The sequence below is a fragment of the Pseudomonas cremoris genome, assembly GCF_014230465.1.
Genome location: NZ_JAAXCY010000005.1, coordinates 1 through 115,343, shown reverse-complemented (window position 1 = coordinate 115,343; position 115,343 = coordinate 1). Strand labels below are relative to the sequence as shown.

96 protein-coding genes and 3 pseudogenes (1 of these 99 running past the window's edge) are annotated in these 115,343 nt (G+C 62.5%); 54 read left to right on the top strand and 45 right to left on the bottom strand.

Translation table 11 applies throughout. The annotated features are described in order from the left end of the window. The 6 genes from HF257_RS13615 to HF257_RS13590 all read right to left on the bottom strand — a co-directional run. A protein-coding gene (locus HF257_RS13615; RefSeq protein WP_185710485.1) for a PAS domain-containing hybrid sensor histidine kinase/response regulator crosses the window boundary here: on the bottom strand, nucleotides 1–430 show its start. The gene continues 1,514 nt to the left of window position 1, outside the view; 430 of the gene's 1,944 nt are visible here — the first part of the coding sequence; it begins with the start codon at nucleotides 428–430; its stop codon lies off the left edge, out of view. Continuing rightward, complete coding sequence (nosP, locus tag HF257_RS13610; RefSeq protein WP_185710484.1) at nucleotides 372–1,517, bottom strand: nitric oxide-sensing protein NosP; 1,146 nt, start codon at nucleotides 1,515–1,517, stop codon at nucleotides 372–374. The genes HF257_RS13615 and nosP overlap by 59 nt, the downstream gene beginning before the upstream one ends. A gap of 236 nt (nucleotides 1,518–1,753) precedes the next feature. Further along, nucleotides 1,754–2,929, bottom strand: a complete 1,176-nt coding sequence (locus tag HF257_RS13605) for a porin (RefSeq protein WP_185710483.1) — start codon at nucleotides 2,927–2,929, stop codon at nucleotides 1,754–1,756. A 145-nt stretch (nucleotides 2,930–3,074) separates the two neighbouring features. After that, nucleotides 3,075–3,887: a sulfite exporter TauE/SafE family protein gene (locus HF257_RS13600; protein WP_185710482.1), complete on the bottom strand. Its 813-nt coding sequence runs from the start codon at nucleotides 3,885–3,887 to the stop codon at nucleotides 3,075–3,077. Beyond that, the gene (locus HF257_RS13595) at nucleotides 3,888–5,132 is read right to left on the bottom strand and encodes an NAD(P)/FAD-dependent oxidoreductase (protein ID WP_185710481.1); all 1,245 of its coding nucleotides are present in this window, start codon (nucleotides 5,130–5,132) and stop codon (nucleotides 3,888–3,890) included. It lies immediately after the preceding gene. Between the two features lie 51 nt (nucleotides 5,133–5,183). Continuing rightward, on the bottom strand, nucleotides 5,184–5,519 hold the full coding sequence (locus tag HF257_RS13590; protein WP_053256978.1) for an ArsR/SmtB family transcription factor: 336 nt from the start codon (nucleotides 5,517–5,519) through the stop codon (nucleotides 5,184–5,186). A gap of 94 nt (nucleotides 5,520–5,613) precedes the next feature. Between HF257_RS13590 and HF257_RS13585 the strand changes: the two genes are divergently transcribed. Next, nucleotides 5,614–6,477: an MBL fold metallo-hydrolase gene (locus HF257_RS13585; RefSeq protein ID WP_185710480.1), complete on the top strand. Its 864-nt coding sequence runs from the start codon at nucleotides 5,614–5,616 to the stop codon at nucleotides 6,475–6,477. A 119-nt stretch (nucleotides 6,478–6,596) separates the two neighbouring features. Here the strand turns inward: HF257_RS13585 and bkdR are convergent, their stop codons facing one another. Then, nucleotides 6,597–7,085 (bottom strand): Bkd operon transcriptional regulator BkdR, encoded by a 489-nt coding sequence (gene bkdR / locus HF257_RS13580; RefSeq protein WP_185710479.1) that lies wholly within the window; start codon nucleotides 7,083–7,085, stop codon nucleotides 6,597–6,599. Between the two features lie 195 nt (nucleotides 7,086–7,280). Here bkdR and HF257_RS13575 point away from each other — a divergent pair, with 195 nt between their 5' ends. The 5 genes from HF257_RS13575 (at nucleotide 7,281) to HF257_RS13555 (ending at nucleotide 13,415) form a co-directional block, all read left to right on the top strand. Further along, nucleotides 7,281–8,516, top strand: a complete 1,236-nt coding sequence (locus HF257_RS13575; RefSeq protein ID WP_185710478.1) for a 3-methyl-2-oxobutanoate dehydrogenase (2-methylpropanoyl-transferring) subunit alpha — start codon at nucleotides 7,281–7,283, stop codon at nucleotides 8,514–8,516. Nucleotide 8,517: 1 nt separating this feature from the next. Further along, nucleotides 8,518–9,576, top strand: coding sequence for an alpha-ketoacid dehydrogenase subunit beta (locus tag HF257_RS13570; RefSeq protein WP_122426176.1), 1,059 nt, complete (start codon nucleotides 8,518–8,520; stop codon nucleotides 9,574–9,576). After that, a complete protein-coding gene (locus HF257_RS13565) occupies nucleotides 9,577–10,836 on the top strand; it encodes a dihydrolipoamide acetyltransferase family protein (protein WP_185710477.1) in 1,260 nt (419 codons plus the stop codon). It abuts the gene before it with no gap. Nucleotides 10,837–10,839: 3 nt separating this feature from the next. Next, nucleotides 10,840–12,219, top strand: a complete 1,380-nt coding sequence (gene lpdA / locus HF257_RS13560; RefSeq protein WP_185710476.1) for a dihydrolipoyl dehydrogenase — start codon at nucleotides 10,840–10,842, stop codon at nucleotides 12,217–12,219. 176 nt (nucleotides 12,220–12,395) lie between these two features. After that, entirely contained in the window at nucleotides 12,396–13,415 is a 1,020-nt protein-coding gene (locus HF257_RS13555) for a branched-chain amino acid aminotransferase (protein WP_185710475.1), read from the top strand. 135 nt (nucleotides 13,416–13,550) lie between these two features. On the opposite strand, the gene HF257_RS13550 is transcribed toward HF257_RS13555, so the two are convergent. Continuing rightward, the gene (locus tag HF257_RS13550) at nucleotides 13,551–14,441 is read right to left on the bottom strand and encodes a GNAT family acetyltransferase (protein WP_185710474.1); all 891 of its coding nucleotides are present in this window, start codon (nucleotides 14,439–14,441) and stop codon (nucleotides 13,551–13,553) included. Between the two features lie 285 nt (nucleotides 14,442–14,726). Here HF257_RS13550 and ctlX point away from each other — a divergent pair, with 285 nt between their 5' ends. The 7 genes from ctlX to HF257_RS13515 all read left to right on the top strand — a co-directional run bounded on the left by ctlX (nucleotide 14,727) and on the right by HF257_RS13515 (nucleotide 20,623). Continuing rightward, entirely contained in the window at nucleotides 14,727–15,653 is a 927-nt protein-coding gene (gene ctlX / locus HF257_RS13545; protein ID WP_185710473.1) for a citrulline utilization hydrolase CtlX, read from the top strand. Nucleotides 15,654–15,664: 11 nt separating this feature from the next. Further along, complete coding sequence (locus HF257_RS13540) at nucleotides 15,665–16,711, top strand: ornithine cyclodeaminase (RefSeq protein ID WP_185710472.1); 1,047 nt, start codon at nucleotides 15,665–15,667, stop codon at nucleotides 16,709–16,711. 246 nt (nucleotides 16,712–16,957) lie between these two features. After that, complete coding sequence (locus HF257_RS13535; RefSeq protein ID WP_185710471.1) at nucleotides 16,958–17,737, top strand: ABC transporter substrate-binding protein; 780 nt, start codon at nucleotides 16,958–16,960, stop codon at nucleotides 17,735–17,737. A 137-nt stretch (nucleotides 17,738–17,874) separates the two neighbouring features. Beyond that, nucleotides 17,875–18,576, top strand: coding sequence for an ABC transporter permease (locus HF257_RS13530; protein WP_185710470.1), 702 nt, complete (start codon nucleotides 17,875–17,877; stop codon nucleotides 18,574–18,576). Next, nucleotides 18,573–19,286: an ABC transporter permease gene (locus HF257_RS13525; protein ID WP_185710469.1), complete on the top strand. Its 714-nt coding sequence runs from the start codon at nucleotides 18,573–18,575 to the stop codon at nucleotides 19,284–19,286. The genes HF257_RS13530 and HF257_RS13525 overlap by 4 nt, the downstream gene beginning before the upstream one ends. Nucleotides 19,287–19,289: 3 nt before the next feature. Continuing rightward, nucleotides 19,290–20,120, top strand: a complete 831-nt coding sequence (locus HF257_RS13520; RefSeq protein WP_198913759.1) for an ABC transporter ATP-binding protein — start codon at nucleotides 19,290–19,292, stop codon at nucleotides 20,118–20,120. A 5-nt stretch (nucleotides 20,121–20,125) separates the two neighbouring features. Continuing rightward, nucleotides 20,126–20,623 carry an Lrp/AsnC family transcriptional regulator gene (locus tag HF257_RS13515; RefSeq protein ID WP_185710468.1) on the top strand — a complete coding sequence of 166 codons (498 nt, stop codon included), beginning with the start codon at nucleotides 20,126–20,128 and terminating at the stop codon, nucleotides 20,621–20,623. 124 nt (nucleotides 20,624–20,747) lie between these two features. Here HF257_RS13515 and HF257_RS13510 read toward each other — a convergent pair whose 3' ends face one another. The 4 genes from HF257_RS13510 to HF257_RS13495 form a co-directional block, all read right to left on the bottom strand. After that, nucleotides 20,748–21,581, bottom strand: a complete 834-nt coding sequence (locus HF257_RS13510) for a TIGR03915 family putative DNA repair protein (RefSeq protein WP_185710467.1) — start codon at nucleotides 21,579–21,581, stop codon at nucleotides 20,748–20,750. After that, nucleotides 21,578–22,798: a putative DNA modification/repair radical SAM protein gene (locus HF257_RS13505; RefSeq protein WP_185710466.1), complete on the bottom strand. Its 1,221-nt coding sequence runs from the start codon at nucleotides 22,796–22,798 to the stop codon at nucleotides 21,578–21,580. The genes HF257_RS13510 and HF257_RS13505 overlap by 4 nt, the downstream gene beginning before the upstream one ends. 66 nt (nucleotides 22,799–22,864) lie before the next feature. Beyond that, a complete protein-coding gene (locus HF257_RS13500; RefSeq protein ID WP_185710465.1) occupies nucleotides 22,865–24,202 on the bottom strand; it encodes a lysine N(6)-hydroxylase/L-ornithine N(5)-oxygenase family protein in 1,338 nt (445 codons plus the stop codon). A 126-nt stretch (nucleotides 24,203–24,328) separates the two neighbouring features. Continuing rightward, complete coding sequence (locus tag HF257_RS13495) at nucleotides 24,329–24,811, bottom strand: sigma-70 family RNA polymerase sigma factor (protein ID WP_185710464.1); 483 nt, start codon at nucleotides 24,809–24,811, stop codon at nucleotides 24,329–24,331. A gap of 259 nt (nucleotides 24,812–25,070) precedes the next feature. Between HF257_RS13495 and HF257_RS13490 the strand changes: the two genes are divergently transcribed. The 8 genes and pseudogenes from HF257_RS13490 to HF257_RS13460 all read left to right on the top strand — a co-directional run bounded on the left by HF257_RS13490 (nucleotide 25,071) and on the right by HF257_RS13460 (nucleotide 34,220). Further along, the gene (locus HF257_RS13490; protein WP_185710463.1) at nucleotides 25,071–26,243 is read left to right on the top strand and encodes an efflux RND transporter periplasmic adaptor subunit; all 1,173 of its coding nucleotides are present in this window, start codon (nucleotides 25,071–25,073) and stop codon (nucleotides 26,241–26,243) included. Nucleotide 26,244: 1 nt separating this feature from the next. After that, nucleotides 26,245–28,215 (top strand): MacB family efflux pump subunit, encoded by a 1,971-nt coding sequence (locus HF257_RS13485; RefSeq protein ID WP_185710462.1) that lies wholly within the window; start codon nucleotides 26,245–26,247, stop codon nucleotides 28,213–28,215. 7 nt (nucleotides 28,216–28,222) lie between these two features. Continuing rightward, nucleotides 28,223–29,620 carry an efflux transporter outer membrane subunit gene (locus HF257_RS13480; RefSeq protein ID WP_185710491.1) on the top strand — a complete coding sequence of 466 codons (1,398 nt, stop codon included), beginning with the start codon at nucleotides 28,223–28,225 and terminating at the stop codon, nucleotides 29,618–29,620. 139 nt (nucleotides 29,621–29,759) lie between these two features. After that, nucleotides 29,760–31,382 (top strand): alpha/beta fold hydrolase, encoded by a 1,623-nt coding sequence (locus HF257_RS13475; protein ID WP_185710461.1) that lies wholly within the window; start codon nucleotides 29,760–29,762, stop codon nucleotides 31,380–31,382. 102 nt (nucleotides 31,383–31,484) lie between these two features. Continuing rightward, nucleotides 31,485–31,973 carry a DUF2846 domain-containing protein gene (locus tag HF257_RS13470; RefSeq protein ID WP_185710460.1) on the top strand — a complete coding sequence of 163 codons (489 nt, stop codon included), beginning with the start codon at nucleotides 31,485–31,487 and terminating at the stop codon, nucleotides 31,971–31,973. Nucleotides 31,974–31,978: 5 nt separating this feature from the next. Further along, a complete protein-coding gene (locus HF257_RS13465) occupies nucleotides 31,979–32,842 on the top strand; it encodes a LysR family transcriptional regulator (RefSeq protein WP_185710459.1) in 864 nt (287 codons plus the stop codon). 191 nt (nucleotides 32,843–33,033) lie between these two features. Next, nucleotides 33,034–33,126: pseudogene (locus HF257_RS33475) on the top strand (sterol desaturase family protein); the annotation flags it as partial. Continuing rightward, nucleotides 33,123–34,220, top strand: a complete 1,098-nt coding sequence (locus tag HF257_RS13460; protein ID WP_185710458.1) for an SMP-30/gluconolactonase/LRE family protein — start codon at nucleotides 33,123–33,125, stop codon at nucleotides 34,218–34,220. The pseudogene HF257_RS33475 and the gene HF257_RS13460, both read left to right, overlap by 4 nt. A 60-nt stretch (nucleotides 34,221–34,280) precedes the next feature. On the opposite strand, the gene HF257_RS13455 is transcribed toward HF257_RS13460, so the two are convergent. The 4 genes from HF257_RS13455 to HF257_RS13440 all read right to left on the bottom strand — a co-directional run bounded on the left by HF257_RS13455 (nucleotide 34,281) and on the right by HF257_RS13440 (nucleotide 40,093). Continuing rightward, on the bottom strand, nucleotides 34,281–35,792 hold the full coding sequence (locus tag HF257_RS13455) for a hypothetical protein (RefSeq protein WP_185710457.1): 1,512 nt from the start codon (nucleotides 35,790–35,792) through the stop codon (nucleotides 34,281–34,283). A gap of 114 nt (nucleotides 35,793–35,906) precedes the next feature. After that, entirely contained in the window at nucleotides 35,907–36,971 is a 1,065-nt protein-coding gene (locus tag HF257_RS13450; RefSeq protein ID WP_185710456.1) for a lipocalin-like domain-containing protein, read from the bottom strand. After that, nucleotides 36,961–39,423 carry an ABC transporter permease gene (locus HF257_RS13445; protein WP_185710455.1) on the bottom strand — a complete coding sequence of 821 codons (2,463 nt, stop codon included), beginning with the start codon at nucleotides 39,421–39,423 and terminating at the stop codon, nucleotides 36,961–36,963. The genes HF257_RS13450 and HF257_RS13445 overlap by 11 nt, the downstream gene beginning before the upstream one ends. A gap of 1 nt (nucleotide 39,424) precedes the next feature. Beyond that, the gene (locus HF257_RS13440; RefSeq protein ID WP_185710454.1) at nucleotides 39,425–40,093 is read right to left on the bottom strand and encodes an ABC transporter ATP-binding protein; all 669 of its coding nucleotides are present in this window, start codon (nucleotides 40,091–40,093) and stop codon (nucleotides 39,425–39,427) included. Nucleotides 40,094–40,367: 274 nt separating this feature from the next. Here HF257_RS13440 and pmrG point away from each other — a divergent pair, with 274 nt between their 5' ends. The 3 genes from pmrG (at nucleotide 40,368) to HF257_RS13425 (ending at nucleotide 44,405) form a co-directional block, all read left to right on the top strand. Continuing rightward, nucleotides 40,368–41,042 (top strand): lipopolysaccharide core heptose(II)-phosphate phosphatase PmrG, encoded by a 675-nt coding sequence (gene pmrG / locus HF257_RS13435; protein ID WP_185710453.1) that lies wholly within the window; start codon nucleotides 40,368–40,370, stop codon nucleotides 41,040–41,042. A 187-nt stretch (nucleotides 41,043–41,229) separates the two neighbouring features. Beyond that, nucleotides 41,230–42,885 (top strand): lipid IV(A) 4-amino-4-deoxy-L-arabinosyltransferase, encoded by a 1,656-nt coding sequence (arnT, locus tag HF257_RS13430; protein WP_185710452.1) that lies wholly within the window; start codon nucleotides 41,230–41,232, stop codon nucleotides 42,883–42,885. Continuing rightward, a complete protein-coding gene (locus HF257_RS13425; protein ID WP_185710490.1) occupies nucleotides 42,885–44,405 on the top strand; it encodes an ArnT family glycosyltransferase in 1,521 nt (506 codons plus the stop codon). The genes arnT and HF257_RS13425 overlap by 1 nt, the downstream gene beginning before the upstream one ends. 249 nt (nucleotides 44,406–44,654) lie before the next feature. Here the strand turns inward: HF257_RS13425 and HF257_RS13420 are convergent. The 6 genes and pseudogenes from HF257_RS13420 to HF257_RS13395 all read right to left on the bottom strand — a co-directional run. After that, nucleotides 44,655–45,333 (bottom strand): annotated as a pseudogene (locus tag HF257_RS13420) (ATP-binding cassette domain-containing protein); the annotation flags it as partial. Nucleotides 45,334–45,476: 143 nt separating this feature from the next. Continuing rightward, on the bottom strand, nucleotides 45,477–46,313 hold the full coding sequence (locus HF257_RS13415; RefSeq protein WP_185710450.1) for an alpha/beta fold hydrolase: 837 nt from the start codon (nucleotides 46,311–46,313) through the stop codon (nucleotides 45,477–45,479). A 137-nt stretch (nucleotides 46,314–46,450) separates the two neighbouring features. Continuing rightward, complete coding sequence (locus tag HF257_RS13410; protein WP_185710449.1) at nucleotides 46,451–48,037, bottom strand: dipeptide ABC transporter ATP-binding protein; 1,587 nt, start codon at nucleotides 48,035–48,037, stop codon at nucleotides 46,451–46,453. Beyond that, on the bottom strand, nucleotides 48,034–48,861 hold the full coding sequence (locus HF257_RS13405; RefSeq protein ID WP_185710448.1) for an ABC transporter permease: 828 nt from the start codon (nucleotides 48,859–48,861) through the stop codon (nucleotides 48,034–48,036). Before HF257_RS13405 ends, HF257_RS13410 begins: the two co-directional genes overlap by 4 nt. Continuing rightward, the gene (locus tag HF257_RS13400) at nucleotides 48,861–49,838 is read right to left on the bottom strand and encodes an ABC transporter permease (RefSeq protein ID WP_185710447.1); all 978 of its coding nucleotides are present in this window, start codon (nucleotides 49,836–49,838) and stop codon (nucleotides 48,861–48,863) included. The genes HF257_RS13405 and HF257_RS13400 overlap by 1 nt, the downstream gene beginning before the upstream one ends. Further along, entirely contained in the window at nucleotides 49,835–51,418 is a 1,584-nt protein-coding gene (locus HF257_RS13395) for an ABC transporter substrate-binding protein (protein ID WP_185710446.1), read from the bottom strand. The genes HF257_RS13400 and HF257_RS13395 overlap by 4 nt, the downstream gene beginning before the upstream one ends. A 318-nt stretch (nucleotides 51,419–51,736) precedes the next feature. Between HF257_RS13395 and HF257_RS13390 the strand changes: the two genes are divergently transcribed. Next, entirely contained in the window at nucleotides 51,737–53,083 is a 1,347-nt protein-coding gene (locus HF257_RS13390; protein WP_185710445.1) for a tetratricopeptide repeat protein, read from the top strand. A gap of 386 nt (nucleotides 53,084–53,469) precedes the next feature. Here the strand turns inward: HF257_RS13390 and HF257_RS13385 are convergent, their stop codons facing one another. Continuing rightward, nucleotides 53,470–54,462, bottom strand: a complete 993-nt coding sequence (locus HF257_RS13385) for a P1 family peptidase (protein WP_185710444.1) — start codon at nucleotides 54,460–54,462, stop codon at nucleotides 53,470–53,472. A gap of 286 nt (nucleotides 54,463–54,748) precedes the next feature. Here HF257_RS13385 and HF257_RS13380 point away from each other — a divergent pair, with 286 nt between their 5' ends. From HF257_RS13380 to HF257_RS13340, 9 genes are all read left to right on the top strand, one after another. After that, complete coding sequence (locus HF257_RS13380) at nucleotides 54,749–57,184, top strand: TonB-dependent receptor plug domain-containing protein (protein ID WP_185710443.1); 2,436 nt, start codon at nucleotides 54,749–54,751, stop codon at nucleotides 57,182–57,184. A 57-nt stretch (nucleotides 57,185–57,241) separates the two neighbouring features. Further along, nucleotides 57,242–58,579, top strand: coding sequence for an LLM class flavin-dependent oxidoreductase (locus HF257_RS13375; protein ID WP_185710442.1), 1,338 nt, complete (start codon nucleotides 57,242–57,244; stop codon nucleotides 58,577–58,579). Then, nucleotides 58,576–59,490 carry a 5'/3'-nucleotidase SurE gene (locus tag HF257_RS13370; protein ID WP_185710441.1) on the top strand — a complete coding sequence of 305 codons (915 nt, stop codon included), beginning with the start codon at nucleotides 58,576–58,578 and terminating at the stop codon, nucleotides 59,488–59,490. Before HF257_RS13375 ends, HF257_RS13370 begins: the two co-directional genes overlap by 4 nt. Further along, nucleotides 59,487–60,467, top strand: coding sequence for an LLM class flavin-dependent oxidoreductase (locus HF257_RS13365; RefSeq protein ID WP_185710440.1), 981 nt, complete (start codon nucleotides 59,487–59,489; stop codon nucleotides 60,465–60,467). The genes HF257_RS13370 and HF257_RS13365 overlap by 4 nt, the downstream gene beginning before the upstream one ends. Further along, the gene (locus HF257_RS13360; protein ID WP_185710439.1) at nucleotides 60,464–61,441 is read left to right on the top strand and encodes an LLM class flavin-dependent oxidoreductase; all 978 of its coding nucleotides are present in this window, start codon (nucleotides 60,464–60,466) and stop codon (nucleotides 61,439–61,441) included. Before HF257_RS13365 ends, HF257_RS13360 begins: the two co-directional genes overlap by 4 nt. Beyond that, a complete protein-coding gene (locus HF257_RS13355; RefSeq protein WP_185710438.1) occupies nucleotides 61,438–62,415 on the top strand; it encodes an LLM class flavin-dependent oxidoreductase in 978 nt (325 codons plus the stop codon). The genes HF257_RS13360 and HF257_RS13355 overlap by 4 nt, the downstream gene beginning before the upstream one ends. Beyond that, nucleotides 62,405–63,538 (top strand): LLM class flavin-dependent oxidoreductase, encoded by a 1,134-nt coding sequence (locus HF257_RS13350; protein ID WP_185710437.1) that lies wholly within the window; start codon nucleotides 62,405–62,407, stop codon nucleotides 63,536–63,538. The genes HF257_RS13355 and HF257_RS13350 overlap by 11 nt, the downstream gene beginning before the upstream one ends. Before the next feature lie 603 nt (nucleotides 63,539–64,141). Then, nucleotides 64,142–64,939 carry a helix-turn-helix transcriptional regulator gene (locus HF257_RS13345; protein ID WP_185710436.1) on the top strand — a complete coding sequence of 266 codons (798 nt, stop codon included), beginning with the start codon at nucleotides 64,142–64,144 and terminating at the stop codon, nucleotides 64,937–64,939. A 182-nt stretch (nucleotides 64,940–65,121) separates the two neighbouring features. Beyond that, the gene (locus HF257_RS13340) at nucleotides 65,122–66,426 is read left to right on the top strand and encodes an MFS transporter (protein ID WP_185710435.1); all 1,305 of its coding nucleotides are present in this window, start codon (nucleotides 65,122–65,124) and stop codon (nucleotides 66,424–66,426) included. Here the strand turns inward: HF257_RS13340 and hpaR are convergent. Next, entirely contained in the window at nucleotides 66,423–66,845 is a 423-nt protein-coding gene (gene hpaR, locus HF257_RS13335) for a homoprotocatechuate degradation operon regulator HpaR (protein WP_185710489.1), read from the bottom strand. The genes HF257_RS13340 and hpaR overlap by 4 nt on opposite strands. Before the next feature lie 208 nt (nucleotides 66,846–67,053). Here hpaR and HF257_RS13330 point away from each other — a divergent pair, with 208 nt between their 5' ends. From HF257_RS13330 to HF257_RS13310, 5 genes are read left to right on the top strand one after another with little or no spacing between them, the layout of a single operon-like run. Then, a complete protein-coding gene (locus tag HF257_RS13330) occupies nucleotides 67,054–68,352 on the top strand; it encodes an NAD(P)/FAD-dependent oxidoreductase (RefSeq protein WP_185710434.1) in 1,299 nt (432 codons plus the stop codon). A gap of 30 nt (nucleotides 68,353–68,382) precedes the next feature. Further along, nucleotides 68,383–68,748, top strand: coding sequence for a cupin domain-containing protein (locus HF257_RS13325; RefSeq protein ID WP_185710433.1), 366 nt, complete (start codon nucleotides 68,383–68,385; stop codon nucleotides 68,746–68,748). 13 nt (nucleotides 68,749–68,761) lie between these two features. Next, entirely contained in the window at nucleotides 68,762–69,583 is an 822-nt protein-coding gene (locus HF257_RS13320; protein ID WP_185710432.1) for a molybdenum cofactor biosynthesis F family protein, read from the top strand. Next, nucleotides 69,576–70,379: an SDR family NAD(P)-dependent oxidoreductase gene (locus tag HF257_RS13315; protein WP_185710431.1), complete on the top strand. Its 804-nt coding sequence runs from the start codon at nucleotides 69,576–69,578 to the stop codon at nucleotides 70,377–70,379. The genes HF257_RS13320 and HF257_RS13315 overlap by 8 nt, the downstream gene beginning before the upstream one ends. Further along, nucleotides 70,369–71,124, top strand: coding sequence for an SDR family oxidoreductase (locus HF257_RS13310; RefSeq protein WP_185710430.1), 756 nt, complete (start codon nucleotides 70,369–70,371; stop codon nucleotides 71,122–71,124). Before HF257_RS13315 ends, HF257_RS13310 begins: the two co-directional genes overlap by 11 nt. A gap of 132 nt (nucleotides 71,125–71,256) precedes the next feature. Here HF257_RS13310 and feaR read toward each other — a convergent pair whose 3' ends face one another. The 3 genes from feaR to HF257_RS13295 all read right to left on the bottom strand — a co-directional run bounded on the left by feaR (nucleotide 71,257) and on the right by HF257_RS13295 (nucleotide 74,340). Further along, a complete protein-coding gene (gene feaR / locus HF257_RS13305; protein ID WP_185710429.1) occupies nucleotides 71,257–72,198 on the bottom strand; it encodes a transcriptional regulator FeaR in 942 nt (313 codons plus the stop codon). Nucleotides 72,199–72,311: 113 nt separating this feature from the next. Continuing rightward, on the bottom strand, nucleotides 72,312–72,884 hold the full coding sequence (locus HF257_RS13300) for a DUF3156 family protein (RefSeq protein WP_185710428.1): 573 nt from the start codon (nucleotides 72,882–72,884) through the stop codon (nucleotides 72,312–72,314). Then, the gene (locus HF257_RS13295) at nucleotides 72,841–74,340 is read right to left on the bottom strand and encodes an APC family permease (protein ID WP_185710427.1); all 1,500 of its coding nucleotides are present in this window, start codon (nucleotides 74,338–74,340) and stop codon (nucleotides 72,841–72,843) included. The genes HF257_RS13300 and HF257_RS13295 overlap by 44 nt, the downstream gene beginning before the upstream one ends. A 218-nt stretch (nucleotides 74,341–74,558) precedes the next feature. Here HF257_RS13295 and HF257_RS13290 point away from each other — a divergent pair, with 218 nt between their 5' ends. After that, nucleotides 74,559–75,881 (top strand): alginate export family protein, encoded by a 1,323-nt coding sequence (locus HF257_RS13290; protein WP_185710426.1) that lies wholly within the window; start codon nucleotides 74,559–74,561, stop codon nucleotides 75,879–75,881. A gap of 106 nt (nucleotides 75,882–75,987) precedes the next feature. After that, nucleotides 75,988–77,475, top strand: coding sequence for an aldehyde dehydrogenase family protein (locus HF257_RS13285; protein WP_185710425.1), 1,488 nt, complete (start codon nucleotides 75,988–75,990; stop codon nucleotides 77,473–77,475). Between the two features lie 167 nt (nucleotides 77,476–77,642). Here the strand turns inward: HF257_RS13285 and HF257_RS13280 are convergent, their stop codons facing one another. The 18 genes and pseudogenes from HF257_RS13280 to HF257_RS13195 form a co-directional block, all read right to left on the bottom strand. Next, on the bottom strand, nucleotides 77,643–78,575 hold the full coding sequence (locus HF257_RS13280) for a pyridoxamine 5'-phosphate oxidase family protein (protein WP_185710424.1): 933 nt from the start codon (nucleotides 78,573–78,575) through the stop codon (nucleotides 77,643–77,645). 80 nt (nucleotides 78,576–78,655) lie between these two features. Continuing rightward, entirely contained in the window at nucleotides 78,656–79,540 is an 885-nt protein-coding gene (locus HF257_RS13275) for a LysR family transcriptional regulator (protein WP_185710423.1), read from the bottom strand. Beyond that, nucleotides 79,540–80,460: a LysR family transcriptional regulator gene (locus HF257_RS13270; RefSeq protein ID WP_185710422.1), complete on the bottom strand. Its 921-nt coding sequence runs from the start codon at nucleotides 80,458–80,460 to the stop codon at nucleotides 79,540–79,542. Before HF257_RS13270 ends, HF257_RS13275 begins: the two co-directional genes overlap by 1 nt. 35 nt (nucleotides 80,461–80,495) lie before the next feature. Continuing rightward, nucleotides 80,496–81,115, bottom strand: a pseudogene (locus HF257_RS13265) (glutathione S-transferase family protein). Nucleotides 81,116–81,219: 104 nt separating this feature from the next. Next, nucleotides 81,220–82,011, bottom strand: coding sequence for an ABC transporter permease (locus HF257_RS13260; protein WP_185710420.1), 792 nt, complete (start codon nucleotides 82,009–82,011; stop codon nucleotides 81,220–81,222). Further along, complete coding sequence (locus HF257_RS13255) at nucleotides 82,008–82,685, bottom strand: ABC transporter ATP-binding protein (RefSeq protein WP_185710419.1); 678 nt, start codon at nucleotides 82,683–82,685, stop codon at nucleotides 82,008–82,010. Before HF257_RS13255 ends, HF257_RS13260 begins: the two co-directional genes overlap by 4 nt. Before the next feature lie 499 nt (nucleotides 82,686–83,184). Further along, a complete protein-coding gene (locus HF257_RS13250) occupies nucleotides 83,185–84,051 on the bottom strand; it encodes an alpha/beta hydrolase (RefSeq protein WP_185710418.1) in 867 nt (288 codons plus the stop codon). After that, nucleotides 84,051–86,273, bottom strand: a complete 2,223-nt coding sequence (locus HF257_RS13245; protein ID WP_185710417.1) for a TonB-dependent siderophore receptor — start codon at nucleotides 86,271–86,273, stop codon at nucleotides 84,051–84,053. Before HF257_RS13245 ends, HF257_RS13250 begins: the two co-directional genes overlap by 1 nt. Nucleotides 86,274–86,370: 97 nt before the next feature. After that, a complete protein-coding gene (locus HF257_RS13240) occupies nucleotides 86,371–87,714 on the bottom strand; it encodes a HAMP domain-containing sensor histidine kinase (protein WP_185710416.1) in 1,344 nt (447 codons plus the stop codon). After that, nucleotides 87,714–88,445, bottom strand: coding sequence for a response regulator transcription factor (locus HF257_RS13235; protein WP_185710415.1), 732 nt, complete (start codon nucleotides 88,443–88,445; stop codon nucleotides 87,714–87,716). The genes HF257_RS13240 and HF257_RS13235 overlap by 1 nt, the downstream gene beginning before the upstream one ends. Nucleotides 88,446–88,486: 41 nt before the next feature. Then, nucleotides 88,487–89,698: a dipeptidase gene (locus HF257_RS13230; RefSeq protein ID WP_185710414.1), complete on the bottom strand. Its 1,212-nt coding sequence runs from the start codon at nucleotides 89,696–89,698 to the stop codon at nucleotides 88,487–88,489. Beyond that, nucleotides 89,695–91,059, bottom strand: coding sequence for an MmgE/PrpD family protein (locus HF257_RS13225; protein ID WP_185710413.1), 1,365 nt, complete (start codon nucleotides 91,057–91,059; stop codon nucleotides 89,695–89,697). The genes HF257_RS13230 and HF257_RS13225 overlap by 4 nt, the downstream gene beginning before the upstream one ends. 2 nt (nucleotides 91,060–91,061) lie before the next feature. Then, entirely contained in the window at nucleotides 91,062–91,775 is a 714-nt protein-coding gene (locus HF257_RS13220) for an SDR family NAD(P)-dependent oxidoreductase (RefSeq protein ID WP_185710412.1), read from the bottom strand. Then, nucleotides 91,772–93,016 (bottom strand): FAD-dependent oxidoreductase, encoded by a 1,245-nt coding sequence (locus HF257_RS13215; RefSeq protein ID WP_185712088.1) that lies wholly within the window; start codon nucleotides 93,014–93,016, stop codon nucleotides 91,772–91,774. The genes HF257_RS13220 and HF257_RS13215 overlap by 4 nt, the downstream gene beginning before the upstream one ends. Beyond that, nucleotides 93,013–93,759: an amino acid ABC transporter ATP-binding protein gene (locus HF257_RS13210; RefSeq protein ID WP_185710966.1), complete on the bottom strand. Its 747-nt coding sequence runs from the start codon at nucleotides 93,757–93,759 to the stop codon at nucleotides 93,013–93,015. Before HF257_RS13210 ends, HF257_RS13215 begins: the two co-directional genes overlap by 4 nt. 3 nt (nucleotides 93,760–93,762) lie before the next feature. After that, on the bottom strand, nucleotides 93,763–94,443 hold the full coding sequence (locus HF257_RS13205; protein ID WP_185710965.1) for an amino acid ABC transporter permease: 681 nt from the start codon (nucleotides 94,441–94,443) through the stop codon (nucleotides 93,763–93,765). Then, nucleotides 94,440–96,026 carry an ABC transporter substrate-binding protein/permease gene (locus HF257_RS13200; protein WP_185712087.1) on the bottom strand — a complete coding sequence of 529 codons (1,587 nt, stop codon included), beginning with the start codon at nucleotides 96,024–96,026 and terminating at the stop codon, nucleotides 94,440–94,442. Before HF257_RS13200 ends, HF257_RS13205 begins: the two co-directional genes overlap by 4 nt. A gap of 5 nt (nucleotides 96,027–96,031) precedes the next feature. After that, nucleotides 96,032–98,425 carry a TonB-dependent receptor plug domain-containing protein gene (locus HF257_RS13195; RefSeq protein ID WP_185710963.1) on the bottom strand — a complete coding sequence of 798 codons (2,394 nt, stop codon included), beginning with the start codon at nucleotides 98,423–98,425 and terminating at the stop codon, nucleotides 96,032–96,034. Nucleotides 98,426–98,773: 348 nt separating this feature from the next. On the opposite strand from HF257_RS13195, the gene HF257_RS13190 reads away from it, so the two are divergent. The 13 genes from HF257_RS13190 (at nucleotide 98,774) to HF257_RS13130 (ending at nucleotide 115,037) form a co-directional block, all read left to right on the top strand. Further along, nucleotides 98,774–99,670, top strand: a complete 897-nt coding sequence (locus HF257_RS13190; protein ID WP_106803252.1) for a LysR family transcriptional regulator — start codon at nucleotides 98,774–98,776, stop codon at nucleotides 99,668–99,670. Nucleotides 99,671–100,381: 711 nt separating this feature from the next. Then, the gene (locus tag HF257_RS13185) at nucleotides 100,382–101,302 is read left to right on the top strand and encodes an ABC transporter substrate-binding protein (protein WP_185710962.1); all 921 of its coding nucleotides are present in this window, start codon (nucleotides 100,382–100,384) and stop codon (nucleotides 101,300–101,302) included. Next, nucleotides 101,299–102,402: a phosphotransferase enzyme family protein gene (locus HF257_RS13180; protein ID WP_185710961.1), complete on the top strand. Its 1,104-nt coding sequence runs from the start codon at nucleotides 101,299–101,301 to the stop codon at nucleotides 102,400–102,402. The genes HF257_RS13185 and HF257_RS13180 overlap by 4 nt, the downstream gene beginning before the upstream one ends. Before the next feature lie 2 nt (nucleotides 102,403–102,404). After that, nucleotides 102,405–103,271, top strand: a complete 867-nt coding sequence (locus tag HF257_RS13175; protein WP_233081699.1) for a sulfurtransferase — start codon at nucleotides 102,405–102,407, stop codon at nucleotides 103,269–103,271. Nucleotides 103,272–103,398: 127 nt separating this feature from the next. Next, complete coding sequence (locus tag HF257_RS13170) at nucleotides 103,399–105,543, top strand: TonB-dependent siderophore receptor (protein WP_185710959.1); 2,145 nt, start codon at nucleotides 103,399–103,401, stop codon at nucleotides 105,541–105,543. A gap of 12 nt (nucleotides 105,544–105,555) precedes the next feature. Further along, complete coding sequence (locus HF257_RS13165) at nucleotides 105,556–106,392, top strand: 5'-nucleotidase, lipoprotein e(P4) family (protein ID WP_185710958.1); 837 nt, start codon at nucleotides 105,556–105,558, stop codon at nucleotides 106,390–106,392. Between the two features lie 16 nt (nucleotides 106,393–106,408). Continuing rightward, the gene (gene pnuC / locus HF257_RS13160) at nucleotides 106,409–107,002 is read left to right on the top strand and encodes a nicotinamide riboside transporter PnuC (RefSeq protein ID WP_185710957.1); all 594 of its coding nucleotides are present in this window, start codon (nucleotides 106,409–106,411) and stop codon (nucleotides 107,000–107,002) included. A 62-nt stretch (nucleotides 107,003–107,064) separates the two neighbouring features. After that, complete coding sequence (locus HF257_RS13155) at nucleotides 107,065–107,883, top strand: transporter substrate-binding domain-containing protein (protein WP_185710956.1); 819 nt, start codon at nucleotides 107,065–107,067, stop codon at nucleotides 107,881–107,883. Further along, nucleotides 107,880–108,710, top strand: a complete 831-nt coding sequence (locus HF257_RS13150; protein WP_185710955.1) for an amino acid ABC transporter permease — start codon at nucleotides 107,880–107,882, stop codon at nucleotides 108,708–108,710. The genes HF257_RS13155 and HF257_RS13150 overlap by 4 nt, the downstream gene beginning before the upstream one ends. A gap of 27 nt (nucleotides 108,711–108,737) precedes the next feature. Continuing rightward, nucleotides 108,738–110,111: an LLM class flavin-dependent oxidoreductase gene (locus tag HF257_RS13145; RefSeq protein WP_185710954.1), complete on the top strand. Its 1,374-nt coding sequence runs from the start codon at nucleotides 108,738–108,740 to the stop codon at nucleotides 110,109–110,111. Nucleotides 110,112–110,192: 81 nt separating this feature from the next. Then, nucleotides 110,193–110,927: a UTRA domain-containing protein gene (locus HF257_RS13140; protein ID WP_185710953.1), complete on the top strand. Its 735-nt coding sequence runs from the start codon at nucleotides 110,193–110,195 to the stop codon at nucleotides 110,925–110,927. 264 nt (nucleotides 110,928–111,191) lie between these two features. Next, nucleotides 111,192–113,462 (top strand): TonB-dependent receptor, encoded by a 2,271-nt coding sequence (locus HF257_RS13135; protein WP_185710952.1) that lies wholly within the window; start codon nucleotides 111,192–111,194, stop codon nucleotides 113,460–113,462. 9 nt (nucleotides 113,463–113,471) lie between these two features. Continuing rightward, nucleotides 113,472–115,037, top strand: coding sequence for an alkaline phosphatase D family protein (locus HF257_RS13130; protein ID WP_185710951.1), 1,566 nt, complete (start codon nucleotides 113,472–113,474; stop codon nucleotides 115,035–115,037). Nucleotides 115,038–115,343: the final 306 nt, after the last annotated feature.

The following is a 115,343-nucleotide window of genomic DNA, read 5'->3' as shown; positions in this document are numbered from 1 at the left end:
CTTTATTGGTGAACTCGTAGACCAGGTCGGCATTCAGGTAGCCGATCAGCGCCGGTACGTTGTCGGTGATCAAGCGAATCCAGCGTTCGCTTTCCTGGGCCTTTTGCGCGGCGGCCTGTTCGCCGCGCAGGGTTTCGGCACGCAGGCGGGCGTTGATCAGCAAGTGGTTGCTGGCCTTGAGTTCGGCCATCGCCTGGTTGAGCGCGTCGGTGCGTTCGCGCACCTGCTCGGCCAGCACCACCGAATGCTGGAAGGTCGTGTACGGGTTGTTGCCCTGGGTCATGCCGGACTCGATGCGCTCGATCAGCGCCGCATTGATCCGCGCAAGCTTGCGGTTGTCCTGCTGCAGCCGGGAGACCTGGGCGAGCAGTTCAGCGTCGGCCACGGGCAATGGCGACCCCGGTGAAGGTCTGGTTGATGTGCATGCCATTGAACTGTTCTCCGTAGGTGTTGAAGCCCATCACCCGTTGGCCCTGCAGGTAGCGGCCGATCTGTTCCAGGTCGCCGCTGTCTTCCAGCTCCAGGCGGCGCAAAAAGCAGTCGCAGCCGATGGTCAGCAACAGGTCGCCGAGGCGCGATTGCAGGCCGTCGAACAAGGCTTCCAGGTTGGGCAAGATCGGGCCGGGTTTCATCACGGTCAGCACAATGCCGTTCTCCACCGCGCAGTAGAAACTCAGGCTGAAGTCCTCGTGCACCTGCTGGATCGCACGTATGTAGTACTGGTCGTGGATGCGCACCGCCAACGGGTGGGCGGCGAAGATGCGGTGGTCGAGGTCGGCCACCGCCACGCCGATGTGCCGCGCGTACTCTTCGGCGGCGGGTTCGGCATTGAGTTCAAACACCCGGCGCGACGGGCTGTCGGCGCCGGTCACCACCAGTTTTTCCGTGCGCGGCAGGATGTGGTGGGTGGTGAACACCTCGAAATCCAGCCAGGTATTGACCAGCACCACCACCGCCGCGCCGCTGTGGAACAGGCCGTTGAAGTACACGTGGGTGTGGGTCAGAAAGTTGTCATCCCCCGCCGAACCGCCGAAATGCGGAATATCCCCCAGGGCCGCACTGAGGGCGGCGAGCACCATCTCTTCACGGCTGGACAAACCATCGAGCAATGTCAGCGCGAAGGTGTTGCCCTTGATCGGCGCGAGCGTATTGCTGCGGCAGCCGCCCACAAGGCGTTCGACCATGTCCTGGGCGCCGATCAGGCTGAAATTTTCCACCTGGTCGATCAGCTCGGTGGCGATGGAAAAATGCGCATGGTTGAAGCCCACCGCCGTAATGCAATTGCGGTCGTAGCCTTGGGGCGTGATCTCGCCGGCGCTGGTGCAGCCCACTACGCGCACGTTGCCGAAGCACTGTTGCAGGGCTTGGCCCAGGGCCTGGAGGTCGTAGGAGGCGGAGCAGAAAAACAGCACAAACCCCAGGTACGGATGCAGCAGTTGGCGGGCCAACTCTTCAGCTGCCTGCCCGGGGTCGTTGGCCTGGGACATGGCGCTGACTACGCCTTCACTGTTGTGCATCGTTGGTTTCCCCCTCTGAGGTATCAGTGTACGAAGGCCGGGGGGTGGGCCCTATGCTACTTGGGTACTGGGTGGGGGGATGCTATGGGATGAGGTTTTCATGAACACTGACGATCAACATGTGGGGTCTGGCTTTTGTGGGAGCGGGCTTGCTCGCGAATACGGTGGATCAGCCAATGAATCTGTTGACTGACACACCGCTTTCGCGAGCAAGCCCGCTCCCACAGTTGACCTCGTTACCAAGTCAAAACGGCACCTACGGCGAAGGTATCCGTGTCTTCGTTTTGCGCATTGGTGTCATGACCCTTGATCTGGAACTGGTTGTACTCCGCCACCAGCTTCAAGTTGTCATTCACGTCATGAAACAGCGCAATCCCACGGGTTTCATAATCCGCCCCGCTGCCCACCACGCCGTTGCCGTCGTCTTTGGTCTTGCCGTAAGACAGCGCCAAGCGGTTCTTGCCGAGCTTGTACGAGCCCTGCACCAGGTAACCGTTGCTGTCGACGTTGCGCAGGGTGGCTTCCCCGGCATTGTTGGTGAAAAACGGGTTGATGCCCTTGGCCTGGAAGCCGGAACCTGTCAGCGACAAGCCGCCCATCTTCGCTTGCACACCGTAGCCCAGGCCCTTGGAAGTAACGCTGGCCACGGTCGAGTCGGTGTTGTCGGAGGTCTGGTAGCTGCCGTTGAGCCAGCTGTAGATCTTCGCGCCGCCCACGTCGAACTGGTAGGTGATCTCGCTCTCGGTGCGCGGGTTCTTCTGGTAGGCCTTGCCCAACGGGCTGCTGTCGTTGGTGTCCACCGGGTCCATGATGCCGACGGCGATGCGCAGGCCGTCCATCACGGGCGTGCGGTAGGTGATCTGTGAAGTGGGAAACGGGTATGGGTAGCCGCTGCCGATATTGCCGAACGATACACCGCCACCGTCCACCAGACCGAGGCTGTCGCTGACCTGGCCATAGCCGGCCAGCAATTCATCGAGCAGAATGTTGGAGCGCGCGAACAGACCGAAGTCCTTGCCGATCAACACTTCACCCCATTCCTTATTGGCCACGGTGCCGTAGAACTGGCGCACGTCGATGGCGGTGTCGGTGCCGTTGGTTTCGCTGTCGTTGATGGTCACCCAAAACGATGCGCGAGCGCCGAGCTTGAGGTCGTCGACCTGCTTGGTCATGTTGAAGCCCAGGTAGTTGGGCAAGAAGCCCATCTTCACCCGCGACTGGCGGCGATCGTATTGGTCACCGGCGCGGTCGACGTCGCTGTTGACGTAGAAGGCGTTGATGTAGCCATCGGTGGAAAAGGTGGTTTCGTCTTTGTCGTACAGCATGATCTCGGCGTCGGCGAACGGGCTGAGGCCCAGGCTGACGAGAAAGGCAGGCAACAAACGCAGGGGGAGATTCTTATTGTTATGCATGGCGCGCTCCGCAACGGGGACTTGATGTCGGAGGCGATTATCGAAAGGGCCAAGGCCTCGGCATACGCTGCGTTGGCCTAGGTTGCGGGGTGCTTTGGACGGGCCGCGGGTGCCCGCCAAGTTGGGTGTAAGCCGGGCCCGGCACTTAGTGCGTAAGACCAGCCTTGATCAACATGCCAACGGCCACCAGTACACACAGGCTGGCAAAACCAACCTGCAAGGTGCGCGCAGGAATCACCGAGCACAGGCGCCGACCGGCCAACATGCCGACGATGCTCGCGCCGATAAACACCCAGCCCACCGGTTCGATGCGCACACCGGCATGGAACGCGCCGGCCACGCCGATCAGCGAGATCAGGCTGATCACCATCAGCGAGGTGGCGACAATGCCGCGCATCTGCACATCGGTGAGCTGCTTGAACGCTGGCACGATCAGGAAGCCGCCGCCCACACCGAGCAGGCCGGACACAGCACCGGTCACCGCGCCGAGGGCGGCCAGGGTCGCGGTACATTTGGCGGTCCACGCCAAGCGCCCGGTCTGCTGGTTGAGCATGCAGTTCTTTTGGCCCCAGGACGCGGTGCCATGGTCACTCGGCCCTGCCTCGGTTTTTTCGCGCTGCAACATGCGCCACGCCACCAGCACCATCAACGCGCTGAACATGCCCATCAGCAGGTGTTCCGGCAACTGGTGGGCGAGGAACACCCCCAACGGCGAAAACAGGCCGCCGAGCACGGCAATCAGCAACGCCGCGCGGTACCGCACCAAGCCATGGCGCAACCCATCGATCGCCCCCACCGCCGCCGCGGCGCCCACGGCGAGCAACGACACGGGCGCAGCCTGGGTCATGCTCAGGCCCAAGCCCAGTACCAGCGCCGGCACCCCAAGGATGCCGCCGCCCGCACCGGTCAGGCCCATCACCAGGCCCATCAATAATCCCAACACAGTGGCCAGCAGCATTCAGTCCACCTTGCTCAGGCGGGTCAGCCACTCACGGCCCTTGAGCATGCCGTTCCAGTAGAACCACGGCAGCAGCGTGGCCTTGAGGAACCACATCGAACGCCGCGCCCGGGTCGGATCAAGAGGGAACGTCGGCAGCAACTTGCCACCGTAGCCGAACTCGGCGAGCACCACCTTGCCCTTCTCCACCGTCAACGGGCACGAGCCGTAGCCGTCGTACTTGAGCGGCAGCGGCGCCTGTTTGCGCAAGGCCAGCAGGTTCTCGGCCACCACCACGATCTGTTTACGCACCGCAGCAGCGGTCTTGGCATTGGTGGTGGAACACACATCGCCCAGGCCAAAGACATGCGGGTAACGCAGGTGTTGCAGGCTGTGGGGGTTCACTTCACACCAGCCGGCGGCGTCGGACAGTGGGCTCTGGCGGATGAAGTCCGGGGCCACCTGGGGCGGGACCACGTGCAGCAGGTCGAAGGATTTTTCTTCTAATGTGGCATTGCCCTCGGCGTCCTTGACCTCGAACCAGGCCTTGCGCGCAGGCCCATCGACCTTGACCAGGTTGGAGGTGAACGCCAGGCGGGCGTTGTACTTGTGCACGTATTCCATCAGCGGCGGTACAAAGGTTGGCACGCCAAACAGCGCGGCGCCGGCGAGGTTGAATTCAACGTCGATGTTTTTCAGGTGGCCGTACTTGAGCCAGTGATCACAGGACAAGTACAGGGCTTTTTGCGGCGCACCCGCGCATTTGATCGGCATGGCTGGCTGGGTAAAGATCGCCTTGCCGCCCTTGAGTTGCTGCACCAACTGCCAGGTGTAGGCGGCATGTTCATAGCTGTAGTTGGAGGTGACGCCGTTGTGGCCGAGAGTATCTTGCAGGCCCTCGATTTTTTCCCAGGCCAGGCGCAGGCCGGGGCACACGATGAGGTTGTTCCAGGTGATGCGCTGGCCGCTGTCGAGCACCAGGGTCTGCTCGTCGGGCAGTACATCGGTCACGGCGGCCTGAATCCAGGCAACGCCATTGGGCAGCACGTCAGCCAAGGGGCGACGGGTCTTTTTCACATCGTAGGCACCGCCGCCCACCAGGGTCCAGGCGGGTTGGTAGCAGTGGTAATCGTTGGGTTCGATCAGGGTGATATTCAGGTGGGGGTCGCGCTTGAGCAGGCTGGCCAGCAGGCCGATGCCTGCCGAACCGCCGCCGATGACAACGATGTCGCCACTGATGGTCGGTCCCCAGTGTTGGTCGGTCATGGTCTATCGCCTTTTTTATTCAGTGCACACAAGGGTCGCTGCCGGATGGCGTCACGCCCAACTTTTCATCACCGCGCCGCAGTACAGGCCGGACAAGGTCTTCATCACTTGGATCACTTCGTGGCTGGCCAGCCCGTAGAAGATGTATTTGCCTTCCCGACGGGTGGCGACCAACCCTTCGTCACGCAAGATGCCCAACTGTTGGGACAGGGTGGGCTGGCGTACGCCGGTCATGGTTTCCAACTCGCCGACGTTGCGCTCGCCCTGGGTCAACTGGCAGAGGATCAACAGGCGATCCTCATTGGCCAGCGCCTTGAGCAAGGAACAGGCCTTGGACGCCGATGCCCGTAACTGGGCGACTTCGCCTTCACTCAGAGTAGATTCCATTTGCCTCGGGTCCTTTGCGTCACTTAAGCTCAAAACATTATGTGAAAACGTAAACTGATTGTAACCACTTTTTTCTTCATCGGGGATAGCCGTCATGTCAGCGTTGATTCAAGCCTTTCTGGACGAGGCATCATCGACCTACACCTACGTCATTTACGAGGCCGATGGCGGCCCCTGCGCCATTGTCGACTCAGTGCTCAACTACGACCCGGCGTCCGGGCGTACCGGCACTGCGGGGGCAGACACCGTCATTGCCTTCGTGCGCGAGCACCAGCTGCAGGTGCAATGGCTGCTGGAAACCCACGCCCATGCCGACCACCTGTCCGCCGCGCCGTATCTGCGGCGTACCTTGGGCGGCAAGATCGCGATTGGCCAGTCCATCAGCAAGGTGCAGGGCGTGTTCAAGCACCTGTTCAACCTGGAACCGGAATTTCGCGTCGACGGCTCGCAGTTCGATCACCTGTTTGCACCGGACGAAGTGTTTTACATCGGCAACCTCAAGGCCCAGGCCCTGCATGTGCCGGGGCATACACCAGCCGACATGGCTTACCTGATCGATGGCCGGTTGATCCTGGTGGGCGATACGCTGTTCATGCCGGATGTGGGCACGGCGCGCTGCGATTTCCCTGGCGGCGATGCGCGGCAGTTGTATGCGTCGATGCGCACGTTGCTGGCGTTTCCGTTGGAGACCGAACTGTACGTGTGCCATGACTATCCGCCTGAGGGGCGCGAGGCGAAATGCCTGACAACGGTGGCGGAACAACGGGCTGGGAATATTCATGTGCATGACGGGGTGGATGAGGCGGCGTTTGTCGAGATGCGCACCAAGCGCGATGCGGGGTTGGGCATGCCGACGTTGTTGTTGCCGGCGATACAGGTGAATGTGCGGGCGGGGAATATGCCGCCAGCGGAGGACAATGGCGTGACCTATCTCAAGATCCCCCTCAACCAACTTTGAAATGCAGAACCACTGTGGGAGCGGGCTTGCTCGCGAACACGGAGTGCCAGTCGATTGATACGGGCCTGACACACCGCATTCGCGAGCAAGCCCGCTCCCACATTTTCAACCGAGTTGAATCAGGAGCCCAGGCTTATGCCGTTGGCCGGTAGCGGCAACGCAGTTTTATAACGCACCTGCTTCAGCGCAAAACTCGACCGAATGTTCGCCACCCCCGGCACCTTGGTCAAAAAGTCCATCATGAAACGCTCCAGCGACTGGATCGTCGGCACCAGCACCCGGATCAGATAGTCCGGGTCACCGGCCATCAGGTAGCACTCCATCACTTCCGGGCGATCCGAAATCGCCCCTTCAAACTGCTGCAGCGCCAGTTCGTTCTGTTTTTCCAGGCTCACATGGATAAACACATTCACGTGCAGCCCCAGTAAATCCGGGTCCAGCAGGGTGACTTGCTCACGAATCAGCCCCAGTTCTTCCATCGCCTTCACCCGGTTGAAACACGGCGTGGGCGACAGGTTGACCGAGCGGGCCAGGTCGGCGTTGGTGATGCGGGCGTTCTCCTGCAGGGCGTTGAGAATGCCGATATCGGTACGGTCCAGTTTGCGCATGAGACAAAATCACCTGTTTATTATGTTTATGCAGTTTTTTTATCCGCAAATGATCGCGAGCGCAACGAAACACAGATAAATATTCTTCTACGCCCCGCCTATGATTGTTGTAGGACAAGATTTCCCCTATCCGGGGACTGACTGTCAGCTAGCGCGCCCACTACAAGAAATTCACAAGATAGAGCGTAGAAAGCCATGACCCAGCAGTACGAACCCCTGCGCCTGCACGTGCCTGAACCCTCAGGCCGCCCAGGCTGCAAAACCGACTTCACGTACCTGCGCCTGACCGACGCCGGCACAGTGCGCAAACCCGCCATCGACGTAGAACCCGCCGACACCGCCGACCTGGCCAAGGGCCTGATCCGTGTACTCGACGATCAGGGCCAGGCCCTGGGCCCGTGGGCCGAAGGCGTTCCCGTCGAGATCCTGCGTAAAGGCATGCGCGCCATGCTCAAGACGCGCATCTTCGACAACCGCATGGTGGTCGCCCAGCGTCAGAAAAAAATGTCGTTCTACATGCAGAGCCTCGGCGAAGAAGCCATCGGCAGCGCCCAGGCCCTGGCCTTGAACATCGACGACATGTGCTTCCCCACCTACCGCCAGCAAAGCATCCTGATGGCCCGCGATGTGCCATTGGTGGACCTGATCTGCCAGCTGCTGTCCAACGAGCGCGACCCGCTCAAGGGCCGTCAGTTGCCGATCATGTACTCGGTCAAGGAATCCGGTTTCTTCACCATTTCCGGCAACCTTGCCACCCAATTCGTACAAGGCGTGGGCTGGGGCATGGCCTCGGCGATCAAGGGCGATACCAAGATTGCATCTGCCTGGATCGGCGACGGTGCTACCGCCGAATCGGACTTCCACACCGCCCTCACCTTCGCCCACGTGTACCGCGCGCCGGTGATCCTCAACGTGGTCAACAACCAGTGGGCCATTTCCACCTTCCAGGCGATTGCCGGGGGTGAGGCCACCACCTTCGCCGGACGCGGCGTCGGCTGCGGCATTGCCTCGCTGCGCGTGGACGGCAACGACTTCATCGCGGTGTACGCCGCCTCCGCATGGGCTGCCGAGCGTGCGCGCCGCAACCTCGGCCCTACCCTGATCGAATGGGTCACCTACCGCGCTGGCCCGCACTCCACGTCCGATGATCCTTCGAAATACCGTCCAGCCGACGACTGGAGCCACTTCCCATTGGGCGACCCGATTGCGCGCCTCAAGCAGCACCTGATCAAGATTGGCCAGTGGTCCGAAGAGGAGCACGCGGCAGTCAGTGCCGAACTTGAAGCCCAAGTGATCGCTGCACAGAAAGAAGCCGAACAGTACGGCACCCTCGCCGGCGGCCAGATTCCAAGCGCCGCGACCATGTTCGAAGACGTCTATAAAGAGATGCCGGAGCACTTGAAGCGCCAGCGTCAAGAGTTGGGGATCTGACATGAACGATCACAACAACAGCATTGAAGTGGAAACCGCCATGACCACCACCACCATGACCATGATCCAGGCCCTGCGCTCGGCCATGGATGTGATGCTCGAACGTGACGACAACGTGGTGGTGTTCGGCCAGGACGTGGGTTACTTCGGCGGCGTGTTCCGTTGCACCGAAGGCCTGCAGGGCAAGTACGGCAGTTCGCGGGTGTTCGACGCACCGATTTCCGAAAGCGGCATCATCGGCGTGGCGGTGGGCATGGGTGCCTACGGCCTGCGTCCGGTGGCCGAGATCCAGTTCGCCGACTACGTCTACCCTGCCACCGACCAGATCATCTCCGAAGCTGCCCGCCTGCGTTATCGCTCGGCTGGCCAGTTCACCGCGCCGCTGACCATGCGCATGCCTTGCGGCGGCGGTATCTACGGCGGCCAGACCCACAGCCAGAGTATCGAAGCGGTGTTCACCCAGGTCTGCGGCCTGCGCACGGTGATGCCGTCCAACCCGTATGACGCCAAGGGCCTGCTGATTGCCTCCATCGAAAACGATGACCCGGTGATCTTCCTCGAGCCAAAACGCCTGTACAACGGCCCGTTCGATGGCCATCACGACCGTCCTGTCACCCCGTGGTCGAAACACCCGCAAGCCCAAGTGCCGGACGGTTACTACACCGTGCCGCTGGACGTGGCCGCCATCGTGCGTCCGGGCTCGGCTGTGACCGTGCTGACCTACGGCACCACCGTGTATGTGTCGCAAGTTGCGGCCGAAGAAACCGGCATCGACGCCGAGGTCATCGACCTGCGCAGCCTGTGGCCGCTGGACCTGGAAACCATCGTCAAGTCGGTGAAAAAGACCGGCCGTTGCGTGGTGGTGCATGAAGCCACCCGTACCTGCGGCTTTGGTGCCGAGCTGGTGTCGCTGGTGCAAGAGCATTGCTTCCACCACCTGGAAGCGCCGATCGAACGCGTCACCGGTTGGGACACTCCCTACCCGCACGCGCAAGAGTGGGCGTATTTCCCAGGGCCGTCCCGAGTGGGCGCGGCGTTGAAACGGGTCATGGAGGTCTGAATGGGCACGCACGTTATCAAGATGCCGGACATTGGCGAAGGCATCGCAGAAGTTGAACTGTCGGTCTGGCACGTCAAGGTCGGTGACCTGGTGGTTGAAGACCAGGTGCTGGCGGATGTCATGACCGACAAGGCGATGGTGGACATTCCCTCGCCGGTACACGGCAAGGTGATTTCCCTCGGCGGCGAGCCGGGCGAGGTCATGGCCGTGGGCAGTATCTTGATCAGCATTGAGGTCGAAGGGGCTGGCAATGCCAAAGATGCGCCAGTGGTAAAGGAAGCGCCGAAGGCAGCCCCCGTTGTTGCCGAAAGCAAGCCCGCGCCGGTAGTCGTTGAAACCAAGCCCATGGTGAAACCCGCAGCAGCGCCTGTGGCCCGTGAAGCCGACGAGCGCCCGCTGGCCTCCCCGGCCGTGCGCAAACACGCACTGGATGCCGGCATTCAGTTGCGCCTGGTCCAGGGCTCCGGCCCAGCTGGACGGATCTTGCACGAAGACCTCGACGCCTACCTGCAACAAGGCACGGCGAAAGCATCGACAGCCGCCAACCCTTACGCCGAACGCAACAGCGAAGAACAGATCCCAGTGATCGGCATGCGCCGCAAGATCGCCCAGCGCATGCAGGACGCCACCCGCCGCGCCGCGCATTTCAGCTATGTGGAAGAAATCGACGTCACCGCCCTCGACGAGCTGCGTGTGCACCTCAACGAGAAACACGGCGCCACACGCGGCAAGCTGACCCTGCTGCCGTTCATCGTGCGTGCCATGGTCGTGGCGTTGCGGGACTTCCCGCAGATCAACGCCCGCTACGACGACGAAGCCCAGGTCATCACCCGCCTCGGTGCGGTGCATGTGGGCGTCGCCACCCAAAGCGACGTCGGCCTGATGGTGCCGGTGGTGCGTCACGCCGAAGCGCGCAGCCTGTGGGGCAACGCCGAGGAAATCGCACGCTTGGCCACGGCCGCACGCAATGGCAAGGCCAGCCGTGATGAGCTCTCGGGTTCGACCATTACCCTGACCAGCCTCGGTGCCCTGGGCGGCATCGTCAGCACGCCGGTGCTGAACCTGCCGGAAGTGGCCATCGTTGGCGTCAACCGTATCGTTGAGCGGCCGATGGTGATCAAGGGCCAGATCGTGGTGCGCAAGATGATGAACCTCTCCAGCTCGTTTGATCACCGTGTGGTCGATGGCATGGACGCGGCGCAATTCATCCAGGCCATTCGCGGCTTGCTCGAACAACCCGCCAGTCTGTTTTTGGAGTAAGGCATGTCTCAGACGTTGAATACCACGCTGCTGATTATCGGCGGCGGCCCTGGCGGTTATGTGGCGGCGATCCGGGCCGGCCAACTGGGCATCCCGACCATCCTGGTGGAAGGCCAGGCGCTGGGCGGCACCTGCCTGAACATCGGCTGCATCCCGTCCAAGGCCTTGATCCATGTGGCCGAACAGTTCCAGCAAACCGTGCACCACAGCCAGGGTTCCCAACTGGGCATTGAAGTGGATGTGCCGACCCTGGACATCCGTAAAAGCATGGAATGGAAAGACGGCATCGTCGACCGCCTGACCACTGGCGTCGCCGCGTTGCTCAAGAAGCACAAGGTGCAGGTGGTCCACGGCTGGGCCAAGGTGGTGGACGGCAAGACCGTCGATGTCGGCGAGCAGCGCATCCAGTGCGAGCACCTGCTGCTGGCCACCGGTTCGAAAAGCGTCAACCTGCCGATGCTGCCGATTGGCGGGCCGATCATTTCATCCACTGAAGCCCTGGCCCCAACGCGGGTGCCCAAGCGCCTGATCGTGGTGGGTGGTGGCTACATCGGCCTGGAACTGGGCATTGCCTACCGCAAGCTCGGCGCCGAGGTCAGCGTGGTCGAGGCGCAGGACCGTATCCTGCCCGCCTACGATGCCGAGCTGACGGCACCGGTGAACGAGTCCCTCAAGCAACTGGGCGTGAAGCTGTACCTCAAGCACAGCGTCACCGGGTTTGCCGATGGCAGCCTGCAGGTACGTGATCCGGATGGCGACACCTTGTCGCTGGCTACCGATCAGGTGTTGGTGGCCGTTGGTCGCAAACCCAACACCCAAGGCTGGAACCTGGAAGCGCTGAACCTGGCGATGAACGGTACAGCGATCCAGATCGACAGCCGTTGCCAGACCAGCATGCGCAATGTCTATGCCATTGGTGATTTGAGCGGCGAGCCGATGTTGGCGCACCGGGCCATGGCCCAGGGTGAAATGGTCGCCGAACTGATCAGCGGCAAAGCCCGCGAGTTCAACCCAGCGGCGATTCCAGCGGTGTGCTTTACCGACCCGGAACTGGTGGTGGTCGGCAAGACCCCGGATGAAGCCAAGGCCGCCGGTTTGGACTGCATCGTGTCGAGCTTCCCGTTCGCAGCCAATGGTCGTGCCATGACGCTGGAGTCGAAAACCGGCTTCGTGCGGGTGGTGGCGAGGCGCGATAATCACCTGATCATCGGCTGGCAGGCAGTCGGCGTTGGCGTCTCGGAGCTGTCCACCGCCTTCGGCCTGAGCCTGGAAATGGGCGCGCGGCTGGAAGATGTGGCAGGCACCATCCACGCCCATCCGACCCTGGGTGAAGCGGTGCAGGAAGCGGCATTAAGGGCCTTGGGCCACGCGCTGCACCTGTAAGAACACCGTCCCCCTGTGGGAGCGGGCTTGCTCGCGAATGCAATCTGTCAGTCAGTCATGAATTCAGTGGCTGACACACCGCTTTCGCGAGCAAGCCCGCTCCCACACAAAGCCAGAATGAAGTATTGTTGCGCCCATTCAGAAAAAAACCGACTTGACCAGAGATAGAGGGTGTCATGGGTAACGAAAGCATCAATTGGGACAAGCTGGGTTTTGACTACATCAAGACCGACAAACGGTTTCTCCAAGTCTGGAAAAACGGCGAGTGGCAAGAAGGCACCCTGACCGACGACAACGTGCTGCACATCAGCGAGGGCTCCACTGCCCTGCACTATGGCCAGCAGTGCTTCGAAGGCCTCAAGGCCTACCGTTGCAAGGACGGTTCGATCAACCTGTTCCGCCCGGACCAGAACGCCGCCCGCATGCAACGCAGCTGCGCGCGCCTGCTGATGCCGCATGTGCCGACCGACGTGTTCATCGACGCCTGCAAGCAAGTGGTCAAGGCCAACGAGCGCTTCATCCCGCCGTACGGCAGCGGCGGCGCGCTGTACCTGCGTCCGTTCGTGATCGGCACCGGTGACAACATCGGCGTGCGTACCGCGCCGGAGTTCATCTTCTCGGTGTTCGCGATCCCGGTCGGTGCCTACTTCAAGGGCGGCCTGGTGCCCCACAACTTCCAGATCTCCACCTTCGACCGCGCCGCGCCACAAGGCACCGGTGCCGCCAAGGTCGGTGGCAACTACGCTGCCAGCCTGATGCCAGGTTCGGAAGCCAAGAAAGCCGGCTTCGCCGATGCTATCTACCTGGACCCGATGACCCACTCGAAAATCGAAGAAGTCGGTTCGGCCAACTTCTTCGGGATCACCCACGACAACCAGTTCATCACGCCGAAGTCGCCTTCGGTACTGCCAGGCATCACCCGCCTGTCGCTGATCGAACTGGCCCAGACCCGCCTGGGCCTGAAAGTGACCGAGGGCGAAGTGTTCATCGACAAGCTGGACCAGTTCAAGGAAGCCGGCGCCTGCGGTACCGCTGCGGTGATCTCGCCAATCGGCGGCATCCAGTACAACGGCAAGCTGCACGTATTCCATAGCGAGACCGAAGTGGGCCCGATCACCCAGCAGCTCTACAAAGAGCTGACCGGCGTGCAGACCGGTGATGTGGAAGCGCCAGAAGGTTGGATCGTCAAGGTCTAAGCCCAGTACTAGCAACACCAGTGGGCTTGTGTGGGAGCGGGCTTGCTCGCGAATACGGAGTGTCAGTCACCAGATTTATCGACTGACCCACCGCCTTCGCGAACAAGCCTGCTCCCACATTTGGTCTCCAACATTTCAGGATTGGGGAATATTCCCGGCAATCTTCTTGCCCATGCTGATCCTCGGCTCCACCCCATACCCCAACGCCTCATAAAACCCCACCACGGCCTCGTTGCCACTGTTGATCTGCAGGTTGATCTTCATGCAGCCCAGTCCAATCAACGCTTGCTCCGCATGCCGCACCAACGACGAACCCAAGCCATGACGCCGGTAGTCCGCGTGCACCGCCACCGAGTACAGCCAACCCCGATGGCCGTCGTAGCCCGCGAGGATCGTGCCGATCACCGTCTTTTTATCGGTTGCCACAAAAAACAGCCCATCGTTGACGGCGAGCTTCTTGTCGATCGCCAAGCTGGGCACGTTATGCGCGGTGTCATAACCAAACGCCTGCTGCCACAACGCCACCACTTGCGCGCGGTGTTGACGGTCGCGATATAGCCCAATGGGATGCCGCGACAGCAATGCCTTTTCCATCACCAACGTACGCTCGTTACCGTGATAAACATCACGTACGGTGTGAAACCCCAGTTTGGTATAGAACGGCTCGGCGGTCAGTGAAGACGGCACACTCAACACCGTCACGCCCGCTTCACGGGCGCGCAGTTCGATCTCGATCATCAGCAACCGGCCAATCCCCTGCCCCTGCAGCGACGGGTTGACGAACACCGAGCGCACCACATTGGCCTCCAGCGCCGCCGTGGCCACGATGACCTCGTCCTGCACCGCCACCAACACCACTCGTCGCGCCAGCAAAGCCAGCACTGCCTCGGGGGTGAAGTTGATCGCGACCCGGGCGATCACATCCGCCGGGTAATCCTGCGCATTGCTGCTGCGCAGGGCTGCCAGGATCACCTGGCTGATGCCCTCGGCATCGGTGGGTTGGGCGAGACGTACGGCGGTCGACATGATTACTCCTGGCTGACGGCGTTTTAGCAGACGCCACCATAACAATGTGGGAGCGGGCTTGCTCGCGAATGCGGTACATCAGTGATGAATTCAGTGACTGACACACCGCCTTCGCGAGCAAGCCCGCTCCCACATTTTGATCGCATTTCACATCGACAGCCGATTCGGCTGCGCCACCTTCAGTTTCAGCTTTCCCGGCTGACCCGCCCCCTCGTTTCAGCCGGGATTCATCCCGCACAACCCACAAAATAGCCCCACTGCTCAACCTCATGGATTCGTGCACCCATGCAAACCACCAATACCGTCTTGATGATTCGCCCGGCGCGCTTTGCCTTCAACCCGGACACCGCGATCAACAACCGCTTCCAACGCCAGCCCCTAGACCCACTCGGCGCGCAGCAGAAAGCGCTGGAAGAGTTCGACGGTTATGTCGACACCCTGCGCCAGCACGGCGTGGAGGTGCTGGTGGTGCAGGACACCCCGGCGCCCCATACCCCCGACTCGATCTTCCCCAACAACTGGTGGAGCAGCCACGCCGACGGCAGCCTGGTGCTGTACCCGATGGAAGGCCAGAACCGACGATTGGAACGCAACAAGGGCGTGCTGCAAGTACTGGAGCAACGCTTTGCGATCAGCAGCACCATCGACCTGAGCCACCTGGAACAACAGAACATCTTCCTCGAGGGCACCGGCAGCATGGTGCTCGACCGCCAGCATCGCATCAGCTATGCCTGCCACTCCGGGCGCACCCACCACGACGCCCTGCGCCAGTTCGCCGAACGCCTCGACTACCAGCTCTGTGTGTTCCACGCCGTCGACCGCCACCACGCGCCGATCTACCACAGCAACGTGATGATGAGCGTCGGCCGCGACCTCTCGGTGGTGTGCCTGCAAGCCCTGCCCGACGAAGGAGAACGCCGCAGCCTGGAACGCTCGCTGCGCGACACCGGCAAGGACATCCTCGGCCTCGACTTCGACCAGCTTGAAGCCTTCGCCGGCAACATGCTCGAAGTCCACGACCGTGACGGCCAGCCGCTGCTGGTGATGTCTGCCAGCGCCTGGGGCGCCCTGCAACCCGCACAGCGCCAACACGTGGAACGCCACACCCGGCCGGTGGTGGTGAACATCGACAACATCGAACGCATCGGCGGCGGCAGTGCCCGCTGCATGCTGGCAGAAGTGCATCTGCCCGCCCGTCCCACCTTTCAATAAGGAGTCTTGCCATGACCCGCTATATCGACGTCAACGACCTCAGCTACCTGGTCTCGCAAAAAGGCCTGCAAACCTGCATCACCGAGATGGCCGAGTACATCCGCGCCGACTACCTGCGCTGGCAGGACTTCGAAAAATGCGCCCGCCTGGCCAACCACTCGCCGGATGGCGTGATCGAGTTGATGCCGGTGTCGGACGCCTCGCTGTACGCCTTCAAGTACGTCAACGGCCACCCGAAAAATACGCTGGCCGGCATGCTCACCGTGATGGCTTTCGGTGCCTTGGGCGATGTGGACACTGGCAAGCCGGTGCTGCTGGCAGAAATGACCCTGACCACCGCGATCCGCACTGCCGCCACCTCGGCCCTGGTGGCACGCTACCTGGCCCGCGACAACAGCCGCAGCATGGCGCTGATCGGCAACGGCTCGCAGAGTGAGTTCCAGGCGCTGGCCTTCCACGCCATGCTCGGCATCAATGAAATCCGCCTGTTCGACATCGACGCCAAGGCCACCGCCAAGCTGGCGGCCAACCTCAAGGCGTTCCCGGCGATCAAGCTGATCTTGGCCGGCAGCGTGGCCGAAGCGGTGAAAGGTGCGGACATCGTCACCACCGTCACCGCCGACAAGGCCTACGCGACCATCCTGACCGACGAGATGATCGAACCCGGCATGCACCTCAACGCCGTCGGCGGCGACTGCCCGGGCAAGACCGAGCTGGACCGACGTATCGTCGAGCGCGCCCGGGTAATCGTCGAGTACGAGCCACAAAGCCGTATCGAAGGTGAAATCCAGCACATGCCGGAAGACTCGCCAGTGACCGAGCTGTGGCAAGTGATCAACGGCCAACAGCCTGGCCGCGAAAACGCCCGCCAAATCACCCTGTTCGACTCGGTGGGCTTCGCCATCGAAGACTACTCCGCCCTGCGCTACGTGCTGGACGTTGCCAAGGCGCTGGACGTGGGCAGCACGCTGGAGCTGGTACCGGACCTGGCCGACCCCAAAGACCTGTTCGCGCGCCTGGCCCAACAGCCGGCGGCACAGCAGAAAAAGCGCGCCTGAGACCGCTCTGGCCTGCCGCTTTGCGCCACGGGCAGGCCAGATTCCCTGGGATGAAAAGCCGATTCAGCGGGTGCTGCAGCCGATTCCGCTGCATTGCCCGTTTTAACAGCGCAATTTGCGCTTTAGGCGAGGGGTAAACGACACAAAAAACGCACCACCATGAAGCATTCTCTCCCCCCAACAAGAACGAATTGTTTCAACGTTTTTACTGCCCTGACATCAATTACAAAATATAGGGACCACACCATGACTCCATTGCGATCACTCTTCGCTGCGTTGCTGTTGCCACTGTGCGCCACCGCCGTCCACGCCCAGGAATGGAAAGAAATCCGCTTCGGCGTATTCCCCGAATACCCTCCCTTTGAGTCCGTCGCCGCCGATGGCAGCCTGCAAGGGTTTGATATCGAACTGGGCAACGCCATCTGCGCCAAGCTCGAAGTCAAATGCACCTGGGTGCACAACGAATTCGACGGGATGATCCCGGCCCTGCGCGCGCGCAAGTTCGACGCCATCATGTCGTCCATGGCCGTGACCCCGGCCCGTGAAAAAATCATCGACTTCACCGACCGCCTGTTCTTGAGCCCGACCTCGGTGATCACCCGCAAGAGCGCCGACTTCGGCGACACCCCCGAATCCCTCAAAGGCAAGCAAGTCGGCGTGCTGCAAGGTTCGTTGCAAGAGGCCTATGCCCGTGCACACCTGGCCAAGCTCGGCGCGCAGATCAAGGCGTACCAGTCCCAGGACCAGAACTACGCCGACCTGCAGAACGGCCGTCTCGACGCCACCCTGACCGACAAGCTCGAAGCCCAGCTCAACTTCCTGTCCAAGCCCGAAGGCGCCGACTTCAAGACCGGCCCGGCCTTCAAGGACCCAACCCTGCCGTTGGACATCGCCATGGGCTTGCGCAAGAACGATCAGGAACTGCGGGCGCTGATCAATAAGGGCATCGCTGCCGTGCAGGCGGATGGGACTTATGCCGAGATCCAGAAGAAGTACTTCGGCGATCAGGACATCTACAACGAGTGATGCCCACGCCGACCCTGTGGGAGCGGGCTTGCTCGCGAAGGCGGTGTGTCAGACACACATCCAGCGACTGACACTCCGTATTCGCGAGCAAGCCCGCTCCCACAGGGGGTTGTCTGCGCTCTTAAGAGAAATCCCCCATGAACGAACTCCTCAACCTGCAAGGCTACGGCCCGATGCTCGCCCAAGGCGCGTGGATGACACTCAAACTGTCGTTCCTCGCCCTGGCCCTGAGCCTCGCCCTGGGCCTGATCGCCGCCGGTGCCAAGCTCTCCAGCGCCAAATGGCTGCGAGTGCCGGCCACGCTGTACACCACGCTGATCCGCAGCGTGCCGGACCTGGTGCTGATCCTGTTGATCTTCTACAGCCTGCAACTGTGGCTCAACGACCTGAGCGAAGTGTTTGGCTGGGACTATTTTGAAATCGATCCCTTCACCGCCGGTGTGGTCACCCTGGGCTTTATCTACGGCGCGTATTTCACCGAAAACTTTCGTGGTGCGATCCTCAGCGTGCCCGTCGGCCAACTGGAAGCCGCCACCGCCTACGGCCTGAGCCGCTGGCAGCGGTTTCACCTGGTGCTGTTCCCGCAACTGATGCGCTTTGCCCTGCCGGGGTTGGGGAATAACTGGCTGGTGTTGCTCAAGTCCACCGCGCTGGTGTCGATCATCGGCTTGTCGGACCTGGTCAAGGCCGCGCAAAACGCCGGCAAGACCACCAACGAGCCGCTGTATTTCCTGATCATCGCGGGCTTGGTCTATCTGGTGATCACCACCCTCTCCAACCGCATCTTCAAGCGCCTCGAACGGCGCTACAACCTCGGCATCAAGGGGATGGCGCGATGATCGAACTGTTTCAGCAATACGGCCTGGCCTACCTGTTCAGCGATGGCGCGGGCTTGTCCGGCGTGGCCATGACGTTGTGGCTGTTCATTATCTCGGTGATGCTCGGCTTTGTGCTGTCGATCCCGTTGGCACTGGCCCGCGTGTCGGAGCACGTCTGGTTGCGCTGGCCGGTGGAGGTCTACACCTATCTGTTTCGCGGCACGCCGCTGTATATCCAATTGCTGATTTGCTACACCGGGCTTTACAGCCTGGAAGTGGTGCAGGACAACGCGCTGCTCAACCAGTTTTTCCGCAATGCGCTGAACTGCACCCTGCTGGCCTTTGTGCTGAACACCTGCGCGTACACCGTGGAAATCTTCGCCGGGGCGATCCGCAATATTCCCCATGGCGAGATCGAAGCGGCCCGCGCCTACGGCCTGCACGGTTGGCGGCTGAACCTGTTTGTAGTAGTACCGGCGGCCTTGCGCCGCGCATTGCCGGCCTACAGCAATGAAATGATCCTGATGCTGCACGCCACGTCCCTGGCGTTTACTGCCACCGTCGCCGACATCCTCAAGGTGGCCCGCGATGCCAACGCCGAGACGTTCCTGACGTTCCAGGCCTTCGGTATCGCCGCGTTGCTCTACATGCTGCTGTCCTTTGCACTGGTGGGCCTGTTCCGACTGGCCGAACGTCGCTGGATGCGTTTTCTTGTTCCTACCCGAGGCTAACCCATGAATCAGTCCGCGCAGGCCCTGGCCGCTTATCCCGTTGATGTCCCCGTTGCCAACACCGCGACCGCGGCCATCAAGCTGCAAGTCGAAGGCATCCACAAACGCTACGGCGAACACGAAGTGCTCAAGGGTGTGTCCGTCAACGCACGCAATGGCGATGTGATCAGCCTGATCGGCGCCAGCGGCTCCGGCAAAAGTACGATGCTGCGCTGCATCAATTTCCTTGAACAACCCGACGCAGGGGTCATCACCCTGGACGGTATCAGCATCGAAATGCAGCAGGGCCGCGCCGGCACCCGCGCACCGCACCAGGACCAACTGCAGAACCTGCGCACGCGCCTGGCCATGGTGTTCCAGCACTTCAACCTGTGGAGCCACATGACCGTGCTGGAGAACATCACCATGGCCCCGCGCCGGGTGCTGGGCGTCAGCGCCGCCGAGGCGGAAAAACGCGCGCGGATGTACCTGGACAAGGTCGGCCTGCCGGGCCGCGTGGCCGATCAATACCCGGCCTTCTTGTCGGGTGGCCAGCAGCAACGCGTGGCGATTGCCCGCGCGTTGGCCATGGAACCGGAGATCATCCTGTTCGATGAACCCACCTCAGCGCTTGACCCGGAACTTGTAGGAGAAGTCCTCAAAGTCATACAGACGCTGGCCGAGGAAGGTCGTACCATGCTGATGGTCACCCACGAGATGGGCTTTGCCCGCCAGGTGTCCAGCCAAGTGCTGTTCTTGCACCAGGGCCGGGTCGAGGAACAAGGCGACGCCAAGATCCTCGACCACCCCAACAGCGAGCGCTTGCAGCAATTTCTTTCCAATCGTTTGAAGTGAAACCCATGGATACCAAGGCCAACGGACCCCATTCTTCCCCTGCGCTGGACCGCATCGATGAAGCGATCATCGACGTGCTGCGGCACCAGGGGCGTATCACCTACGAGAAACTTTCGTCGTTGGTGCACCTCACGCCCAGGCCCTGCCTGGAGCGGGTGCGCAAGCTGGAACGACGCGGGGTGATCCGTGGGTACGGTGCGATCATCGATGTGCAGATGGTCTCGCCGGGGTTGTCGTTGCTGGTCTTGGTGGCGTTGTCCAACCAGAGCGGGCGCTCGGCGCAGAAGGCTTTCGAGGCTTGCGTCAAAAACTGCCCGCAGGTGTTCGAGTGCCAGCTCATCAGCGGGCCGTTCGACTACAGCCTGCGCATGCGCTGCCGGGACATGGAGCATTACCGGGTGCTGACGGAGACCTGGTTGAACAATGATGAGCTGCACATTGATAAGTTGGTGGCGCATCCAGAGTTGGCGGTGGTGAAAAACACCGCCACCGAGCTGACCTGACTCCCCATTCACCAAACACTGCATAACCCCCTGTGGGAGCGGGCTTGCTCGCGAATGCGGTGTGTCAGTGACCAATTAAGTGACTGACACACCGCATTCGCGAGCAAGCCCGCTCCCACATTTTTTAACCGTGCCCACTTGCGATTTTCTTGCCGGGTTTACTGCCAATCAATTTGGCCTGCCCATCCCTCTGCTTGCCCATCCGCGCCTCGCTGATCAACCCCGGGATCAACTTGCCCTCCGGCAAGTTCTTCCAGAACCGGCTCGGCAAATGCCCTTCCATCACCTTGGGGTTCAACCGTGCCGGGTTGAAGATATGGCTGTAGTAGGTCAACCACATCTCGCTGTGGGGATCCTCGACGTTCTGCGCCAACTGGCGCCACGCCTCGGGGCACTCGCGCTGGTGAATCAACTGTTCGCCGTCGTAATACACCCCGTCCATGGGCGTGGCGATCATCCAGCGGTGGCGCCCCATGCGCCCGACAAAATGTTGGCTGGCGGATTTCAAGATGTCATGCGCCGGCTCGTGCCACGCCACGTATTCGGGCAACTCGGGGCCCGCCTCGGCCGGCAGCGCGATAAAGCGCACAAACGCGTGCAGGTGATGGGCTTCGCGGCTGACTTGCTTGATGCGCCGCTGCAACTCGCTGCCCAACTTGTCCCCCGCCAGCATCGCGGTGCGGTCGCCATGGCTGACGCGCCATAACACTTCATACAGCAGGCTCCAGCGCTGGTCGCCGTGGTAACAGGCGGCGGACTCCAGCAATTCCAGCAGCGCCTTGGGCACCCGTGTCTGAAACGGCCCAAGCCCTTCGGGGATCGGTTCATCCGTGGCAAACAGGTCGGCGGCCTGCACTTCGCCCCAACTGACTTGGCTGGGATCGACTTGATGGCTGAGCAGCCAGCGCGCCTGCTCTCGCCAGGTGCTGAAGAGGTTGGCGCATTCCAGGCTGATCATCCCCACAACCCCATTTGTTGCGGCTGCGGACGGTCGCGCAGTTGTACGCGCAGCAGCACGCTGGTGCTGTCTGCCTGCTGCGGGTGGTAGTCGCTGGTGATGAAGAACGGCTTGGCCTTGGCCAGCACGCAACGCATGCGCGCCAGGTCTTCGAAGCGGATCTTGCGCTCGCGGCGCAGGTCCACCAAACGTTGAGTGGTGCGCAGGCCAATTCCCGGAATGCGCGCGATCAGCGTGGGTTCAGCGCGGTTCAGGTCCAGCGGGAAGACGTCGCGGTTCTCCAGTGCCCAGGCCAGCTTGGGGTCGATATCCAAAGCCAAGTGGCCAGGCCCCTGGAACAGTTCATTGGCGCGGTACCCGTAGCTGCGCAGCAGGAAATCCGCTTGATACAAACGGTGCTCGCGCATCAACGGTGGCGCGGCCAGCGGGACGCTTTTGGGGCTGTTGGGAATGGGGCTGAACGCCGAGTAATACACGCGGCGCAATTTGAAGTTGCCGTACAGCGCTTCGGCACCGTGGAGGATGGTGCTGTCGTCGGTGTCGTCGGCGCCGACGATCAGTTGCGTGCTCTGCCCCGCCGGAGCGAAACGCGGCGCGCGCGGTTCGTTGCGTACCGTTTGCTCGCCGGTGTAGATGGTCTGCATGGCCTGCTTGATCGACACGCTGGTTTTTTCCGGCGCCAGGGTTTGCAGGCTGGCCTCGGTAGGCAGTTCAAGATTCACGCTCAAGCGGTCGGCGTAGCGCCCCGCCTCGGCGATCAGCGCCGGGTCGGCATCGGGAATGGTCTTGAGGTGGATGTAACCGCGAAAGTCATGCTCTTCGCGCAGCAGTTTCGCGACCCGCACCAACTGTTCCATGGTGTAGTCGGACGAGCGAATGATGCCGGAACTGAGAAACAGCCCACTGACGCAGTTGCGCCGGTAGAAGTCCAGGGTCAGGGTGACCACCTCCTCCGGGCTGAAACGCGCGCGCGGCACGTCGCTGGAGCGGCGGTTGACGCAGTATTGGCAGTCGTAGAGGCAGAAGTTGGTGAGCAGCACCTTGAGCAGCGAAACGCAGCGCCCATCCGGCGTGTAGCTATGGCAAATGCCCATGCCATCGGTGGAACCCAGCCCCGCCTTGCCCTCGGAACTGCGCTTGGGTGCGCCACTGCTGGCGCAAGAGGCGTCGTACTTGGCGGCGTCGGCGAGGATGCTGAGTTTTTCGATCAACTGCATGGGGTTCTACCGATACTGGTTTTTTGTACAGTATCAGTCGAAACCCCTTGTCACAAGTACAGCTGATCAGCTGGCGGTGGCCAGCAGCAGGTCTTGCACCGAGCGACCTTTGCCACGGTGACGGTCGTTTTCATACAGCGACGCGGCAATTTCATCGGCGCGAATCGGCAGAATCGACAGCAAGGTGTCGCTCAAACCGTGGCTGGCCTGGCTGAAACCCTGGATGTAGATGCCGGCCTTGCAGCGCTCGTCGGTAACGATGCGGTAGTCGCGGGCCACTTCGAAATCACCCATGTAGGTTTCCAGCGGCGCCAGCAGTTCGCGGTGCATCTGGCGCTCGTAACCGGTGGCCAGCACGACCGCATCGTAATGGTTGACGGTGATCTCACCGTTGGCGTTGTTGCGCAAGGTCAGCTCGATACCCAGCGGGCCAGCCACCGCCTTTTCCACCACGGTCATGGTGCAGAACGCGTGGCGGGCGATGCCGGAAACTTTCTGGCGGTAGAAAATCCCGTAGATACGCTCAATCAGGTCCAGGTCCACCACCGAATAGTTGGTGTTCTGGTACTCGGCCACCAGGCGCTCGCGCTCGGCACCGACCTGCTGGAACACCAGGTCGGTAAAGGCCGGCGAGAACACTTCGTTGACGAACGGGCTGTCATCGGCAGGCTTGAGCGCCGAACCGCGCAGGATCATGTCGACCTGCACCGACGGGTAGCTGTCGTTCAGGTCGATAAAGGCTTCGGCTGCGCTCTGGCCACCGCCGATGATCGCGATACGCATCGCCTTGCCTTCTACACATGGCTGCTGCGCCATACGGGCCAGGTATTGGGAATGGTGGAATACGCGGCTATCGTCCTTGAGCGCCTTGAAGGCCGCCGGCACGCGTGGCGTCCCGCCGGCGCTGACCACCACCGAACGGGTGGTGCGCACGTGCTGTTCACCCTGAGCATCACGAGAGATCACGCGCAACGCCTCGACCTGCTGCTGATGCAGGATCGGCTCGATGGCCAGCACTTCCTCGCCATAGCGGCCCTGCCCCTGGAACTGCGCCGCGACCCAACGCAGGTAGTCGTTGTACTCCATGCGGCAGGGGTAAAAGGTGCCCAGGTTGATGAAGTCCACCAGGCGGTCGTGGGCTTTGAGGTAGTTGACGAAGGAGTACGGGCTGGTGGGGTTGCGCAGGGTCACCAGGTCCTTGAGGAACGAAATCTGCAATTCGCTCTGGGTGACCAGGGTATTGCCGTGCCAGCGGTAGTCGGCCTGCTTGTCGAGAAACAGCGCGTCCAGTTTGCCCTGGGTTTTCTCTCGTTCCTGCAGGGCGATGGCCAGCGCCAGGTTCGATGGGCCGAAACCGATACCGATGAGGTCGTGAACCGCGGGCGAAGCAATTGCCTGTGTCATTCCAGTGTCCTCTGGATAAGCCCCGTGGCGTTGGGGCGGGAAAACCTTCGAGACCTGAAGGCTGAACAACAGGTCGTGTGTTGATAGGAAACGAGGACAGTGAAATAAAATTTAACTGATCAGCGATCAGTGCGCTTCCCACTCGCGCATGCGCACCCGGCAGTGCTTCATCGCATTGACGATGTGTTTTTCCACGAGGGCGCGGGAAATATTCAGGCGTTCGGCGATTTGCACGTGGGTCAGGCCATCCAGCTTGCGCAGCAAGAAGCTGTCACGGCAATGCGCGGGCAACTCGGCCAAGGCACGCTCCAGCATTTCAAGGCGCTGGTTCTCGTAATGGCTGGCATGGGGCGAGTTGGGCGAAAAGCGTTCTTCGGTGTCGAGCACTTCCAGCGGCTCGGACTGGCGCAGGGCATTGCGCCGGTGACCGTCGATCACCAGGTTCAGTGCGGTGCGGTATAAAAACGCGCGGGGCTGGTCGATGGGAATGTCGCTGGAGCGCTCCAGTATCCGGACGTAAGCGTCATGCACCACATCTTCGGCCACCTGACGGTTGCCCAGCTTGGCGTTAAGGAAACACACCAGCTCGCGATAGTAGTTTTCCAACATGACTCCCGACCGCCTGTGAGGGGCGGCATCAATTCCTTGAGTACTAAAGATGACAGCTCATTGCGTAATGGCAGTTTGAGCTCGTGCAATTTATAGTAATTCTCATCTAGTTTTAAAGAAGTCTTGCGCCAACGGTCGATTTTTTTACGTAAGCGAGCTGTTACACGGTGTGTAACAGCCTAAATCCCCGAGCAATTCTCTCGTTTAACTGTCAGCTCTGCGCAACTGCGCTCCGAACTTTCCTGGCTGGAACCTAAGCATGAAACGCCCTCGCCCTGCCCGACGTGCCCTGCTAGTTGTCGCATGCCTGATCCCCGTCATCGCCGTTGCCGCCTGGCAAGTATTGCCACCCGGCCGCGACGCCCTGGCTACAGTCACGGTGACCCGCGGCAATATCGAAAACAGCGTCACCGCGCTGGGTACCCTGCAACCCCGTCGTTATGTGGATGTGGGCGCCCAGGCGTCCGGGCAGATCCAGAAGATCCACGTCGAGGCCGGTGACCAGGTCAAGGAAGGCCAGTTGCTGGTGGAAATCGACCCATCCACGCAGAAAGCCAAACTCGACGCCAGCCGCTACGCCATCGAAAACCTCAAGGCCCAGTTGCAGGAACAAAGGGCCCAGCACGAACTGGCGCGCCAGAAGTACCAACGCCAGCAGCGTCTGGTGGCAGGCAATGCCACCCGTGAGGAAGACGTGCAAACCGCCAAGGCCGAACTGAGCGCCACCCAGGCGCGGGTCGAGATGTTCCAGGCGCAAATCCTCCAGGCCCAGGCCAGCCTGCGCAGCGATGAAGCGGAGCTGGGCTACACACGTATTTATGCGCCCATGACCGGCACGGTGGTGGCGGTGGACGCGCGAGTCGGCCAGACCCTCAACGCCCAGCAGCAGACGCCGTTGATCTTGCGTATCGCCAAGCTGTCGCCAATGACCGTATGGGCAGAGGTGTCGGAAGCTGACATCGGGCACGTCAAACCCGGCATGACCGCGTACTTCACCACCTTGAGCGGTGGCAACCGGCGCTGGACCAGCACCGTGCGCCAGATCCTGCCGATCCCGCCCAAGCCCCTGAATGAAACAAGCCAGGGCAGCGGCAGCCCCAGCAGTTCGAGCAAGAGCGGCACCGGTCGCGTGGTGCTGTACACCGTGTTGCTCGACGTGGATAACAGCGACAACGCCTTGATGGCCGAGATGACCACCCAGGTATTCTTCGTCGCGGGCGCCGTCAAGGACGCCCTCACCGCCCCGGTGGCCGCCCTGCTCGGCACCAGCAGTGCCGACAAGCAGATCGCCCGAGTGGTGGCAGAAAACGGCCGTATCGAAGAACGCGAAGTGCGCCTGGGTATCAGTGACCGCCTGCGCGTGCAGGTACTCGACGGTCTCAACGAAGGCGATCACCTGTTGATCGGCCCGGCCGACGGCAACGGGGGTTGAGTTGACCACGCCCCTGATCGAACTCAAGCACATCCGCAAATCCTACGGCGGCGGCGACAGCCCTCAGGTCGACGTGTTGCGCGGCATCGACCTGTCGATCCATGCCGGGGAATTCGTCGCCATCGTGGGCGCCTCCGGTTCCGGCAAATCGACCTTGATGAATATCCTCGGCTGCCTCGACCGCCCCTCCGAGGGCGACTACCTGTTCGCCGGGGAAAACGTCGCCCACCTCGACAGTGACGCACTCGCCTGGTTGCGCCGCGAAGCCTTCGGCTTTGTGTTCCAGGGCTATCACCTGATCCCTTCGGGCTCGGCCCAGGAAAACGTCGAGATGCCGGCGATCTATGCCGGTATCAGCGCCGCCGAGCGCCATGCCCGCGCCAAAGCCCTGCTCACCCGCCTGGGTTTGGCCGAGCGCACCGGCAACCGTCCGCACCAGTTGTCCGGTGGCCAGCAGCAGCGGGTCTCGATTGCCCGGGCCTTGATGAACGGCGGGCATATCATCCTCGCCGACGAACCCACCGGCGCCCTCGACAGCCACAGCGGCAAAGAAGTCATGGCCCTGCTGGACGAATTGGCCAGCCAGGGCCACGTGGTGATTCTGATCACCCACGACCGTGAAGTGGCGGCACGCGCCAACCGCATCATCGAGATTCGCGATGGCCTGATCATCAGCGACTCGGCCGATACCCGCGAGTCGGCGCCAAGCGCCAATGCCGGTGCGTTGCAAGCCGTTGACCTGCGCCAGCGCCTGGCCGACGGCGCCGAGCACAACGGCGCCTGGAAAGCTGAACTGGTGGACGCGGTGCATGCCGCCTGGCGAGTGATGTGGATCAACCGTTTTCGCACGGCGCTGACGCTGCTGGGGATCATCATCGGCGTGGCGTCGGTGGTGGTGATGCTGGCTGTCGGCGAAGGCAGCAAGCGCCAGGTGATGGCGCAGATGGGCGCATTCGGCTCGAACATCCTCTATTTGAGCGGCTCCTCGCCCAACCCGCGCACGCCGTTGGGGGTGGTCACCCTCAATGACGTCGCGGCGCTGGCGGCGTTGCCCCAGGTCAAGCGCATCATGCCGGTCAATGGCAGCAAGGCGGGTGTGCGTTACGGCAACGTCGACTACATGGCCTATGTGGGCGGCAACGACACCAATTTCCCGGATATCTTCAATTGGCCGGTGGTCGAGGGCAGCTATTTCACCGCCGCTGACGAACGTACCGGCGCCACCGTTGCGGTGATCGGGCATCGCATCCGCGAGAAGCTGTTCAAGGGCCAGGTCAACCCGATCGGCCAATACATACTGATCGAGAACGTGCCGTTCCAGGTGATCGGCGTGCTGGCGGAAAAAGGCGCTGCCTCCGGTGACAAGGACAGCGACGACCGTATCGCCATCCCCTACACCGCCGCCAGCGTGCGCCTGTTCGGCAGCTACGACCCCGAATACGTGGTGATCGCCGCCGCCGACGCACGCAAGGTGCACGAGGCCGAAGTGGCCATCGACCAGTTGATGCAGAAGCTGCACAACGGCAAGCGCGACTACGAGTTGACCAACAACGCGGCGATGATCCAGGCCGAAGCCCATACGCAAAACACCCTGTCGCTGATGCTCGGCGCGATTGCCGCAATCTCGCTGCTGGTAGGCGGTATCGGGGTGATGAACATCATGCTGATGACCGTGCGCGAGCGCACCCGGGAAATCGGCATCCGCATGGCCACCGGTGCGCGTCAGCGCGACATTTTGCGTCAGTTCCTCACCGAGGCGGTGATGCTCTCGGTGGTCGGCGGCCTGTGCGGTATCGCCCTGGCCCTGCTGGTCGGCGGCGTGCTGGTGCTGGCTAAGGTAGCGGTGCAATTTTCCCTGGTGGCGGTGTTGGGCGCGTTTGGTTGCGCGCTGGTCACCGGCGTCGTATTCGGCTTCATGCCGGCCCGTAAAGCTGCCCGGCTCGATCCGGTTAAGGCGTTGACCAGTGAATAAACGATCCATGCCCTCGCACCTGTCCGTCCTCAGCCTGTGCCTGTTGCTGAACGCCTGCACCGGCAATCCGCCCGCCATCGACAGTGGCATTGCCCCACCGGCCGCCTGGCAATTTGCCGAACGAGACGCGGCCCAAGTCACCAACCAGCAATGGTGGACGCAATTTGGCAGCCCGCAACTCAACCGCCTGGTCGAACAGGCGCGGCGCGACAGTTTCGACGTGGCCGCCGCCACGGCCCGTGTACGCCAGGCCCAGGCCAGTGCGGTGATTGCCGGCGCGCCGTTGTTGCCTGAGGTGAAGTTCAACCTCGCCGCCAGCCGTCAGCGACTGCTACGCGGCAGTGGCAATTCGGACCTGGACGCCACCGAGAGCAACAACACCGTCAACAGCTATGACGCCAATTTCACCGCCAGCTACGAAGTGGACTTCTGGGGTGGCCGCGCCGCCGCCCGCGACAGCGCGGTACAAAGCCTGCGCGCCAGCCAGTTTGACCAGGCCACCGTGGAACTGACGCTGCTCAGCAACGTCGCCGACCGCTACGCGCAAACCCTCGCCGCACGCCAGCGCCAGCAGATCGCCGAGTTGAACCTGGCCAACGCACGCAATGTGCTGGGGCTGGTGCAAACCCGCTACGACGCAGGTTCCGCCACCGCCCTGGAACTGGCCCAGCAGAAAAGCCTGGTGGCCAGCCAGCAGCGGCAACTGCCGTTGATCCAGCAACTGGCGGAAGAGTCCCAGATCACCCTCGCTGCCCTGCTCGGCCAGCCGGTGCAAGCGGTAGACATGGGCGTCGAGCCGTTCCAGGCGCTGACCTGGCCGAGCATTAGCGCAGGCGTACCCAGCCAGCTGTTGAGCCAGCGCCCGGATATCGCCCAGGCCGAGGCGCAACTGGCGGCGGCCAGTGCCGATGTCACGGTGGCGCGCGCCGCCATGCTGCCCACCCTGACCCTTGGCGCCACCGTCGGCTCTGGCGCCTACAAGGCCAATGAGATCCTGCGCAGCCCGTTCTACACCTTGACCTCCGGCCTGGTGGCACCGATTTTCAACAACGGGCGTTTAAGCGCCGAACGTGACAAGGCCCGTGCACGCCAAGATGAGCTGCTACACACCTATCGCGGCGCGATCATCAACGGCTTTGCCGATGTGGAAAAATCCCTCAGCCAAATCACGCGTCTCGACCAGCAACGCCAGTGGCAAAGTGAAGAGCTGCAGCAGGCGCAGACCGCGTTCCAGATCGCCGAAAGCCGTTACCAGGCGGGTGCCGAAGACTTGCTCACGGTACTGGAAACCCAACGCACCCTGTACACGGCCCAAGACTTGAACGTGCAGCTGCGGCTGTCACGCCTGCAGGCCAGTATCGCGCTCTACAAGGCGTTGGGAGGCGGCTGGAAAACCGAGATCTGATAAACAAAAGTCGTATTTCGTACACGCCCCGTCTGGTCCTCCTACATTCTTCCCCCAGCGGTCCTTGGTAAAAAAGTCGCCTCGAACAAGAAGCCACAACACTGGCTTCTTTTTCCCACGCGACTGACCAGGATTGCAGATGAAATCCCGTCCAACGGCAAGCGCCGTGCCCTTGCGATACCTGCTGATGTTGGCCGCCCTGGTCCCCGTCATCGGCCACGCCGAAACACCACCGCCGCCTTTCGGCATCGAGTGGTTCCTCGATTGCCCGCAACCCGAACTGGAACGGCTCGACCCCGAGGTTATCGAACGCACCCAATGCGGCATCGTCACCGCGCCCCTCGACCACGCCGCGCCGGAGCGCGGCAGCATCAGCTTCGACATCACCCGCGTGGGTGCCCGGCAGCCCCTATCACGCCAAGGTGCACTGTTCACCAACCCTGGCGGCCCCGGCCTCGACGCCGGCGGCGCGTTCGCCGTGCATTTGGCCACCGTATGGAAACATTACGCCCGGCAACCCGAATGGGGAGGAACGTACCGCACGCTGGCGGACACCTTTGACGTGGTTGAAGTGACCCCACGCGGACTCGGCAGCGTGCCGGGGTCGCGCCTCGAATGTCGCTCCGACGAAGTGATCGTGCCGCAAGAGGACGCCAGCGAAGATCGCAGCGAAGCCAACCTGCTCGCCATTCGTGACAACGCCCGCCTGATCGCCCAAGCCTGCGCCAGCCATCCGCTGACGCCCTACATCACCACTGAACAAACCGCACGTGACCTGGAGTTTGTGCGCAGGCAACTGGGCGAGTTGCAGTTCAATTACCTTGGCAATGCCTACGGCACCTGGCTCGGCGCCTGGTACGGCGGCCTATTCCCCGCCCATGTGGGGCGCATGGTGCTGGACTCGAATATCAATTGGACGTCGACCTTCGAACACGCCAGCTTCATCGTGGCGGGCGAAAAAGAGAAAATCTTTGACCGTTTCGTCGCTCACCCTGCCGCCCTGGACCCAGGCGTGTATCACCTGGGTGACAGCCCGGTCGCCGTGCGCCGGGTATTCATGACGCTGCTGCCCAGCGTGCGCACGGCGCTGCGTTCGAACAATCGCTACTACAGCGACCCTGCCGGCTTGATGGGTGCACAGGTACTCAGTCGCTGGCTCAGCGAAACGCCCCACAGCGATGACCTGGCACTGGAGGCGCGAGCCCGCGCCCATCAATTCAGCCCGAACCCGGCGATTGAAGAACGCGCCAAGCTGATGTTCAGCTTGCTGTTGCAACGTGTTCGCGAACCCTTGCAGACCAGCATGCCGAAGCCCGGCCCCTTACAGATGTCGGCTGCCGACTCGGTCAGGACCGCCATCCTGTGCAACGACTCGGTCTACTCCAGCGAAGCGACATGGCAACGCAAGGAGGCCGAGTCCCTCGCCAGCCATCCCGTCGCAGGCAGCGCCCTGGAGGCCCGCCAGTGCACTACTTGGCCGCGAAAAAACGCCAGACCGCTGCCGCACAAGGAACTGGCCAGGCTCGACAGTTTGCTGATGATCCAGGCCGAGTTCGACGACCAGGCCCCCTCGACCGGCGCAGCGTGGGCCTTCGAACGCACCTTCCCGGCCAGTCGCGTCCAACTCAAGGACGCCTATGCCCATGGTGTTTCGTTCAGCGGGGTGAGTGCCTGCGTCAACCAATGGGTGGGGGACTACCTCGCGCATGGCACCCGACCGCCGCGTTCTACCGTGTGCAGTGATGCCCAGGCCATGCAATGACGCAGCGCTGCGCCTTGCGCCGACTCGGTGCTATCCTCGCGGCCTCATTGTTTCCAGAGATGTTTCGCAATGCCGAGAACCCACACATGGATAGGTCTTTTCTTGGCGCTGGCCTGTTTGCAAGGTTGCGCTCACACCGACCCACTCGCCGGCCAGCCGTTTTTTGCCGAGCCCGTCCACGCCGCCCCTGATACTGCCACGGTCTACTTCGTGCGCCAGTATCGCCAATTGAGCCCGCAGTTCATCACCGAAGTGCATGTCGATGGCAAAAGCCTGGGCGGCCTGCCCACCGGCGGTTACTTCAAGGTCGACTTGCCGGCAGGCGTGCACCGCGTGCGCTCCAACAAGACATCGATCCTCACCGACGAAGCCACTCGGGAGTTTGATCTCACCGTGGCCGCTGGCAAAAACTACTTTGTGGTGGACCAAGACCTGTGGAGCGAGCCGAAAGACGGCTTGACCCTGGGCGAAATGAGCAACGATATCTACCGCGGTTCCAGGCACTATTTCCGCTGGGCCCTCTTGCCTGAAGACGCCGTGGTGCCATTCATGCCCAAATACCGCCTGGCCAAACCTGCTGACGCGAAGTAGCAACCATGGACATCGAACTGGCACGCACCTTCCTGGAGATCACCCGTTGCGGCAGCCTGGCTGCGGCGGCCGAGAAACTGCACGTTACCCAGACCGCCATCACCGCCCGCGTCAAAAGCCTGGAAAGTCAGTTGGGCAGCACCCTGTTTGTGCGCAACCGCGCCGGCGCCCGACTCACTGCCGATGGCGAGGCGTTCGTGGTGTACGCCAACCAATTGCTGCAAACCTGGGAAGCGGCGAAACGCGACCTGCCATTGCCCGATGGCTATCGCAATGTGTTGCACATCGGTGGCGAGGTCAGCCTGTGCAACCCGCTGATGCTCGGCTGGGCCCAGGCCCTGCGCGAACATATCCCCGGCCATGCGTTGCGTACCGAAGTACGCGAAGGCGACTACTTATTGCGCCAACTGGAGTTGGGCGTGCTCGACGCCGCACTGGTGTTCCAGCCGCAATACTGGCCCGGGCTGCAGGTGGAACAGGTGCTGGAAGAAAAGCTGATCCTGGTGCAACTGGTGAGCAAGCCTGAGCCGTACGTGTACATCGACTGGGGCCAAGGCTTTCGCCAGCAACACGACACCGCCCTGCCCGACAAGGCGCGCGCCGCGTTGAGTTTCAACCTTGGGCCGTTGGCCTTGCAGTACATCCTGGAGAACGGCGGCGCGGGGTATTTCCGTACCCGTGTGGTGCAAAGCTACCTGGACAGCGGCGTGATGCAGCGCGTGCCCAAGGCGCCAGAGTTCAACTTCCCCACTTACCTGGTGTATTCGCGGGCACGGGATTCGGCGGTGTTGCAGCACGCGCTGGAGTTGCTGCGCGGGGTGGTCAAGGCCGAAAGCGATTGGTCGCAGCGCTGGGACCCGCTGATTTAAGCCCCACCTCGCTCAGAAAGACGGGACGTGGCTTATTGTAGTGAGCGGGCTTGTCCCGCGCTGGGCTGCGAAGCGGCCCAGCGCGGGACAAGCCCGCTCACTACAAAAGGTGGCCGCGATGGGCATCAGGACAAAAACTCGCACTTTTCCCGCCACCAACTAAGCTCTGCCTCCAATAAAAAATTGCCGAGCGCTCAGGCAACATCGTCCTTCCCTTGATGGATTACCTGTTCGGCACCCTGCACTGGGAGCCGGGCACCCACGACAACCAGGAATCGTCATGAGTACCCGTCCCAAAAAACTGCGTCATCTGCTGTTCGTGCTGTTTCTTGCGCTGATCGCCTTTTTGCTGTTGATGCCCACCAAGGTGCAACCGGTGAACTGGGCACCGCCTAAGGCGCCGTCGATGAAGGACGGGCTCTTTGCTGAAAACCAGCGGCTCAACGCCGTGCAGAAAATCGGCGCCCAGGGCATCGACGGGCCCGAAGCCTTGGTGTTGGACGCCCAGGGCTATCTGGTCAGCGGCCTGCATGACGGGCGCATCATCCGTACCGCCCCCGACAGCCACGCCCTCGAGGTATTGGCCAATACCGGAGGGCGCCCGTTGGGCCTGGCGCTGCACCCGGATGGGCGCCTGATCATTGCCGACGGCATCAAGGGCCTGCTGGCACTGGATGGCAATCGCCAGCTCACCGTCTTGAGCACCAGTGCCAACAACGTCCCGTTCGGCTTTACCGATGATGTGACCGTGGACGCCAACGGGCGTTATGCGTACTTCAGTGATGCATCGAGCCGCTGGGGCTACGGGCAGGACGGGGAAGCGGTGATCGAACATGGCGGTGATGGTCGGCTGTTGCGCTATGACTTCAGCACCGGTACCACCGAGGTGCTGCTGGATCAGTTGCAGTTCGCCAACGGCGTGGCCCTGGGCCCGGATGAAAGCTATGTGCTGGTAAATGAAACTGGCGCCTATCGCATCAGCCGTTACTGGCTCAAGGGCGAACGTGCCGGCAGCCACGACCTGTTTATCGACAACCTGCCCGGCCTGCCGGACAACCTCAGTTTCAATGGCGAGGACCGCTTCTGGGTGGCGCTGTATTCACCGCGCAATCCGCTGCTGGATGGTTTTGCCGGTTACCCGTTGCTGCGCAAGGTCATGGTGCGGGCACTGATGGTGGTGCCCAAGCCCATCGAGCGCAAAGCCTTTGTGCTGGGGCTGGATACCGATGGCAACGTCATCGCCAATTTGCAGGACGGCAGCGCGGGCAATTACTCGCCCATCACCACCGCCCGGGAATATGGCGACTGGCTGTACCTGGGCTCGTTGAAGAACACGAGCATGGCGCGCTTGCCGTTGTCGCTGGCATTGGCGCGCTGATGCAAAAAAGGGCACACAGGCGCGCGGCCTGTATGCCCTCGTTACTCAGCGCCTAGCGCCTTAGTTCTTGGTGCTGCTCAGCAAGGTCTGCTTGCACAGGTGGCCGAAGCTGACGAACTCGGTGTTATCGCCGCCGACACCAATGCCTGGGTATTCCAGCACCGCCATGCGCCACACGCCGTAGTTGAAGTCGGTGCGCCAAGTGTTTTTGTAGCCTTGGGCGTAATCGACAAAGGTGGTTTGGAAGTCACCGGAGCAGGTGCCCACGTTGATCGTGCCACCGGCCTGGCCGGAGCTGTCGGTCGTCCCCGAATACGCCTTGTAGACGATCGCGCCGGTGTCCGGGTTGATGTGCTGGTCGAGGTAGACGATCGGATGCAGGCCTACCAGCGGTGCACCGGTGCTGTCCGACAGGCCCATGGTCCAGGTCAGGTCGCGATAGGCCTGGGTGGTCATGTAGCCATAGCCCACGTTGGACGCGGAATACGGGATGCGCAACACGTTGCCTTCGCCCTTCACATCCGGGCTGTTGACCCGTGGGTTGGAACCCAGGGAAAGGTTGTATTTGCCGGTCGCGCTCCACGGCTCGTTCGGATGCTGGTTGGGGCGTACACGCACCTTCACCACACCGCCGACACCTGGGCTGGGGATGGAGGTCGAGGTGACATTGGCGCCAATGGTGACCCACTGGTTGCCATCGAAACGCTCAAGGATCCACTTGTTCCGGGTACTGCCGCTGGCCGCGTCGGCGGTCAATGCGATGCCCACGCTCTGGCCGCGTACGGCGGTGAAGTCGAAGTAATCGACATCGTTGAGGCTGTCGGCATTGCCCTTGATGTAGTTCAGGGTGTCCGGCAGCTGGAATGCGGTGTCGGGCGTGTCGTTGGGCTCATAGGCGTCGATATTTGTATCTACCGCCACACCGAACTGGAAGCTCGATCCTGGCACCGCCGCATTGGCCTCCATGAACCAGTAATAGTCACCCGCTGGCACCACGCCACTGAGGCTTTCATCCGCCGTGCCCGGGTTGTTGGAGGTGCCCAGCGGGATCGCGCCGCCCTGGCCATTGTCCTGGAACAGGCTCAACGACATATCGGTGCCTGCGGTCTGGCCCACGAGCAGCACGTTGATGCGTGCCTTTTGCGGCAGGTTGAAGTGGTAGCACAGCAGGTTGCCGGTCTGCACACCGTTGAGGGTGTACAGCAGGTTCACATCCAGGGTGGTCTCGCAGCCCTGGACCAGCGCCGCCTGCACCGCGCTGGCTTGCTTGGCATCGGCTTTGCGCACGTGGGTCGCCGGGGCGGGTACGCGGCTGTCTTCCACCACCGAATCTGCCTTCGCCTTGGCGGCGAACACCGGTTTGTTCAATTGAGCGGCGGTTTGCAGCTGTTGTTTCAAGGCAGCAGGCGCCTGGGTGGCCGGGACGTTACCGGCGCTTTTCAAGGCGTGCTTGATATTGGCTTGAGGCGCTTGCGCCGCCAGGTGAGGGTATTGCTCGGCCAGGGCAAAGGCCGAAACGAAGCAGGTGGCCGCCATGGCCGCGCCCAGCATAAAGGCTTTATTCGATTTCATTTTTTATCCATCCATAGTTAAAAAGTGAAGCTCAGGTGACATCCGGTCACCTGGGATGGAATCTAGCCAACAACTGTATGCATGTCCAGTATTTTTGTAGGATATTTTCCCACCCTAGTAGCCGGTCATCTCCAGGTAACCCACTCCACCGTCAAACTCCACCGGCCCTTCCCAGTACGGAATGCTCAGGTTCATCCAAGCCTTTGGGTTGACCGCTTGGGGAATGATCTCCAGCTGCTTGCCGGGAATTTTCAGTGACCAGCGGGTGGGAATCCTGCGGCCGCCGAGGCTCGTGGTGTCCAGCGGTTTGAGTTGAATATCGGCGTTGTGCAAGGTTTGTGTCTGGCCTTGCGAATCGATCCACGTGCCAGTGAGATAGCCAGGGCCATCGGTTTGCCGTACACGAAACACCATCAACTGTTCGCCACGATCCAGGTGCAGGGAGAACCAGTCCCAGCCTGTCTGGCTGGCGCCGAGCGGTTGACTGCTCCACTCGCGGTCGAGCCAGGCGGGGCCGCTGACCTGGTAGGCCTTGCCGTCGATGCTGACACTGCCACTGGCGCTGAAAAACGGCTGGCTGTAGTAGTAGGACGCCTGGCCCTGGTCGGATTTGCGGCTGTAGCCCTGCTCGCCTTGCAACACCAGGGGACGGCTGGAGGTCAGGTGCAAGTCGTAGGCGAATTGCGCACCACTGGCCTTGAGTTGCATATCAGCCAGCGGGCTTGCTGCGCCGGGTTGAGTGGCAAAATTCCAATCGTCGATCCAGGCATTGAACGGCACCGCCTGGGCGTCGGCCTGGCCGACCCCGCCACGGGCGAAACGCTCAGCCGCGTAGTGCTGGGTAGCGGAGGTGACGGCCACGTGCCCGAGCCACACCGTGGAATCGTGCCAGCCGGCTTGAGCCGGCCCCGCCTTGAGGGCATTGCGAAACAGCGTCCATTGCACGCCGAACACGTTGCCTTGGGCGTCCTTGAGGTTGGCGGTGACGTACCACCACTCGATGCGAAAGCCAGGATGAGGGCCATGGTCCTCGGGAAAGCTGAAGACCTTGCCGGGCACCACTTGGGCAAAGTCCGCCGCGTCACTGCCCAGGCCAGCAAAACTTTCCTGCGGTGCGGGGGCCTTGTCACAGGCGCTCAGCAATAGCAAAACCACCCAGCCCAGCGACTTAATCTTCATGGGCAAATGTCCGGAGCAAATCCGCAGGACGACTGCGGTACAACTGCCATAACGGCCAGGCCGAGGCCAACAGTGTGGCCAGCATCGCCAGCCCCAACAACTGTGCGAGCTGCCACGGGAACACTTGTAGCGGCAGGCGCCAGCCAAACGCCTGTACGTTGATCACCGCGTCCAGGCACCACGCCAACAGCAGGCCCAGCGGCAAGGCCAGGATCAGCGTAAGCACCGCTAGCAACCAGGTCTGCCCCAGATTGAGCAGCATCAATTGCCGACGCGTGACGCCCAGCGCCCACAGCGGTGCAAGTTGGCCGAGACGGCTCTGGCTCTGGGTCAGCAAGCTGATAAACAACGCCACGCCGGCCACGCCCAGGGTCAGGCTGTTCAAGGCAGCGGTGGCGGCAAAGGTGCGCTCGAAGACCTGGCTTGACCACCCTTTGAGTTGCTGTTGATCGACGATGCGGCTGTCGTCCAGGGCAAATACGCGCTGCACCTCCCCCACTAGCGGGGCCACGTCTTGCGGTGCGACCCGCAGGTTGAAGCGCGCCGGTGACAGCGTTGGCCAGTGAGCTAACAGGTGCTGCGAATTGACCAGCACATGCCCTTTAGGGTTGCCGTAATCGGCATAGATGCCCACCACTTTGGGTGCCCATACACCCAGCGGCGTGGGAATACTTACCGTGTCGCCCAGGCTGACGGCCAGCCGACGCGCCAGTTGTTCGCTGAGCATCAGCGTGTCGCCTTGCTGCAGTTGGTCCCAGGGATGGCTCGCCGCGTCCAGCAACGGCCAGTGCTGGCGATAAGTCGGGTCATCAACCACGCCAAACACATCCGCCGGCCAGCCTTGCAGTTGCACCGCGACCTGCCAGGTGGGCAGCACGGTTTGCACCAATGGTTGCTGTGCCAGCCACGCGCCAAGTTGCTCGGCCTGGGCTGGGGTTTGCGGGTTGAGGTACAGCTCGGCCGTGAGGCGTTGCTCCAGCCAATTATTGAAGGTGTGACGAAAGCCCGAGGTCATCGAGCCCGCACCGATATTCGCGGCCAGCGCCAACAACAGCGCCATCAGCGCCAGGCTCAGGGCCGGCAGTTGCTGGCGGCAGTCGGCGAGAAACCATTGGCCCAGCACCGAACGGCTGCGCCCCAGTACCGCTTTGAGCAGGCCATTGAGCAGCACCGGCAAACCGAGGGCGGCGCCCAGCAGCAAGGTCGCCATCAACACAAACCCGGCAGCCAGGCTGTCGCCCAACCACAGCGCCAACAACGCAATCAACAGCGCAGTGGCCGCCACCCAACCCTGGCGTCGCAACCAGCGCCCGTGGGCTTCGTGCCAGGCCTGGGCATTGGCCAATGCCAGCAATGGCAAGCGGGCTGCACGCCACAGGCTGCTGGCACCGGCGAGCAAAGCGCCGAGCAAACTCAAGCCCAACCCTGCGCCCCACCACCAGGGGCTCAGGCTCAACTGCCCCGGCACCTCGGCGCCATACAGGCCGCGCAGGCTGGCGGCCACGTCCGGCAGCAACAGGCTGGCCAGCAGGTATCCGCTGGCCACGCCGAGCACGCCCCCGAGCAATGACATCACACCAAGCTCTACACCCAGGCTAACGATCAATAGCCGCACACTGACACCGCAGGCGCGCAAGGTGCGCAGCAGCCCGCGTCGTTGCTCCAGGGCCAGGCCGATGGCGGCGTGCACGATAAACAGCCCCACCACAAAAGACAGAAAGCCCAACGCATCGAGGTTCAGGTGAAAGCTCTCGGTGAGACGCGAGAGGTTGTTGTCTTCGCCTTGCTTGAGTTGCAGGCCCGCCGGTGGAGTGGGATGGCCAGCGGCGAACGCCTTGTCCAATAGCAGGCGTGACAGGCGCTCGGGCATATCCAGCAGCGGTTGGGCAAAACCGATATCCGTCAGCAACAGCCCCGGCGCCATGCCCGGCTGGGCTTGCAGCGGTGGCAGCGTGTGCCCGTCCACGGTGGTCGGCTGCTGCCCTTCTTGAAGCCCCAAGGCCTGCAAGGTTTGCGCGGCGATCCAGGTGCGCCCAGGCGGGTCAAAAAACGCCAGCATCTGCGCCTGGCTCAAGCGTTGCCCGGCCACCGCGCCACTGCCGGGTAACGACACCGGGTCGATACCCATCAATTGCAGGCGCGCTTCTTCATGCCCCTTGAGTTGCACGCGCCCCTGCACCACGGGAGACACCGGCCAGCCGTCGCGACGCAATTGGGCGAACAGCGCTTGAGGGAAACTGGCGCCGTCCGGCGCGCTGAGGCTGGCCTGGGGTTCACCGCCGATCAGTTGGCTGGCACGGGCATAGCTGTCGCGCGCCTGGCTGTTAAGCGCTTGCACGCCGGTCAACAGCGCAGTGGCCAGCCACAGCCCGGTCAGCACACTGAAAAACTGCACGGGATGGCGCCGCCAATGGCTCAGCAGCACGCGCAAGGTCCAATAAAAAACGGCCATTTCAAGCGGCGTCCGCAGGCACGACACGACCCCGATGCAACACCACCTGCTGGTCCAGCCGAGCCGCGATACGGGGGCTGTGGGTGACCATCAACAGGCTGGTGGGGCTGTCACGCAGAAGGTCGAGCAGCAGTTGCAGCACTTCGTCGCTGGTGGACTCGTCAAGGTTGCCGGTGGGTTCGTCCGCCAGCAGCAGGCCTGGGCGTGACGCCAACGCGCGCCCCACCGCTACCCGTTGCTGCTGGCCGCCGGAGAGTTGTTCGGGGTAACGCTTGAGCAAATCACCGAGGCCGAGTCGTTCGATCAATTGCGCCTGCCACTGCGGATCAAAACGACCGGCCAGCCGCGCCTGGAATGCGAGGTTGTCCTCGACACGCAAACTGCCGATCAGGTTGAACTGCTGGAACACCAGGCCGATATCCGTGCGGCGCCAGTGCGCCAATTGAGACTCGCTGAGTTGGTCGAGACGCTGCTCGCCCACCTGGATACTGCCGCCGTCCACCCGATCGAGCCCGGCCACCAGGTGCAACAGGGTGCTCTTGCCGCTGCCCGATTCGCCCATCAACGCCAGGCTGCTGCGCGCGGCCAGGTGCAAGTCGACACCCGCCAACACCGCCAACGGGCCCTGTGGCGTGGCATAGCTCTTGAAGACCCCTTGCACCTGCAACATGGCAACACTCGTTTTATGGCTGGCCATCGAGAATAACGGCTGCCGATCGCGGTCACGCAAATTTTTCACATCGATTTCACCGGTTGCCCACCCGCCACACCTTAAATTGCCGGCCATGTGTCACGCGTCGGCAACTTTTCAGGGGTCACGACTGACAACTTTTAACCGCAGCATGTTCAGCGAAAAGACAGCAGCCCTATGACAGTCTCCTGCTTCACTGCGGGCATTCGCCGACACGTTGCGCCAAATCAGAACAACACTTTCGACAGTGCCCATGGTGAATAAAGTGGTTGACCTTACCCTGACCAAAGCGCGCTCGCCGCGGGCCTTTTTCAAGCGCCTGACCCGGCTTTGGCTGGGACTCGCCGTGATCGGCATGCTGCTCGCCGGCAGCATGTTGTGGCCGCTGTCACCCAAGGACCTCGGCGTGGGCGACCGCCTGCTTAATTCCCAGGTGCTGCCGCTGTGGCGCGATGGCGAGATCATCGTGCTGGTACGCCACGAAGAGCGCTGCGACCGCTCGGCCAATCCCTGCCTGGGGCCGATTGAAGGCCTGACGATCAACGGCAGCCAACACGCCGAAAGACTCGGCAAGTCCTTTAAATTATTGGGCATGGAAGGCAGCGATGTACTCGCCAGCCCAGCCATCCGCACCGCGCAGACCCTGCGGTTCATGTTCGGCAAAAACGAGCTGACCGCCAGCCAGTACGCCATCTGCGGCGCGGCCATGGGTGAAGAACTGCTCAGCCACAAGAACCCTGGTCGCAACCTGGTGTTCGTGACCCACAGCGGTTGCATCGCCGACCTGGAAAAAACCCTCGGTTTCCCCCATGCAGCCTTCCCCGAGTACGGCAGCGCACTGTTCCTGCAAGTGCTGCCCAACGGCAAACTCAAGACCTTGGGCATCCTCAAAAGCCAGGACTGGCCGGTCTCGCTAAAACAACTCTAGAACTTCCCCACCGGCCACTGCGGCCCATGTTCAGCAAAACGACAGCCATCTTCTGGCATGTTTAGTTGTGTCTGTTAGTTAAGGACGTCATGAATATTTTCAGTGACTTAGTGAAAGTCTTATTGTTTTGGGCTATGACTTCAATACACCACTACCGTGCAACTGAACGTCAAGGAGCGACGTTTTAATGACCCGTTTAAAACCCCTGCATGTATTGTTGCTGGCTTTTGCTGCGTTTTATTTATTACCGTTGGGCCTGCATGGTTTGTGGATACCTGACGAGACCCGCTACGGCCAGATCAGCCAGGAAATGCTGCTGACCGGCAACTGGGTATCGCCGCACTTCATGGGCATCCGTTATTTCGAAAAACCCGCCGCCGGCTACTGGCTGATTGCCCTGGGCCAAGCGGTGTTTGGCCAGAACCTGTTCGGTGTGCGTATCGCCTCGGCCCTGACCACCGGCCTGAGCGTGCTGCTGGCCTATCTGATTGCCCGTCGCCTGTGGAACGACCCGCGCAAAAGCTTCGCCTGCGCATTGCTCTACCTGAGTTTTGGCCTGGTGGCCGGACAAGCCGGGTATTCCAACCTCGATCCGCAATTCACCTTCTGGGTCAACCTGAGCCTGGTTGCCCTGTGGTTTGCCCTCGATAGCCGCACAATGCGCGGCCGCCTTGGCGCCTGGGCATTGTTGGGCCTGGCCTGCGCCATGGGTTTCATGACCAAGGGTTTCCTGGCCTGGGCACTGCCGGTGCTGATTGCCGTGCCTTACATGCTCTGGCAGCGGCGCCTGGGTGAACTGGTTCGCTATGGCTCACTGGCCGTGCTGGTGGCGGTGTTGGTGTGCTTGCCCTGGGTACTGGCGATCCACATCCAGGAACCGGACTTCTGGCGGTTCTTCTTCTGGAACGAACACATCCGCCGCTTCAGCGCCGACAACGCGCAACACGTGCGGCCATGGTGGTTCTTCTTGCCGATCATCGCCGTGGCCTGCCTGCCTTGGGCCGGTCTGCTGCCGAGCACCTTGCGCAAGACCTGGCAGGAAAAACGCCAACCGGCGATCACCTTCCTGGCGCTGTGGCTGCTATTGCCGCTGGGCTTTTTCAGCCTGAGCAACGGCAAGCTGCCGACCTACATCATGCCGTGCCTGCTGCCGCTGGCCCTGTTGATGGGACATACCCTGATTGATCTGATCAGCGCTGGCCGCGCCCGAACCATCTGCCTCAATGGTCTGCTCAACTTCGTCATCGGCATGGCGGCGATGATCGGCTTGATCTACCTGCAAATCGCCAAGCCGCTGTACGGCAACAGCCACGCCGAGATGTTCAGCCTGTCGCTGGCGTTTATCGTGTTGCTGGTGTGGATCCTTGCCAACCTGCTGCAGGCGTTCCGTCCGCTGACGCTGTGGGCGATGCCGGCCTTGGGCATTGGTTTGCTGGTGGTGTTGCTGCCAGCCGGCATGCCCGCGCAGATCGAAGACAATGAAATGCCCGACCAATTCGTCCTCGAGCACCTGGACGAACTGCAGCCAACCCATGCCCTGCTGAGTAATGAACTGGGCAGCGCGAGTGCGTTGTCATGGCGCCTGAAGCGCCCCGAGGTAACGCTGTATGACACCGAGGGCGAATTGCGCTACGGCTTGCAGTACGCAGGTTCGGTGCACCGCAAAGTCGAGTTGGACCAGGTACAGGACTGGCTGTACGAAGCACGCCAGCACGGTTCGGTCGGCGTGCTGCTGCGGGTCAGCAGCACCAGTGAAATGCGCGAGGCCGGGCAACTGCCGCTGGGAGGCAAACGCTACAGCAAAGGGTACCTGCAACTGATCATTTACCCGCAGTTGCCATGATGCGGCCCTTCTTCAAGACCGAACGCGGCGCCCTGCTTTTGCTGCTGGGCGTCACGGCCCTGCTCCTGATGACAGGCCTGGGCGCTCGCGACCTGTGGGGCCCGGAAAGCCGCTGGGCGAACATCGCCTTGCAGATGCTGCAGAGCGGCGACTACTTCGACCCGTACCTCAAGGGCGGCCCGTATTACGACAAACCCCTGCCCTCCTACTGGCTGATCACCGGCACGGCGCACCTGATGGGTGGCCTCGGCCCATGGTCGCTGCGCCTGCCTTCGGTGATCGGTGCCTGGTTGAGCGTGTGGCTGGTGTACCTGATCGGCGAGCATTTGTTTCGCAAGGGAACCGGGTTGATCGCCGGCTGGATGCTCGCCACCACCTTTTACTTTCTATTCTGGGCCCGCGTGGCCACGGCGGACGTGCTCACCGTGTGCGGTGTGCTGGCGGCGGTCTGGTGGTATTGGCGCGGGCCCGATGACACGCGGCTTTGGCGCTACACGGTGTTCTTCCTGCTGCTGTCGCTGACGTCGTTGCTCAAGGGCCTGATCGGCTTCGTGCTGCCTGCCCTGGTGCTGCTGCCGCACCTGCTCGGTGAACAGCGCTACAAACGTCACCTCAACCTGCGCCTGCTGCTGGCGATGCTGATCGCCGGCGCGGTGTACGCCGTGCCGTTCGTGTTGTCCCATCTGTACGGCGCGCCCACCTATGGCCAGAGCGGGTTGGCGCTGGTGTTCCGTGAAAACGTGGTGCGCTTCTTCGACCCTTTCGACCACATGGGCCCGATCTACACCTACCTGATCTACCTGCCCGCCTACACCCTGCCGTGGGTGCCCTGCTGGCTGCTGGGACTGTGGCTGGCGCTGCGGCACTGGCGCCAGACCCCGCCCAACGTACGTTGGCTGGTGTGGGGCCTCGGCCTGTTGTTCGTGTTTTTTACCGCCAGCGGTAGCCGACGCAGCTACTACGTATTGCCCTTGGTGCCGTTCGCCCAATTGCTGGGCGCCTGGTGGCTCAGTGAACGCCTGCACACCCAACCGGCCAGCCGGCCACGCTGGAACAGGGGCTTTGCCATCGCTGCGGCATTGATGCTGCTGGTCCTTGGCGTGGCCTATCCGTGGAGCAACGGCAATGGCGGCGTGACGGGCTTTGTCGAGGACGTGCACGCAGAGGCAGTTAAAAGCGCCCCGTGGGACCAATGGCAAATGGTGCTGGTGGAAGTGGACAACAAGGTGCCGATGTACCTGCAGAACGGCGGCAAGCCGTTCTACTACGTACCCGAGGCCCTGGATTTCCCACGCCAGGGCGACAGTGCTGCGTTCATGGCCTGGCTGGAAAAAACCAGCGGCAAGGCCTTCGACCCGCAGCGCACGATTATCGTCGCGCAGTTCTCCAAGGACGACCCTACGCCGCTGGCGTACCTGGGTAAGGATCATCAGGTGATCATCACCCGGCCGGACAACGGCGAGCAGTTGTTTCACAAGCGTGACGGTGGGAGTGTGGCGTTCGTGCCCTCGGCACACTGACTCAAGTGCGCTTGGTCTTTGCCGGATCCAGGGCTTCGACTGGCGCGACGCCCGTTCCCAACCCCGCCACCTGCTCTTGCACCGCTTTCCCCTCCGCACGATTGCGGATAAACCCGGCACGGGTAAACCGTTCCAGAAACGGCACCGGCAAGGCCTTGTCCGGCGTCACCGCTGGCTGTTCGGCCACATCGCCAAACAGCGTGTAGGCTGCCGTCGGCAAGTGGCGGGTATTGAGGTCGCTGGTCAGCCTGCCTTCCTGCAGGACGATGGCGCGGTTGGTCACCCGTTGCAGGTCGGACAGCCGCTGGGAGATGTACAGGATCGCCACTCCCCGCGCGCGTTGGCTGTCGATCAGGCCGAGCAGGCGCTCGGCGTCGGCTTCCGACAAGGCGGCGGTGGGCTCGTCGAGAATCAGTAGCTTGGGTTGCAGCACGAATGCCCGGGCCAGTACCAGCAGTTGGCGGTCCGCCAGGCCGAGACGCTCTACCGGGTGTTGCAGCGGCAGCTCCAGGCCCAGCCCGGCAGCGATGGTTTCGGCGCGTTGCAGCAGGCTTTTGCGGTTGAGCAGAAAGTCGGCGTCGGGTTGGCCGAGTTCGTCGAGCAGCAGGTTTTCGGCCACGCTCAAGCCGGGGGCGATGGCGTCATCAGGGTTTTGATGGACCGCCACAATGCCGACTCGCCGCGCCGACAAGGGCGAAACAAAGCGTTGCCGTTGGCCATCGACCCAGAGTTCACCGGCATCCGGGGCCAAGGTCCCACTGAGAATCTTCACCAAGGTCGATTTGCCCGCGCCCGCTGCCCCCAGCAATGCCACCCCTTCGCCGGGGTAAATATCCAGGCTGACCCCGTCCAGCGCCTGCTGGGCACCAAAGGTCTTGCACAGATCACGCAGGCGGATCAGGGGCTCGGGGGCAACGGGGTTGCTCATGGCTAATCTCTAAGGCGGAACGCTGGCTCATTACAGCCCCAAAGGACTGATTTATTCCGAACAACAATGAGTTAGGTCCCGAATTAAATGCATTACCTCATGAACAATCCAATAGCTGAATCGAATAGCAAAAAATTTTTGAGTTATAAGGCCTTTGCCAGCAGTTTGTTGAATGCTTTCAGCACCGCGTCCGGTTTTTCCAACATCAACTGGTGGCCACAGGCTTCCAGCACCTGAAAGTCCGCATTCGGCAACTGCCCAGCCAGGTCCTGGCCGCCGCTGGCGGGGGTGAGACCGTCGCTGTCACCGGCCAACACGCTGACCGGCAACACCAACGTGGGGATCAAGTCGGCGTCCGGCCATTCGGCGTTTTTGGTCAGTGCCTTGAACATGTGCAGGCGATTGCGCTCGGTGAGTTTTTCTTCGTAGGCCACCAGCACCGGGTCGGCCGTGGCATGCCAGGCGCGTTCGCGAAAGCCCTTGGCCAGGACCGGGCGCAGCCACTCCAGGATCCATGCAGGCAACGCCATCAGCCCGCCACTGACCGCCGGCCGATGCAACTGGGTGCCAAGCAGCAACGCCGCGTTGATTGTGACCGTCGGCTTGGCCAGCAACACGCTGAGGCTCAGGCCCGTGCCGAAGGAGTGCGCGACGAGCAGGTTTCGCGCACCGGCATAACGCTGCAGGATCGCCAGGTAATCCGCCACCAATTCGGGCCAGGCGTAGGCCTGGTCGTCACGTGGGCGGGCGCTATCACCGTGGCCCATCAAGTCCCAGGCCACCAGGCTGTAGCCTTCGGCCTTGAGCGCTTGCCATTGCAGGCGCCATTGGTCCTTGTTGCCGCCGGCGCCATGGCAGAAAAACACCACGGTGTCGGGTTGGGTGGTGCCTGGGTGGTGCGCGATGCTCAGGGTGCGGTGGGGGCGGATTGCCACAGGCTGGCCGCGCACTATGGGTAAGTCTGTAAATTGGGCACTCATAAACACCACATTCCTCGATTAATAAACTCGGCCAAAAATGTGGGAGCGGGCTTGCTCGCGAATACAGTGTGTCAATCAAAATATAGGTCACTGACCCACCGCATTCTCGAGCAAGCCCGCTCCCACATTTAGATCACCTACACCTCGGCAATCACGGATTGCAGGAGCGTTCGGGTATAGGGATGCCGTGCATCCGCAAACAACCCCGCCGTTTCCCCCTGCTCCACCACCCGACCGTTCTGCATCACCGCAATGCGGTCACACAGCCGCGCCGCAACGCGCAGGTCGTGGGTGATGAACACGATGCTCAACTTCAAGCGCCGTTGCAGCGACTCCAGCAGTTCCAGGATCTGCACCTGGATCAACGCATCCAGCGCCGACACACATTCATCGGCGATCAGCACCTTGGGTTCCACCGCCAAGGCGCGGGCGATGCCGATGCGTTGGCGCTGGCCACCGGAAAACTCATGGGGGTAGCGCTCAAACGCGGTGGCCGGCAGGCCGACCAAGGTCAGCAACTCCCGCGCGCGTTGCTCAGCTTCGCTCTTTGAATGTCCTTGCACCAAGGGCCCGGTCATGATGATGCGGCCCACGGTCTGACGTGGATTGAGGGAGGCGAACGGGTCCTGGAAGATCATCTGCACAGCGCTGCGCAACGGCCGCAGCCGCGCCTCCGACAACTCGGCAACGTCCTGGCCCAGCCAGTGGATGTGCCCGCTGTCGGCCCGCAGCAAGCGCACCAGGCAACGGCCCAGGGTGGACTTGCCCGAGCCCGACTCGCCGACGATGCCCAGGGTTTCACCTTCGCGCAGCTCCAACTGCACCGCGTCCAACGCCTGGGTGGTGCGTTTGCCCCACCAACCGTTGCGGCTGCGAAACACCTTGCCCAGTTGCGCGGCCTTGAGCACCACCGGCCCCTCGACCAACCCGCGCGGTGCCAACGGCTCGGCGGACACCGCCGCCAACAGTTGCCGGGTGTACGCGGCCTTGGGCTCGCGCAATACCTGCCGGGCACTGCCTTGCTCCACCGACACGCCTTTTTCCAACACCAGCACGCGGTCGGCAATCGCCTCGACCACGGCAAAGTCATGAGTGATAAACAACAACGCCATGCCCTTGTCCTGTTGGATTTTGCGCAACAGGTCGAGAATCTGCGCCTGTGTGGTCACGTCCAGCGCCGAGGTGGGCTCGTCGGCAATCAGCAACGCCGGATCGAACGCCAGGGCCATGGCGATCACCACCCGCTGGCGCTGGCCACCGGAGAGTTCAAAGGGATACGCCAGACGCAACCGCTCGGGGTCGGGCAAGCCGACATAACCGAGCAAGTCCACCACGCGCTGGCGACGTTCCCGCGAGGATTTGACCCCGTGGGCACGCAGGGTCTCATCGATCTGCTCGCCGACGCGCAACAGCGGGTTCAGCGCGCTCATCGGCTCTTGGAACACCATGCTGATATCGCGCCCGCGCAGTTCGCGCATCGCTGCTTCGCTACGGTTGGCCAAGTCTTCATCACGAAACACCAGGCGCCCGCTTTCCACCGTCAACGGCGTGGGCAATTGGCGCAGCAGCGCCTTGGCCAACATCGACTTGCCCGAACCGGACTCGCCCACCACACACAAGCATTCACCGCTACGCAGTTGCAGCGACAGGTCATACAGCGCATGGCTACGGTCCGCACCCGCCGGCAAGGCGATACGCAGGTGTTCGACACTCAATAACGTCATAGCGGCCTCCCCGGTTCGAAGGCCACGCGCAGGCCTTCGCCCACCCGATTCACCGCCAGTACACACAGCACAATCGCCAGCCCCGGCAGGAAACTCATCCACCAGGCGTCCCGCAGCAGGCCACGGGAGGCGTTGATCATGTAGCCCCAACTCATGGCTTCGGGGTCGCTTAAACCGAGAAACGCCAATGCGGCTTCGGTGAGGATCGACATCGCCATCACAAACGTCATGACCACGAGCAACGGCGACAAGGCATTCGGCAGGATCTGTTGCGTAATGATCCCCAGCGGCGACTGCCCCAGTACCCGCGCCGCCTGCACGAACTCACGCTGGCGCAAGGTCAGGAACTCGCTGCGCACCAGGCGCGCCACCGGCGGCCACGCCACCGATGCAATCGCCAGCACGATCGTGCCCAGGGAAGGTTCCAGCACCGCCACCAGGATCACCGCCAGCACCAGTTGCGGTACGATCTGGAAGAACTCCGCGACGCGCATCAGCACGCCGTCGAGCCAGCCGCCGAAGTAACCGGCGATGGCGCCCACTATCAAGCCCACCAACACGGTCGCCAATGTCGACAAGGTGGCCACCGCTAGGGATACGCGGGCGCCGTACAGCAAACCGCTGCCCAGGTCGCGCCCGAGCAGGTCGCTGCCCAACCAATGGGATGCATCATGAAACGGGGCCAACATCGGCTGGGTATTCATCTCCCAGGGCGAACTGTTGACCAGCCAAGGCGCGGCCAGTGCCAGCGCCGTCAACAGCAACAAATACACCGCACCGGCCAGCGCCGAGGGCTGGCGTACAAACCGTCTGAACACCGCCATCAGCCCTGCCCTCCGGCGGCAATGCGCGGGTCGATAAGCCGGCATATCACATCGGTCAACACGTTAAAGCTCACCACCAGAATCGAGATCACCAGAAAGCCTCCCATCAGCACCCCGTAGTCACGTTGGGCCAGGGACTCGTACATCAAGCGGCCGAGGCCGGGCCAGGAATACACCACCTCTACCAACAACATGCTGCTGGCCAACTGGCCCGGCTGCATGCCGGCAAACGTCACCAACGGCAGCAGCGCATTGCGCAGCACATGCCCGTACAAAATCCGGCGCGGATGCAGGCCCTTGGCCTGGGCGGTGCGCACGTATTCCTGGCTGAACGCGTCGAGCACGGCAGCGCGGGTCAGGTGGATATACAACGCCAGGAACAACACGCTCAGCGACAGGCACGGCAAAAGCAAATGCTGCAGGCGATCGAGCAGCGAGAAGTCCTGGCCGACGGTTTCCATGCCGAAGGCCGGCAGCCAGTCCAGGCTGACCGAAAACAGCAAGATCAACAGCATCGCCAGCCAGAACGGCGGCATCGCGTACAGCAACAAGGCGCCCTGGGAAATCAACCCATCCAGCCAATGCCCCTTGCGCCGCGCCCGCGCAGCCAGCACGCCCAACGTCACGCCCAGCACCGACGACACCACAAACGCCGAGCCCATCAACGCCAGCGTCGCCGGCAAGCGCTCGCTGATCAGCGACCACACCGACGTCTGGTTGCGATAGGAATAGCCCAGGTCCAAGTGCGCGACGTTGCCCAGGTAAATCAGCAACTGCTGCAGCAGCGGTTTATCCAGGCCCATGGTCTGGCGCAGTTGCTCGATAAACTGCACATCGTCCACCCCCGCTTCACCGGCCAGCAGCAGTGCCGGGTCACCCGGCGCCAGGCGGATCAACAGGAAACTCAACACCAGCACCGCCACCACCATCAGCAGCGCCTTGACCAGGCGCCCGCCGAAAAACAGCACGCCGTTCATGGCGCAGGCGCGTCGAGGTACACGCTTTCGTAGTCTTCGTTAAGGCTGGTAGCGGTCTGCAGCAGGTTTTTTACTTGCGTGTGAAACAGCGTCTGGTTGCGCATTTCAAAGATCGGCGCGATGGGCAGGTCGGTGTTCAATACGTTTTCCAGTCTGCTGTAGAGCTGGGTGCGCGCCGAGCCCTCCGGCGTATCGGCAAGCTTGGCCCACAGGGCATCGGCCTCGGGGCTGTTGTAGCCGCTGACGTTGGCGAACGGTGAGGTCTTGAGGATGTAGTCGGAGCGGAACAGGTAGGCGCTGGTCAGGTACGGGTCGCCGATCTGGAAGATGAAGTTGTAGGTCAGGTCGAAGTCCCAGTCGCTCACACGCTGGAACCAGGTCGCGGCATCGGACGTCACCACTTGCACCTTGAAGCCCAGCGGTTGCAGGGCTTGCTTGGTGTACTCGGCCAGGCGCTCCCAGGCGCCACCCTTCTCACCGTTGAGCAAGCGGATACGCACCGCGCCCACGTCCACACCGGACTCGGCGATCAGCGCCTTGGCCTTTTTCACGTCGTAGCTGTACTGCGGCAACTGCGGGTCGTGGTACGGCGTGGTGGAGACAAACTCGCCCTCGGCGACCTTGCCCGAGCCGAAGAAAATGTTATCGACGATGAACTGGCGGTTCAGCGCATACAGGATCGCCTGGCGCACCTTGGGGTTGTTCAGCGGCGGCTTGCGCGTGTTGATCTGCAGGAAAGCCAGGCCGGCATACAGCTCCCAGCCTTTCTCCGACGCCTGTACATCCGGCAGCGCGCTGAGGCGCTTGAGGTCGGAGTAGTCGGCATCGCCGCTGCGCAGCACTTGCACGTCGTTACGCTCGAAAGCGGCGGCGCGGGAAGAACCGTCGGGGATCACGTGGAAGATGATGCTGTCGAGGTGCGGCAGGCCCTTTTTCCAGTAATTGTGGTTCTTGGCCAGCTTGATGTAGGCGCCGCGTTTCCACTCCACGAATACGAACGGCCCGGTACCGACCGGCTTCAGGTTGTAGGGGTTGTTACGAAAATCGGTGTTCTCGTAGAGGTGCTTGGGCACCACCGGGCGCAGGCCGCTGCCCAGAGCCGAGAGCAAGGGGGCGAAGGGTTTCTTCAAGGTGAAGACCACCTGCTGCGGGCCCTTGGCGGTGATGCTGGCGACGTACTCGGTGATGATCCCGCCCAGGCGCTTGTCCACTTCGGGGTAGAAGGTCTGGAAGCTGAACACCACGTCATCGGCGGTGAACGCCGGGCCATCGTGCCAGTGCACGTTGTCTTGCAGCTCGAAGGTGTAGGTGAGGCCGTCCGGCGAGATGGTCCAGGACTTGGCCAATACCGGTTTGGGTTTGAGGTCGGTGTCGAAGGTCAGCAGGCCTTGCAGCACCTTGCCGCTCACGTATTGGGTGGACACGTGGCTGACCACGCCGTGCATCAACGACGGCGGCTCGGGTTGGGCCACCAGGTTCAGCACCCCGCCCTCCTGGGGTTGCGCCAGGGCCTGGCCGGCCAGCAACGCGGTGCACAACCCCACGGATGAAAGGACACGGCGAAAAGAGAATGGGCGCATGAAGGCTCCTCGAATGGAAAAGTTCTAGAAGGGATTTTGCAAGGGCTGTGCCATGGGTGTTTGGGTGTGGATTACGGGGTGTTCATGCAGAACCGCTGATGAAAAAACCACAGTGCTGCGCCTGAGTGTGCAAAAAGCAGCAGCCCCACTGCGCGAAATGTGGGAGCGGGCTTGCTCGCGAATGCGGTGGGTCAGCTGCATTTTCATCAACTGGCCCACCGCATTCGCGAGCAAGCCCGCTCCCACATGGACCCCATGGTGTCAGGTGGCACAAGGTTTGCCCCTGCAACCTCATCTGAACAGACGAGCCTCTTCCCCATGTCACTGGATTACCTGGGCAACCCCATCGACACACTCGACCCTTCCACCCGCCAGGGCCTGGACGATTTCATCGGCGGCTTCCTCGGCTACCAGCCCCGTGCCGAAGGCATTCTGGCCACCGCCGATGCCGACCCCGACTCGGCCCTGGCCAACGCCTTCGCCGGCGTGCTGCTGATGTTCATCGAGTCCCCCGAAGGTCCAACCCTGGCCGAGCACTACCGCCAGCGCGCCGCCGCCGTGAACAGCGACCACCCACGCGCCCAGTTGTACCTGGCCGCGCTGCAGGCCTGGATCAACGACGACCTTGACCAGGTCCTGCACCTGAGCGAACACCTGCTCGACCGCTACCCCCGCGACCTGTTCGCGGCCAAGCTCAACCAATACCTGGAATTCAACCGCGGCAACTGGCCCGCACTGCTGCGCATCGGCCTCAAGGCCACTGTCGGCGCGCCCGACATCGCCCACAGCCACGGCCTGCTGGCCTTCGCCTACGAGCAATGCCACCTGCTCGACGAAGCCGAAGCCAGCGCCCGCGAAGCCCTGCGCCTGCAACCTTCCGAGCCTTGGGCCCAGCACGCCCTGGCCCATGTAATGCTGACCCAGGGGCGTATCGAGGAAGGCACTGAGTTCCTGGAAAACGTGGCCCATCACTGGGCGGGCTTGAACTCGTTCATGTACACCCACAACTGGTGGCACCTGGCGTTGTTCTACCTGGCGCGGGGTGAGGATCAGCGTGTGCTGGAGATCTACGACCAGCACGTGTGGGGTATCCTGCCGGAGTACTCCCAGGACCAGGTGGGGGCGGTGTCGTTGCTGGCACGGTTGGAGCTGGCCGGCATTGATGTGGGCGAGCGTTGGCAGGCGTTGGCGCCATACCTGCAACGGCGGGTGGCGGATACGGTGCAGCCGTTTCTCAGCGTGCAATACCTGTACGGCCTGGCGCGGGCCGGCAAGCCCGAGGCGGATGAACTGTTGGCGGCGTTGCGCGAGCATAGTCTGGCAGCACGACCGGTGTGGGGCGAGGTGACTTTGCCGTTGGCACGCGGGCTGCTGGCGCATGCGCGAGGGGATGCGCTGCAAGCATTGGAGCAACTGACTATCGCCCTGCCCCGATTGAATGAGATCGGCGGCAGCCATGCCCAGCGTGATCTGTTTGCCCAGGTGGAGCTGGATGCGCGGTTGAGGGTTGGGGATTGGTTGGGGGCGCAGCAAACGCTGGAGCTGCGGCGTCGGTATGACGGGTGGGATGCGCCGACTAATCGGAGTTTGGTGCGGGTGTATGAGGCGCTTGGGTTGCCGGAGCAAGCGGGTAAGGCGTTAGAGCGGGTTGCACGTTTTACCTGATGTATAGCGTTTCAACTGTGGGAGCTGGAGCTTTTTCGGTCGGAGTACATATCCATTGTTTCGGTCACGGCTACTTAGGGTTCCGCTCTTACAGCGGCTCACTTTTGGAAGGACCGGAATGCCGGCCCAGCCAAAAGTAAGCAAAAGGTCCTCGCCCCACCACTCGGTGTCTCGCCTAGGCTCGACATGCCCGAACGCGGGCTTGACGGGGCGCCTAAGATCAAGATCACAAACCAGATCAAAAGCCAGGCTACCTGATACATGGAGATCCAAATGTGGGAGCGGGCTTGCTCGCGAATGCGGTGGATCAGCCAATGAATTAGTTGACTGACACACTGCATTCGCGAGCAAGCCCGCTCCCACATTTTTTGACCGAGTCTGACTTACTATGACCGTGCGCTGAACACTCCCCGCGCAATCCCCCTTGCCACACAATCGGCCGCTGCCGCGCCAATCCGCCCGATCTCCACCTGCCGCCTCGGCCCGTCGGTCAACTCCACTGCCGCCGACGCCAACGCGAACACCGTGTCCCCATCAAACGGCAAGTGCGCCGGTCGTACTGCCCGGGCGATGCCGTCCTGGGCCATGATCGCCACGCGCTTGCACTCTGCAACGGTGAGGCGCGCAGTGCTGGCGACCACCACCAGCGTGGTATTCGCCCCGGCTTGCAAACGGCCCATGGAGTCCAGCCGCGACAGCTCCGGCATCGGGTCGCTGCAGTCCATTTCTGTTTGCGGGCGCTGGCCGCCGAACTCCCCCGCCACTTCCCACGGCCAGGCCCAGAAGGTCTGGCCGTCGGGCATGTACACCGAGCCAATCGGGTTGGCGACCACCAGCGCGGCAACGATCAGCCCGTCACCCAAGTCGAGAGAGGCCGTACCGAGCCCGCCTTTCAGCACTCCGGCCATGGCACCACGGCCAGCACCCACCGAGCCCAGTTCGAAGTCCTCGCCAGCGTTGGCCAGCGCTTCAAAACCCAGGCGCCGGTACGGCGGCTCCAGGCCCCAGTCCTTGTCGCCACCGTTGGCCAGGTCGTGCAACACGGCGGCGGGCACGATGGGGATCGCCGGGGCACCGGGCTTGAGGTGCAGGCCGACCTGGTCCTGGGACAGTTTGGCCGCCACCGCATCCGCCGCCCCCAGGCCGAATACCGAGCCGCCGGCGAAGACCAGCGCGTGGAGTTGGCCGACCATGTTTTCGGGTTCCAACGCAGCGGTTTCGCGCCCGCCGGGGCCGCCGCCACGGATGTCGATACTGGCGGTCCAGAAACCATCGGGGCGGATCACCGTGACGCCGGTGTCGACGTGCAGGTCCGTGGCGTGGCCGACCGTGAGGCCTGGGATATCGGTGAGGGCGTTGCGCGGGCCGGGTCTAGGCATACAGAAAAAGCTTCCTTGGGTTTAGGTATGGCGTGGGGTGAGCAAGGGGTGTGCCAAGCGTAGCTCGCCCGGCCTCACGGCTCGAAATCCGCCCCCCCGGAAAAAGCCCTGCACAAAAACCAACACCCTGCTCTGCGCCCTGTTAGAAAAACACCAACACTGGTATGCAACCACAATCAACACACTGTTTTTAAACAACTTTTTCAGATGGCACAGCCCTTGCTCTCACACCCACACCAGAGCTTGAACTCAACAAGCCACCCTACCCATTGGAGTGTTGCCCATCATGAATACGTCCCGCGCCGCCAGCCGCAGGCCCCGTAAAGCCTTCGCCCATACGCTGTTGTTTATCGCCCTGTGCGAAGCCGCCAGCTACAGCAGCCTGACCCTCGCCGCCGACGCGCCGGCCAGCGATAACCCGCTGGACACCGTGGTGGTGATCGGCAACCGTGGCCAGGCACGCACCTTGGCCGAGAGCCCGGCGCCGGTGGATGTGATCTCGTCCAAGCAGTTGCTCGCCACCGGCCAGGGCGACCTGACCCGTGCGCTGAGCAAGGTGCTGCCGTCGCTGAACCAGCCGGCCTCGTCGGGCTTCGGCTCCACCTCGGTGGTACGCCCTATCAGCCTGCGCGGCCTCAACGGCGACCAAGTGCTGGTGCTGGTCAACGGCAAGCGCCGTCACAACAGCGCACTGCTCAACAACGGCACCTACCTCAACTCCGGCTCGCAACCGGTGGACTTGGACATGATCCCTACGGCCCTGGTGGATCACGTCGAAGTGCTGCGTGACGGCGCCTCGGCCCAGTACGGCTCGGACGCGATTGGCGGCGTGGTCAACGTGGTACTCAAGCAGACCGACCACGGTGGCAGCCTGTCCACCAGCTACGGCCAGAACTATGAAAACGGCGATGGCGAAACCGTGCGGCAAACCGGCAACGTCGGCCTGGCACTGCCCAATGACGGGTTTATCAACCTGGCGTTGGACGTGAAAAAACAGAACGTCTCCGACCGTTCCGACAACGCGCCGTACACCGACGCCGCTGGCAACACCAGCCTGCAGCACACCTACTACGGCACCGGCTTGCCGGAGGCGAAGAACTTCAGCCTGGGCTACAACGCCGAGCTGCCGGTGGATGACGCCCTCACGCTGTATTCGTTCTCCACCTTCACCCACCGCAACTCGGAAAAACCCCTGGCCTTCCACCAGCCGCCGAGCTTCAACGGCATCCAGACGCCGTACCCGCAAGGTATCGAAGACAACCTGCGCTTTATCGAAGAAGACTTCCAGGTGGCCTTCGGCGGCAAGGGCAAGGCCGCTGGCTGGGACTACGACCTGTCCACCACGTATGGCCAGGACCACGCTCGCGCCACCCTTACCGACACCTACAACCTGAGCTACGGCCCGACGTCGCCGACCTCGGTGGACACCGGCGTAAAAACCTTCAGCCAGTGGACCAACAACCTCGACCTGACCCGCGCCTTCGACCTCGGCCTGTACAAGCCGACGCAGATTTCGTGGGGCCTGGAACACCGCTACGAAGACTACAAGATCGGCAAGGGTGACCTCGCCTCCTACGCCAGCGGCCCGTTCACCACCGGCGCCAACGGTGCACTGATTCCGCCGGGGACCATCTCCGGCGCCGGTACCACGCCTGCCGACGCCGCCGAAAAAAGTCGCACCAGCCTCGCCGGCTATGGCGAGATCGGCCAGGACTTCACCGACAAGTGGCACGTCGACCTGGCTGGGCGTTACGAGCACTACGACGACGGTTCGGGCACCACCACCAACGGCAAGCTCTCCACTCGCTACCAGTTGACCCCGATCCTCGCCGTGCGCGGCACCGTCAGCACCGGCTTCCGCGCGCCGTCGCTGGCCCAGCAGATCTACAGCTCCACCTCGCAAACCAGCGTCAACGGCCAGCTGTTCGACTACCGCAACGTGGCGGTCAACTCCGACGTGGCCAAGGCCCTCGGCGCGAGCAACTTGAAGCCTGAGAAGTCCACCAACTTCAGCCTTGGCCTCACCCTGCAACCCACCGATGCCACCAGCATCACCCTCGATGCCTACCAGATCAAAATCAAGGACCGCATCGCCCAGACCGGCTACCTCGGTGGCACACCGCAGATCAGCGCGATCCTCGCCGCTGCCGGGCTTAACCCGAACCAGGCCGTCACCTACTTCACCAACGCCCTGGACACCACCACCCGTGGCGTCGACCTGGTGGGCGACTATCGCCAGGACATCGGTGCCTGGGGCAACCTGCGCTACACCGCCGGTTTCAACTGGAACACCACGCAGATCGATGACATCCACGCCTCGGCCATCGCCAAGCAAGCCCTCGGTGCCGACGGTGGTTATGACCGTCAACGCCAGGGCAACCTCAAGTACGGCCTGCCGCAATCCAAGCTGCTGCTGGGCACCACCTGGACCTTCGACAAACTGGAAGTCGGCCTGAACCTGACCCGCTACGGCGAATACACCCAGTACGGCACCGCCGAGATCTACGACCGCACCTTCTCGCCAGCCTGGATCACCGACCTGAACATCGACTACCACCTCACCAAGGCCGTCACCCTGAATGCCGGCGCCAACAACCTGTTCAACAAGTACCCGGAGCGCACAAACCTGGCCAGCACCTCGGGTGCCTTCCCCTACGGCAACTTCTCGCCTTACGGCACCACCGGCGGCTACTGGTACACCGGCGTGACGTACAACTTCTAACCCACACCACGGGGCCGGTTCGCCGGCTCCGTGCGTGACGTTCATGGGAGCCTGTTCATGACCCGCCGCACCGACCAACTCAAGCTGGGTGCCTTTCTCGCCAACAGCGGCCACCACGTTGCCGCCTGGCGTCACCCGCTGTCCCAGGCCGATGCCAGCCTGGATTTCGATCACTTCAAGCAGATTGCCCAGACCGCTGAACGCGGCAAGTTCGACGCGTTGTTCATCGCCGATGTCGTCGCGCTGTGGGGGCATCATCACGATGCGCTGAGCCGTACCGCCCGTGCCGAACACTTCGAACCCCTCACGTTGATGTCGGCGCTGGCCGCTGTGACAACCAACATCGGTTTGATCGCCACCGCGACGACCACCTACAACGAGCCCTACCATATTGCGCGCAAGTTCGCGTCCCTGGACCACCTGTCCAAGGGCCGTGCCGCCTGGAACCTGGTGACCTCGGTGGTCTCCGACGAAGCCTGGAACTTCGGCCGCGAACACCACGTGGACCACGGCGACCGCTACCAACGCGCCGAAGAATTCCACGACGTGGTCAAGGACCTATGGGACAGCTGGGACGACGACGCCTTCACCCGCGACAAGGCCAGCGGCGAATACTTCGACCCGGCCAAGTTGCACACCCTCAACCATCGCGGCGAACACTTTTCCGTGCGCGGCCCGCTCAACGTGGCGCGCCCGCCCCAGGGCCACCCGGTGCTGGTGCAGGCCGGCGCGTCGGAGCCGGGTAAGAGCCTCGCCGCCCGCGTGGCCGAGTTGATCTTCGCGCATTCCCATAGTCTGGAAGGCGCCCAGGCGTTCTACCAGGACATCAAGCAACGCGCCGCCGCCTTTGGCCGCGACCCGGACCACGTCAAAATCCTGCCCGGTGTCACGCCGTTTATCGCCGACAGCCGCGAACAGGCCCAGGCGCTGTTCGAAGCGTTCCAGGCGCTGATCGACCCGGTACTGGGCCTGCGCCTGCTGGCCGACACACTGGGCGATGACATCGACTTGTCCGGCTACGACCTGGACGGCCCGTTGCCGGAGACACCCGTTGGCCAACGAGGCAGCCGACGCGACAAGGTGCTGGAACTGGCCCGCAGCGAAAACCTGAGCATCCGCCAGTTGTACCTGCGCCTGGCCGGCGGCAACCCGGTGATCGGCACCGCCGAAGATGTGGCCGACCACTTTGAAGCGTGGTTCCAGGCGCGGGCCTGCGACGGTTTCAACGTGTTCTTCCCGTATTTCCCGGGCGCCATCGACGTGTTTGTCGATCAAGTGATCCCACTGCTGCAGGCACGTGGCATGTTCCGCAAGGAATACGAAGGCACCACCTTGCGCGAAAGCCTCGGTTTGCCGCGCCCAGTCAACCGCTTTACCACAGGAGCCACCGCATGAAACGCAGCGCATGGATGCTGGCCCTGGGAGGCGTGATCGCCCCCAAAGCCTTTGCCTTGAATATCTTGCTGAGCAACGACGACGGTTATCAGCACCCCAATATCCGCGCCCTCTACACCGAGCTCAAAGCCCAGGGGCACAACGTAAAGATTGCCGCACCGCAGGGTGACCAGAGTGCACGTGGCGGCTCGTTCTTCTTTGGCCGAGAAGTCACAGTGGGCCACGACACCGACCCGGCCTACCCCGACAGCTACTACATCAGCACCACCGACAAAGGCGTGTGCCAGAGCGCCGAATGCGCCGGCAAGGAAGTGCAGATCGAGATCAGCGGCACGCCAGTGATGGCGCTGCTGATGGGCCTGAACAAAGTACTGCCCCATCCCGACTTGGTGATCGTCGGCCCCAACCCCGGCAATAACCTGGGGGCGATCAACATGGCCTCGGGCACCTTCAACGCCGCCAGCGTGGCCTTGCAGTCCGGGGTTCCGGCGCTGGCGGTAAGCACCGATTTGAAAGAAAAAGATCCGCAGCGCGCCGCCGTCCTGGTGGCAAAACTGGTGCACGCCCTTGACCAGCATCGTCAACCCGATGGCGCACTTCTGCCACCGGGCTTGGGCTTGAACATCAACCTGCCCAAGGACGCGCAGATCAAGGGCGTAAAGCTGACTCGGGTCGGCAGTTACGTCGGCTTTGAGGCGCTGTACACCGACGACCTCAAGCAGTTCAACCTGCCCGGCAAACCCGGCATCGGCTTCCAATACAGCCCCGCCGCCACCGCCGCGCAACAGGACGATGAGGCGGTGTGGCTGAACAAGGGTTACCTGACCATCAGCCCGTTCAGCGGCCTGCCGGAGTCGATCAGCGCAGGCCCCGCGTTGCAAAAACAACTGGCCCAGGAGGTAAAGCCATGAGTGCGGGTTTTTCCTTGGGATTCCTGAGCCGGGTCTACAGCCCGCGCTTTGATCCCAAGGTATATCGCGACACCCTGGAGCTGTTCAAGGTCGCCGAAGAATTGGGCTTCGACAGCGGCTGGGTGGCACAACACCACTTCGCCAGCGAGCACGGCCGTCTGCCTGCGCCGCTGGTGTTGCTGGCCGCCATTGCCCAGCGTACGCGGCGTATCAGCCTGGGCACCGGGATTATCGTGCTGCCCCAGGAAACGCCGCTGCGCCTGGCCGAAGATGCTGCCGTGCTCGACTTGCTGAGCAATGGCCGGCTGGAACTGGGGCTCGGCGCGGGGTTCGATCCCGAGACTTTCCTGGCGTTTGGCCGTGAACCTGCACAGCGTCATCGTGATTACGAACAGCACCTGCAACAGTTGCTCAATGCCTTGGGCAACGCGCCATTGACCGCCAGCGATGGGCGCCTGTTGCCACGGGCCAACGGCTTGAGCCATCGGCTGTGGGAAGCCACTTCGCGGGTGGAGTTGGTGGCCGAACGCGGCCACGGTCTGATCATGGCGCCCAACCCTCATCTACCTCCCGAAGCGGGTGTAGAGCTAGTGGAGCGCTACCGCAACGCCTGGACCGGCGATAACGGCACCCCGGCCCGCATCGCGCGCGTACAAGCCCTGCTGCCGACGCCGGACGACGCCACCCGCCGCGACATCCAGGCCTATGTGCAGCGCCAGCAAAGCATCGGCGTGCTCAAAGGTGCGCTGGACGATGACTTCGACACCACCCTCGCGCGCCTCGGCGTGCTGCATGGCCCGGTGGAGCAGATCATCGAGCAGTTGCAACAAGGCCCGGCGCTGACGGCCCATGATCAGTTGATCCTGCAAGTGCAGACCACCAGCACCCCGCTGCGCGAGGCCATTCGCGCCCTGGAAATCATCCGCGAACACATCGCCCCGGCCCTCGGCTGGCAACCTACGGGAGCTGCGTCATGACCTTCAAACTGGGCTTTCTCAGCCACGCCTTTGGCGACGACCCGCAGCAGGTCTACCGCGACCTGATCGAACAATTCGAATTCGCCGAAGCGCTGGGCTTCGACGGCGGTTGGATTGCCCAGCACCACCTGAGCAACGGCTTTGGTCGCCTGCCCTCGCCGCTGGTGTTGCTGGCGGCGGTGGCCGAACGCACGCAGCGTATCGAGCTGGGCACCGGGGTGATCGTGCTGCCGTTCGAAGACCCGATTCGCCTGGCCGAAGACGCCAGCGTACTGGACGCCCTGAGCGGTGGACGGGTGCAATTGGGCCTGGGCAGCGGCGGCGCCAACCTGGACAATTTCAGCGCGTTTGATCGTGACCCAAGTCGACGCCAGGCAGACTTCGCCGAACACCAGCAGCGTTTGCAAAGCCTGTTGCAAGGCCAGCCGCTGGCCGGCGAACTGACCTTGCAACCGCCTGCCCACAGCCTGGGCGAACGCTTGTGGCATTCACACGGCAGCACCGAGGGCGCGGCTTACACCGCCCGACAAGGCAACGGGCTGCTGCTGGGCACGGCCACCCACGATCCGCTGACCGTGCAAAAGCCCTTGGCCGATGCGTACCTGAACGCCTGGCATCACCCGCACCGAAAGCCACGCATCGGCGTGGTCCGCGCGATCTTCCCGGCCGCCGACCGCGCCAGCGCGCAGGCTGAACTGGCGGTGGACATCGAGCGGCATATCCCACGCCTGCAACGTGAAGGTTTGATCGACCACGCGGTGGACTTGCAGGAACACCTGCGCCTGATGAACGTGCACCACGGCCATCCCGATGAAGTGATCGAAAGCTTGCAACAGGATCCCTCCCTGCTGCCTTATGCTGACTACGTGATCGCCGTGGTCCAGGCCGAAAGCTCGACCCAGGCGCAGATCCTCAAGCGCCTGGAGATCCTCGCCTTGGACATTGCCCCGGCCCTGGGTTGGAAAAGACCATGACTGACAGCACGCCCCTTGAATTCAGCTGGTTACTGCCGCTGTGCACCCCCGATTGGGCGGCGCGGCCAGGGCAATGGATCCAGCTGGCCCAAGCCGTGGAATACGCCGGCCTCGAAGGCCTGTGGATTCCCGGCGGCGCCCTATGTGCCGACAGCCTGGGTGTGGCGGCGGCATTGTGTGCGCATACGCGGCGGGTGCGATTGTCGGTGAGCGTGCCGCCGGAAGTGATGCTGCCGGCGGCGTTGGCCACCACCTTGCAAAGCCTGCAATCCATCAGCGGCCACCGGGTGCAACTGCACCTGCCCAACAGCGAGCGCAGCGCGTTTGGCGAATGGCTCAACCGTGATCAGCGCAGCGAACGCATCGGCGAATACCTGGCAATCCTGCAGCAGTTGCTAGCGCCCAATGAAGGTGGGCTGGATTACCAAGGCCTATATTTCCAACTGGAAAACGCCGGCGTCGCCCGCCGTGAATTGCCCGCACCTGCGCTGGTGCTGGACGACAGCCAGAGCCACGCGCTGGTCGCCACTCATGCCCAGACCTGCCTGCTCGCCCCTGGCCCTCCACAGCGGCTGGCCTCGGAAATACAACGCTGGCGAGCGATTCAACCGTCGCTGACATTTGCCTGCACCTTCGGCCTGATCCTCGGCGATAGCGAAGACCTGGCCTGGGAAACCGCCGCCAGCTTATTGCCTGTACCCGACTTGCCCACGGAGTCCCTCGCCACCGTCCCCCGTGCGCGCCACCCGCTGCGCCAATGGGAAGTGCATCCGAACCTGCTGCAAATTACCCCCGGGCAACCGTTGATCCTGGTGGGTACGCCACAACAGATCGCCACGCGTCTGCAGGAACTGCGCGGCGCGGGCTTGAACCACCTGATCGTGGAAGGCGGCCCGGCCGTCAGCGAAGTACTGCGTTTTGGCGAACAGGTACTGCCCCTCTTGCGCAAGGAGCGCCTGCACCATGAGCACTGATGTCCGCCCGCCGATCCAACTGGATTGGTTCCTGCCCACCAACGGCGACGGCCGCCACCTCACCAGCAGCGGCTTGCCCAAGGTCGGGCTGTTCCAGCAAGGCGAACGCGCGCCAACCCTGGATTACCTCCGCCAGATCGTGCGCGCTACCGAGCAGGCCGGCTTCGACGGCATCATGGTGCCCACCGCCAGCGGCTTCGAAGACCCATGGCTGATCACCGCCGTGCTGGCCCAGGAAGTCCGCCGCCTGAAATTCCTGCTCACCCTCAGGCCGGGCACCGAGCTGCCGGCCTACACCGCGCACCGTGCGGCGACCTTGCAGCTGCTCAGCGAAAACCGCCTGGCGCTGCACGTGGTGACCGGCTCCAGCCGCTTTGAACAGCGCTCGCTGGGCGACTTTCTTGAACACGACGAGCGCTATGCGCGCACCGCCGAGTTCCTGCAAGTGTTCCAGGCCGTTTGGGCCGGGCAACCACCGGCTCATCCCGGTCGCTACTACCGCAGCGGCATCCACACCCCGATTGCACCGGGGGCCGAAGCACCGCCGATCTACTTTGGCGGCGCCTCCGAAGCCGCCGAACGTGTCGGCGCGGCCCATGGGCAAACCTACCTGATGTGGTGCGAACCGCCGGCCATGATCGCCGAACGCATCCAGCGCATGCGCGACCTCGCCGCCGCCCAGGGCCGCACGTTGCGTTTCGGCCTGCGCCTGCACGTCTTCGCCGCCCCCACCGACGAAGCCGCGTGGGCACATGTGGAGCGCCTGCTGCAAGAAATCCCCAAGGACGCCATCGACCAGGCGCAACGGCACCTGGCCGCGTATGAGTCCGTAGGGCAAAGCCGCCAGACCCAACTGATGCAAGGCCGTGGCCGTGGCGCGCGGGAACTGGAGGTTTCAGCCAACCTGTGGGCCGGGGTGGGTTTGGTCCGCGGCGGCGCGGGCACGGCGCTGGTGGGCAGCTATGCGCGGGTAGCAGAGCGGATCGAGGAGTATCACCAGTTGGGGGTGGACAGTTTTATCCTGTCGGGTTTCCCGCACCTGGAAGAGTCGATACATGTGGGGGCAGAGGTGCTGCCGCTGTTGCGCAAAATCGCCGCCACAGCGGCGGTTGCCTGTGGGTAGGGGCGGTGTGATTTGCTTTCGATAGGGGTGGATCAGGTGAGTGATTGGAGACTGATACACCGCCTTCGCGAGCAAGCCCGCTCCCACATTTGGATCTCCATTTATCAGGTAGACAGTGGTTTGCCTTGGCTCTTGATTTGGCTTTTGATCTTAGGCGCCCGTTAAACCACGCGGCCAAGAGAAACAAAGCCAGGGGCCGGGAGATTGGCAAGCGATAAGGCCGATCCCCGTCAATCAACGGACGTGCTAACGGAAAAACCGAACTGTCGGATGGTTCACTGCTGAAACGATTAAAGAAACGTAGGAAATTGGCTATATGCGGCCAACATGGCTTTTAGATTCGGTCTTTTATAAAAATAATTTACTTTTAATATCAAATACTTGGCTACCTATGAACACTATTTTCAGTGATTGCCGGCCGGATTTACCGCTCAAAAACGTCAAATTAATAACGTTGTTTTTATGCCACGTTGTGTCCCACGTTGGCGCTACATGCGTAGGAGTAATCCCTGCGCAACGACAATTCCGTTCATGGAGAACGGATCGCCCCACGGATGCCCAGGGCGTTGGTTGCAGGTTTTCGACATCAAGGATGAAAGGGCTATGAGTTTGACGCACCTATCTAGCACCCCGGAAAACCCGAATTTCTATACCGAAATGGGCGAGTTGATTGCTCACAGTGGCCACGTGGATTTTGCCGCCCACATGCTGCACCTGGTGGACAAATGGGTGCCGATCCACCGGGTGGACCTCAATGAATGGACCCTCGATGACCTGCGCGAACGCGTGCTTGATATCAAATCGTTGGGCAGTGCCGGCCGGCAACAGGACGTGACGGCGCCGTCGGCCTTGCAGACGATGGATGAAGATCCGCTGCTGCGCGAAATGCTCGGCATGCAGGACCCGTTGCTGATCCAGCTCAAAGCCAGGGCCAACAGCGCTCACTCGCGTGCCACGCCGCACCAATGCAGCCTTGTTTCGCGCCAGGCCGACCGGCGTTGCGTGATTTCGCTGTACCGGTCGCCAACCCAGCGCGGGTTTTCCCTGGCCGAATTATCGTTTCTCAAACGGTTGTCGGAGGCCTTGCTACCGCTGATCGAATACCACGCCCAGAGCCTGCGCCACTCGCCGTACGCCGAGACTAAACCGGCAGGCACCTTGCTGGAGCACTCTCAATTGCAGCGTGAGTTCGACAAGCGCCTGTCCTTAGGGGACGTTACCCTTTCGGCGCGCGAACAGGCGGTGTGCCTCGGCCTGTTGACGGGGGGCACCGTGCAGCAGATCGCGGAAAAACTCAGGGTAAAAAACAGCTCCATCGAGACCTACCTCAAGCGCGCTGCCGCCAAGTTGGGCGTGAGTGGTCGGCATGGTTTGGCCAAGTGGATGGTGGGAGCCAACTGATCTCGCACCCGCAGCCAGCGGAATCTGCACAGTGGTGATGAGTGTTGCCGCGCTTGACGGTAGTTAACATATTAAATATAACGTTAACAACTGAACGACTTTCCCGCATGACGGGTGCAGTCGCTCGAGGCGGGGTGCCCCCCGCCCTACCCTCACGGCCACTCAAAAAAAAGTACAACACTATGAGCACAGCCAATTCCACTGCCAGCCTCGCGCTGGCCGAGCACGATCGCACCCATCGAATTGTCACCTGGCGCCTGATGCCGCTGCTGCTGGTGTGCTACCTGTTTGCGCATCTGGACCGCATCAACATAGGCTTCGCCAAGATGCAGATGAGCAGCGATTTGCATTTTAGCGACACGGTCTACGGCTTTGGCGCCGGGCTGTTTTTCATCGCCTATGCGCTGTTTGGCGTGCCCAGCAATATGGCGCTGGACCGCGTCGGGCCGAGGCGTTGGATTGCCAGCCTGATGGTGGTGTGGGGCCTGCTTTCCACCGGCATGTTGTGGGTGGAAAGCGCCCGTGGTTTCTATGTACTGCGCTTTTTGCTGGGGGTGGCCGAGGCCGGTTTTTTCCCGGGGATACTGGTGTTTCTCAACCGTTGGTACCCGGCCCGTCGCCGTGCACAAGTCACTGCATTGTTTGCGATTGCCGTGCCCATGGCCGGGGTGCTGGGCGGGCCGTTGTCGGGTGCGATCCTGGAAAACTTCCACGATGTCGGCAGCCTGCGCGGCTGGCAGTGGATGTTCCTGATCGAAGGCCTGCCGGTGGTATTGCTGGGGCTGGTGGTGCTCAAGTGGTTGCCGGATGGCTTCGCCTCGGTGAACTGGCTTACGGACGAGCAAAAACACCAGCTTCAGGCACAACTGCGCAGCGAGGAACAACGCAAGACCATCACCTCGTTCGGCGGCATCCTGCGCGACGCGCAAGTGTGGCTACTGGTGGCGGTGTACTTTGCAGTGATGCTGGCGGTGAACACCCTGGCGTTCTGGATGCCGACGCTGATTCACGGCGCCGGTATCGGCCGTGACAGCCAGGTCGGCCTGCTCAGCGCCGTGCCGTACCTGGCCGGTTGCTTGTTCATGATCGGTTGCGGACGCTCTTCCGACCGCCACCGCGAGCGCCGCTGGCACCTGTGTGTGCCGTTGTTGATGGCGGCGGTCGGCATCGCCGTCGCGGGGCTGGCACCGGGCAATCCGTTGCTGGTGATGAGTGGCTTGGTGGTGGCCGGCATGGGCGCAAGTGCCGCATTGCCGATGTTCTGGCAACTGCCGCCAGCGTTCCTGTCCAACACTACCCAGGCGGCCGGCATCGCCATGATCAGCTCGTTCGGCAGCGTCGCCGCGTTCCTCGCGCCGTATCTGATCGGCTGGATGCGCGACGCCACCCAGAGCGCCAGCCTGGCGCTCTACGTGCTCGCGCTGTTTATCGCCCTCGGCGGTGTATTGGTGTTGCGCACCCACGCGAGCATCGTCAATCCGCGCTAGCGCTTGATGTTTTTCAGGTCATCCAGCAGACCCAACAGGGTCTGCAACTTCTCGTCGCCCAACTCATCCTGCAAGCGCTGGTAGTTGGCTTCCATGCACTGGCTCATGGCTTCGAAGCTGGCCACGCCCTTGTCGGCCAGGGTCACCAGCACGCGGCGTTGGTCTTGCTCGGCCTTGCGCCGGTGCACCATGCCTGCGGCCTCCATGCGCACCAGCACGCCGGTCATGCTCGGCTTGAGGATGCAGGCCAGTTCCGCCAATTGGTAAATCTCCAGTTCACCGTGTTGTTGCAGGATGCGGATGATGCGCCACTGCTGTTCGGTGAGGCCGTGTTCGTTGAGGGACGGGCGAAAAAAACTCATGGCCGCTTCGCGGGCTTGCAACAGGGTCAAGGTCAGGGACTGGCGAGGTTTGAGCATAGGGATCAGGGTCACGACGAATTTGATTAATAATTTAACGAAACTCTAGCATTCCGCGCCAGCAAGTGCGCGCTATAACGTGTAGGTCATGTCTGCCCTGGCGCCCAGAATCAAAACCCTGGGCAGGCAGGATCAAGACATTCATCCCGTCAGGGCCCTTAATGGAGGCATCCGCTTTAGAGCCTTCCTTCACCTTTCAGGCTGCCCCATGATCAACATCGAAACCCCCACGTATTACACCGCCACCAAGAAATACAACCTCAGTTTTCCCACCCTTGAGCAAGACATCGACGCCGATGTGGTGGTGATTGGTGGTGGTTTCTCCGGCATCAACACCGCCTTGGAACTGGCGGAAAAAGGCATCACCAATATCGTCGTGCTCGAAGCGCGCTACCTGGGGTTCGGCGGCACTGGGCGCAATGGCGGGCAGATCATGGCGGGCATCGGCCACGACCTGGAGAAGATCAAGAAAGACGTCGGTGAAGACGGCCTGCGCCAGGTGTTCGAGATCAGCGACCTGGGCGCCGACATCATCAAGAACCGTATCGCCAAGTACAACATCGACGCCGACTTCTGCCACGGCTACGGCTACATGGGCTTCAACGCCCGCCAGGAAAAAACCCTGCGCGCCTGGGAGAAGGACTTCAAGTCGATCAACAGCCAGCACGAGATCCGCTTTCTCGGCGGCTCCGATGTGCAGCAGATCATCGGCTCCAAGGCCTACACCAGCGCCCTGCTGCACATGGGCGGCGGGCATGTGCATTCGTTGAACCTGCTGCTGGGTGAAGCCACCGCGCTGGCCAGTCACGGCGTGCGCATTTTCGAGAACAGCCCGGCGCTGGAGGTCAGCTACGGCGAACGCATCACGGTGCGCACCGGGCGCGGTTCGGTGCGCGCCAGCAAGTTGCTGTGGGCCTGCGACAGTTTCCTCAACAAGCTGGAGCCGGAGCTGCATCGCTCGACCATCAACACCTACGCGTTCCAGATGATGACCGAGCCGTTGTCCGACGAATTGATCCAGCGCATCAGCCCGATCCGTGGGGCCTACAGCGACATCCGCCCGGTGATCGACTACTACCGCGTGACCAATGAGAACCGCCTGCTGTTCGGCGCCGCCACCCCTTTGGTGGAGCATATTCCCGGCGACCTCAAGGCGTGGAACCGCAACCTCATGCTGAAGATTTTCCCGTACCTCAAGGACGTGAAAATCGACCTGGCCTGGGGCGGCCCAATGGCATGCAGCCCCAACCTGTTCCCGCAGATCGGCACATTGCCCGGGCGCAGCAATGCGTTTTTCGTGCAGGGCTATTCAGGCTTTGGCGTAACCCCGAGCCACATCATCTGCAAGGTCCTGGCCGAAGGCATGAGCGAAGGCTCAGCGCGCTATGACCTGGTTTCCTCGATTCATCGCCCGACCATCATCGGCAAGGACGCAATCCGCCCGTTGCTGCTGACGGCGGGCAAATCCTGGCACCAACTTTCCGGCTACTGGAACGGGCGCCGCTAACCCACTTTTTACTCATCAGGAGCAACTGCCATGACCCTTACCACCCTCAAGCACAACATCCAGCTGTCAGAACTCGACGCCTGGGGCACCGTGGCCGACCTCGGCTCCGAGATCCTCGAAGGCGAAGTGCGTGCCTTCGGCAAAATGACCTTCGGTGCACCAACCGATCCGGTCAGCAGCGCCTACTTCGGCACCACCCAGGGCAAGTTCCGCATGGTCTACCCGTTCAGCGAACAAGCCACCGTGGTGACCGGCGAAGTGCGACTCACCGATGAGTCCACCGGCCAGTCCACGCACTACAAGGCAGGCGACAGCTGGTTCGTGACCAAAGGCACGCCTGTACTGTGGGAAGTGCTCAGCGAAAGCTTCGTCAAACACTACTTCGCCGTCGTCTAAGGGAGACGTTGCCATGACGAGTTCGTCCAATTGGATCACCGTGGGCGCACTCGCCGACGGTTTCGCCCCAGAAGCGTTCATCCTGCCCAACCGTGCCGACCTGGCCGGCCAGGCATTCACCCTGCACTTCGCCAATGGTTGGCAGATCGAACACCGTTTCGAGCGCGACCGCCTGGCCTGGCATGCCACCGATGGACACTCCAGCGGCAGCGCGCCGTACCGCGCCACCTCAATTCGTCCGGGGCTGTACCTGGTGGACTTCATCAAGCACGAGGCCGGACAAAGCTGGTCCATCAGCCTGGTGCTGGATACCCACAGTGCCTCGTTCACGGCGGTGATCGGCAGCCTGCCGGATCAACAGGAAACCCACGAAGGCCTCTACCACCGCGCCCTCGCCGGCAAGCCGCTGACCTCGGTGCAAGCCGACTTCCTCCACGGCAGCCTCGACCGCCCATGGCAAGACGGCCATTGCCCGCACGCGCCCACCGACGAACTGGTGGGCCTGCGCAACCAGTACCGCTACAGCCCCAGCGAAGTCTACGAGCACATCTACCTCAACGAACGCTTCTACGCCTGGCAATGCCTGCAGGGCGTGGAGCAAGGTTTGTGCGACACCGACCGCTGCCACTACTACAAGATCGCCGAACAGCTGTACCTGTTTGTGTGGCAAGAGAAGATCGTGCCCACACTCGGCCTGGTGTTGATCGACCTGCAACAGCACCGCAGCGACGGCAAGATATTCGGCTATGCCGGGGCGTCGTTCGACGAATTGTCGAACTTCCCGGTCAGCTCGTATTGCCGAGTACTCAACCGCACGGAATACCCCCGTGACTGAGCCGCGCACGGTGGTGATCACCGGCGCGGGTACCGGCATCGGCGCGGCGTGTGCGCGGCTGTACGCAGAGGAAGGTGCGCATCTGGTGCTGATCGGCCGACGCCGCGAACCCTTGGAACAGATTGCGCGTGACACCGGTGGCCTGATCCTGGTGGGCGACGCCGCCTGCCCGACCACCTGGGACGATTTCATCCGGCAGATCCACGCGCACGCTGGACGCATCGATGTGCTGCTAGCCTGCGCCGGCGGCCATGGCCTGGGCAGTGCGACCCAGACCAGCCCCGCCACCTGGGAAGGCGCCCTGCGCAGCAACCTCGACAGCGCGTTCTACAGCGCCCGCGCCTGCCTGCCGCTGTTGCAGGCAAGTGCGGGCAACATCGTGCTGATCGGCTCCATCGCCTCGTTGGCGGCAGGGCCCGAGGTGTGCGGCTACACCACGGCCAAGCATGCGCTGCTCGGGTTGAATCGTTCGTTGGCGCGGGACTATGGCCCCCACGGCGTGCGAGTCAACGCCGTGTGCCCCGGCTGGGTGCACACGCCCATGGCCGATGCGGAGATGCAGCCGTTGATGGACGCCTACGGCGACACGCTGCAGCAAGCCTACGACCGGGTTTGCGCCGACGTGCCATTGCGCCGCGCCGCCCAGGCCGACGAGATCGCCAAGGTGTGCCGCTTCCTGGCCTCCAGCGACGCGTCGATCATCACCGGGGCGACGTTAGTGGCGGACGGTGGTTCGAGCATCGTCGATGTGCCGACATTGGCCTTCACCCGTTTGGAGCCCGCCCATGCCCAATGACCTGGATTTCAGCGGACAGGTGGTGTTGGTCACCGGCGGCGCCCGGGGGATTGGCCTGGGAATCGTCGAAGCCTTTGCCCAGCGTGGCGCCCGGGTGGTGATTGCCGACCGCCTGTTGGAGCAGGCCCAAGCAGTTGCTGCTGCACTGAGCGTGCAGGGCTATAGCGTGGAAGCGGTGGGTGTCGACCTGGCAGAGGCCGAGGCAGTATTCACCTGCGTTCAAGCGCTGCCGCAGCTGGATATCCTGGTGCACAACGCCGGGTACTTTCCGCTGACCCCCTTTGAAGCCATCACCCCGGCGATCCTGCAGCGCACGCTGGCGGTCAACCTGTCAGCGTTGTTCTGGCTGACCCAGGCGGCCTTGCCGATGTTTCGCCAGCAAGGCCGGGGCTGTGTGCTGGTGACCTCCTCGGTTACCGGTAACCGGGTTGGGTATCCAGGGCTCAGTCATTACGCGGCGTCCAAGGCCGGGGTCAATGGGTTCATCCGCAATGCGGCGTTGGAACTGGCGCCGCTGAACGTGCGGGTGAATGGTGTGGAACCGGGCATGATCGCCACCCCGGCGATGGGCAACCTGGGGGATGCGGCGTTGAATGACAGCATTGCCAGTCGCGTGCCATTGGGGCGGCTGGGGGCGGCGACGGATATTGCTGGGGCGATGGTGTTCCTGGCGTCGGGTTTGGCCAGCTACATCACTGGGCAGACATTAGTGGTGGACGGCGGATCCACCCTGCCAGAAGTCTGAAATGCGATTCAAATGTGGGAGCGGGCTTGCTCGCGAATGCGATCTATCAGTCGATAACTGAATTGACTGACCCACCGCATTCGCGAGCAAGCCCGCTCCCACATTAGATCTCCTTGGTTCTAAAGACAGTGCTCAGGCCCCCACCGCCTGCATCCGGCTTGAGCGGAAATCCTTGGGCGACACCTCAAACTGCTTCTTGAACGACCGGCTGAAATGCGCCGAATCGGTAAACCCCCACTTGTAGGCAATCGAGGTGATCGACTCGCTGCGCAGGAACGGGTTGGTCAAATCATCCGCGCTGCGCTTTAGCCGTGCCCGCTGGATGTAGCGGCACACGCTGTCATCCTGTTCCTCAAACAGACGGTACAAATGCCGCACCGAGATATTCAGCCGATTGGCCAAACCGATCGGGCTCAAGCCGGGCTGGCTCAGTGACTCATCAATCACTTTCTGCACATAACTGCGCAGGTTATTCCCTTGCAGCGCCGCCACGCCTTCGCGGCACTCGTCGCCCTGCTCCAGGGCCGAGCCCAGCAGCGAGACGAATGCCGATTGCAAGGCCTCGACCTCGCCGTCACCGTCTTCAGTGTTGTCCTTGCACAACTGGTCCATCAGCACATGCAGCATGCGCCCACAGGCCTTGGTCGAGGAGATCTTGCCAAACGCGCGCCCATCGCTGCCCAGGTGTTTGCACACCTGCGGGCGCGACAGGGACAGCGAGGCATGTTCGATAAGGCCGAAGGGGATGATTTCGATGGAACCCACCGAGTCCATCAGCAGCATCTCGCCAGGGGCCAGTTGCAGGGTCTGGCCGTTCTGCACGATCTGCGAATAGCCACTGCGCTGGCTGACCAGGTAGCAATCCTGGTCGTTGTCGTGATCGGCATGGTGCGACGGACGTTTGATCAGCCCGGCATTGGTGCGCAGGATGGCCAGGCCGCGCGGCAAGTTGCTGATCTCGCCGATGAACAGCGAGCGGTTGAAGGCCAGTTCGGTATCGAAATAACCGCACGCGTCGCGCAGTTCCCGATTCCAGGTGTCCAGCCCGTCGTGTGCATGCTGTGGGATGCTCATGGGGTGCCTCCGCAATGGCTTCTTTTTGTTGTTCTGATGCAATAGTTAACATGTTAGCTATTTGCACGCAACAACTACCTGTCTTGCCATTGCGGTTGCACTATTGATGCCAATCAGAGGGTCGATAACAGCCGTTGCAAACCCATCAGGCTGGCAAGTAGGTGATCACGCTGCACCGGGCTCAAGGCGATATAACGTCGGAACGCCGGCATGCGATTGACCACCTCACTGCCGCCCATATGCTCCAGGCGCACGCACCATTGCTGGTTGTGCAACTCGATACGCAGACGCTTGAAATCCAGCGGCATCAACGCCTGGAACAACGCAGAGTCTGCCAGCAAGCGCGCCTGTAACTCACGGCCCAGCGCCTGGTTGCCTGAACGCCTGCGCACACGAATGCCGTTGCGCCGAATCGCGCCGCCATGGTGCACCTCGAAACTCGCTGTGCCCCCTGTTGCAGCAGGCACGCGCAGCACAAACTCGGTCATCACCAGGTGCATCAACAACTGCGATTCGGTGCGTTCAATAACCTCCACCGCCAAACGCTCCAGGTCCGCGTTTGCAGCGCCAAGGTTGCGCCGCACATGCGCCAGGGTGATCCCCGGTCGATAGCCCGCCGGGGCTCGATCGGCACGGAACAACTCAAACAGTTTTTGGCGCAAAGTCGCTATAACCATGGTCAGCATGCCCCGGTTGATGACTGAACTCCTTTGCCAACACCTCCTCCACGGAGGCCGGCTTGAAAGGATTGACCTTCTGCACCACCAGGGTCCAGAACAACGCGTACGCTGCGGTCCCGCCCAGCATCACGCCAAACGGCACGTAGATGTCCGAGGGGTTCATGCCCGGTGGGGTGATGAACCACATGCCCAGCAGGATGCCCAGGCTCGACACAATCTGCGGCAGCGGAAACCATGGCGAGCGATACGCCCGTGGCAAGTCAGGCCGACGAATGCGCAAGATCACCACCGACACCGTCACCAGCAGGTACGCAAAGCTCCACGCGCACACCGCCGCCAGTACCAGGTGCATGATGTTGTCGGTGTTGCCGCCCAGGTACAGCGCGTGCAGGCAGGGAATCAGCATCGCTACCAAGATGCACAGTAGCGGGGTCTTGAAGCGTGGGTGCAGGTAGGTGAAGACTTTGGGCAACGCCCCATCCACCGCCATGCCGTAGAGAATGCGTGGCACACCGGCCATCAAGGTGTTGATAGTCGCCGCGCCGGCAAATAGAAAGCCGATGCCCAGCCACATCGGGCCGAATTGCCCCATCACCTGCTCGGCGAATTTTGGAATCGCCATGGGTGTGTCCAGCAGGTGCAGGCCCGAGGCGGCGTCCAGCACCACGTTTTCCACCTGGCGCTTCATCGCGGCGCCGTAGATGAACATGCACGTGGCCACGCCCACCAGCCCGAGCATCATCGCGCGCGGCATCACCTTGGCCGATTGGCGCAGGTCCGGTGCCAGTGGCGTAACGAACTCACAGCCAACAAACATGAACATCGCCATGCCCACCAGCGACAGCACGGTGATCAGGTCGGTGCCCACCAGCGACTCGCCGAACCAGCCATCCAATTGCACCGCTGGTGCGGCGATCAGGCCCAGCACGCCGAATACCATCAGCGTGGTCCACATGCCGAACGTGAGGATGATTTCCGCTCGCCCGAATGCGCTGACGCCAAAGGCATTCAGCACGCCGAACACGATCACGAAGCCCACCCCCAGCAACCACGAACCACCGGCCGATTCGGCCAGGGTATTGAGGTGTTCGAAGTTAACCAGCGCCATCACCCCGGACAGGATGGTCTCGGCGGTGCCGGCAAATACATGCACGATCAGGTAGGCCGACAAGGTGCCGGTGATCGCGAAAAAGCGCCCCATGCCGCAGTTGATGTAGTCGTACACCGAGCCGGTGGTGGGCAGGATCGCCGCGGCCTCGGCAAACGTCGTGGCCTGGGCCAGCATCATCACTACAGCGATCAGCATCGCCAGGGCAAAGGCGCTGCCGCCGATACCGAAGCCCATGGTGGCGGTGAGAATCACCGGGCTGGCCATGATCAGGCCAATGGTGCTGGCCAGTGCGGTGGGGAAACCTACCGTGCCTCGGTTGAGGTGCGCGGTGAGTCGGTCGTTGCTCGACATGGTGGGGTCCTCGAAAGCGGTTTTTTTTAATGTATCGGCACTCTGCGCCCCACCTGTGTTAGTCGTCTTGCCCCTGTCTGCCGCCGGTTTTGTTGCTCCCTGCCACGGCCTGGTGCCTGGCGGCCAGGGTCAAATCCCTGGCACGCAGAGGAAAGACTTGGCCCCCCAGCGCTCGCCCTAATGCGCCCTCACTCTTAACCAAGCTGGGGACAATAACAATGGAGCACACACTGAAAAATCGCCGCCTGGGCCAGGCGGTCGGCCTGACTACCGCGTTGCTGGTAGGCCAGGCCCAGGCGGTCGAGCTGTACGCCGATGCCGACACCAAAGTCACCGGCAACTTCCTTGCCGTGTACGGCATGTTCAACAGCCCGAAGAACTATGACGGCCGCACGGGTGGGTCCACCTGGCGCGAGGCATTTATCAAGTACGGCCTGAGTGTGGAACAAAGCCTGGGCAATTTCGGTGGCGTATACGGCACCGCCAACCTGGTGAGTTCCGGCACCTGGGGCGATGGCGATGCGTCCGGGGTCACTACCGGCAAGGAGCGCACCACCAAGTTCGACGAAGCCTTCGCCGGCTGGCGCTCCGGTGACCTGTTCCCGGCCTTGGGCAAGGATGGCGTCGACCTGTCGTTTGGCCGCCAGGTGCTCACCCTCGGCGACGGTTTCATCCTCAACGACGACGGCCCCAACCTGGGCAAGGGCGTGGGCGACGGCGAGTTCAATCGCGGCGGCGCCTACTACATCGCCGCACGTCACGCGTTCGACAAGACCGCGGTGATCCGCCTCGGCGGCAAGGACGGCGTGCATGGCAGCCTGCTGTGGTTCAAGTCCGACAACCCGGCCCAGGCCATGACCAAAATGGCCGCCGGCACCCTGGAATACACCGCCGAACCCGGCACACTCGGGCTCACCTATATGCGCGGCATCGACGTGGACGACCGCTACGCCTCTGATGTACAGCGCCAACGCAAAGGCATGAACCTCTACAGCGTACGCGGCGCCGGCAACGCGGGCATCGACAATGCCCACTTTGCCTTCGAACTGGCGCGCCAGGACCGCCGCGACGGCCAGGAAAACGCCGGTTACGCCGAAGCCGGCTACACCTTCGCCAACCTGCCGTGGTCACCGGACCTGACCTACCGCTACGCCCGCTATTCAAAGGATTGGGATGCGATGTTTGCAGGTTTCAACCGTGGCTACGGCACGTGGGTCCAGGGCGAAGTGGCCGGCAACTATTCCGGGCCCTACAACACCAACACCTCGGTGCAGCACGTGGCCCTCAAGGTCAAGCCGGTGGAGAACCTCACCCTCGGCGCGCTGTTTTTCGACTACAACACCGTCAGCACCCGTGGCCAGTTGAACCTGGACGGTCGCGAACTGGACCTGTACGCCGAATGGGCGGTGAACGAACACCTGATCATCACGCCGCTGATCGGCCTCTACAAACCCAACAAAGATGCCGAAACCGGCGGCAACCAAATCGGCGGCAACGGCACCAACGTCTACAGCCAACTGGTAGTGGCCGTGCCGTTCTGAGGCGTCTGGGCAGTCACAGGCAGAAAACCTGGCAGGCACAGTCAAGCCACCGGGTGACCCGTTGGTTACCCTCGGCTTTTCTTTTGTGAACTGCCAGGAACCTGCCATGAGCGATATCCCACTGCTGCCCCAAGTCGAAGCGTTTTTGCGTCGACCCCACGGGCTGTTTATCGACGGCGACAACGTACGTAGCCATTCCAGCCAGACGCTGGCGGTGACCAACCCGGCCACCGGCCAGGTCATCGCCGAGGTTGCCGATGCTGACCTTGCGGATATCGACGCAGCAGTAGATTCCGCCAACCGTGGCTTTGCCCTGTGGTCGCAAACGGCTCCAGCCACGCGCGGCAATGTGCTGCTCAAGCTTGCCAACCTGCTGGAGCACAACCGCGAGGAACTGGCGCAGATCGAGACGTGCCAGTCAGGCAAGATCATCCAGATTTCCCGTGCATTCGAAGTCGACCAGGCCGCGCATTTCCTGCGCTATTACGCTGGCTGGGCGAGCAAACTCACGGGCCAGACCATCGCCCCATCGCTGCCCTCGTTCAACGGCGAACGCTACACCGCCTTCACCTTGCGTGAACCGGTGGGCGTGGTGGTGGGCATCGTGCCGTGGAATTTCTCGACCATGATCGCCATCTGGAAACTCGCCTCGGCGCTGGTGACCGGTTGCAGCATCATCATCAAGCCCAGCGAATTCACCCCACTGACGATCCTGCGCATCGCCGAACTGGCCATCGAAGCCGGGCTGCCGGCGGGGGTGCTCAACGTACTCACCGGCGGCGGCCAGGTCGGCAAGGGGTTGGTGGAACATCCCGGCACCCACAAGGTGTCGTTCACCGGCTCCGTGCCCACCGGCATCGCCGTGGGCCGCAGTGCCATGGGCGCAGGCCTCACCCGCGCCACCCTGGAACTGGGCGGCAAGAACGCCGCGGGTTTCCTGCGCGACGTGGACGTGGACAACGCGGTAGACGGCATCATCGAAGCCGGCTTCCTGCACTCCGGGCAGATCTGCGCGGCGGCCGAACGTTTTTTCGTGCATCGCTCACAGATCGATGCCGTGCTGGAAAAGCTCAAGCTTCGCCTCAGCCGCCTGACCATCGGCTCGCCGCTGGACGAACGCACCGAATTCGGCCCGGTTACCCATCACCAGCACCAACTCAAACTGCTCGGCTACTTCACCCAGGCCCGCGCCGAACACAATACGATCATCCACGGCGGCACCCTCCTCGACCGCCCCGGCTGCTACGTCGAGCCCACGGTGATCCTGGCCAATAGCATCAACGACACCCTGCTCAACGAAGAAACCTTCGGCCCCATCGCCACCTTCCTGCCCTACGACAGCGAAGACGAGTTGTTGGCGCTGATGAACCACGGCCCCTACGGCCTCAGCGCCAGCCTGTGGACCAACGACCTGGGCAAGGCGCTGCGCATGATCCCGGCGATCAACGCAGGCACCCTGTGGGTGAACATGCACACCCTGCTCGACCCGGCGGTGCCGTTTGGCGGCAACCGCTCTTCGGGGGTTGGCCGGGAGTTTGGCAGCGCCTTTATCGAGGACTACACCGAGCTCAAATCGGTGATGATCCGGTACTGACCGAGCACACATCCACATTCACCACCAATCAAAAATGTGGGAGCGGGCTTGCTCGCGAATGCGGTAAGTGAGTCGAAGATGTGTTAACTGACCCACCGCTTTCGCGAGCAAGCCCGCTCCCACATTTAGCCCTCATTGAATCGGATTTCGTGTCGGACCGTAGAGGGCTACCAGCGGCCCATGGCCAGGCTGAATGGCGAAAATTCGGCAAACCGCCAGCGCAAGGCCAATGCCGCCGGGCGTCGGACCACGTGTTCCACGTTCACCGTCCACAGCCGCTGTGCGCCCTCGAACGCGGCCACTTGCGGCCCGTCGAGGATCAAGGCGGTGCGCCCGGCAACGTGCAATACATCGCCCGATTCAAAGTCGATGAACAACAGCCCCGCCACGGGGTTGGCGTGCAGGTTGCCGAGGGTGTTAAAGAACTGGTTGCCGGCAAAATCGGGAATGGTCAGCACGTTGCCGTCCACACGCACGAACCCTGTGTTGCCGCCACGATGGGAGACGTCCACCGAGCGTTCACCCTCCGCGTCGACGTAGCTGGCGACGAAGAAGGTGTCGGCATTGCGGATCATCGCTTGTGCGGTTTCGTCCAGGTCAGTCGAGCGTACGGCCACGGTGCCGGGTTTGCGTGCGATGCCGTCCACCGGCCGCAGTTGGATGTACTTGGGGCAGTTGCCGTAGGTGTGCACCACGTCTACCGAGAAACCCTCGTGATCGAGGGCGCCAACGCGACCATTCATGCGGTTGCGGCGGCGGGTGTTGAGGTCGATGCCCAACAGGCCCACCGCTGCGCCTTGGCGAAAGGCTGCGCGGGCCGGGTCATTCGTGGACGGCAAGCTGTCAATCTGCAACGTGTGCGGGTCGGGTGAATGGGCGAACCCCGGCGCGCCTTCCACCATCGTCGCCCAAGGGACGCCTTGGTCATCCACCACACCGAGCACCAGGTACGGCAACAACGGATAGAAATCCCGGTGTTGTTCCGGCAGATGATCGCGGATCACCTTGGGCCCGATCATCGCCATGCGCTCGGCCACGCCGACCACTTCTTGCAGGTGCCGTTCGCCGGCATGCCAGGGGGACTGTTCATTCGGGTTCATGGTGTTCACCTCATCAACGATGCCCCCGATGCTGCGCTCTACCGGTCTGCGGGAGAATGCCCACGCCTGGCAATCCACTGTTACGCCAGCTGAAATGCTGGATGTTCGCGCAACTCAGTCACGCAGTGATCGACAAAGCTGCGCACGCGCATCGGCGCGTTGCGGCCTTCGCGATACACCACATGCACCGGCATCGGCGGCAGCTCATAAGTCGCTAACACCCGGCGTAATTGCCCACTTTGCAGGTGCTCGTGCACCGGGTAACTCAGGCAACGAATCAGCCCTGCGCCATGCACCGCTGCGTTGATGGCGCCTTGCACCGTGGCGCAGCCCAATCGTGCGCGCGCTTTGAGTTGATAGCCCTGGAACGCCCAATGCACCTGATCAGCACTGGCAATCAGCCGATGCTGCTTGAGGTCATCCGGGTGCTGGGGTACGCCGTGATCCGCAAGATAGTTCGGGCTGGCACAGAGGATATGCCGCACATGCCCCACCGGCCGCGCAATCAGCGATGAACTGGGCAGCTCGCCGACCAGGATCGCCACGTCCAATCCTTCTTCATGCAGGTTCGGGTAATAGTCGTGGTAGTGCGCGACAAGGCGCACCTCGGGATAGCGGTCCATGTAGTCGGCCAATACCGGCGCCATCACGTAACGACTGAACAAAAATGGCAGGAATACCCGCAGGTTGCCCTGCGCCTGCACATGCAACCCCTTGGCCGAGGCTTCGGCGGCGTCCACCGCCGCCAGCAGCCGCACGCAGTCGGCCAGGTAGGCGCTGCCCGCGCCGGTCAAGCTGACGCCCCGCGTACTGCGCTCAAGCAACGGCACCCGCAGCCGCGCCTCCAGCCGGGCAACCGCGCGCACCAGGGTCGGGCCCGACACCTGGGCACTGCGCGCTGCTGCCGCCAGGCTCGGTTGCCCGGCCAGCGCGGCGAACAGCTGCATATCGCGATAACGCTCCATCAGCCGCGCCGCTTCATCGCCGGGTTCAGCGCGGCGTCCTGGCCGAGGCGATGGGAGAGGAAGTCCACGAAGGTATTGATCTTGGCCGGCACGCGCGCGCTTTTCTGGAACACCACCTGGATCGGCAACGGTGCGGGTTCAAAGTCTTGCAGCACGATTTCCAACTCTCCCGCCGTCACCGATGCGGCGACCTGATAGGACAGCACCCGTGTCATCCCCCAGCCCAGGCGTGCCAGGTTGATCGCGGCGTTGTTCGCCGTCACCACCAGGTGCGGTTCGATAGGCACCGTCAGCGGCTGGCCCGCGTCCACAAACGTCCACTCGCTCACCAGTTGGCTGGACGACGAGGTCGCGATCTTGGCTTCGCGCAATTGGCTGGGATGATCGGGACGCCCGTGCTGATCGAGGTAACCCGGCGACGCGCAGACCACTCGCCGCACCTCCCCCACTTTGATCGCCTGCTGCCCAGGCTCATGCAAATGGCCGATGCGCACGGCCACATCGACGCCTTCGTCGATGATGTTGACCACGCGATCGACCAGCAGGGCATTGATATTCACCAAGGGAAAACGGTCCAGGTACTCCCCCAGCACCGGCGCCACATACAGCTCGCCAAACAGTACCGGCGCGGTCACCGTGAGGTGGCCGCAGGGGATGGAGTAACTGCCCGCCGCCGCTTCCTCAGCCTCATCCAATTCGGCGAGGATACGCCGGCAATCCTCCAGGTACCGTTGGCCGGCTTCGGTCAGGTGCAGGCTGCGAGTGGTGCGCGCCAACAATTGGGTGCCGATGCGTTCTTCCATGGCGGCGATGGCCCGGGTCACGCTCGGCGGCGAGGTTTTAAGGCGTCGCGCGGCGGCGGCAAAACCCTCCTCCTCGGCCACCGCGAGGAACACCTGCATTTCATGAAATCGGTCCATCGCGAGTCCTTTTGTTGCTTACTCACCCCAAAAACTCATATCACCTCGGTACGCGGCATACCCACGAAGCCCGGCAATGCTTCGATGCTGGCAAGCCACGCACGCACCTGAGGGTAGTCGGCCAGCGACACATTGCCTTCCGGCGCGTGGGCCACATAGGTATAGAAGGCGATATCGGCGATGGTCGGTTGCTCGCCGGCCAGGAAGCGGCTCGCCGTCAGTTGCTGTTCCATCAGGTTCAACAGCGCATGGCTGCGGTTGATGGCGGTGACGGTATCCACATCAGCCCCAAACACCACCGCCAGACGCGCAGTGGCCGGGCCTGCGTGCAATTGCCCCGCAGCCGCCGACAGCCAGCGCTGCACGCGGGCCTGCCCAACTGGATCCGCCGGCAACCAAAGGCCCTTGCCGTACTTGTTGGCGAGGTACACCAGGATCGCGTTGGAGTCGGCCAGTACCACGCCGTCGTCATCAATCGCCGGGACCTGGCCAAAGCTGTTGATGGTGGCGATGAAATCCGGGGCCTTTTGGGCGCCCTGCTTGAGGTCCACCAGGATGAACTCCGTGGGCAGGCCTAGCAGGGACAACATCAGCGACACCCGGTGGGAATGGCCGATAACGGAAAACCATAGAGTTTGATCGTGGGCTGGGACATGAAAGGCTCCAAAGGTGGGTGATCGACGCCTGGCATGTTCTACCGCTGACCTGATCGTTGGAATCACCTGGATTTACAATCCAGCATTTCAGCGAATGAAACAATCACCGCTCCTCCAAGCGCTCGCGCAAAAACCGGTGGCTGACGGAAAACAACCGCCGATACGTCAACAACACCGCCCCCACCGTGCCCAACGCCGACGACGCGGCAATCAAGAACATGATCACTATCTGATACCGCACCGCATCCACCGGGCTCTCCCCCGCCAGCACCTGGCCAGTCATCATGCCGGGCAGGCTGACGATGCCCACCACGGTCATCTGGTTCAGCGTCGGGATCATGCCCGCACGCACGGCCTGGCGGATTGCTTCCTGGGCAGCTTCCCAGCGTGAGCCGCCGAGGGCCAGGATCATTTCGATGGTATTGCGCCCCGAGGTCAGTTCCTGGGTCATGCGTTCTATCCCCAGGGAAACGCCGGTGAGGGTGTTGCCCAGGATCATCCCCAGGATCGGAATGGCGTACTGCGGCTCGTACCAGGGATGAATGCGGATCACCGCAAACAGGCCCACCGCCGTCACCAGCCACGAACTGCCCCACACCGAAACGATACTGTCGACCCGCTGCCCCTTGTACGTGCGCCGCCCGCGCCCGGCTGCGGAGATGCCGGCAATCAACGTCATGGCGCACATCAACGGCAGCACCACGTACCAGTAGGCGAACTCAAACACCCAGCCCAGCAGGTAACCAATGGCCAACAGTTGCACTACCGTGCGCACCGCCGCCCACAGCAGTTGGCGCCCCAGGCCCAGGCGCAGGGCCAATGACAGCGCGCCGTTGATCAGGATCAGCGAGGCGGCGATGCCCATGTCCAGGGCCGTGAGGTTTTGGTAGTTCATGGCTGGGCCGCCCCGCTCAATACACCGGCGCTCATGTGCAGGTGGAGGTTGCTCATGCGCTGGGCCTGGTCGAGGTCGTGGGACACCCAAATACAGGCGCGGGACTTATCGGCGGCGAACCAGGCGTCGATCAGCGCTTCCACTTCGCGCGATGAGGTGGGGTCGAGGGCGGCGGTGGGCTCGTCCAGCAGCAGCACCTCGGGATTGAGTTGCAGGGTGCGGATCAGCGAGACCACCTGGGATTCGCCGCCCGATAAATCCGCAGCGCTTTTTGCCAAGAAGTCCGGCGCCTTGCCAGCGTGGCCCAGCAGCGTGGTGACCGCTGCAAGGTCGAAACTGCGGTTGCGTGACGTTTTGAGGCTGAACGGAAAACGCAGGTTGTCTTCCACCGTGCCTTCGATCAACGCCGGGCGTTGGGACAGGTAGCTGACATGGCAGCGGTAGTGGGGGATTTGCGCGTTGCTGATCGGCTGGCCATTCCACAGGATTTGCCCGGAACTAGGCGCATCCAACAGGGCCAGGGCGCGCAGGAACACACTTTTGCCAGAGCCCGACGAGCCGGTAATGGACACGCGGTCAGCAGCGTTCAAGGTGAAATCGGTGGGTTGGAGCAAGGGCACCTGGCGGCGCTCGTCCATGCGCGTGAGGGCGCGGGTTTGAATCAAAGCGCTCATGAACGCGGTGTTCCCCTGGGGCTGATTGGGCACAATGGTGAAGCAGGAAGGTCCCCGGGGTCCAGCATTTGGGGGCGGATAGAGTGTTGCACGGGCATGTTGGTCAAGTCCTCCGCCTTCCTGATTGCTTGTTCGATCGTTGCTTCGCTCACCTGCTTGATGACCTTCACGGACAATCCTGACCGGGTAAGTCCTACCACCACACTCGCCCCAGCGACCTTCCGCTACCGCTTGGTACAACGACTGACCAAAAGTTACACAGGAGCCAAACAACCGATCCTCGGCACGTTTTTACTCACCTTCCTTGCTATTAGCACGTGGGCGTTGTGGACGCTTGATGAGGACCTTCAGCTAGCCCTGAGACACTGAGGCGGTCTGCAGGATAGTGAAGATCAAATGTGGGAGCGGGCTTGCTCGCGAATACAGTGTGTCAGTCAACAGTATCATTGGCTGATACACCGCCTTCGCGAGCAAGCCCGCTCCCACATTTTGATTTGTGTCAGGGCTGGCTGAGGTGTTCCAGGGTGTAGCGCAAAGAGGCTGGCAACATTGGGCCGTGGCTCAGGCCGGGGAATGTCTGGTAGCGCACTTTCAAGCCTTGCACTTGCTGTAAATCTGCCAGCAGTTTTTTCGCCGCGCCGTCGCCTTTTGGCCCGACCTGCATCGAAGGGCCCGCCGGTTCCTCATCGCCGCGCATCATCAACAACGTACGATGTTTTCCGCCAAGGCGCTGCGCCAATCCTTCGGCATGAATCACCCCACCGTTCCACCACAACGACGGACTCGCCGCCGCGTATTCATCAAACGCATCCGACCGGGTCATCAGCGTATAGAGCACCAGCAACCCACCATAGGAATGCCCCCACAACAGTTGCCGCTTGGGTTTTTCCTCCAGGCGCTGGTTTATCAGCGGGCGGATTTGCTGGGTCAGCAAATCGAGGAACTGCTCCGCCCCACCACTGGGCACATCGGTCAACGGGTCGCGTTGCGCGCCCTCGCCCACTTGCGGCGTGTAGTCGAAGGTGCGTGCATGACGTTCGATGCGCAGCGGCGTGGCGTAACCCACCGCCACCAACACCGGTGGCGTGGGGCTGTGGGACAGGCGGTTGAGCAGCTCGGTGTCGAGCGCCGCCATGGCCGCATTGCCGTCCAACAAGTAGGCCACCGGGTTGGCCGCGCTGACCTTGAGCGGACGGCCCAGCCAGATGCGGTAGTGCCGCGCGCCGTCTGCAGAGTCCAGTTCCAGGGTGCTGAAGCGGTAGTCGCTGGCCTCGCGCAACACCGGGGCGTCCATCAACTGGTCCGGTGCCGGTTTGGCCAGCGCACACTGGGTAAACAGCAGCGCGAGAACCATCGCCCGGCGCATCAGAACGACGCCGTCAGGCTGGTGAACAAGGTCCGGCCAGACTGGTTGTAGGTGGCAGCGCCCGCACCGTCGATGTTGGTCACACCCTGGGCGTTGCCTTCGCGCCACAGGCGTTTGTCGAACACGTTATCCACGCCAGCGGTGAGGCTGAGGTTCTTGCTGATGGCGTAAGTCCCGCTGACACCCGCGATGGCATACGGCGACAGCTGGTTGTTGCTGGAGCCTGTCACGCGGTAGCCGTGGTAGTCGTATTTTTTCGGGGTCTGCTTGCCGTACCAGGCCACGTTCGCTTGCAGGGACAGGTCCTGGGTGGCCTGCCAATCCAGCATGGAGTTGAGGGTGTACTTGGGCGTCACCGAAAGCACATCACCGGTCTGCTTGTTTTTCGATTGCAGCATGTAGGTGAAGTTGTTGGTCCAGGTCACTTGCTCGCCCAACGGCAAGGTCAAGTTACCTTCCAGCCCCTCGACAAGTGCCTTGGGTACGTTTTCCCACTGGAAGACGTTGGCGTTGGCGGTGGAGCCGGTGCCACCGGTGGCGGTACCGACCGGCGTCAGGCCGGACTCGATCTTGTTCTTGTAGTCGTTGCGAAAGTACGTCAGGCCCGCGACCACACCGTTGTTGCGGTACTCGATGCCCAGCTCCTTGTTGACGCTGGTCTCGGCTTCAAGGTCGGCGTTGCCTTGCAGGTAGCAACTCTTGGTCGACCCGTAGCAACCCTGGCCGTTGCTATACAACAGGTAATTGGGGTTGAGCTGGTAGAGGTTCGGCGCCTTGTACGAACGGGCGATACCGGCCTTCAAGGTCAGGGTGTCGGTGAGTACCTGGGACAGGTTGAGCGAGGGGCTCCAGTTGTCGCCGACAATGTCGTGGTGGTCCAGGCGCAGGCCCGGGGTCAGGCGGGTGCCGGGGCGCAGTTCGACGTTGTCTTCGGCGAACACCGAGAAGATCCGCGCCGACGAGGTGCTGCTGCGATTGGTGCTGGTCAGCCCGGCGACGCTGCCGCCGGCAGTGGTGGTTTGCGTGTTGGCGCTGGGGTCGTCGAGTTTGGATTCAACCCACTCGGTGCCCAGGGTCAGCACCTGGTCGACACCGGCATGCAGCGGCAAGCTGACCTCACCATGGGCGGTCAGGTCGCGCAGCGTGGTGGTATAGAAGTCCGTGTTGGCGAAGATGCCTTCGGTTCCGCCCGCCAGCCCTTCGTTGATGCGGCTGTTGCGGGTTTTTTCGTATTGCAGGTAGGCCAGGCTGCTGCCGAAATCCCATTCGCCACGGTGGGTCACGGCGTAATGTTCGCGGTACAGGATATTGGTCTCATGGCCGAGCATGCTTTTTACGCTGGCGTTGGTGTTGGTGTTCTGGGTATCGCCGGTGTAGATGTTGCCCTGGCGGCTGAAACCGGCCTCCAGGTCGAGGGTTTGCTCAGGGGTCATTTTCCAGCTGAGCAAACCGTTGACGTCCTTGTTGCGCACGCCTTCGCGCCCCGCCGGCAGCGTGCCGATCTGGTTGCCGTAGCGGGTCGATTCATGGCCGCTGTTGATGTCGGCATCGTCGGCATCTGTCTTGGCGATGTTGCCGTATACGCGGTAGCTGAGGGTGTCAGTGATCGGGCCGTTGAGGCCGAAGTTCATGCGCTCGGTTTCGCCTTCCTCTTTGTGCTGGGCGAAGTTGTGGTAAATCGTCGCCGAGCCGTGGGTCTCGGTGCCGGGCTGCTTGGTGATGATGTTCACCACACCGCCCGCCGCGCCGTTGCCGTAACGGGCTGCCGCCGGGCCACGGATGACTTCGATGCGCTCCACTTGATCGGCCGGCACCCAGTTGGTGTCGCCGCGGCTGTCACGCTCGCCGCGCCAGCCGTAGCGCACCGAGTTGCGGCTGCTGACCGGCTTGCCGTCCACCAGGATCAAGGTGTTTTCCGGGCCCATGCCACGGATGTCGATCTGGCGGTTGTTGCCGCGCTGGCCGCTGCTGGAGTTACCGGTGAGGTTCACCCCTGGCATGGTGCGGATGATCTCCGACAGGTCGTTGGCCGGCGGGCGCTTCTTGATGTCGTCAGCGGTGATGATCGACACGCCGGGCATCTGCTTGATCTCTTCCTCAGCGGTGCCCAATACGGTCTGGGTCGGCAGCTCCATCTGCGCGGGTGCTTCGGCGTCGGCGGCGAAACCGACGATGGGCAACACACTGCAAATACTCACGGCAAGCAAGGACAAGCGGAACATGGGGCGATCTCCAAACGTCAACCCGACCGATAGCGGCGGGCCATCAAAGATCGCAGATGATAATCAGATGCAATTGCGAGTAAAGAAACTTAACTTTCTAAACATTTGCCGCCGGCAGGCGCAGGTTCATCCGCAATCCCTGGCGGCCCTGGGTGGCCCACAGCTCGCCCCCCTGCAGCTCGATGGCGCGCCGCGCAATGCTCAAGCCCAGGCCAAACCCAGTGCCCACCGTGCCGTCCAGGCGCAAGTAAGCTTCGAAGATGCGTTCAAGATCACCGGCTGCAACGCCGGGGCCCTGGTCTTCGATCACCAGCCACCAACTGTCCCCTTCGCGCCAGCCGCTAAGGCGGACCACACCCTGTTCAGGCGAATGGCGGATAGCGTTGCGCAGGATATTTTCCAAGGCCTGGGCAAAGCTGTTGAGGTGCACGTGCAGTCGGCAGCGGCTGTCCAGTTCGCACACCAACGCGTCCAACGGCCAGCCGGTTTCGAAATGCGCGTCCTGCACCAGCGCTTCCCACACCGAGGCCACCACCACATCTTCGGCTTGCAGGCGCGGTTTTTCGGTGTCGAGCCACGCCAGGTTGAGGGCGTCGTCCACCAGCCGGCGCATTTCTTCCACTTCCCGCGCCAGGCGTTGCTGCAACTGCTCGGGCGGCAGGCCGCTTTCGCTGGCGATGGTCAGGCGGGCCAGGGGCGTGCGGATTTCATGGGACAGGGTGCGCAGCAACTGCCGCTGTTGGTGCAGGTTCTGACGCAAGCGCTCGGCCATGTGCTCGTACGCACGGGCCAGTTCGCCCAATTCATCCGGGCGGCGGGTCACGCTGCTAGTGGCCAGCGGCGCCAGGTCGCCGGCACTCAATGCGTTGGCGCGCTGACGCAATTCATTCAACGGCTGCACCAAATGCCGGTACAGCACCAAGCCCAAGCCCAGCGCCAATAACACCGGCACCACGCCGTGGGTAAACACATGGGTCCAGGGCGTAAGGCCTGGCGGCAACAGACGCTCGGGCAATTGCATCACCAGCCGCCCACGCTCCGGATGCTCGGGAAACGCAATGCTGACATACGGCAACGCGTCATCCAGGCGCTTGCTCATCGGCCAACTGAGCTTGCGCATGAACGTCAGATGGCTGACCTGTTCGGCATCCAATGGTGTGGTGCCCAGGCTCTGCAAGTAGTCATCGAGCACCGCGACCCAGGTGTGTTCACGCTGCTCCAGCGCCAATCGCCAGCGCTCCACGGCTTGCGCATCGCCGCTGGCCACGACCTGTTCGGCCTCAGCGGCATAGGCGGCCAACGCGATGCGGTCGGGCTGCTCCAAAAAGTAGGTGTTGCGCTCCACCTGCAAGCCCCAGCCCCATACCAGCCACACCAGCAGCAGGCAGAAGCACACTTGCAGCACCGCCATCTTCCACAGCAGCGGGTGTCGACGCTGCATCAGGCGCCGTCGCCCATCAGCACGTAACCCTGATGCCGCACCGCGTCGATGCGGATGCCCTGTACGTCGATGGCCGCGAGTTTGCGCCGCAGGTTGCACACGTGCACATCCAGGCCACGGTCCAGCCGGGTATAGGGCCGGTGCAACACGTGCTGATAAAGGAACGCCTTGGTCAACGCTTCTCCGGCGTGCTCATGGAGCGTGCACAGCAGGCGGAATTCCGAGGAGGTGAGCCCGGCAGGGACGCCGTTGAAACGCACGTCCCGCGCCTGGCTGTCGAATGCCAATGCCGAAGCACGCGCAGCCAACGGCGGCGTGCGCGTGCCGCAATCTATCGCCACACGGCGCAGCAAGGCGTCGATGCGCACATCGAGTTCCGCCAGGCTGAACGGCTTGGGCAAGTAGTCATCAGCGCCCTGGCTGAACCCGGTGATGCGGTCCTGCTCGGCGCCCAGGGCCGACATCAATATCACCGGCGTACCACGCTCATGACGCAGCCGCGAGAGGATGGTCAGCCCACTTTCGTTGGGCAGCATGATGTCCAGCAGGATCAGCTCCACCGGCGAATGCAGCGCCATGTCCAGACCTTGGTCACCGCGATGGCTGCTATTGAGGCTGAACCCACGCCGGCTCAAGTGATTGCTCAGGTGCGTGCACAGTTCCACGTCATCCTCAATGATGAGAATGCGCGGGCTGGGCGATAAGGATGCGGCTAGATGATAAGTATTCACAATTACATCAGTTTCGCATTCGACGAAACATTTCGCAATCTTCACTCTTCGCCGCACTGCCCCTCAGCCTGCAATTGCCGCCCGCGCGCCTGCGCCGCGCCCAGCACGCGCAGCAGGTTGCCGCTCCAGATATGGCCGATATCCGCCTCGCTATACCCCGCCTGCAACAACGCCTCGGTGATTTTCGGCAACTGGCTGACGTCCTCCAGCCCCTGCACCCCACCACCGCCGTCCCAGTCCGCGCCGATGCCCACGTGCAACGGCCCGACTTGCTCCAGCGCATGCAGCAGGTGCCGCATAAAGTCGGCGAACGTCGCCTGGGGGCTTGGGTAACGCTGCTGCACCTCACGGATCTGCGCCGACAACTCGGCAAACGCCGCCGGTTGCAGCGCAGGCATCAGGCGCAAACGTTCGAACAGCGGTTTGAGTGCCTTTTCCCGCTGCGGATTGGGCGGCTGGGGAATCAGGTAGCCGCCGTAGGTGTTGACCTGAATCACCCCGCCGCTCTCGGCCAGGCGGCGCATGCGTGCGTCATCCAGGTTGCGCGGGTGCGGGTTGATCGCCCGGCTACTGGAATGGGAGACGATGATCGGCGCACGGGATTGGGCGAGCAGTTGGTCAAACACTTGGTCGGACGCATGGGACGCATCCAGCAGCACGCCCAGGCAATTGGCGCGCTGCACCAGCTCGCGCCCCACCGGGCTCAAGCCATGCCACTGGGGAATCGCCGTCGCCGAATCCGCCACATGGTTATTGGCACTGTGCACCAGGCCGAGCATGCGCAAGCCTTGGCGCTGATAAGTGTTCAGCAGGCGTGGGTCAGACGCCAAGGGCTCGGCGTTTTCCATGCTGATATACACCACGCGCTTGCCCTCGGCGGCAATGCGCGGCGCGTCTTCCGGTGTCAGTGCCAGGGCGAAATCGTCCGGGTTACGCGCCAGCATGTCGCGTATGCGCGCCAGGGTTGCCAACCCCTGGTCGCTGGCCCGCGCCATCCCGGCTTCATCAAGGTTGCCCTGGGGCGTGTAGACCGCCCAGAAGCCTCCGTCGAGACCGCCTTCGCGCATGCGCGGCAGGTCGACCTGGGACAAATCTTCCGGGCCATGGCGCTGCAAGATGCTCCAGCTAGGACGAGACAATTGCCGAGGCGTGTCCATATGGCTGTCGAGCACCAGCAAGCGTTCATGCAGCGCTCGGGAGTCGGCGTGTGCGCCGGTGATTGCCAGGCTCAGTAACAGCGCCAGCCGCTTCACGCGCCAACTCCGAACAGTCGCTCGGCGCGCGACGGCGCATCCAGCACCGCCTGCAAACGCGCCAGCAACGGCGCGTCGCACAGCGCCTGCAATTTGCCCTGCAACAAGCCGTCGCGGCCGCCACGGTCCAGTGCTGCATACGGCCCGTCATACGCAAGCTCGACCACTTCGCCGGTCAACGCGTGCACCCTGAGGGCCGCCGGAAAACCACCGCTGCGCGCCTGTTGCTGGTCCATCTCGGCGCTCGCCTGGATATGCACGCGCGACATGAACGCCAACACCGACTCATCCACCAGTGCCTCGCCCTCAAAGTCCTCCAACGCCGCGCGGCCACGCACAAAAGCGCTGGCCACCACATACGGCAGGCTGAAGCGCGCGGCCAGGTCATTCTCGATCACCCGTGTGGACAGCGACCGCGCACTGCCGTCATTGACCTGCACCACAATACTTACCACCTGCCCCGCCGGCACCTGCTGGCGCAGCTCCAACGCCAGGCGGATAGCGGTCTGGCAGCCAAAACACGCGGGGTACGGTTTGATCGCAAAGCTGTCGAGGCTCTTCGTCAGCGGGTTGCTCGAGAGGAAATCCACCTGTGCCGTATCAAACCCGAAGCTCGCCAGCCAGCCATGTTCACCGGTCAAGAATGCGGTTGGCCCGGTCGCACCGGCCTGCGCCAGCAACACCGATTGCACCGCATGCTGGGCCGAGAAACCCACCGCCAGATCCTTGTCCTGGCTGTAACTGCCGACCTTGGGCGACAACGCCGACAGCAACCCGGCACTCAACGAACTGGCGGCAATCGCCGTGCCGTGGCAGACACGGTCCAGGTCATCATCGAGCAACGCCGAACACCCCAACGCCGCCGCCACCGGTGCAATCAACGAGGTGGTGCGAAACCCCGCCTGCGCACTGCGATGGCCACGCCCGAGGGCTTCGGCCAGGGAAATATTCGCTGCAAAGGCTATCCACAACGCCCGCAGCAAGCGCTCACCCACCACGCCATGGTGCTCAGCCAATGCCAGGATCGCGGGGATGATCACCACGGCGGCGTGGCCATTGTTACGCGGGTTGATCAACACTTCCTGAAAGTCCAGGGCTTCGGCGGCGGTGCCGTTGAGCAGTGCGGCACGAGCCGGGTCGGTGCGCAAGCTGGCGCCCCACACCGAACAGCCGGGGCTGGCGGGCTGCGCCAGGGTGCTGTCCATTTGCGTGCCGCCCACCTGATGGCGACGGGCATACGCGGCGATTGCCACGGTGTCGGCGAGCAAACGCCCGAGGGCGCTGGAGACTGCTTCGGGGATAGGCGCTTCAAGCAATAGCAGATGTCGTGCGACCCACTGCCGGTCTATCGTCGTTACCACGGTTATTGAACCCCTTGCGCCATGATGCCGCCGTCGATCACGAAGTCCGTGCCGTTGGCGTAATGAAATGCCGGTCCTGTCAGGGCCACGATGGCGTGTGCCATTTCCCGTGGGTCGGCGAGCCGGCCCAGGGGAATGCTTGCCAGAAGATGCTGTTCGTCTAGCCGTCCGGCCTCGATGGCGGCCCCCACCATGCGGGTGCGGGTGTAGCCGGGGCTGACGGAAATCGCCCGAACCTGTGCGGCGGCAAAATCCAGCGCCAGCACCTCGGTCATTGCCACCACACCGGCCTTGGCGGCGGCGTAACTGGCGCGGCCAGGCCCGGAGCGGTGGGCGATAAACGAGGCGATATTCACGATCAGCCCGGCGCCAGAAGCGGCCAATGCGGGAAACGCCGCCTGGCAGCTGTAGAACGCGCCGCTGAGGTTGGTTTGCAGCACGGCCTGCCAGTCTTCGGCGCGCATATCGATGGCCGAAGCGCGACGGGCGATACCGGCGCAGGTCACCAGCACGTCCAGGCGCTCAAGGCCTTGGGCCGCACGCTTGAGGGCATCGGCATCGCGCACGTCCACGGCGGTCATCGCAAAGCCCGCCGCCGGGTCGGCCACCAGGTCCCAGCCGATCACCTCGGCGCCTTGCTCCAGGAATACCTGCGCAACCGCCTGGCCAATGCCACTGCCGGCACCGGTTACCAGCACACGTCGAGGTGCCGTCATAGCAATGCTCCTTGTTCGAGTAAAACCCGTTTCACCGCATCAAACCCGGTGCGCTGGGACAAGCGACTGGACAGCGCGGCAGACACGCCCGCCGCATGCCCGGTGGCAAAACTGGTGCCCATCACCCGCACCGAGCCGAAGGCGATATCGTCCGCGCCAATCGAGCTGCCGGCCAGCCACAGGTTGTCGCTGCCCTCGGGGATCAGCGCGCCGAACGGCACGTGGAACCAGCCGTGGTGCGGGATGGCGCGGTATTCGGTGACGCCACAGCCGGGGTGCAGTTCGCAGGGCCAGCCGGAACGGGCGATGCCGTTGGCACGTTGGCGAGCGCTCAGGGCGTCGTCGGCCAGCACATCCTGTTGCGAGGTCACACAGCGCGTGGAGCGAATACCCAGTTGCGGCCCGCTGGTTTCCAGGATCGCCTGTTCAAAGCCGGGCACCGTGCGGCGCAGCGATTCCAGGTAGTCGTGGGCAATGCTGCGCGCTTCGATCTCGGCGCGGGTCAGGTAGTGGGCGTCGGTGTTGACCAGGTCCACATCGATCATCATCGCCCAGTAGCTGCCAGACCACGGCAACGGCACAAAATAGCCGCCGTTACTGCGCGCCAGGTGGCGTTGGGTGCGGCGCTGGTAGTCGATGACAGCGGCGTGCAGTGCCTCGCGGTCCGGCGCATGGCCAGGCGCGACATTGCCGATGCGCACCGTCAGCGTCGCCGCCTGCAAGCGTGGGCGAATACTGTGGGGCGCAATCATCGCAGCCACATTGGCGTTGCCGGTGGCGTCCACCACGCTGCCCACTTCAAGGCGCAAGTGACCTTCCGGGTGGCTGCACAGCAACGCGTCGATATGCCCGTTCTGGCCTTCGGTGGCGATTACCCGGCAATGCAGCAAGGGCGTGATGCCGGCGTTCAAGACCAGCCGATCCAGCACCACTTTCAGACGCTCGGGGTCGAGCAAAATGATCCAGTTGCCCGAGCTTTGCAGCACCGGCTCCACCGGATGCCCGAACGCCTGCAAGGCCTCCAGCACGCGCAGGCCCATGCCGGCCACCACCCGCTCCGGGTGCGGGCCGCTGGTGAGAAAGCCGCAATACGACTGCACGCCGGAGATGGTCGCGGTACCGCCGAAAAAGCCGTAGTCCTCGATCAGCACCACACTGCGCCCGCACTCGGCCGCCGCCAGCGCGGCGGCAATTCCCGCTGCGCCGCCGCCCACCACCGCCACGTCATAAAACCGCTTCATAGGACTTTGTCGAGAAAGTCACGGGTGCGCGCATCCCGTGGGCTGTCAAAAAACGCCTGGGCCGTGGCGTGTTCCACCACCTCGCCCCTGTCGATGAAGTACACGTAGTCGGCCACTTCGCGGGCAAAGCGCATCTCGTGGGTGACCAACACGCAGGTCATGCCTTCGGCAGCAATCGAACGGATCACCCCCAGCACTTCCTTGACCGTTTCCGGGTCGAGGGCGGCGGTGACTTCATCGAACAACATCACCTGGGGCTGCATACACAGGCCGCGGGCAATCGCCACGCGCTGCTGCTGGCCGCCGGACAGTTCACCCGGATACGCCTGCTCCTTGTCGCCCAGGCGCACCTGTTGCAGCAGCGCCCTCGCCTCTTCTTCCACGGTGTGGCGGTCGCGCCCGAGCACCTGGATCGGCGCCATGCTGACGTTCTGCAACACCGTGCGATGGGGAAACAGGTTGTAGCTCTGGAACACAATGCCGACGCGCTGGCGCAGTTGCTGCAACGGCAATTGCGGGCTGCCGATCGGCGCGCCGTCGAGGCGAATCTGGCCGCCGTCAATCTCGGCCAACGCGTTGATGCAACGCAGCACCGTGGACTTGCCCGACCCCGAAGGGCCGATGATGCACACCACTTCGCCACGCCCCACGGCCAGGTCGATGCCTTTGAGCACCGGCGTGTCGCCGTAGGCCTTGCTCACCCCATGCAGGTCGATAAAGGGGTTTTCCAGGATACGTTTCATGGGTTACCTGTAGGCCAGGCGCCGTTCCAAGGAACGGGCCAGCAGAGAAAGCGGAAAGATGTAGGCAAAGAACAACGCCAGCACCAGGCCGTAGACCGGCAGCAGCAAATCAGTGCGAGCAGTGGCCGCGAGGATTTCGCGGCTGGCGCTGAGCAATTCGCCCACCCCCAGCAAACTGGCGAGTGCGCTGGACATGGTCACCACGCAATACAAGCCCAACGCGGGCGGCACCATCAGGCGCAAAGCCTGGGGCAGGATCACATGGCGCAACTGGCCCACCGCGCTGTAGCCCAAGGCAGTAGCGGCTTCCCATTGGGTACGCGGGATCGACTGCAAGGCGCCGCGCACGATCTCCGAGGCATTCCCCGCGGCCGGCAACGACAGCGCCAGCACCGCCTTGAGCCAAGCCGGCAGGCTGATCACCACGCCCGCCACGTGCCATTCGTAAGGCAGCAGGTGCATCACAAAAAACATCACCACCAGCCACGGCGAGTTGCGCAGCAGTTGGGTCACAAGCTTTGCGCCCAACCGCAACCCGCGCGACTTGGCGCGTTGCAACGCGCCCAGGCACACCCCGGCCATGCAGGCGAGCAGCATCGCCAGCGCACCGATCCACAGGTTCAGCGCAAAGCCCTTGAGCAGCATGGGCAGCCACGGCAACAAGGCTGAAACCACCTCGTTCATGCGCCACCTCCAGGGATGTGCAGGCGCCGTTCCAGGCAATGCAGCGCCCAGGCGAGCACGGCCATGGCCGAGAAATAAGTGACCAGCACCAACAGCATCATTTCCACCACGTTGTAGCGTTCGCTCCAGATTTCCTGGGCGCTGTACAGCACCTCGGGCACCGCCACCGCGTAGGCAATGGAACTGCCCTTGATCAACTGCACCATGTTGTTACCCAGCGCCGGCAAACACGCGCGCAGGGCCAGCGGCAGTTGGATGTGCCACAGCCTGGCCGCACGCCCATAGCCCAGCGCGAGCGCCGCATCGCGGGTGCTGGTGGGTACGGCGAGCAACCCGGCGCGCACGATTTCCACCGCAAATGCGCCGTAATGCAGGGTGATGCACAACGCGGCCAGGCCGAACGGGTTGGCGTACCACGGCGCCGCACCGCCCTCCAGGCCACCGCGTAACAACGCGCCGACACCGAAATAGATGAAGTACAACTGGGCCAGGCTCGGCGTGTTGCGCAGCAGTTCCACGTAACCGCGTACCAGCCAGCGCAACGACTTTGACGCCCCCATGGCCAACGCACCGAACAGGCCGATCAGGCATGAACCGAGGATGCCAATGGCCGACAGTTGCAAGGTGGTGACGATGCCGGAGGCAAATTGGCGGGCGGTCCAGCCATCGTAGAACACCGGAAAATTCCAGCCGGTGCGGGTATTCAGACGTTCGAAGCCGTCAGTGAGGCGTTGCAGGAAGTACGGCAGGCTCTGTTTGTCCTGCACCGCACTCTCGACTTCGTTCGGGTCCAGCGGATGTTTGTGCGGCAAGCCATAGCGGCTTTCCAACTCATACAGGAAACCACTCTGACGCCAATGCAACGCCAGTTGCTCCAGCAACGTACGCCACTGCGGATCGCCCTTGGCCACCGCCAGGCTCCACGGCGCTTCGAGAATCACCGGCAACTGAATGCGATAGCCCTGCCATTGCTGGCTGTCCTGCAAGCGCAGGCGCGCCACCGCCTCGTCCATCACCTGGCCGATGCAGCGTCGATCACGCAAGGCCTGGGCGCTTTCAGTGAGGCCGGCAAAGGCGAGAATGTTCACGCCGTAACGCTCGGCCACGCTCTGGTTGTAGGTCGAGCCCTGGCTGCTGCACAGGGTTTGACCGCGCAGGCTTTCCCAGCTTTCGACCACCTGATCGTCACGGGTCAGTAGCACCGCGCCGGAGGCATAGAAGCCCGGGAAGATGAAATCCACCAGGCGCTGACGCTCTTCGGTCACGCTAAAACCGGTGATGATCACATCGCATTTGCCCTGCTGCACAAACGGCACACGGTTGGCGCCGCTGGTGGGAATGGTCTGTGCGCTGATCTCACGGCCCAAGCGCGAGCTTAGGGATTGGCGCAGGTTTTCCAGCAGGTCAGCATTGAAGCCCACCGCTTTGCCCGACGGCGTGAGGTACGCGAACGGCCGGTTCTCCACGTTGGTGCAGGCGCTGACCACACCGCGCTCAGCGATGCGTTGCAACACCGGTCCGTCATCCGCCACCGCGCCCAGGGAGGCCGCCAGCATGCCGGCGGCCACCCAGGTCTTGAGCAACCTCATCACCACGAATACGTCGCCTTGAGGTAGTAGAACGCGCCGTTCATGCCAAACGGTGAGTAGGAGATGTAGTTGACGTTCTGATGGCCAGGGTTGTTCAGGCTGTTGCGTTTGTCCGGGTAGGCGTCGGTGACGTTGTCGCCGCCCACGGTGAACAGCCAGTCGGTGTAGCGGTAGCTGGTGGACAGGTCGAGCACCCACTTGGCGTCGAAACGCTGGTCGTACGCCGGGCCGGTATTGCTCACGGCAAGGAAGCTGCCGTAGCGCACCAGGTTGGCGTGCAGGCCCCAGTTGTCCTTGCTGTAGTCGGTGGAGAACGACAGTTTGCTGCGTGGCGTGCTGTCGGTGAGTACACCGTAACGGTCGCGACGGTCGATACGGTCCAGGTTCAGGCCGCTCTGTGCCAGGGCGGTGGGGTTGTCCTTGATGTCGGTGACGCGGGTCTTGGCGTAGCTGTAGCCGACGGTGCTGTTCAGGCGGCCACCGTTGTCGAAGCGATAGCGATGCTGGCCGGTGATATCAACGCCACGGGTCTGGGTGTCCACCGCGTTGGTGAAGTAGCGCACCGACTGGTACAGGTCCGTGGGAATGCCGTTGGCCGCCAGGTACGCCTGGCCGGCAGCGGTCTGTACGTTGAGGTTGCTCGACAGGGTGACCCGGTCGTTGATGTTGATCTGGTACACGTCCAACGTGGCACTGAAATCGTCAGTCGGTTGCAGCACCAAACCCAGGCTGATATTGCGCGACTTCTCAGCCTTCAAATCCTCCGCACCGAGCAAGCGTGCAATCGGCGAATCCACCGAAGCGGTCAACTGATCCTGATAGGCGTTGATCGACGTGTTGAGGGCGCTGGTGGTCGCCGAATAATGCTGCTGCGCCAACGACGGCGCACGGTAGCCGGTGGACACACTGCCGCGCACGGCGACCACCGGGTTGAAGTCATAACGGCTGGAGAACGAGCCCGTGGTGGCGCCGCCGAAGTCATTGTAGTCGTCATGACGCACGGCGACCGAGGCGCGCCATTTATCGGTGAGGTTGGTTTCCAGGTCGAGGTACTGCGCCACCACATCACGGCGATAGCTACCGCTGTCACCCGGCTTGAGGCCCGAGAAGCCTTCGGCGCCGGTGCCATAGTAGGAGTTGGCTTCGCCGCTGCTCTCCTGGTAGGTCTGGTGTTGGTACTCCACACCAAAGGCCACCGACAACGGGTTGTTCAGCACCGGCACGTTCAGCTCGTTGCTGAAATCCAATTGGTACACGGCGAGGCTGCTGGTGAGGCTGCCATCGTTGAAATTCTGCTGGGCATTGCCGGTGTCGCGGTACAGGTAGCGGTTGAGGGTGTCGCGGCTGCTCAGGTCGATTTGATTGCGGCCGTAGTCGACGCTGGCGTCCCATTTCCAATCGGCCAACAGCCCACGCAGGCCGAGTACCAGCGATTGGTCCTGGGTCTCGGCGTGCAGGCGCGGCAGGTACCCTTCAGGGTGCGCCGCGCGGTCGTAGGTGGAAGCACGACCGTTGCGGAACGCATCCCAGGTGTCGCCGGTGGACTTGTTGTAGCCGGCAAACCCGTAGGCGGTGAGGTCGTCGCTCAAGGCGTATTCGGCGTTGAGCATGACCTTGCCGTTGGTGATGTCCGGGTCGCCCAGGCGATACGTGGTGCTGCCATAACCCGGCGCGCCAGGGTTGCGATTGTCCGGGCCGGCGCGGTTGGTGAAGTCGTTGTTGTTGCCATCGAAACTCAAGTGCGCACTGCCGCGTTCGCCGAGCTTGAAGCCGGTGTCGGCGTCCACGTGGCGCTGGATGCCGTCGCCCTTAGAGTACTGCCCGTAGCTGGTAGTGACCTGCCCGCCTTCATCGTCTTTCTTGAGGATGACGTTGATCACCCCGGCAATCGCATCCGAGCCGTAACGGGCCGAAGCACCGTCGCCGAGCACTTCGATATGGTCGATGGCCGACAGCGGGATCGCGCCCAAATCCACCGGCGCCGAGCCGCGGCCCTGGGTCACGTTGGTGTTGAGAAAAGCGCTGGTATGGCGGCGCTTGCCATTGACCAGTACCAATACCTGGTCCGGCGACAGGCCACGCATCTGCACTGGGCGAATGATCCCGGTAAACCCGGAACTGGCCGGACGCGGGAAATTCAAGGACGGGATCAACCGCGACAAGGCTTCGGACAACTCGTTGCTGCCGGTGCTTTGCAGGGTCTTGCTGGACACCACCTGGATCGGCTGCATCGACTCCAGCACCGTGCGGTTTTCCGAGCGGGTGCCGGTCACCACGACCGCATTCAACTGTGGGGTGGTGTCGTTGTCTTCTGCCGCTTGTGCCTGCATGCCTGCCACGACTGCCACCACTGCGAGCGACAGCCTGCACTGTTTGAACCTGCCCTTGATCATTCCTTATTCCCCAGCCAACAGCCGTCACCGCGCCCTGACATAAGCGCAGGGGCAGTGGCTGTCGAACATTTGTCTATTCAAAAGTTGATAAAAGAGTGGCCAGGGGGCAATTCGGTGGTGTGTTGATTGCTTGCCTGGTATGTCACACGGGGCCCAATTTACCTGCCCTGTGCAGCCATACCTATGGAAAAAACAGCGGACAACACTAACTTTTACTCATGTGGCACTGCGGTTATATGGTTAAAAGAACACGGTCTAGTTGAAGCCGGTTTATTGATTGAGCGCGATAAAAGATCAGGCTATAAGTGCTCGGTTTTATTAACAGGCAATACCCGAGTGTTCTAACTTATGAATCTTCGCCAGATGGAAGTCTTCCGTTCCATCATGCTCACCGGCAGCATCGCGGGCGCCGCCGAGTTGTTGCATATCTCCCAGTCCGCCGTAAGCAAAATGCTCAGCCACACCCAACAACGTGGCGGCCCCAAGTTGTTCGAACTGGTCAAGGGCCGGCTGGTGCCCACCAGCGAAGCGCGGGAGCTGTACGAGGAAGTCGAGCGGCTGTGGCGCAACGTGGAACGGGTGCGTGAGCTGTCCAGCGAACTGGCCAACCCGTCCAAGGGCAACCTGTACATCGCGGCCTCCCCGAGCCTGGGCATGTCGGTGGTGCCGCAGAGCCTGGCACAGACGGTCAAGGAGCGGCCGGACCTGAGCGTGAAAGTGATCCTGCCGCTGCCCGGCGCACTGACTGATGTGGTGGCGGAGAAGATCGTCGACATCGGCATCACCACGTTTGAAGTCGACCACCCGAGCATCACGGTGCATGCGCGCTATAGCTGCCCGTTGGTGTGCATCATGGCGCCTTCGCATCCGCTGGCTTCGCTTGCGTCCATCAGCCCGACAGACTTGATTGGCCACCGGCTGATTTCGGTGCCGTTGCAGGAGTTGTATGGGATCAATGAAGAGAAGGTGTATGGCGACGTATTGGCGCAATTGAATATTGGGTTGCAGGTGCGTTCGGGGTTGATTGCCAGCCTGTTCAGCTTGGCCAGTGGGGAGATTGCGGTGGTCGATGCGCTGGCGGTTTCGGGGAATTTGCTGCCGTTGGTGATCCGGCGATTTGAGAGTGCGGCGGCGGTGAATATTTCGGTGATTCATAACAGTTTTAAGCCGTTGTCGCCGCAGGCGTTGTTGTTTCGGGACATGGTGATGGGGCATTTGCGGGGGGTGTCTGATAGTTATCAGTGATGTGGTGTACATATCCGTTGTTTGGTTGGTGGCGGATATTGGTTTCGCCCTTACGGCGAGTCACTTTGGAAAAGAGCCGGAATGCCGGCCCAGCCCAAAGTAACCAAAAGGCCTTCGCCCCACCACTCGGCACCTCGCTTAGGCTCGGTGTTCCCTCACTCCGGCCAGCGTGGTTTAACGGGGCGCCTAAGATCAAGATCAAAAGCCAGAGCAGACCACTGTCTACCTGACAAATGGAGATCCAAATGTGGGAGCGGGCTTGCTCGCGAATGCAGTGTGTCAGTCAGCAAATTAATTGGCTGATCCACCGCATTCGCGAGCAAGCCCGCTCCCACATTTTTGACCGCGTCTGGCTTCCTTACCCTGTGAAATCTGCTTTTCTGTGGGAGCTGGCAGGACGCCGGGTTAGCCGCGCTGGGCCAAGGATGGCCCATCGCGGCGGCCCACGCTCCAAAGCCTTCGTTCGGGCACACCGAGCCTAAGCGAGGTGCCGAGTGTTGGGGGCGTGGCCTTTTGGTTACTTTTGGGCCTTTCCAAAAGTGACCCGCCGTAAGGGCGGAACCATAAGTGGCCGTTACCTAACCAACGGATATGCACACCACCCAACCCCCCACCCAGTTATATCCATAGCACCAACCGATATTGGTATATACCAGATCACTCCCTTATAAATCGCCCCCATCAAAGAACGTTGCGCTGGAGTAGCAAACGATGGTGTCGGTAAAGGTAATGCTGGAGTACTTCCACCCCTGGCCAAACTCGGCCGGTCTGTACCTGGCACGCGAACGCGGCTGGTACGAAGAACTCGGCCTGGATGTAGAACTGGTCGTCCACGACCCCTACCACGGCGACACCCTGCAACACCTGCTGACCGGCGCCGCAGACTTCGGCATCTTCCCCAGCAACCGCCTTCTCGTACGCCGTGGCCTGGGCCAGGCGCTGCAAGGCATTGCCGCCATCAACCACGCGGGCCTTGAGTCGATCCAGACCCTCACCGACTCCGGCATCCGCCGCCCCCGCGACCTGGTGGGCAAACGCCTCGCGCTCAACCCGACGCCACGCGGCCTGGCCATGGTGCGTCATCTGGTCAGCCGCGATGGCGGTGATCCGGACGGCGTGATCCTGGTCGACAGCGGCGTGCGCGAACTGCGGCCCGAGCAACTTGCCGAGGGTATTGCCGACGCCAGCTTCGGCGGCTACTGGGCCTGGGAAGCGCTGATGCACAGCCCCATCGACGCCGAGCGTCGCGTCGTGTTGCCGGTGGATGACATCGGCGCACCGGCCTACCACAGCTACCTGCTCGGCGCCCATGAGCGCACCCTGGCCGACAAGCCCGACCTGGTGCGTGATTTCCTCGCGGCCACCGCAAAAGGCTACTTGGCCGTGGCGCAAGATCCGTCAATCGCACTCACCGCCTACGAACACACCACACCGTATTTCCCTGCCGAACTGTTGAGCGCCTCGCTGCATAAAATCGCCCCGACGTGGTTGCACAGAGGCCGCTGGGGCGAGCAACGCCAGGCGTTGCTGCAAACCTACGCCGAGTGGCTGCATGCGCATGCCGTACTCGACGACCCGCAGGTCTGGCAAGGCGCAACCAGCAATGCCTACCTGCCTGAGGTAAGCGCATGAACCCCCAACGCACCTCCCACGGCCTGGGGTTGGAACCGGTCGCCGCCGACTGGCCGGCCCTGCATGAAGCCGACATCGAGCAGTTGCTGGTTGACTACCCCCAACTGGGCCCCTTGCACAGCCTGCATTGGCACAGCCCACGGCCGTTTTCCGCCGCTGGGCTGATCACCACCGGCGCTGGCACGCTGTTCGTCAAACGCCATCACCAACAGGTGCGCCAAGCCACGTGGCTGGAAGAAGAGCATCGCCTGATCGCCCACCTGCATCGCCAGGGCGCACCAGTGGCGGCAGTGGTGCCGAACCGGCATGGCGCCACGGCGACGGGGCAAGGTGAGTGGACGTATGAAGTGCACCACGTCGCCGAGGGCCTGGACCTGTACCGCGATGCGTTGTCGTGGTCGCCGTTTCAAAACACCCGGCACGCCCTCGCCGCAGGCCAGGCGTTGGCCCGTTTGCACCAGGCCGCCGAACACTACGACTCCCCTCAACGCCAGACCCAGGTGCTGCTGGCCAACGCGCGGCTGATTAAACAATCAAACCCGTTGGACGGCATCAGCAGCCCCTACCTCGCCGACAAGGAGTGGCGCACTCAACTCGGCGAGTTACTGTTGCCGTGGCACGCAGAACTGCATCCACTGCTGCGTGAACAACCACCGCTGTGGACCCACAACGACTGGCACGCCTCCAACCTGCTGTGGAACGCCGACGGCAGCGTTTCCAGCGTGCTGGATTTTGGCCTGGCCGACCGCACTTTCGCCCTGTTCGACCTGGCCACTGCCATCGAACGCAACGCCGTGCCCTGGCTGGACCTTGATACGGGTGGCGTAGCGCGCGCCGATCTCGACAGCGTGGATGCCCTGCTCGCCGGGTATCACCAAGTACGCCCGTTGAGCACCCGCGACCTGCTCACCCTCAGCGCCCTGTTGCCGCTGGTACACGTGGATTTCGCCCTGTCCGAGGTGGCGTATTACCAGGACGTGGTGGGCTCCACCACCAGCGCCGATATTGCCTATTACGCCTACCTGCTTGGCCATCTGCGCTGGTTCGCCGGTGCCGAAGGGCAACGTTTGCTTGGCCATATCCGGCGTAAAAGCGTATGAGCATGCTGGTCGATACTCAGTGGCTGCGCGCGCATCGGGCTGATCCCACGTTGGTGATACTGGATGCCACGGTGGTGTTGCCGTCGCCGGCGTTCGATGGTGATTACCGCGTCCAAAGTGGTGAAGACGGCTGGTTGCAGGCGCATATTCCAGGCGCTCGACACGCAGATTTATTGACTGACCTGGCCGACACCCACGCCCGTTTCAGCTTCGCCCTGCCAACGCCTGAAGCGCTGGTAAACAGTTTGGCCAAGCTCGGCGCCGGCCAAGGGAAAACCCTGGTTATCTACGACCGCGCCGATGGTTTCTGGGCCGCTCGCCTGTGGTGGATGCTGCGCGGCGCAGGCGTCGACGCCCAGGTACTCGATGGCGGGTTCAACGCCTGGCGCGCCGCCGGTTTGCCGGAACACAAAGGCCGCGCCGAACCGGCCACGCCTGTGCAACCCTGGCCAATCAACCCGCGTGCAGGGCTGTGGATTGACCGCAGTGGCGTCGAGGCAATCGTCGACGGCCGCGCACCCGGCCTGCTGATCTGTGCCCTTGGCGCGGCGCTGTTCGAAGGCACCGCGCCCACCCGCTACGCCCGACGCGGGCACATCCCCGGCAGCCAAAACCTGCCGGCCCGCCAGTTGTTCGACGCCCACGGCCGCTACCTGCCCAAGGATGCCCTGGCCCTGGCGATCGGCCCCACGCTGCTGCACAGCGAAGGCCCTCTGATTCTGTATTGCGGCGGCGGTATCTCCGCCGCTGCCAACGCGTTGGCCTTGACCCTTCTGGGTCGCCAGGACATCGCAATCTACGACGGCTCCCTACAGGAATGGGCCGCCGACACACGCTTACCAATGACTACCGGAGCAGCTCCGGCCTGACGCCACTTCTGGCGAACCCGGCTTTTTTATCACGAACTGGCAACCCGTCCGTTGCGCAGCGCTGGGCCCCTTTGTGCCCGATAAAAGCGTACGGCAACGACGGTCATGCCCTTGGAGCGCTCTTTACATGGCTACACCCTATCGCCACACCCTGCTCGCCTTGAGCATCACTTTCGCCGCTGCGGCCCATGCCCAGGATGCGACCCTGGACACCGTCACCGTCCTTGGCCAGGAAAGCACCGACTACCAGGCCAAAAAAGCCGCGGTGGCCGGCTTCGACAACGCGCCATTGCTGGATACCCCGGCCTCCGTCGCCGTGATCACCGAAGCGCGCCTCAAAGACCAACAGGCACGCCTGCTCAGCGAAGTCTTGAAAAACGACGCCTCGGTGGGCGACAGCTACGCCCCGGTCGGCTACTACGAGAATTTCGTGATCCGCGGCTTCGCCCTCAACCCGGCCAGCAGCTACAAGATCAATGGCCGCACCATCACCGGCGAGCAGAACGTGGCGCTGGAAAACAAGCAGCAAGTGGAAGTGCTCAAAGGCCTGGCCGGCTTGCAGAGCGGCGTCTCCGAACCCGGTGGGCTGGTCAACTACGTGAGCAAGCGCCCGGAGAATGTGCGCTCGGTGACCGTGTCCACCAACGAACACGGCGAGCGCTATTTGGCCACTGATATCGGCGGTTGGCTGGGCACCGAACAACAAGTCGGCGTGCGCATCAACTTGGCCCACGAGGACATCCGCTCCTATGTCGACCACGCTGACGGCAAGCGCGATTTCGCCTCCCTGGCGCTGGACTGGAACATCAGCCCCAACGCCCTGCTGCAACTCAACGCCGAGTACCAGGACCGCGAACAACGCTCGGTGCCGGGCTACCAACTGCTGGGCGGTACCGAAGTGCCCCACCACGTTTCGCCCAAGGACCTATTGGCCTACCAGAGCTGGTCGAACCCGGTAGGAATCCGCTCCCTGAACCTCGACGGCCTGTTCGAATACCGCTTCAACGACGCCTGGAAAGCCAGCTTCAGCGCCTCCCGCAGCCGCGTGGTCATCGACGACTACAGCACCTTCGCCTGGGGTTGCTATGGCGCCGCCAGTTGCGCGAATACGGCGGTGCCCAACCACTTCAGCGCCGAAGGTGACTACGACATCTCCGACTACCGCAGCCCCGACGACACCCGCAGCAACGAAGAAGCCCAGGCTGCGCTCAATGGCCAGTTCGATACCGGTTTCCTCAAGCATGACCTGACGTTCGGCACCACTGCATTCCGGCGCCTGGTGGACCGACGCAAATCAGTCAACGAGTACATCGGCGAAGGCAATATCTATGAGCCGTCACCGGTGCTGGAACCCTACGACGGCCCGCTGGGCCACACCTACCGCCGCCTCGACAGCCGCCAGTACGGCCTGTTCGCCAGCGACCGCATCAGTTTCAACGAGCAATGGCAAACCATCCTCGGCGGGCGTCAGGTACGCCTGGATGAAGAGACCTACAACCAGGCCGGCGACACCACGCGCCACACCCAACGTAGCGTGTTCCTGCCCCAGGTGGCGTTGATCTACAAACCGCGCCCGGACACCTCGTTGTATGCCAGCTACAGCAAGGGCCTGTCGCTGGGTGGCGAAGCCGCATGGTTCAGCAGCAACGCCGACGAAGTATTGCCGCCGACCACCTCGCGCCAACTGGAAGTGGGCATCAAGCGCGACTTCCAGCGCCTGAGCCTGACCGCCGCACTGTTCCAGATCACCGAAGACCTGCAATACAACCGCCCGAATGACGACGGCACTACCACCTTCGTGCAGCAAGGCAAGCAGAAGAATGTGGGGATCGAGCTGTCCGCCAACGGCCGCGTGACCTCCGACCTGCAAGTTTCGGCCAGCGTCGCGGCCATTCGCGCGCAAGTCTCAGGCAGCGGCACCGACGATTACGACGGCCACCAGGCAATCAACGTGCCCAAGCTGCGCGCCAGTTTGCATGGCGACTACAGCATCCCAGGCGTACCCGGTCTGGCCCTGCTCGGCGGCGTGCAATACAGCGCAAGCAAATACGCCAACCGTGAAGCCACGGTGAAAGTGGATGACTATGCGGTGTTCGACGTGGGTGGCCGCTACACCACCAAGGTCGGTGATTACGCTACTGTGCTGCGCCTGACCGTCGACAACCTGTTCGACAAACGTTACTGGCGCGATGTGGGTGAATCCGCAGGCGACGGCTACCTGTTCCTGGGTGCGCCGCGCACGGCGCGGTTGTCCGCCACCGTCAATTTTTGAGGCTGACCGTTCATGCGTAATCTGATTTTCTCCAGTGTGTGCCTGCTCTCCACCGCCCTGGTGGGCTGCCAGCAGCAACCGCCCGCCAACGACCAATTGGACGCGGTGCTGTGGACGCAGACCTCCATCGAGCACGAGTTGATCTACACACAAGTGTTCGCCAGTGCCACGCGCCAGTTGGATGCTGCCTTGGCCGACCCGACCTGGGACGCCCTGCCGTTGCCGCCGCGCAACCTCGCCGGCCTGCCGCCGGCGGTGGTGGTGGATATCGACGAAACCGTGCTGGACAACGTGCCGCTGAATGCGCGGGACATCCTCACCAATCAGGTCTACTCCTACGATCGCTGGACCACCTGGGTCGATCAGGCCAAGGCCCGGGCCCTGCCCGGCGCGGTGGAGTTCTTGCAGGCGGCGGACAAGAAAGGCATCACCGTCTACTACATCACCAACCGCGAGCACAGCCAGGTCCAGGCCACGGTCAATAACCTGCGCCTGCGCGGTTTCCCGGTGGCGCGCAACGAACAGGTGCTGGCCGCCAGCACCCCGACCGGGCGTTGCCAACTGGCCGGCTACCGCAAGAACTGCCGGCGCCTATGGGTCGCCAGCCACGCCCGCGTGCTGATGCTGGCCGGCGACTCGCTGGGTGACTTCGTACAAGCCGAACACAACACCCTGGCCGACCAACGCAAGGCCGCCGCGCCGTACCTGGCCTGGCTCGGCCAGCGTTGGTTCCTGCTGCCCAACCCAACCTACGGCAACTGGTACAGCGCGCCCTATGGCGACCAGGAAAAACTGCCCTTCGAACGCAAGCGCCAGCTCAAGCAACAGGCGCTGCAACTGGAAAACTAGTTCTTGAGAGAACCCTATGTCGCCACTGGAAATTGTCGCCGTGTTCTTCAACATCGCCGGGGTCTGGCTCACCGCGCAACGCGTGCGCTGGTGCTGGCCGGTCAGCGTGGTTGCGGTGTTGCTGTATGCCTGGATCTTCTTCGACGTAAAGCTGTATTCGGACATGCTGCTGCAACTGGTCTTCGCCGCGCTGCAGGGCTACGGCTGGTGGCGCTGGAGCACCGGGCGCGTGGAGGCCGGCAAAGTACGGGTGGAACGCCTGCCGTTGCAAGAGGCCTGGCGTCACTTGCTCGCAGGGTTGATCGGCGCCGTGGCGCTGGGGGCGGTGATGCACCATTTCACCGACGCGGCCCTACCGTGGCTGGACTCGTTGCTCACCGCGTTCAGCCTGGTCGCCAGCCTATGGGCTGCGCGTAAATACGTGGTCAGTTGGTGGTTGTGGATCGTGCTGGACGCGGCGTATGTGGGCCTGTTCCTGTACAAAGACCTGCAGCTGACCGCCGCGCTGTACGCCGGCTTCGTGGTGCTGGCGGCCTATGGTTTGCGCGCCTGGCAACGGGATTTGCACCAACAGGAACATATAACCAAAGCGTCGGTTTACAGCGTTTAATATCATTAAACATTAGGGCATCTATCGCGTTTAAATATAAAAAAACTCGCTTGGATGCTTTTATGAACTTACGCACTGCCGCCGCCCTCAGCGTCACCCTTCTCCTGGCCAGCCCGGCCGTGTTAGCCGGGCAAACCCTGGACCGCATCACCCAATCCAAGCAGTTGGTGGGCGTGTTGATGGAGAACTACCCACCGTTCTCCTTCCTCAACGAACAGAACCAGCTGGACGGTTTTGACGTAGATGTCACCAAGGCCGTGGCCGACAAACTCGGCGTGAAACTCAAACTGGAAACTCCCTCCTGGGAAGTCATCGCCGCCGGTCGTTGGAGTGGCCGTTACGATGTGTGCATCTGCTCCATGACGCCTAGCGCAGCACGCGGCCAGGTGTTCAATTTCCCGGTCGAGTACTACGCCTCGCCTGCCGTGGTGGTGGTCAATGCAACCGACAACAGCATCCAGTCGGCAGCCGACCTGACCGGTAAAAAAGTCGGTGTAGGCAGTGCATCCACCTACGAAGCCTACCTGGCCAAGGACCTGGTGATCGAAGGCGCCAGCAAGCCCATCGACTACCCGTTCAAGGCCGTTCAGGCCGTACCCTACGACAACGAGATCATCGCCTTCCAGGACCTGGCCCTGGGCACCGGCAAACGCCTGGATGCCATGGTCACCAACCTGGTCACCGCCAAGGAACGCATTGACCACGACCCGCGCTTCAAGATCACCGGTGACGTGCTGTACGCCGAGCCCAATGTGGTGGCCACCGAGAAAGGCGATCCGGCGTGGGATGCCAAGCTGACCCAGATCCTCGCCGAGCTGAAAAGTGATGGCACGCTGGCGAAGATCTCCCAAAAATGGATCGGCTCAGACATTACCCAATGAGTGTATTCCCGACCCCACCCGCCGTTGTGAAACCACCACCGGTCAAGCGCACGCTGCTGTCGTTCAAAGTACGCCTGTGGCTGACCTGGGGCGTGATGCTGTGCCTGTTCGCCGGCCTGTTCATGAGCTTCGACCTGCAGTTCGCCATCGTCGCCGCCAAGTGGCAAAACCTGGTGGGGCTGCACCTGTCGCCCCAGGGTTTCCTGCAGGGCGCGGCGCTGACGCTGTTCCTGTGCTTCTGCTCGATCTGGCTGTCGGTGGCGCTGGGTTTTGCCACCGCCCTGGCGCGGTTGTCGAGCAGCGCGGTGGCGTTCGGTATCGCCAGCTTCTACGCCTCGTTTTTTCGCGGCACGCCACTGCTGATCCAGATCTTGCTGATCTACCTGGGCCTGCCTCAATTGGGGGTGGTGCCGGGCGCCATCAGTGCCGGGATCATCGCGTTGTCGCTGAACTACGGCGCGTACCTCAGCGAGATCTTCCGCGCCGGCATCCTGGGTGTGTCCCAGGGCCAACGCAACGCAGCCGCCGCTCTCGGCATGGGCCGGGCGGTGACCTTCTGGCAGATCGTCCTGCCCCAGGCCATGCGCACCATCATCCCGCCCACCACCAGCCAGTTCATCTCGATGCTCAAGGACTCCTCCCTGGTATCGGTGATGGGCGTGTGGGAAGTAATGTTTTTGGCGCAATCCTATGGCCGCTCGTCTTACCGCTATATCGAAATGCTCACCACCGCTGCCGTCATCTACTGGTTGCTGTCGATCGGCCTGGAACTGATCCAGGCCCGGCTGGAGCGGCACTACGGCAAGGCTTATCTCCACGGGCGCTAGCCCTATTTTTTACCTGCAGGAAGCACCATGTCCGATCCCACCCCGTTGTTATTCGGCCTTTATGAACAAGCCAGCGTCGGCTGCGGCGGAGCGCCCAGCCTGTGGACCCACCCGGCGGATGAGCGGCTGGGCATCAATACCCTCAAATACTGGTCGAACCTGGCCCGCACGGCAGATGAAGCCAACCTCGACCTGATGTTCTTTGGCGACGTGCTGGGCTTTTACGATGTGTTCGGCGGCTCCGAAGCCATGGCGTTGAAATGGGCGGTGGAAGCCCCGGCCAATGACCCGCTGACGATTATTCCAGCGCTGGTGGCCCTCACCGAAAAACTCGCGTTTGGCGTCACCGTCACCACCACCTACGAACACCCGTTCACCCACGCCCGGCGTTTCAGCACCCTCGATCACCTGTCGGACGGGCGCATCGGCTGGAACATCGTCACCTCGTACCTGTCCAGTGCTGCGCGCAATTTCGGCCTGGAGCAGATGATCAAGCACGACGACCGTTATGAGCGCGCCGAAGAGTTTCTCGACGTGGTGTACAAGCTCTGGGAAGGCAGCTGGGCCGATGATGCAGTGATCGCCGACAAACTCGCGCACACCTACGCGGACGGCGCGCGCGTGCGGCCTATCCAGCATGCCGGTGAACATTACCGGGTGGCCGGGCCGCACCTCACGTCGCCGTCGCCGCAACGCACGCCGTTGCTGATCCAGGCCGGTTGGTCGGGGCGTGGTCGACAATTCGCCGCCAAGCACGCGGAGTTGGTGTTTATCGCCAAGTCCAACCCGCTGGAAATCCGCCAGGGCCTGGAAGATATCTGGCGCCAGGCCGAGGCCCGAGGCCGTCAGGCGGCCGACGTGAAATCGCTGACCGTGTTGCGCATCGTCACTGCTCCCACGGCCATCGAGGCGCAGAAAAAATACGACACCCTGCAAAGCAACTATCACCTGCAAGCGCAGTTGGTGAGCTACGCCGGTGACACCGGCATCGACATCAACCGCTATGCCGACAACGAGGCGCTGTCGACCCACACCGAAGGCATGACCTCCTACATCATGAAGCCCGATGGCAGCGGCAAGCCGCTCACTGCCGGCGAGGTGCGCCAACGCTTCGCCAATGTCACCCGGGGCAGCGACCTGATCCTGGTGGGCACCCCGGAGCAGATCGCGGAAAAGATCGAGGAGCACGCCCGCATCTCCGGCACCAGCGGCTACATGCTCAACCCGCTGATCAGTCCAGGCTCCTTGAACGACTTTGTCGAACTGGTGATCCCGGCCCTGCAAAAACGTGGCCTGTACCGCACCACGGCGCAAAGCGGCACCTTGCGCTCGCGCCTGCGCGCCGATGGCAGTGACCGGTTGCCGGCCTCGGCCCATGGCGCGTCATTCCGCTTTGCATAGCCCCTGCGTGGGAGAAGGTGACCTGCGCCAACAGGAACGGTAGAGTCACCCCCACGTCATGCCTGCACACGGAACCCCAGGATGCCTTTCGACCCCATTTCCCCGCACTACCAGCGCATCCGCGAACAGATCGCCCATGACATCGCCGCAGGCGTGCCCCAGGCCGATGAGAAATTCCCCTCCGAACGGGACATGATCGAACGCTTCGGCTGCACCCGCGTCACCCTGCGCCAAGCGTTGCAGCAACTGGAAGCCGAAGGCCTGGTGTACCGCGAAAACCGCCGGGGCTGGTTCGTCAGCCCTCAACGCATCCGCTACGACCCCACGCGTATCAGCGGCTTCATGGATTACGTCAGCGCCCAGGGCCGCACCCCGCGCACCGAATGCCTGCACGCCGAACTGCGCCCCGCCGGCCCCTGGCTGGCCAAGCGCATGGGCCTGGCCTCGGCGGACGAGCCGGTGTTCTTCCTGCAACGCCGCCGCTGGATCGACCGCCGCCCGGTGCTGCTGGAGTTCAACGCGTTGCTCGCCAGTTGGTGCCCTGGCCTGCTGGAAGCCGACCTCAATACCTCGCTGACCCAACTGCTGCGCGAGCGTTTTGCGCGGGTGCAGTCGCGGTGTGAGCTGGAGATGCACATCGGCACGGTGAACGAAGAACAAGCCGAGTTACTGCAACTGTCGCCGGGCTCCACCAGCGTGTACCTGGAACGCTTGAACTTCGGCGAGGACAACCAAGCGGTGGAATTCGACCAGGAATTCTGGCGACCGGATGCGTTGTCGATCGTGATGGAGACGCGGTATCCGGGAACGCGGTGAGGTCAGCTTTACGCTGTGATTGGGCTCACGCAAACCGGCTGTTGCTTGCGTAACAACCTGCCGCCGTTCTGTTGCATAAACAACGCAAGCGGCCACCACCTAAAAAATACCCTAATAATTTCAATCACTTAATTATGACAAAATGATGGCATATAGCTTGCTATCAATCCTCCCAGCTTACTCTTCAAAGAGCGGCCCCTGCGCGATGGGACGGCATACCGCCTGCCCCGCGCCCAAGAATGGAATTTCTTAAGGGACCTTGCCATGCACTCGCTGCTTCGCAACCATCGCTACACCAAACCCGCCCGCCCCTTCGTGCTTGCCAGTGCGCCCCTGATGGCGCTGCTGGCCGGCGATGCACTGGGGGCAGAAACCCAGACCACCACTGCGCTGCCCCAGGTCACGGTGACCGCCCAGCGGCACGAAGAATCGGCCCAGGATGTGGGCATCGCCCTCACCGCCCTGAGCGGGCAAGACTTGCAGAACAAGGGCGTGACCAACGTCAATGAGCTGCAGAACTACGTGCCCAACCTGGACATCGCGCCGCAGTACGGCGGTGGCAACCCGCTGTTTCGCATACGTGGCGTGGGGCTCAAGGATTACGGCAGCAACAACACCTCCACCGTGGGTGTGTACCTGGATCAAGTGGCGCTACCCTACCCGATCCAGACCCAGGGCCAACTGTTCGACCTGGAGCGCGTCGAAGTTTTGCGCGGTCCACAGGGCACGCTGTACGGGCGCAACAGCACCGCCGGGGCGATCAACTTCATCACCAACAAACCCACCCGTGAGTTCCACGGCGGGCTGACGACCAGCTACGGCTCGTACAACGCCAGCAACGTCGAGGGTTTCCTCTCCGGCCCGCTGACCGACACCCTGCGCGCACGCCTGGCCTTCATCACCGAGCAAGGCGGCGCCTGGCAGGAAAACCGCGTCACCGGGCAAAGCCTGGGGGACAAGGACAACACCTCGCTGCGCGGCCAGTTCGACTGGGACGCCACCCCGGACATCAACTTCAACCTCACCGTGCATGCGGGCGAAGACAAATCCGACAGCCGTGGTTCGTACCTCTACCAAGGCCTGACACCCAACGCCCGCGGCGCTGCCTATTCCGCGATCAGCCCGGAAAACGACGGTAAGAAAACCGGTTGGGGCCTCACCCCAGGCTTTGCCAAAATCACCGGGTTATCCGTCGGTGACAAACCCCATCGCGACAACGACAACACCGGCTTCGCCCTCACCGGTACGTTCGACCTGAATGACCATTTGAGCGTGACCAGCATCACCGCGTCCGACCGTTTCCGGCGCCGTGAATACATTGACTGGGACGCCTCGGTGATCCCGCAATCCGATGAATATTTCGATTCGAAGATCGAAGTGTTTTCCCAGGAACTGCGCCTGGCCTCCCACGACAACGAGCGCTTCAACTGGCAGACCGGCTTGTACTTCGCCCAAGACCGCCTGGACGAAAACTTCTACTCGGACTTCAGCGCCAACCTGGGTTACGGCACCTACACCTCCTACACCCAGAAGTCCAACACCTACAGCGCCTTCGCCCAGGGCGACTACCGGCTCACCGACGACTTGAAACTGATCGTCGGGATTCGCCAGGAGAAGGAACACCGCGAACTGGAAGACTTCGCCACCCAGCGCATCCTGGTCAACAGCGGCGTGTACAGCCTCGGTCAACTGAGTTTCCCGGCGGCCGACAGCGACCTGGACAGCAACTCCACCTCATGGAAACTCGGCCTGGAGTATCAACTCACCCCATCCACCCTGCTGTATTCCACGGTCAGTCGCGGGATCAAATCCGGGGGCTTTACCGCCTACAACTCCAGCTACGCGGAGCAGATCGCGCCGGTCAAACCGGAGAAGCTGCTGGCCTATGAAGTGGGCTTCAAGAGCGACCTGAGCGACACCTTGCGCTTCAACGGTTCGGCGTTCTACTACGATTACCGCGACCAGCAATACCAGTCCCAGGTATGGATCAGCCAGCAGGTGGGCAACGTGGGTCGGCTGGTGAATATTCCCAAGTCGAAGATCTACGGCTATGAACTGGAACTGCAGTGGGAGCCGGTGTCGGGCCTGACCCTGGGCCAATACTTCGGCACGAAGAAAGGCAAGTACATCGACTACCAAGGCCTGAACAGCACCGCCACTCGCGCGGTCGGGTTCGCCTACCCGGTGTACACCGACTTCTCCGGCTCCAGCCTCACCAACTTCCCGAAAATCAGCTACGGCGGCCAGTTGCAGTACGTGTGGGACGTGGGCGGCTTTACCTTCAGCGCCGAGAGCGACTACTCGTTCCACGACCGCATCACCGGCAGCAACGGCACCACCACCCAGGCCTACTGGCTGGCCAATGCGCGCCTGGGCATCACGCCCAAGGGCAGCAACTGGTCCGGCGCACTGTGGGCACGCAACGTGTTCGACAACAAATACGACCTGTACCACGGCTCGTTCCTGTCCAACGCGCAAATCGCCACACCGGGTGACCCGCGCACCGTGGGTGTGCAGGCTAGCTACAAATTCTAGGGACCTGTGATGACTTTCGACCTGAACCGCCGCCAGGCGCTGGGCCTGCTGATGGGCGCGCCCTTGTTATTGCGCTACGGCAGCGCCTTGGCCAACGTGGCCACGCCCTTCACCCTGGGGGTCGCCAGTGGCGATCCCTGGCCCGATGGTTTTGTGATCTGGACACGCCTGAGCACGTTGCCGCTGTTCCCCGGCAACGAGTACGCCCTGCCCGCCAGCATCCCGGTGGACTGGGAAGTGGGCCTGGATGAGCACTTTCAGCGCATCGCCCAGCGCGGCCGCACCCAGGCCCTGGCGATCAACGGCCACGCGGTGCATGTGGAACTGCGAGGGCTGCAACCGGGCCGTGAATACTGGTACCGCTTTATCGCCCTGGGCGAGCGCGGGCCCACCGGCCGGGCGCTGACCTTGCCGGTGCTGAACGCCAAGGTCGACCACCTGCGCCTGGGCGTTGCCTCCTGCGCCCATTACGAGCGCGGGCTGTTCAGCGCCTATCGGCACATGGCCGATGAACGTCCCGACCTGGTGCTGTTCCTCGGTGACTACATCTACGAATACACCAACGCCCCTGGAACACAGGGCCTGGCCCGCTCCTACGGTGCACCCGAGGCCACGGACCTGGCCGGTTACCGTTACCGCTACGCACTGCACAAGACCGACCCGGACCTGCAACAACTGCACGCTGCCGCGCCGTGGATTGCCACCTGGGATGACCATGAAGTGCAGGACGATTATTCCGGCGTTTCCTCCAAGGACCCGGGCGTGACCGTTGCCGCGTTCCAGCAACGCCGGGCGGCAGCGTACCAGGCGTTCCTGGAGAACATGCCGCTGCGGCGCCCGCCCCTGGGCAGCAATGGCAGCCCGCGAATTTATCGGCGGTTTACCTATGGTGACCTGGCGGCGATCCCGGTGTTGGATGGCCGCCAGTATCGCTCACGCCAACCGTGTTACCAGGCACCCAATTTCGGCAAGGGTCATATGGAGTTGAGCAGTTGCGTGGACCTCGCCGATCCCAAACGCACGCTGTTGGGGTTTGAGCAGGAGCGCTGGCTGTATGACGGTTTGCGCCGCAGTGACAGCCGCTGGAACCTGCTCGCTCAGGACCTGTTGGTGGCGCCGTTGCGTGCGGAGCGGCCGGGGACCGATGGGGCGCGTTACTGGACCGACAGTTGGGATGGCTTCCAAGCGGCGCGTGGGCGGTTGATCGAGAACTTGCGGGACAGTCGGGTGGCTAATCCGGTGGTGTTGAGTGGGGATTACCATTCGTTTTGGGCCAACCATTTGTATGAACGGCCGGAGGATCCGGATTCCAAATTGGTGGCGGCAGAGTTTGTGGGTACCTCGATTACGTCGAATGGGCCGAGTTATGAGGCGGTACAGTCGATTTTGCCGGCCAACCCGCAGATTCGGTTTTATGACAGTCGGCCAAGGGGGTATTTGTCGTTGGACCTGACACCTGGGAGGTTGGAGGTGAGGATGCAGGCGATTTCGGATCGGCTGGATCCTCGGGCTACGGTTTCGACGTTGAAGCAGTTTGTGGTGGAGAGTGGGAGTGCTCGGTTGCAGGAGGTGTGAGGGTTCGGGGTGGGTCGGTGTTTTGGTGTACATATCCGTTATTTAGGTAACGGCTGATATGGGTTCCGCCCTCACGGCGGGTCACTTTGGAAAAGAGCCGGAATGCCGGCCCAGCCCAAAGTAACCAAAGGGCTCTTGCCCCACCACTCGGCACCTCGCCTAGGCTCGGTGTGCCCTCACTCCGGCTTGAATCCGTGGGCCGCCGCGATGGGCCATCCTTGGCCCAACGCGGCTAACCCGGCGTCCTGCCGGGTTACCCACGGATTCAAGCCTGCGTTCGGCCAGCGTGGTTTAACGGGGCGCTTA

What these genes read in the sequence shown, in the direction of transcription:
- nosP (WP_185710484.1), bottom strand. Translation starts at nt 1,517, where the DNA reads ATGCACAACAGTGAAGGCGTAGTCAGCGCCATGTCCCAGGCCAACGAC.
- HF257_RS13605 (WP_185710483.1), bottom strand. Translation starts at nt 2,929, where the DNA reads ATGCATAACAATAAGAATCTCCCCCTGCGTTTGTTGCCTGCCTTTCTC.
- HF257_RS13600 (WP_185710482.1), bottom strand. Translation starts at nt 3,887, where the DNA reads ATGCTGCTGGCCACTGTGTTGGGATTATTGATGGGCCTGGTGATGGGC.
- HF257_RS13595 (WP_185710481.1), bottom strand. Translation starts at nt 5,132, where the DNA reads ATGACCGACCAACACTGGGGACCGACCATCAGTGGCGACATCGTTGTC.
- HF257_RS13590 (WP_053256978.1), bottom strand. Translation starts at nt 5,519, where the DNA reads ATGGAATCTACTCTGAGTGAAGGCGAAGTCGCCCAGTTACGGGCATCG.
- HF257_RS13585 (WP_185710480.1), top strand. Translation starts at nt 5,614, where the DNA reads ATGTCAGCGTTGATTCAAGCCTTTCTGGACGAGGCATCATCGACCTAC.
- bkdR (WP_185710479.1), bottom strand. Translation starts at nt 7,085, where the DNA reads ATGCGCAAACTGGACCGTACCGATATCGGCATTCTCAACGCCCTGCAG.
- HF257_RS13575 (WP_185710478.1), top strand. Translation starts at nt 7,281, where the DNA reads ATGACCCAGCAGTACGAACCCCTGCGCCTGCACGTGCCTGAACCCTCA.
- HF257_RS13570 (WP_122426176.1), top strand. Translation starts at nt 8,518, where the DNA reads ATGAACGATCACAACAACAGCATTGAAGTGGAAACCGCCATGACCACC.
- HF257_RS13565 (WP_185710477.1), top strand. Translation starts at nt 9,577, where the DNA reads ATGGGCACGCACGTTATCAAGATGCCGGACATTGGCGAAGGCATCGCA.
- lpdA (WP_185710476.1), top strand. Translation starts at nt 10,840, where the DNA reads ATGTCTCAGACGTTGAATACCACGCTGCTGATTATCGGCGGCGGCCCT.
- HF257_RS13555 (WP_185710475.1), top strand. Translation starts at nt 12,396, where the DNA reads ATGGGTAACGAAAGCATCAATTGGGACAAGCTGGGTTTTGACTACATC.
- HF257_RS13550 (WP_185710474.1), bottom strand. Translation starts at nt 14,441, where the DNA reads ATGTCGACCGCCGTACGTCTCGCCCAACCCACCGATGCCGAGGGCATC.
- ctlX (WP_185710473.1), top strand. Translation starts at nt 14,727, where the DNA reads ATGCAAACCACCAATACCGTCTTGATGATTCGCCCGGCGCGCTTTGCC.
- HF257_RS13540 (WP_185710472.1), top strand. Translation starts at nt 15,665, where the DNA reads ATGACCCGCTATATCGACGTCAACGACCTCAGCTACCTGGTCTCGCAA.
- HF257_RS13535 (WP_185710471.1), top strand. Translation starts at nt 16,958, where the DNA reads ATGACTCCATTGCGATCACTCTTCGCTGCGTTGCTGTTGCCACTGTGC.
- HF257_RS13530 (WP_185710470.1), top strand. Translation starts at nt 17,875, where the DNA reads ATGAACGAACTCCTCAACCTGCAAGGCTACGGCCCGATGCTCGCCCAA.
- HF257_RS13525 (WP_185710469.1), top strand. Translation starts at nt 18,573, where the DNA reads ATGATCGAACTGTTTCAGCAATACGGCCTGGCCTACCTGTTCAGCGAT.
- HF257_RS13520 (WP_198913759.1), top strand. Translation starts at nt 19,290, where the DNA reads ATGAATCAGTCCGCGCAGGCCCTGGCCGCTTATCCCGTTGATGTCCCC.
- HF257_RS13515 (WP_185710468.1), top strand. Translation starts at nt 20,126, where the DNA reads ATGGATACCAAGGCCAACGGACCCCATTCTTCCCCTGCGCTGGACCGC.
- HF257_RS13510 (WP_185710467.1), bottom strand. Translation starts at nt 21,581, where the DNA reads ATGATCAGCCTGGAATGCGCCAACCTCTTCAGCACCTGGCGAGAGCAG.
- HF257_RS13505 (WP_185710466.1), bottom strand. Translation starts at nt 22,798, where the DNA reads ATGCAGTTGATCGAAAAACTCAGCATCCTCGCCGACGCCGCCAAGTAC.
- HF257_RS13500 (WP_185710465.1), bottom strand. Translation starts at nt 24,202, where the DNA reads ATGACACAGGCAATTGCTTCGCCCGCGGTTCACGACCTCATCGGTATC.
- HF257_RS13495 (WP_185710464.1), bottom strand. Translation starts at nt 24,811, where the DNA reads ATGTTGGAAAACTACTATCGCGAGCTGGTGTGTTTCCTTAACGCCAAG.
- HF257_RS13490 (WP_185710463.1), top strand. Translation starts at nt 25,071, where the DNA reads ATGAAACGCCCTCGCCCTGCCCGACGTGCCCTGCTAGTTGTCGCATGC.
- HF257_RS13480 (WP_185710491.1), top strand. Translation starts at nt 28,223, where the DNA reads ATGCCCTCGCACCTGTCCGTCCTCAGCCTGTGCCTGTTGCTGAACGCC.
- HF257_RS13475 (WP_185710461.1), top strand. Translation starts at nt 29,760, where the DNA reads ATGAAATCCCGTCCAACGGCAAGCGCCGTGCCCTTGCGATACCTGCTG.
- HF257_RS13465 (WP_185710459.1), top strand. Translation starts at nt 31,979, where the DNA reads ATGGACATCGAACTGGCACGCACCTTCCTGGAGATCACCCGTTGCGGC.
- HF257_RS13460 (WP_185710458.1), top strand. Translation starts at nt 33,123, where the DNA reads ATGAGTACCCGTCCCAAAAAACTGCGTCATCTGCTGTTCGTGCTGTTT.
- HF257_RS13455 (WP_185710457.1), bottom strand. Translation starts at nt 35,792, where the DNA reads ATGAAATCGAATAAAGCCTTTATGCTGGGCGCGGCCATGGCGGCCACC.
- HF257_RS13450 (WP_185710456.1), bottom strand. Translation starts at nt 36,971, where the DNA reads ATGAAGATTAAGTCGCTGGGCTGGGTGGTTTTGCTATTGCTGAGCGCC.
- HF257_RS13445 (WP_185710455.1), bottom strand. Translation starts at nt 39,423, where the DNA reads ATGGCCGTTTTTTATTGGACCTTGCGCGTGCTGCTGAGCCATTGGCGG.
- HF257_RS13440 (WP_185710454.1), bottom strand. Translation starts at nt 40,093, where the DNA reads ATGTTGCAGGTGCAAGGGGTCTTCAAGAGCTATGCCACGCCACAGGGC.
- pmrG (WP_185710453.1), top strand. Translation starts at nt 40,368, where the DNA reads ATGGTGAATAAAGTGGTTGACCTTACCCTGACCAAAGCGCGCTCGCCG.
- arnT (WP_185710452.1), top strand. Translation starts at nt 41,230, where the DNA reads ATGACCCGTTTAAAACCCCTGCATGTATTGTTGCTGGCTTTTGCTGCG.
- HF257_RS13425 (WP_185710490.1), top strand. Translation starts at nt 42,885, where the DNA reads ATGCGGCCCTTCTTCAAGACCGAACGCGGCGCCCTGCTTTTGCTGCTG.
- HF257_RS13415 (WP_185710450.1), bottom strand. Translation starts at nt 46,313, where the DNA reads ATGAGTGCCCAATTTACAGACTTACCCATAGTGCGCGGCCAGCCTGTG.
- HF257_RS13410 (WP_185710449.1), bottom strand. Translation starts at nt 48,037, where the DNA reads ATGACGTTATTGAGTGTCGAACACCTGCGTATCGCCTTGCCGGCGGGT.
- HF257_RS13405 (WP_185710448.1), bottom strand. Translation starts at nt 48,861, where the DNA reads ATGGCGGTGTTCAGACGGTTTGTACGCCAGCCCTCGGCGCTGGCCGGT.
- HF257_RS13400 (WP_185710447.1), bottom strand. Translation starts at nt 49,838, where the DNA reads ATGAACGGCGTGCTGTTTTTCGGCGGGCGCCTGGTCAAGGCGCTGCTG.
- HF257_RS13395 (WP_185710446.1), bottom strand. Translation starts at nt 51,418, where the DNA reads ATGCGCCCATTCTCTTTTCGCCGTGTCCTTTCATCCGTGGGGTTGTGC.
- HF257_RS13390 (WP_185710445.1), top strand. Translation starts at nt 51,737, where the DNA reads ATGTCACTGGATTACCTGGGCAACCCCATCGACACACTCGACCCTTCC.
- HF257_RS13385 (WP_185710444.1), bottom strand. Translation starts at nt 54,462, where the DNA reads ATGCCTAGACCCGGCCCGCGCAACGCCCTCACCGATATCCCAGGCCTC.
- HF257_RS13380 (WP_185710443.1), top strand. Translation starts at nt 54,749, where the DNA reads ATGAATACGTCCCGCGCCGCCAGCCGCAGGCCCCGTAAAGCCTTCGCC.
- HF257_RS13375 (WP_185710442.1), top strand. Translation starts at nt 57,242, where the DNA reads ATGACCCGCCGCACCGACCAACTCAAGCTGGGTGCCTTTCTCGCCAAC.
- HF257_RS13370 (WP_185710441.1), top strand. Translation starts at nt 58,576, where the DNA reads ATGAAACGCAGCGCATGGATGCTGGCCCTGGGAGGCGTGATCGCCCCC.
- HF257_RS13365 (WP_185710440.1), top strand. Translation starts at nt 59,487, where the DNA reads ATGAGTGCGGGTTTTTCCTTGGGATTCCTGAGCCGGGTCTACAGCCCG.
- HF257_RS13360 (WP_185710439.1), top strand. Translation starts at nt 60,464, where the DNA reads ATGACCTTCAAACTGGGCTTTCTCAGCCACGCCTTTGGCGACGACCCG.
- HF257_RS13355 (WP_185710438.1), top strand. Translation starts at nt 61,438, where the DNA reads ATGACTGACAGCACGCCCCTTGAATTCAGCTGGTTACTGCCGCTGTGC.
- HF257_RS13350 (WP_185710437.1), top strand. Translation starts at nt 62,405, where the DNA reads ATGAGCACTGATGTCCGCCCGCCGATCCAACTGGATTGGTTCCTGCCC.
- HF257_RS13345 (WP_185710436.1), top strand. Translation starts at nt 64,142, where the DNA reads ATGAGTTTGACGCACCTATCTAGCACCCCGGAAAACCCGAATTTCTAT.
- HF257_RS13340 (WP_185710435.1), top strand. Translation starts at nt 65,122, where the DNA reads ATGAGCACAGCCAATTCCACTGCCAGCCTCGCGCTGGCCGAGCACGAT.
- hpaR (WP_185710489.1), bottom strand. Translation starts at nt 66,845, where the DNA reads ATGCTCAAACCTCGCCAGTCCCTGACCTTGACCCTGTTGCAAGCCCGC.
- HF257_RS13330 (WP_185710434.1), top strand. Translation starts at nt 67,054, where the DNA reads ATGATCAACATCGAAACCCCCACGTATTACACCGCCACCAAGAAATAC.
- HF257_RS13325 (WP_185710433.1), top strand. Translation starts at nt 68,383, where the DNA reads ATGACCCTTACCACCCTCAAGCACAACATCCAGCTGTCAGAACTCGAC.
- HF257_RS13320 (WP_185710432.1), top strand. Translation starts at nt 68,762, where the DNA reads ATGACGAGTTCGTCCAATTGGATCACCGTGGGCGCACTCGCCGACGGT.
- HF257_RS13310 (WP_185710430.1), top strand. Translation starts at nt 70,369, where the DNA reads ATGCCCAATGACCTGGATTTCAGCGGACAGGTGGTGTTGGTCACCGGC.
- feaR (WP_185710429.1), bottom strand. Translation starts at nt 72,198, where the DNA reads ATGAGCATCCCACAGCATGCACACGACGGGCTGGACACCTGGAATCGG.
- HF257_RS13300 (WP_185710428.1), bottom strand. Translation starts at nt 72,884, where the DNA reads ATGCTGACCATGGTTATAGCGACTTTGCGCCAAAAACTGTTTGAGTTG.
- HF257_RS13295 (WP_185710427.1), bottom strand. Translation starts at nt 74,340, where the DNA reads ATGTCGAGCAACGACCGACTCACCGCGCACCTCAACCGAGGCACGGTA.
- HF257_RS13290 (WP_185710426.1), top strand. Translation starts at nt 74,559, where the DNA reads ATGGAGCACACACTGAAAAATCGCCGCCTGGGCCAGGCGGTCGGCCTG.
- HF257_RS13285 (WP_185710425.1), top strand. Translation starts at nt 75,988, where the DNA reads ATGAGCGATATCCCACTGCTGCCCCAAGTCGAAGCGTTTTTGCGTCGA.
- HF257_RS13280 (WP_185710424.1), bottom strand. Translation starts at nt 78,575, where the DNA reads ATGAACCCGAATGAACAGTCCCCCTGGCATGCCGGCGAACGGCACCTG.
- HF257_RS13275 (WP_185710423.1), bottom strand. Translation starts at nt 79,540, where the DNA reads ATGGAGCGTTATCGCGATATGCAGCTGTTCGCCGCGCTGGCCGGGCAA.
- HF257_RS13270 (WP_185710422.1), bottom strand. Translation starts at nt 80,460, where the DNA reads ATGGACCGATTTCATGAAATGCAGGTGTTCCTCGCGGTGGCCGAGGAG.
- HF257_RS13260 (WP_185710420.1), bottom strand. Translation starts at nt 82,011, where the DNA reads ATGAACTACCAAAACCTCACGGCCCTGGACATGGGCATCGCCGCCTCG.
- HF257_RS13255 (WP_185710419.1), bottom strand. Translation starts at nt 82,685, where the DNA reads ATGAGCGCTTTGATTCAAACCCGCGCCCTCACGCGCATGGACGAGCGC.
- HF257_RS13250 (WP_185710418.1), bottom strand. Translation starts at nt 84,051, where the DNA reads ATGCGCCGGGCGATGGTTCTCGCGCTGCTGTTTACCCAGTGTGCGCTG.
- HF257_RS13245 (WP_185710417.1), bottom strand. Translation starts at nt 86,273, where the DNA reads ATGTTCCGCTTGTCCTTGCTTGCCGTGAGTATTTGCAGTGTGTTGCCC.
- HF257_RS13240 (WP_185710416.1), bottom strand. Translation starts at nt 87,714, where the DNA reads ATGCAGCGTCGACACCCGCTGCTGTGGAAGATGGCGGTGCTGCAAGTG.
- HF257_RS13220 (WP_185710412.1), bottom strand. Translation starts at nt 91,775, where the DNA reads ATGACGGCACCTCGACGTGTGCTGGTAACCGGTGCCGGCAGTGGCATT.
- HF257_RS13215 (WP_185712088.1), bottom strand. Translation starts at nt 93,016, where the DNA reads ATGAAGCGGTTTTATGACGTGGCGGTGGTGGGCGGCGGCGCAGCGGGA.
- HF257_RS13210 (WP_185710966.1), bottom strand. Translation starts at nt 93,759, where the DNA reads ATGAAACGTATCCTGGAAAACCCCTTTATCGACCTGCATGGGGTGAGC.
- HF257_RS13205 (WP_185710965.1), bottom strand. Translation starts at nt 94,443, where the DNA reads ATGAACGAGGTGGTTTCAGCCTTGTTGCCGTGGCTGCCCATGCTGCTC.
- HF257_RS13195 (WP_185710963.1), bottom strand. Translation starts at nt 98,425, where the DNA reads ATGATCAAGGGCAGGTTCAAACAGTGCAGGCTGTCGCTCGCAGTGGTG.
- HF257_RS13190 (WP_106803252.1), top strand. Translation starts at nt 98,774, where the DNA reads ATGAATCTTCGCCAGATGGAAGTCTTCCGTTCCATCATGCTCACCGGC.
- HF257_RS13185 (WP_185710962.1), top strand. Translation starts at nt 100,382, where the DNA reads ATGGTGTCGGTAAAGGTAATGCTGGAGTACTTCCACCCCTGGCCAAAC.
- HF257_RS13180 (WP_185710961.1), top strand. Translation starts at nt 101,299, where the DNA reads ATGAACCCCCAACGCACCTCCCACGGCCTGGGGTTGGAACCGGTCGCC.
- HF257_RS13175 (WP_233081699.1), top strand. Translation starts at nt 102,405, where the DNA reads ATGCTGGTCGATACTCAGTGGCTGCGCGCGCATCGGGCTGATCCCACG.
- HF257_RS13170 (WP_185710959.1), top strand. Translation starts at nt 103,399, where the DNA reads ATGGCTACACCCTATCGCCACACCCTGCTCGCCTTGAGCATCACTTTC.
- HF257_RS13165 (WP_185710958.1), top strand. Translation starts at nt 105,556, where the DNA reads ATGCGTAATCTGATTTTCTCCAGTGTGTGCCTGCTCTCCACCGCCCTG.
- pnuC (WP_185710957.1), top strand. Translation starts at nt 106,409, where the DNA reads ATGTCGCCACTGGAAATTGTCGCCGTGTTCTTCAACATCGCCGGGGTC.
- HF257_RS13155 (WP_185710956.1), top strand. Translation starts at nt 107,065, where the DNA reads ATGAACTTACGCACTGCCGCCGCCCTCAGCGTCACCCTTCTCCTGGCC.
- HF257_RS13150 (WP_185710955.1), top strand. Translation starts at nt 107,880, where the DNA reads ATGAGTGTATTCCCGACCCCACCCGCCGTTGTGAAACCACCACCGGTC.
- HF257_RS13145 (WP_185710954.1), top strand. Translation starts at nt 108,738, where the DNA reads ATGTCCGATCCCACCCCGTTGTTATTCGGCCTTTATGAACAAGCCAGC.
- HF257_RS13140 (WP_185710953.1), top strand. Translation starts at nt 110,193, where the DNA reads ATGCCTTTCGACCCCATTTCCCCGCACTACCAGCGCATCCGCGAACAG.
- HF257_RS13135 (WP_185710952.1), top strand. Translation starts at nt 111,192, where the DNA reads ATGCACTCGCTGCTTCGCAACCATCGCTACACCAAACCCGCCCGCCCC.
- HF257_RS13130 (WP_185710951.1), top strand. Translation starts at nt 113,472, where the DNA reads ATGACTTTCGACCTGAACCGCCGCCAGGCGCTGGGCCTGCTGATGGGC.